Genomic DNA, 82,725 nt, shown 5'->3' on the forward strand with positions numbered 1-82,725 from the left:
CACCGCGACATTGTACGGGGGACCAACCAAACGTTTTTTTGTATCCATGCTTACGCGAGATATCGATCTGGACGATGCGATTCTCGACCTGATTGACAACAGCGTGGACGGAGCCATGCGTAGTCAAAAGAAAGGTGGAACTGTCAAAACGCCATACACCGGCTTCAAAGCGCAATTGAAGATATCCAGGGGAACGTTCATCCTCGAAGATAACTGTGGAGGAATCCCGGACAATCGGATTGATGCGGCCTTTCGGCTGGGGCGACCTGAGACGCAACTCGATAGCGATATCCCAACCATAGGAATGTATGGAATTGGGATGAAGCGGGCGATCTTCAAAATGGGCCGCGAGGCGACTGTGGAATCGAGCTCCCTCGATGGATTTCGGAGAATCGCTTACACCAAGGCGTGGATGGATGATGAATCGACGGATACTGATCAGCAGTGGGATTTGCCGATCAGCAAAAGCGGGCCGAGGCCCAAAAAGGGGGTTAAAGTATCAGTCGATAGCCTCAGGCCGGAAGCGAGCAAAAGCTTTACGAACGAGTCGTTTGTAGAAGACCTGAAGACTAAGATCTCAAGGCATTTTGGTTACGTTATACTAAAGGGCTTTGCTATAGAGGTAAACGGCGCGACAGTCCCGCCTGATACCCTTCGGCTGTTCACGTCCAACAGCGGCAAATCAGGTATAAACCCGTTTGATTATAGCACTTATTTGAAGGGCGTAACGATAAGGGTCACAGTTGGATTTCACAGGCCGCTTCCTCGGTTGGAAGAGATAGAAAACGAGCAAGAGGCTCCTAGGACGCGGGAGGACTCGGGCATATCGGTTGTTTGCAATGATCGGGTCATACTACACAACGACACGACCTTTAGGACGGGTTGGGGTACAAGAACAGTACCAAAGTTCCACAATCAGTTTATGGCGATAAGCGGAGTCATGTCGTTTTTGAGCAACGATGCAAGTGCATTGCCGGTGTCTACCACGAAAACTGGTATCGAGATGGAATCGGAAGTGTACGATCATGCTGTTGACGTCTGCTCCAGCGCGATCAAGATATTTACCGCATTTACAAATAGGTGGAAGGGGCGCGTCGCTGACACTTCCAAGTTTTTCAGGGACGCAAAGAAAGTTGACGCTGTCGTTGACGTCAATCTTGCGCAGTCAAAAGTTGGAAAACGGAACTCAAAGACCGGCGCGATACAATATAAACCGGTTTTACCGGCTCCGCCGGCTGACGGCGAAGAGCGTCGGATATCTTTCTCGAGGAAGCGATCTGAAATAGAGATCGTTTCGCAATATTTGTTCAACGAAGTAAGAACGCCTTCGGACGTCGGCGAGGAGTGTTTCGAGCAGACTCTTGCTCACGCCAAGAGGGCGCAGTTATGATCGCCGACGATACGGAGGCGCGGCGGCTCCCGCCATTCCAGCTGCGGCCAAACAAGTTTGTCGACCGAATGATGTTCGTCGATTTGATCGGTTGTGCTGTTGGTGAGAGGGGCGCGAAGAATTACGCGTACATATCAATGGGTGCGACGTTTCTCCATGATCATCACTCGGTGTATCGCCGCATTGGTATCGAAAAGCTCTTTTCGTTTGGTCGCGACGCTGATGATATCAAAAGACAGATGTTCAATAGGCCGAATGATCGGATGATTTGTAGCCAGATGGATAGCAGTGATCTTCACATGCATCTTGATGAATTGCGTGACGGGGGAAGTGTTGTTATCTGGCTTGATTTCATGTCGTCAAAGGAGCGGCGCTCGCAGCTGCAGCAGGCAGAGCAGATTCTTTCTCGTTTGGATCCCGGAGATTTGTTTAGAATAACTCTCAATGCGGAATATCGAAAATTTGGAAAATACGACGAAAACGAGAAGAAGAAGTACCCAAACCTTGCTGCGATGGCGGCAGACAAACTCAAACGGCAGATCAAGGAGTACCTTCCATCAGTTCTTGAGTCCATAGGACCCAGGGACCTTGCTCCGTTGCTTGCTGGTGCCGTCAAGATGGCAGCAGAGCGAGCCCTGAAGCACAGGCCTGAGATAAAAATCGTACCGGTTCTGGCGACGAGTTACGCCGACGGTGACAGGATGCTGACCGTGACCTGCGCTGTTAGGGCGCGGACGGAAGGTCGATTGCCTGACGCATATAGAAATTGGAAACATATTTCAAAGGATTGGAACAAGATCCAGATGATAGATGTTCCAGATCTATCACTTCGAGAGAAATACTTCATTGACCGACGAATTAAACATTCTCCTGTACGAATTATGAGCAGTCTACCTTTTGGACCGTCCGATAACATTTTGGCGATGGATATGAAGGCGGCCGTCGAAAGCTATAGATTGCTTCACCGATACTATCCGACTTTCTATAATTTTGACAATTAGCGGGATCGCCATCGAGCTTGACCTGGTTGAATCCTGCCTCCGCGCTGATCCACCGCCCGGGGGCGAGCCACGGGTCTCGCCCCGCCCTTCGACCCCGCAATCGGAGAAGGCCAGCCATTCCGCATGTGGCGCTTCTCCCTTGACCGTGCGAGCGTCGCGTCTCCGATTCGGAAACCCCCGCCATGCTCCGCCTCACCCTTGCCGCCCTCCTCATCGCCACCCCGGCGCATGCCGCCGACATGGCGTTCTTCGTCAAGAATTTGCGCAAACAGGCGGTGGCGGTGGAGTTGTTCAGCCGTGACCGCAAGATGTCGTGGCCGGGCGGCGAACAGGTGTTTCTGATCGAGCCCAGCTCGCAGAAATCGGTGCCGATCTCGTGCATGTCAGGCGAAAACATCTGCTACGGCGCCTGGGTGAACGGCAATGATGCGATCTTCGCCGGGGTCGGGCCGGATAATGACCAGCCGTGCGATACGTGCTGCTTCATCTGCGTGGAGAAGACGACCGAGACGATCGATCTGGTGGAGTGAGGGGCGGGGCGCCGAAGCTGCTGATCTCCCCCCTCGTGGGGGAGATGTCCGGCAGGACAGAGGGGGGCGCGAAGGATCGCCAGCATATGGATCAGCAAGCCTAAAATTGAAATGACGCGGCTGCAGGAATGAGAGGTCGGCGGGACAGCGCCCCCCTCTGCCTTGCCAGGCATCTCCCCCACGAGGGGGGAGATCAGCAGTTCCGCCCTTTCCCAATCCCCCCAAAATCAGTCAGCCGCTCCCCTTCAATGTCAGCCGCCATCATGCGATGCTGATTCCCTCGGCCGGGGGGCCGATTTGCCTCGGGGGTTTCAATGTCTTTCACCATCACGCGCCGCATCTTCGTCGCGCTGTCGCTTGCCGCGATGTTTGCGCCGGCCGCGCACGCCGCCGACATCACCTTCGCCGTCAAGAACAGCCATCCCAACGCCATGCGCCTCGAGCTCTACAGCCAGGACCGCGACTATGTCTGGCCGGGCAACGACAAGGATTTTTATCTGGACGATGGCGAGACCAAGCAGATCCCGGTCTCGTGCGACGAAGGCGAGTCCATCTGCTACGGCGCCTGGGTCGACGGCGACGAAGGGACCTATTGGGGCGTCGGCCCCAACAACAAGGAAAGATGCGAGGATTGCTGCTACACCTGCAATGGCGGCGAGACGGAGGAAATTGAACTGACGCCGTAGGAAGTACAGCCAATCTCCCCCCAAGTGGGGGAGATGTCCGGCAGGACAGAGGGGGGCGCCATAGAGCGCAAGCCTCGGCAACCACCGGGCATCGTAATGCCGCACACGCCTCTACCGCCTCGACATCGCGCAAACGCCAGATCGATGCGCAAAGTCCTGACGCCAGCCGAACTCAAGCTCTGGAACGAACTTCGTGCCCACCGGCTGATGGGGCTTGGCTTCCGGCGACAATTTCCGATTGCCGCCTACATCGTCGATTTCGCTTGCCCGGAGAAGAAGCTGGTCATCGAAGTCGATGGCTCCCCGCATGCGGACGCGGGCGCGGCTGCCGGTGATGAAACGCGGACATCGCACCTCGAACAAGATGGCTGGACCGTCCTGCGGTTCTGGAATGACGACGTCATCCGCGACATCGACAATGTCTGCCAGCATATTGTGATTGCGGCTGGGCTTGGAGGCGCATCCTGAACGGTGCTGAGCTTTAGGGCAGGGAAAGGTCGGCGGGACAGCCCTGGCCTGCCGGCCATCTCCCCCACGAGGGGGGAGATCGGGTTTCCCCGCGGCTTTCGCCAATTATCCCATCAACGCCCTCTGCCGCTTCGGGCCGCCCGCCTTGCGCCAGGAATTAAACCGGTGCGTGGCGGCGGCAAACGAGATCTTCATCTGCTGGGCGACCGAGTAGCGCGACTTGCCTTCGTCGAACAGGCGGTAGCAGCATTCGACGCCCTCCTCGGTCAGCTTGCCGTCGGGCGCCTTGTTGTGCGGATTGGCGGGATCGAATTTTTCGACCTGCTGTTCGACCAGGCCTTTCAGCCGTTGCAAATCGGCCTCGATGCTGGCGATCAGATCGAGGACGGGTTTCGGATCGAAGTGGTCGTGCGGCTTTGCCGTCATCTTGCTCATGCCTTTCGCTTGCGTGTCGCGACAATATAGGTGAACATTTGCCGATAATGAAGGGCGCGTTGCAATCCGGCGCTTCAACATTTCTTGACTGGTGATTGACCGCAGAGACTGCAGCGCCTAGTTTAGAATTGTTCTAAACTGGGGTGAATTTCTCATGCTTTCCCGTGTCTTCGGTTTCGGCCGCCGTCCTTTCGAAACGCTGTCGGAACAGGAGATCCTGGCGCTGGCAATTTCCTCCGAAGAGGATGACGGGCGCATCTACCGCGCCTATGCCGACGGGCTGGCTGACAGTTTTCCGCAATCGGCGAAAGTGTTCGAGGCGATGGCGGAGGAGGAGGACGGGCATCGCGATTCCCTGATCGAGCTCTACCGCAAGCGTTTCGGCGAGCGCATTCCGCTGCTGCGCCGCGAGCATGTGAAAGGCTATTACGAGCGCAAGCCCGACTGGCTGGTGCGGCCGCTCGGCATCGAGCATGTGCGGCGCCAAGCCGAAGAGATGGAGCGGCAGGCCTATCGCTTCTATGTCGAGGCGGCCAAGCGCACCGGCGATGCCTCGACGCGGAAACTACTCGGCGACCTGGCCGCGGCCGAGCAAAGCCATGAAAATTCGGCGCATCGGCTGGAACAGAAACTCGTGCCGGGCGAGGTGAAGGACGAGGAAGCCAGCGCCGAGCAGCGCCAGTTCATCCTGACCTATGTGCAGCCGGGACTGGCCGGGCTGATGGACGGCTCGGTGTCGACACTGGCGCCGATCTTTGCCGCCGCGTTTGCCACCCACGACACCTGGCAGACGCTGCTGGTCGGCCTCGCCGCCTCGATCGGCGCCGGCATTTCGATGGGCTTTACCGAAGTCGCTTCGGACGACGGCAAGCTGTCGGGGCGTGGCTCGCCGATCAAGCGCGGACTGACGGTCGGCGTCATGACGACGCTGGGTGGGCTGGGCCACGCGCTGCCTTACATCATCCCGCATTTCTGGACGGCGACGGCGGTGGCGGCCGTCGTGGTGTTCTTCGAATTGTGGGCGATCGCCTTCGTGCAGAACCGCTACATGCAGACGCCCTTCCTGCGCGCAGCGTTTCAGGTGGTGCTAGGCGGGGCGCTGGTGTTTGCGGCCGGGGTGCTGATCGGGAATGCGTGAGCGCCAAGCGCCCCCTCACCCAGCCTCCGCTTCGCTCGGCTGACCTCTCCCCGAGGGGAGAGGAGATTTTCGAAGCCTGCGCCAGTCTCTTCTCCCCAGCGGGGAGAAGGTGGCCGCGAAGCGGCCGGATGAGGGGGCCTGGCGCGAGGCCGATACCTAGTCACCCATTCACCGCCCTGCTATCCTCTGGCGCCTCGTCCCTCTCCGTCATCCCATAATCCCGCACCACATGCGCAATGCGCAGCCGGTAGCCGGCAAAGATTCCGCCACGGCCCGCATGCTGCGCCTGGCGGTGCTCTTCCGTGTTGCGCCAGGCTTTCACCGCTTCCTCGTCTCGCCAGAAGGACATTGACAGGACGCGGTTCGGGTCGGCCAAGCTCTGAAACCGCTCGATCGAGATGAAACCATCGATGCCGTCGAGCAGTGGCCGCAGTTCCGCGGCGATGCCGAGATACGCATCGCGCTTTCCCTCAGCCGGTTGCACCTCGAAGATGACAGCGATCATATCTCCTCCTTGACCGCGGTCTGGCACAGCTGCCGCGGTCCATGCGGCCCCGACACCAGCTTCAGGAAGATGCGGTCCTCTTTCAAGATGAACTTTTCGCGGCGGGCGAATTCGTAATTGGCCTTGCCCGCCGGATCGGCGGCGAGACGAGCGCGGTAGGCCTCATAGGCAGCGAGGCTGTCGATGTTGTAGGCGGCGTAGGCGGTGGTGGCCGAGCCCTCATGCGGGGCGTAGTAGCCGATCAGATCAGCGCCGCAGCGCGGGATCGCCTGGCCCCAGGCCTTGGCATATTGCTCGAAGGCCGGCTTGCCGAACGGGTCGATCTCATAGCGGATGAAGCAGGTGATGGTCATCGTGATCTCCGGGTTTTCTTCGTGGATAGTTCGAGCGGCTTCGAAACGTTGTGCTGCCGGGTCTGCTAGGCAAACGTGCTGGCGGTCAGGCCTGCCAGAAGGATTTTGCGCATTCGCGGCGCACATCCTCACGGGTCAGGCCGAGATCGCGCAGCAGATGGTCGTCGACCTCCGCGAGGCCGAGCCGCTGCAGATGGCGGTCGTACCAGCGGGCGAGCAGCCGCCGTTGCAGCCAGGTGACGAACGGGAACGGCCGGCGGCTGGCGAGTGGGGCGGAAGCGGTTGGCATCGGCGTTCTCCTTGATCCCGCCCGACAATAATGCTTATCTGACGAGAATGCTTCGATGGAGACCTAACTATGCGTGAAGGACCCGACATCGCCCGCATCGGCAGCCTGGTCGGCGATCCGGCGCGAGCAAACATGCTGAATGCGCTGATGGGCGGCACGGCTTTGACGGCGAGCGAACTGGCGCTGGAGGCCGGCGTCTCGCTGCCGACGGCGTCCTCGCATCTGTCGAAACTGATGGAGGGCGGGCTTTTAACTTTGGCCAGCCAGGGACGGCATCGCTATTACGGCCTCGCCGGGCCGCAGGTTGCCGGCATGATCGAGGCGATCACCGGGGTGGCGGAAGCGGTCGGCCCCAAGCGGGTGCGGCCCGGCCCGCGCGACGGCGCCATGCGCGTGGCCCGCGTCTGCTACGACCACCTCGCCGGCGAACAGGCGGTGGCGATGCTCGACCGGCTCGTCGCGCGCGGCATCCTGTTGCGCGACGACAAGGAGATCAGGCTCGGGGAGATCAGGCCGGGGCAGATCCGGCCGGGGGAGATCAGGCTCGGGCCGTCGGCGGCGTCATATTTTTCGGCCCTCGGTATCGATGTCGGCGCCAAGCCGCGCCGGCCGGTCTGCCGCGCCTGTCTCGACTGGAGCGTGCGCCGCTCGCACCTCGCGGGAACGCTCGGCGCGGCTATTCTGGACAAGATCCTGTCGGAGAAATGGGCAAGGCGGGAGAAGGACAGCCGCGCGGTGGTGTTTTCACCGCCGGGGAAGCAGGCGTTCGAGCAGGTGTTCTTGGCGTAGAGGTTCGGCAGCGCTAATTGGGCGACGCTGGTGGGACAGCACCCCCCTCTGTCCTGCCGGACAGAGGGGGGTGTGACGGAACGCTTGCGTAGCAGGTGAGGCGCGCGACGCTCACCCCCGCTTCAGCACCTTCCCCTGCTTGAAGAAATCCGCCCACGGATCGGCCTCCGCTAGTTCCTTCAGCGTCGTCTTGCCCCCGATCGGGAAGGAATTCGGCGCCAGCCCCTTTTCAACCTCCGCCCACGTTACCGGCACCGACACCGTCGCGCCCTTCTTCGCCCGCGAGGAGTAGGGCGCGACCGTGGTCGAGCCCCTGCCGTTGCGGAGATAGTCGACGAAGATTTTTCCCGTGCGCGCCTTTTTCGACAGCGTCGCGGTGTAGCGGTCGGGCGCGGCCTGCTCCAGCGCCTTGGCGAAATCATGCGAGAAGGTTTTGACCGCCTCCCAATCCGCCGACGGCTTCAGCGGCACCAGCACGTGATAGCCCTTGCCGCCTGACGGCTTGACGAAATTCGGCAGCGACAGATCGTCGAGCTTGCCTCTGATGTCGAGCGCGGCCTCGCGCACCGCCTTGACGTCGACGCCTTCATCGGGATCGAGATCGAAGATGATCTGATCCGGCTTTTCCAGCCCCTCGATCTTGCAGCCCCAGATGTGGACCTCGACCACGCCATACTGGACCAAGGCGGCAAGGCCGTCGAAATCGCGGATGAACAGGATTTCCTCGCCATCGGTCGGGTCCTTCATCCGGGCGATCTTGTCGCTCATGCCGGCCGAAGCATGTTTCTGGAAGAAGCGCGGACCGCCGATGCCATCCGGCGCCCGGACCAGGCTGAGCGGCCGATTGACGACGAACTGCTCCATGCGCGGCCAGACCAGCGCGTAGTGCTCAAGCAAAGCCTGCTTGGATATTTTTTCCTCGGGCCACAGCAGCTTGTCGGGATGGGATAGTTTTACGCTGGTCGTGATCGTCGCGGGCGCCTTAGCCCCGGCGGCCTTGCCGGCGCTGCTTGCCGCCGGCTTTGCCTTGTTCGCCGCCTTCGATGGCTTTTCCTGCACGACTTCCTCCGCCGGCTTGTCCTCGCGCAGTCCCTGGAACGACGCGTGGCGTATTATACGGTCCGAGGTCCAGCTGCGGAACTCCACTTCGCCGACAAGTTCGGGCCTGACCCAGACCAGACCCTTGCCCTTCGGCACCGCGGCGGCAAAGGGCGAGGCGTCTGCCTTCAGCGCATCGAGTTTTTTCTTCAGATCGGTGGCGCTCCTGGCTGTGAAGCCCGTGCCGACGCGGCCGGCGTAGTGGAGCTTGCCGCCCTCGTGGTAGCCGACCAGCAGCGAACGCAGGCCGCGGCCGGTCTTGTCCGAGGGCAGATACCCGCCGATGACGAATTCCTGGCGGGCCGTGCATTTCGATTTCACCCAGCCTGGGCCACGGCCGCTGCGGTAGGGCGCATCGGCGCGCTTGGAGACGATGCCTTCGAGGCCCATGCGGCAGGCGTGCTGCAGCATGATCTTGCCCGGTTCCGCGAAATGGTCGCTGAAGCGAACAGCGGCATTTTCGGCCGTCTCGCCGAGCAGCTCCTGCAGCGCCTGCTTGCGCTCGACCAGCGGCTCGCGGCGCAAATCCTTGCCGTCAAGCCGCATCAGGTCGAACACATAGTAGGTGAAGCGGTTGGTTCGATTGGCGGAGAGATCCTGCTGCAGCAGCGAGAAGGACGAAACGCCGCTGTCGGCGAGCACGACGATCTCGCCATCGATGATGGCGTCGCTGCATTTCAGCTTGGCGAGTTCCGCGACGATCTCGGGGTCGAATTTCCCCGTCCAGTCGAGGCCGGTGCGGGTCAGCAGCCGCACCTCCGTGCCGGCGATCTGCGCCTGCATGCGGTACCCGTCGAACTTCACCTCATGCAGCCAGTCCTCGCCGGGCGGCGCCTCGCGCTCCAGCGTCGCCAGCTGCGGCTCGACGAAGTCGAGGCGCTTGCCGGCTTTCGCCTTGCTGGATGCCGCAGGCTTGTTGGAGTGCCAGACCTTCGGCTTCTTGCCGTCGGCGGTCTTGCCTTCCGCGACCTCTTCGATGGTCAGGCCGGACTTCACCGATTTCGGTGCGTCCTTCAGGATATCCTCGCCGGGGCGGGCGGCGGCATCGTCGGATTTGATCAGCAGCCAGTTGTCGCGCTTTTCGCCCGGGCGGGGTCTTAACCTGACCAGATGCCACCGCCCATTCAGCTTCTGGCCGTTGAGTTCGAAGTCGATATGGCCCTTCTTCATCGCCTTGGCGGGGTCGATCTCTGGCGTCCATGTGCCTTCGTCCCAAACGATGACGGTGCCGCCGCCATACTCGCCCTTGGGAATGGTGCCCTCGAAGCCGGCATAGTCGATCGGGTGGTCCTCGACATGCACGGCCAGCCGCTTTTCGTGCGGGTCGAGGCTCGGGCCTCGCGTCACCGCCCAGCTCCACAACACGCCCTCATGCTCGAGGCGGAAATCATAGTGCAGCCTGGTCGCGTCGTGCTTCTGGACGACGAAGATGCCGCCGGGCTGCTTGCCGCGCGCGACCTTGCCCGCCGGCTCGGCCGTCTTCTTGAAATCGCGCTTGGACTGATATTGTTCGAGGCTGGCCACGGCGCCGACCCTCAAGCCGACTTGCGCTTGGGCGCAGAAGCTTTCGCCTTGCCGCTTTTTGCCGCCGGCTTGGCCTTCTTCGCCGGGCCTTCCGCCTGGCCGCCATCGGACAGGCTCTTCTTCAGCGCGTCGAACAGATTGACGACATTGGACGGCTTGGGCGCGGCCTGCGCTTTCGGCGCCTTCTTGCCGGCCTTCTTGGCGCGGATCAGTTCGAGCAGCGCGTCCTCATACTTGTCCTCGAATGTCGACGGATCGAACTTCCCCTTCTTCTTGTCGATGATGCGTTCGGCCATATCGGTCATCTCCTGGTCGGTCTTCACCGCCTTGATGTCGCCGAAGATGCTCTCCGGCTCCCGCACCGTGTTGCCGTAGCGCAAGGTGGTCAGCACCATGCCTTTGCCGCGCGGCTCGATGACCACGGGCCGCTCGCGGCTATAGAGCACGACGCGCGCCAGCCCGGCCATCTTCTTGTCCGCCATGGCATCGCGGATGACGGCAAAGGCCTCCTCCGACACCTTGTCGGCGGGCGTGACATAATAGGGCGTGTCGAGATAGATCTGCTCTATCGAGGCTTTGTCGACGAAGCCGTCCAGCGCCATCGTGTGCGAGGACTCGATCTGCACCGCTTCGATCTCTTCGTCCTCGATATGGACGAACTCACCGGGGCTCACCTCATAGCCCCTGATCTCGTCGCCATCGCCCAGCGGCTTGCCGGTTTCAGAATCGACATAGATGCGCTTGACCGTGTTGCCGGTCTTGCGGTTGAGCACCCGGAACGAAACTTTTTCGGCGTGGGTGACGACGTTGGTCAGTTCGACAGCGCAGGTGACCAGCGACAGTTTCAGATAGCCCTTCCAGGCGGGGCGAGGTGCCATGGCGAACTCCTGCGCGATGCGGTTAAAGCGAGAACGGGCAAGGCCCGTTCCGGTTCCGGGCGCGCAACCAGGGGCATTTCGGCAGCGAGCATGGAAATTTCGAGAGGCTCGCCAAATCTGAAACAGAACCGCGCTCAAGCGACATCCAGACGAAACATATGTGATGCAAAAGTCACAATGCCGGAAATGGCGACGAACCACACCGAAAGACCCCCAAACAGCCGCATTCCGGCCACGAAGCATGGGGTTTTCGACCAAAGATTAACATCGTGTTCACCGACTATTCACGCCTCGACACTATGATTCCCGCAATCGGACGGGACATCCGAAAATCGGGACAGGGACTTGAGTAAAATGAAATTCTGGGGCCACATCGCCGGCTATGCCGCCGCCATCCGCGAGTTCATCGCGCCGACCTATCGGCCGGAGCGCTACTACATGCGCGGCCCGGGTCCGGCCTGCGCCCGTCGCGGCAGCTCGCTCGGCGCGCATTGATCATGACATTCGAAACGCGTCACGACAGCCGGATCTGCAGACCGGAGGCCGATCCCCGCGCAACCACCTATCGCGCCGAGCGCCCCGCGCTGGCCGCGAGAAGCCGTGCGACAACGCCGCGGCTTTGATCCCGCTGCCGGCGGGCTTAGTGTCTGAAGACACAAGCTGCCGGACGTCCCGTGACTTCTTCTCCTGAACCCTTCGATGCCAGCCAGCCATTGATCGTTTTCGACGGCGTCTGCGTGCTGTGCTCGGGCTTCGTACGCACGGTGGTCGGGCTCGACCGCAAAAACCGCTTCCGCTTCGCCACGGCGCAGTCGCCCTTCGGCGAGGAGCTGTTCCAGAGATACGGGCTGCGCACCGACAGCTACGAGACCAATCTGGTCCTTGTCGGCGGCGCTCCCTTCATGCGGCTGGACAGTTTCATCGCGGTGATGGCCGAACTGGGCTGGCCGTGGCGGGCGGCGAAAGCGCTGCTGCTCATCCCGCGCCCCTTGCGTGACTGGCTCTACGAACGCATCGCCAAAAACCGCTACGCCATGTTCGGCCGCAAGGATAGTTGCGAGATCCTGTCCGCCGCGATACGTGCGCGCATGATCGGCTAATCGCATGTCACCCAAAAGTGACCTCGGTCTGGGAAAACGACATACGCAAAAAGAGCGGCGAGATGAGGCTTCTGGTCGTTGGCGGCTATGGCATTTTCGGCGGCCGCATCGTGCAATTGCTGGAGAGCGAGCCACGCCTGATCCTGCTCGTCGCCGGGCGCTCACTGGCCAAAGCCGAGGCCTGGTGCAAAACCCGCACCGGCGCGGCGGCGCAGCTCGTGCCGGCGCGCTTCGGTCGCAACGGTGACCTCGCGCAAGGCCGGCCTGTTCGTTCGCGCCTCAGTCCGGCAGCGCCGCGACGGCGACGATCTCGATGACGATGTCTGCCTGGGCAAGCGCTGCGACGCCGATTACCTCCGAAGGCGGCGGATTGTTGTCGCTGCAATGCTTCGGACAATACTCGGCGAAAAACGCGTCCAGCACGTCGAGACGAAAATTAGGCGAGCTGAGGACGCCGCCGTCGGGAAATGGCCCTTTGACGAAAAAGGTCAGCCTGATGAGATGGTCGAGCCCGCTGCCAAGTTCTTCCAGATCCGATTTGATGTTGCCGAGAACTTCCCGCCACTGCGCCACGGCATCGCCGGCGAAGCCGCCACCCTTCTTGCCGGCCGGATCGTAGTCAGCCGATGTCGCGGTGTTGCCGCAGAGATAGACGGTGCCTTTCGCACCGCTGACGACCGTGCCTTTGCCCCATGGCATCAACCGGCCGTTCTTGAATTTCTTGTGGGTCACGAGTTCCATTCTCTTCTCCCATGCCTCGTGTGACCTGCCCGCCAACGACAGAGGATAGTGCTGTGCGGAGCCACGGCCAGTCCTCTGCCGGTCATCCGCCAGCAGACGAAGGAACATCTGGTCCTTGCGAAATCTCCTGGCGGAGGCGAAAGTTTTTTCTGAAGCCTGTCGAAATCGGCCGCCGCCGCGCGACATACGTCTGGCCCCGCTAGGACGCGGCCTTCGAAACCACGGGAGAACACCCATGCGATACATGCTTTTGATCAACAGCGACGAAGCCGCGCAGGCGAACACGCCAATCGAGAAGGCTCAGCAGATGAGCGCAGCTTATGCCGCCTATACCGAAGCGTTGAAGAAATCCGGCGCATGGCTCGCCGGCGAACGGTTGCGCCCGACCCAGGCGACCACCTCGGTGCGGATCACAGACGGCAAGACCAACGTGATCGACGGCCCCTATGCCGACACCAAGGAGCAGCTTGCCGGCTTCTACATGATCGAGGCGGCCGATATCGATACCGCCATCGACTGGGCGGCGCGCTGTCCGGCGGCGAGCGCCGGCACGGTCGAGTTGCGGCCGATCTGGGAAATGGCCGACTACATGCCCAAGAAATGACAATGTGATGGACAGTCGCCCGAACGTCGCGCGGGCGGCGGCCGAAGCGGCCGCCCGGCAGAGTTACGGCAAGCTGGTCGCCTACCTTGCTGCGCGCACCCGCGACGTGGCCGGCGCCGAGGACGCGCTGGCCGAGGCCTTTGCCGCGGCGCTTGAGCGCTGGCCAGAGACCGGCGTGCCTCAGAAGCCTGAGGCATGGCTGCTGGCCGTCGCGCGCCGCCGTGGCGTCGATGCGGTGCGCCGTCGGCTGACCAGCGAGGCGAGCCGCGACCATCTCAAGCTGATGGCCGAGGAGATGGAGGCGAGCATGGAAGACGAAGACCTGCCCGACGAACGTCTCAGGCTGATGTTTGCCTGTGCGCATCCGGCGATCGAAGCCAGCGTGCGGGCGCCGCTGATCCTGCAGACGGTTCTGGGTTTCGACGCGGCGACGATCGCCTCGGCCTTCCTGGTTTCGCCGGCGACGATGGGCCAGCGTCTGGTGCGTGCCAAGAGCCGCATCCGCGAGATCGGCATTCCGTTCCGCGTGCCGGATCGGGCCGAACTCGGCGAGCGGCTGGAAACGGTGCTGGAAGCGATCTACGCGGCTTTCGCCGAAGGCTGGACCGACCCGGCAGGGACCGAGACGAGAGCGCGCAATCTGGCGACCGAAGGCATCTGGCTCGGGCGGCTGGTGGCATCCCTGATGCCGGACGAACCGGAAGCGCTCGGCCTGCTGGCGCTGATGCTGTTTGCCGAGGCGCGGCGCCCGGCGCGGCGCGATGCGGCTGGAGATTATGTGCCGCTCGCCGACCAGGATTGTCTTCTTTGGGATCACGCGCTGATCGACGAAGCCGAGGCGCTGCTGGGCCGCGCCGCCACCATGGGCGTCATCGGCCGCTATCAGCTCGAAGCGGCGGTACAATCGGTGCATGCGACGCGGCGACGGACCGGCCAAACCGATTGGGCGGCGATCCGTAACTTCTACGATGCGCTGTCGGCGATATCAGGCTCGCCGGTGATTTCGATCAACCGCGCCGTGGCGATTGCCGAGGCCGAAGGGGCGGCGGCAGGACTGGCGGTGCTCTACGTGCTGGGCGACGACAAGCGGCTCAACGACTATCAGCCCTATTGGGCCGCTCGCGCCGGCCTGCTGGCCAGGCTAGGCAATGCGGCGCAAGCGGTCGAAGCCTATGACCGGGCGATCGGCCTTGAACGCGACCCCGCCGTGCGCCGCTTCCTGCAGGCGAAACGGGCGATCCTGCGAAATTGAAGCGTCCGTTCAGGCCGGCCACATCTCATGCGTGGTGTTGAGCCGTTTCATCAGCGGATGCGCGCGCAGCGCCGACCATAAGCGTTCGATGTTCGGCCAGTCGGCTCGCGCCTTGTCCATGTCGGGGTGCCAGGCCACCAGCATGACGAGGTAGATGTCGGCCAGCGACATCGCGTCGCCGACCAGCCAGCCGCGCCCCTCGAGGGCTGCATCGACAATGGCGAAGCCGCGGTCCATCTCGGCAATGGCTGCCTGCTTGACGGCTTTCTTGCCGTCGGCATCGGTGGTGTAGCGATGGGCATAGTAGAGGCGCAGGATGGCGGGGTAGAGCACCGACGACATGAACGCCATCCAGCGCAGGAAACCGGCGCGATCCGGCGATCCGGCGGCCGGCGCCAGACCCGCCTCCGGATGGCGCTCGGCAAGCAGGATGCAGATCGCCGCCGATTCGGTTATCGATTGACCGTTGGGCAAGGTCAGCACCGGAACCTGGTTCAACGGGCTGATGTCGAGGAAAGCCGGGTCCGGCGGATCCTTCTTGGGCATATCGATCTGGTCGAATTGCGCGTTTGCCAGCGCCAATGCGGCCTCGACGACAAAACCGCCGCTGCCTGGGCGCGTGTAAAGCTTGTACATGTGATTCTCCCCCTGCCCGCGCGAAGCAGGCCCGGGCGATTTGACCCTGAAGCCGCCTCCCGCTCAAGCCGGTGGCGGACGCCACGGCCGGGTTTTCTGCGGTCCAGCCATGAGACTTCCGATGTCGGAGGGACAGCACCCCCCGATGCCCGGCAGGGCAGAGGGGGGTGCGAAGGATCGCCGCCTATCCAGTTAAGACGTTAAGCCCCCAGCCCGTCGAACAGGATCGTCGACAGATAGCGCTCGGCGAAGGACGGGATGATCACCACTAGGTTCTTGCCCTTGTTCTCCGGCCGGGACCCGACGGCGATGGCGGCCTGCAAGGCAGCGCCCGACGAGATGCCGACCGGCACGCCTTCAAGGCGGGCGACGAGGCGGGCGTTGGCGACCGAATCCTCGTTGGAGACCTTGACGATCTCGTCATAGATCGAGGTGTCGAGGATCTTGGGCGCAAAGCCGGCGCCGATGCCCTGGATCTTGTGCGGGCCGGGCTGGCCGCCCGACAGCACCGGCGAGGCCTCCGGCTCGACGGCGACGACATGCACCGAGGGCTTGCGTTGCTTCAGCACCTGTCCGACGCCGGTGATGGTGCCGCCGGTACCGATGCCGGCGACGAAGATGTCGACCCCGCCATCGGTGTCGTTCCAGATCTCCTCGGCGGTGGTGCGGCGGTGGATCTCCGGATTAGCCGGGTTTTCGAACTGCTGCGGGATGACGGCGTCAGGCAGGGTGGCGGCCAGTTCGTCGGCCTTGGCGATGGCGCCCTTCATGCCTTTCGGCCCTTCCGTCAGCACCAGTTCGGCGCCGAGCAGCGCCAGCATCTTGCGGCGCTCCACCGACATGGTTTCGGGCATGGTCAGGATCAGCTTGTAGCCCTTGGCGGCGGCGGCGAAGGCGAGCGCGATGCCGGTATTCCCCGAGGTCGGCTCGATCAGCGTCGTCTTGCCGGGTTTGATCCGGCCCGACGCTTCCAGCGCCTCGATCATGGAAACGCCGATGCGGTCCTTGACCGAGGCGATCGGATTGAAGAATTCGAGCTTGGCAAGAAGGTTGGCAACGACGCCCTTCTCCTTGGCGAACTTGTCGAGCCGCACCAGCGGCGTGTCGCCGATCGTCTCGGTGATCGAGTTGTAGACACGGCCGCGGCCGGGCGCGCGCGCGGAAGGCTTGTTCATTGGTTTCGCTCCCAAATCAGATCAGGCAATTGGCGTCGGCGGACAGAATAGGGCTTTCGCCCGCGCAAGATAGGCTGCCGGCCGAAAATATCGAGTGGGCCGCTTGCTGAAAACGCTTGTCTCCTCAAGCCGCATTTTCCGGATGGACCGATCGGCGGAATGGATGGGCCTGAACCGATCTACTGACGTGCGGCAATGGCAGCGGCCGCGCCCACCATGAAGCCGGCGGCGGTGCGGTTCAGCGCCTTCAGCGCGCGTGGCGATTTCAGGAACCAGCGCGCCTTGGCGGCCAGCGCAAGATAGGGCACCAGCACCACAAAGAGCACGATAACGGTGAGCGCGACCAGGATGCCGTAGTCGGCGAGCGTGATGGTCTTCAGGTCGACGATGGTCGGCGTGATGGCGAGGTAGAAGATCATCGTTTTCGGGTTGCCCAGCGTGACGGTGAGGCCGGCAAGGAAGCTCGATACCAGGCCGCCCTTGCCTTTCCTGGCCTCGACAGTCTCGGGCGTGATCCCGGCCGTCCAGAAACGCCAGCCGAGGAAGGCGAGATAGGAGACGCCCAGCCATTTGATGGCGAGAAACACCATGCCGAAGCTTTGCGCGACAAAGGCAAGGCCGAGCACCACCGCGGTGAGATAAATGAGGTCGCCGAGCATCAGGCCGAACGACATCGCCAGCGACGAGCGGAAGCCGGATCCGAGCGCCCGCGCCACAAGCGCGGTGACGCCGGGCCCGGGAATGGCGGCGGCGATGCCCAGCGCAGCACTATAGGCAAGGAAGCCGGTGAGGGTCATGACGGTCGCACCTCCTGAGCCGCTCTGATGCCATGAAAGCCTGCAACGGCAAAACGGATTCGATTGCGCCAAGCAGGACATGAAAGCCGGTCATCCTCGCCTGAAAGCGAGAGATGGTTCACTTACGCCCCGAAGGCGGTCGGCTATCTCGCATGGCTCCGAACGGCAGGAGCACCCATGTTAGCCAAAAGACTTCACATCCAGCTCATGAAGTGGATGCCCAACAACTATTCCGAAGCACGCGGTCACGTCCACGAGCTGGAATGGTATCTGTGGTTCGATGGGCGTCAGGCTTTCAGCCTGTTCGACAAGGGCGATAGCGATGTCGTTCCGCAGACTGGATATTTTACCGACAGCCGGAACCCTGGCGCCTACCCCGTTCGTCCGATGATCTATCCGCTGGTCGTCAACAACCGCTTCAAGGTGCGGCTGGTGGCGATCGAGCGTGACGGACCGCAAAAGATAAACCCCGACGACACCGCCAAAGGCGAATTCTACATCGACCTCGACACCAAATATTCGCCGGTCTCGGACTGGCGCATCATTGCTGCCGATCCGCGCAATACCGACCTCAACGTGGAAGCGTCGTTCCAGCTGCAATGGCTGGATTATGTCGATACCGCCGAGATTGCCGAGGATGGCCCGCCACGCATCATCGACAAGTCCAATTATCCCTATCCCTGGGGCGCCAATGTGATGGTGTTCGAGCACTGGCTCGGGCTTGGCCGCAAGGCGCCGCTCAAACTCATCGACCCGAACCGCGCTTCGCGCCGCGAATACTGGATGATCATTGGCAATGCGGCCCGGCGCATGGTGCAGGACCTCTATCGCTTCAACGTCAACCAGCTTGGCGTCGCCAACGACACCATCAGCAGTGTTTACGTGCCGAAGCTCAATGCCGGCCACGTCACGGTGACGCTTTACGAACACGATTTCAGCGACGGCCGCTTCGCGCAAGGGGCGAAGAAGTCCTTCGGCTCGGTCGGCCTCTTCAATCTCAGGGATACCGGTTTCGATGACCGTGTCTCATCGGCCGAGGTGATCCATACCTATCCCAAGGTGATCCATCGGGACGTACATTAGGGCCGGTTGCGCAGTTCGCCGGCTCAGGACGGGCCGTCGACATGGGTGATGCGCCAGATGGTGCCGTTGCCATCCTCGGTGACGATAAGCGCGCCGTCCTTGGCCACCGCGACGCCGACCGGCCGGCCCCAGACGGCGTCGTCGGAGAGGACGAAGCCGGTGATGAAATCCTGGTACTCGCCGGTCGGCTTGCCGTCGCTGAATCTCAGCCGCACCACCTTGTAGCCGGTCCTCATACCACGGTTCCAGGAGCCGTGCAGGGCGACGAAGGCGTCACCCTTGTACTCTGCCGGGAAATTGCCGCCGTCATAGAAGGCGACGTTGAGCGGCGCCGAATGCGCCTGCATCAGCACGTCGGGCACGGTGACGGAGCCGGCGAGGTCTGGGCGCGCGCCCTCGTGACGCGGGTCCTCGTTGGCGCCGATATAATACCAGGGCCAGCCATAGAAGGCGCCATCCTTGACTGAGGTGGCATATTCGAACGGCACATCGTCGCCGAGACCGTCGCGCTCGTTGACGACACACCACAGCGCGCCGGTGGCCGGTTGCACGGTCATGCCCGAACAATTGCGCAGGCCGGTAGCGAGGATGCGGCCATTCTTGCCGTCGGGGCCGAAGGCCAGCACGTCGGCACGGCCATCCTCGGAACCCCAGGTGGCGCCGAGTGGCTGTGATTTTGCCCAGGCGCCAAGGCCGCCCTTCGGTGCCTTCTGCATGCCCTCCGCGACGTTCGATCCGGAGCCGACCGAGAGATACAGCGTCTTCCCGTCCGGCGAGAAGGCGATATCGCGGGTCCAGTGGCCGCCGGTAGGGATGTCGGAGACAATCGTCTCCGGTTCGCCGGAGGCTTTAAGGTCGCCGTCGCGATAGGCGTAGCGGACCACGCTGTCGTTGTTGGCGACGTAGACCCATTGCGGCTTGTCGCCAGGCGGGTAGAAGGCGATGCCATAAGGCTGGTTGAGATTGTCGGCAAAAATGCCCTCTTCGGCCGGCTTCGCGCTACCCTTGGCCAGCCGATAGACGCGGATCTGGTTGGCGTCACTGTCGGCGACGAACAGGTCGCCGTTCGGCGCCACGCGCACGACCCGCGGATTGGAAATGCCGGAAGCAACCAGTTCGGCCGAAAACCCAGGCAGCAGGACGGGCTTCGCGCCCTCGGGCCGATCGCCAAGGCCGGCGCTGTTGGAGGCGGATTCGGTGATGTTGGGCTTTTGCAGATCATCCGGCTTGATCAGCCGGCGCACACCTGGCTTGTCAGCCGTCCAGTCGCCGAAAGCGTCTTTGCCGGTCAGCAGCGGTTGATCGGCCTCCTGGGCGAAGGCGCTGGTGGCCAGAAGCAGGGCAAGGCCTGCCAAGCCGGCAATCCGGATCATGCTGTTCTCCTCGAACTCGCGCCGGTCGGCGCGTCATGCACAAGGGAGATATTGTGCGGCCGCCGCAAAAGAGAAGCGTGCGCGCGCGCAGATTCGACGAGAGAACCGCTCAACTTTCCTCTTCGACGTCGAGATCGTCGTCGAGACGCTTTTCCAATGCGACGAGATCTTCCGGCAGCGGCAAGCCCATGGCGCGCATTTCGCGCAGTTTTTCGCGCAGCTGCTCCTGGATTTCGTGCTCGTCCTCCGGCTGGTTGACCATTTCTTCGAGCAGCATGCTGATCTGGGCCTTGAACGATTCAAGCGCCATTCTGCGCCCTCCTTTACGGTGATCCCGGCTTTCGAATTATCTTAACATCCGGGTAATCAATTGCGCAGTGTAGTCGACCATAGGCACGATGCGGGCATAATTCAGCCTGGTCGGGCCGATGACGCCGAGCGCGCCGACGACGCGGGCGTCCTTGTCGCGGTAAGGCGCCACGACCAGCGACGAGCCGGAGAGCGAGAACAGCTTGTTTTCCGAGCCGATGAAGATCCGCACGCCGGGGCCGTCCTCGGCGAGGTCGAGCAGCTGGATCAGCCCGTCCTGCGTCTCCAGATCCTCGAACAGGTGGCGCAGCAATTCGATATCGGCCTGGGCGGTGACGTTTTCGAGCAAATTGGCGCGGCCGCGCACGATAAGGCGCGCCGGCAGGCCGCTATCGGCGCCGGCCCACACCGCCAGGCCTTTCTCGACCAGATCCTGCGACAGCGTGTCCAGCGCTGCCCTGGTCTCGTCCTTGATGCGGGCGATCTCGATGCGCGCCTCGGCGAGCGTGCGGCCCCTGATATGGGCGTTGAGGAAGTTGGAGGCCTCGTGCAGCTGCGAGACGGTGATGCCGGCCGGCAGGTCGACGACGCGGTTCTCGACATCGCCATTCTGCGACACCATCACCGCCAGCGCCTTGGTCGGCTCGAGCTGGATGAACTCGATGTGCTTCAGCGCCACCTCGTTCTTGGTGGCGAGCACTAGGCCGGCGCCGCGCGACATGCCCGACAGCATCTGGCTGGCCTCGGTCAGCATGTGTTCCAGCGTCGCGCCCGAGCCGGAGGCGCGCACCTGCGCCTCGATGACCCGGCGTTCCTCGTCGGAGAGATCGCCAAGCTCCATGAAGGCATCGACGAAGAAGCGCAGGCCGGTCTGGGTCGGCAGGCGCCCGGCCGAGATGTGCGGGGCATAGATCAGGCCGAGATGCTCGAGGTCGCTCATCACGTTGCGGATGGTGGCCGGCGACAGCGACGACGGCAGGATGCGCGACAGGCTGCGCGATCCCACAGGCTCACCGTCCTTCAGATAGGATTCGACGATGCGCCGGAAAATGTCGCGCGAACGCATGTCGAGCGATTGCAGCGCGGGCGCCAGCAGACTGGGTTCGGTGACTGCCTTGGTCATTCGAGCCAAAAACCTCCGGCTCAAGGATATAGACTTCCATCGCCCCCGCGCAACCCGGCGTCTGTGCCAGATCGCCCGGCCTTTTCCTTTGCGCCATGGGCTGCATGCGTCTACAAGCCGCCGACGCAACCGTAAAAGAACAGAAAGAGGCCTCGATGCGCCCTTCCAAACGCCAAGCCGACGAAATGCGCGCCATCTCGTTCGAGCGCGGCGTCTCCAAACACGCCGAAGGCTCGTGCCTGGTGAAATTCGGCGACACGCATGTGTTGTGCACGGCAAGCCTGGAGGAAAAGGTGCCAGGCTGGATGCGCAATTCCGGCAAGGGCTGGGTGACGGCGGAATACGGCATGCTGCCGCGTTCGACCGGCGAGCGCATGCGCCGTGAAGCCTCGGCCGGCAAGCAAGGCGGCCGCACGCTGGAAATCCAGCGGCTGATCGGCCGCTCCTTGCGCGCCGTTGTCGACCTGCAGGCACTGGGCGAACAGCAGATCACCGTCGACTGCGACGTCATCCAGGCCGATGGCGGCACCCGCACGGCCTCGATCACCGGCGGCTGGGTGGCGCTCTACGATTGCCTGCGCTGGATGGAAGCGCGGCAGATGGCCAGTGTTGCCAAGGTGCTGAAGGACCATGTCGCGGCAATTTCCTGCGGCATCCATGACGGCCAGCCGGTCATCGACCTCGACTATATCGAGGATTCATCTGCCGGCACCGACGCCAATTTCGTCATGACCGGCAAGGGCGGCATCGTCGAGATCCAGGGCACCGCCGAGGGCGAGCCGTTCTCGGAAGGGCAGTTCGCGGAGCTGATGGGCCTGGCAAAGAAGGGCATTCAGCGGCTGGTGAGCTTGCAGCAGATGGCTGTGGCCTGATTGAATTTAACGTGATGACGTCGGCGATCCTTCACACCCCCCTCTGGCCTGCCGGCCATCTCCCCCGCAAGGGGGGAGATCAGAGGTCGCTACCGTTTTCGCCAACCATCAACGTTGAGACGCCGCCAGCGGAACTGCCAATCTCCCCCCTTGCGGGGGAGATGCCCGGCAGGGCAGAGGGGGGTGCCTGATGCAACCCTCCGCTATTCTTGAGTCAGCGCTTTACGTCACGGATCTCGCCGCTGCCGAAGCCTTCTACTCCAACGTCCTCGGCCTCCCTCTCCTCGGCAAGGTCGACGGCCGCCATCTCTTCTTCCGCTGCGGCCCGGGCGTGCTGCTGGTCTTCAACGCCGAAGCCACCAAAATCCCGCCGGCGCCCGATGCGCGGCTGAAAGTGCCGCCACATGGCACGGTCGGCGAGGGCCATCTCTGCTTTGCCGCAAGTGCGGATGAACTCGCACAGTGGAAGGCGCAACTTGAGGCGAAAAACATCGCCATCGAAAGCGAATTCGAATGGCCGCAGGGCGGGCGCTCGATCTACATACGCGACCCCTCGGGCAATTCGATCGAATTCGCCGAGCCAAGGATCTGGGGCCTTTGATGCATTCTCTCGATGGAAAGAAGATCGTCGTTGCCAGCCACAATGAAGGCAAGCTGCGCGAATTCGCCGACTTGATGGGTCCGTTCGGCTTCGAGGCGAAGTCGGCCAAGGACTACGGCCTGCCGGAACCGGAGGAGACCGGCACCACCTTCGAGGAAAACGCCTACATCAAGGCCTTCGCCGCGGCTAAGGCGACCGGCCTGCCGGCGCTGTCGGACGATTCGGGCCTGTGCGTCGACGCGCTCGACGGCGCTCCCGGCGTCTACACCGCCAATTGGGCCGAAGCTCCCGATGGCAGCCGCGACTTCGGCATGGCCATGCAGCGCACCGAAGTGGCCTTGCAGGAGGTCGGCGCCGCCGAGCCAGCGCAGCGCAAGGGGCGGTTCGTCGCCGTCATCTGCCTGGCCTTCCCCAATGGCGAGGCTGAATATTATCGCGGCGAGGCTGAGGGAACGCTGGTGTGGCCGCCGCGCGGCGAACTCGGCTTCGGCTACGACCCGGTGTTTTTGCCCGACGGTTTCGAAAAGACGTTCGGCGAGATGAGCGCTGAGGAAAAACACGGCTGGAAGCCCGGTCAGCCGACGTCGCTGTCGCACCGCGCCCGCGCCTTCCAGAAATTCGCCCGCGCCAGGTTAGGCTCAGCTTAATGTCGCTGGACCGCAGCCCGGGCTTCGGCGTCTACATCCACTGGCCGTTCTGCGCGGCCAAATGCCCGTATTGCGACTTCAACAGCCATGTCCGTCACCAGCCGGTCGACCAGGAGCGCTTTGCCCGCGCCTTCGAGACCGAGCTGAAGACGATGCGCGAGCGGACCGGGGCGCGCGAGGTGACCAGCATCTTTCTCGGCGGCGGCACACCGTCGCTGATGCAGCCGCAGACGGTGGCGGCGGTGCTGGACGCCGTGGCGAAGAACTGGACGGTGCCCGACGGCATCGAGGTGACGCTGGAGGCCAATCCATCCTCGGTCGAGGCCGAGCGCTTTCGCGGCTACCGAGCCGCCGGCGTCAACCGCGTCTCGCTCGGCGTGCAGGCGCTGAACGACAAGGATCTGCGCTTTCTCGGCCGACTGCACAATGTCGACGAGGCGCTGCATGCCATCGGGCTGGCACGGGACATATTCCCAAGACTCTCCTTCGACCTGATCTACGCCCGCCCCCGCCAGACGCTGGACGACTGGCAGGCGGAGCTCGAACAGGCGATCGGCCATGCCGCCGACCATCTGTCGCTCTACCAGCTGACCATCGAGGAAGGCACGCCGTTCCATGCGCTGCATGCGGCGCACAAGTTTACCGTTCCCGACAATGATCGGGCCGCCGATCTCTATGCGCTGACTCAGGAGGTCACCGCGGCGCATGGCCTGCCGGCCTATGAGATTTCCAACCACGCCAGGCCGGGCGCCGAGAGCCGGCACAATCTGACCTATTGGCGGTATGGCGAATATGTCGGCGTCGGACCGGGCGCGCATGGCCGCTTTATCGAGAACGGCCACCGTGTTGTGACGATCGCCGAGCGGATGCCGGAGACCTGGGCCAATCTGGTGGAGGCCAGGGGCCATGGCGTCACCGGCGGCGAGATCCTGACGCGCTCCGAAGAGGCCGACGAGTTCCTGCTGATGGGGCTGAGGTTGGCCGAAGGCATCGACCTTTCCCGCTACGAGGCGTTTTCCGGGCGCGGCCTGTCGAGCGCCCGGCTGACCGTGCTGCAGGATGAGGGGCTGGTGGCGCCGATCGGCAATGCCAGGCTACGCGCCACGCCAGCCGGCATGATCGTGCTCGATGCCGTGGTGGCGGATTTGGCGCGATAACGCCTTTGAAAAACGTGCTCTTCGTCAAGCGTCGTGCTTGAAGCGGCGCTTGCCGCGGTGTTTCTCGGCATGCGCCTCTCCGGTCCGGGCCGGCTTGGCGTCGCTCTTGTCCCGGCGGACGCTGTTCTGGTCGTTCATCGGATGCGGCGGCGCGCCTTCGCGGGCGCTCTTCGTTTCAAGACGGGTGATGAAGATATCGAAACGATTGGGCATCGTACGGTCAGTGCTCCGTCGTGCTGTCCGGTTTGTTGTCCGAAAGCCTGACATTCGTCGGCAAGGCGGTGGCCGCCCGACTGGTCAGGCCGGTGTCGCTCTCGGCGAGCGCACGCTTGCCCTTTGGCGCGGGCACGCGGTTGCGCCCGGCATAGTAGGGCTCGAAAACATCCTGCAATTCCAGGCTGTCCATCCTGTCCTCCTCCTCAAGAGATTCAGGTATTCAATCCGCCAGCCACGCTTTCGTTCCCCACTGTGGCAAAGACATGGCCGCCGGTTACATCGGCGTCAGGTTTGGCCCGACGTTCGGGAGTTTTGCAACCCGGCGCGCGCCATGCCAAACAGGGCGAAATGGAGAGACCCGGTGACCGGCGAGAAACGCAGCTATGTGATCGGGCAGACCGAGACCGCAGTCCGGCCGCTGGCGCCGGCGCTGTATCTGGTGGCGACGCCGATCGGCAATCTCTCCGACATCACGCTGCGCGCGCTGGAAACGCTGGCGGCCGCCGACGTCGTCGCCTGCGAGGACACCCGCGTCTCGCGCGTGCTGCTCGACCGCTACGGCATCCGCCGCCGCACCACGGCCTATCATGAACACAATGCCGGCGAGGCCGGACCGAAGCTGATCGCGGCACTCGAGGCCGGGCAGAGCGTGGCGCTGATTTCGGATGCCGGCACGCCGCTGATCTCCGACCCAGGCTACCGGCTGGTCGGCGAAGCGCTGGAGCGCGGCCTGCGCGTGGTGCCGATCCCCGGCCCATCGGCGCCGCTGGCGGCGCTGACGGCGTCGGGCCTGCCGTCCGACGCCTTCCTGTTTGCGGGGTTTCTGCCGGTGAAATCTGGGCAGCGGCTGACAAAGCTCGAAACGTTCAGGGCGGTGCCGGCAACGCTGATCTTCTTCGAGTCGCCACGCCGGCTGGCCGATACGCTGCTTGCGATGGTCGAGGCGCTGGGTGGTGGGCGCAAGGCCGCCATCGGCCGCGAGCTGACCAAGACTTTTGAAGAGATGCGGACGGGAACGCTGCAGGCGCTGGCCGACCACTATGCGGCGGCTGACACGCCGAAGGGCGAGATCGTCATCTGCGTCGGGCCCGCCGAGATCAAGGCCGGCCAACCCGCCGACATCGACAGGCTGCTGCTGTCGCTGGCCGCCGAAATGCCGGCGTCCAAGGCGGCGGCGGAAGCGGCGAAGATGACAGGCGGGCAGAAGCAGTCGCTCTACCGCCGGCTGCTGGAACTCAGGGATGCGGTTGGAGAAGGCGAAGGTGGCTGAGCGCCCGGCCGCCAGCCGCCAAAAAGCCTATCGGCGCGGCCATCGCGGCGAGTGGCTGGCGGCAGCGGCGCTGATGCTGAAAGGTTATCGCATCCTCGCCCGCCGGCATCGCACCCGCTTCGGCGAGATCGACCTGATCGCCAGGCGCGGCGACCTGGTGCTGTTCGTCGAGGTCAAGGCGCGGCGCACGCTGATGGAAGCGATGGAGGCGATCGGCCACGAATCGGAGCGCCGCATCGAAGGCGCCGCCGACATCTGGCTGTCGCGGCAGCCGGACTACGGCAGATTGTCGATGCGCTTCGACATGATTGCGGTGCTGCCCTGGCGCTGGCCGGTGCATGTCGAGAACGCGTTTTATGGGAGGAGTTAGCGGCCTTTACCCTCCCCCTTGTGGGGAGGGTCGGTGAGCAAGCGACGCGAAGCGTCGTTGGCGAAACGGGGCGGGGGTGTGGCGCCCCCACCCCGATCCGCTTTGCGGATCGACTGACCGGGGCGAGCCGCCTGTCTCGCCCGTCCTTCGGACCCCCACAAGGGGGAGGGTAAAGCTCACCCCCAGATCATCAACGCCACCAGCCCGACGCCACCCACGACCAGGCGCCACCAGCCGAACAGCGAATAGCCGTTGCGCGAGACGTAATCGAGCAGGAAGCGGACGACGATCAGCGCGGTAAGGAAGGCGGCGATGAAGCCGATAGCGATGATCGGCAGGTCGGCGCTGCTCAGCACGTTGCGGTTCTTGAACAGATCGAAGGCGAAGGCGCCGACCATGGTCGGGATGGCGAGGAAGAAGGAGAATTCCGCCGCCGCGCGCTTGTCGACGCCCAGCAGCAGCGCGCCGACGATGGTCGAACCGGAGCGCGACGTGCCGGGGATCAGCGACAGGCACTGGAACAGGCCGATCTGCAAATAAAGCCTTGTCGGGAAGCGCTCGACGTCACGGTAGACCGGCTGCAGCTTCATGCGGTCGACTACCAACAGCACGACGCCGCCGATGATCAGCATGATGCAGATCAGCCTTGGCGATTCGAACAGCACCGTCTTGATGAAATCATGCGCCAGCGCGCCGATGATGGCGGCCGGCAGAAAGGCAATCAGGATGCCGATGACGAAATGCCGCGTCAGCCGGTCATGCGGCAGGTCGAGCAGCATCTGCCACAGGCGGCGGAAATAGACGCTGAGGATCGCCAGGATGGCGCCCAGCTGGATCAGGATCTCGAACGCCTTGCCGGTGGAATGGAAGCCGAGGAAATGGCCGGCGAGCAGGATATGGCCGGTCGAGGAGACCGGGATGAACTCGGTCAGCCCCTCCAGCAGGCCGAGCAGCAGGGCTTCGACAATGGTATGGCTATCCATATGGCAACCTCGGCATTCAAGGGACGGAAGGAAACGGCTGGCAAAAGGGCTTGCTTGTCACGGCGCGGAAGTCCCCCTATAGGTCGCAGCACCGTGACGGCCGCATGACGGGCCGCCAAGACTTACCGGTGCGGACGGCGATTCGCCAGTGCGCCTTAATATCGCGGAATCATGCTGACGCTTTTCCATCACCCGATGTTCGCCACCTGCCGCTTCGTGCGCCTCGCCTTCGGCGAATATGGCGAGGAGCTGGCGCTGATCGAGGAAAAACCGTGGACGCGGCGCAAGGAGTTTCTGGCGCTGAACCCAGCCGGCACCTTGCCTATCCTGCTGGCCGAAGGCGACGTGCCGATCGTCGGCGCCATGGTGATCGCTGAATATCTCGACGAAACACGTGGTGTCCTGAAGCGCGACAAGCGCCTGTTTGCCGAAGACCCGATGCAGCGCGCCGAAATCCGCCGCCTGACCGACTGGTATCTCAACAAGGCCGAAGGCGAAGTGACCCGGCATCTGGTGCGCGAGCGCGTGCTGAAGCCGGTGATGCCGGAAACGGCGGGCGGCGGCTCCCCCGATTCGGCGGCGATCCGCGCAGCGCGCGCCAACATTCGCCAGCACATGAAATACACCAACTGGCTGGCCGGCACCCGTCATTGGCTGGCCGGCAGCAAGGTCACCTATGCCGACCTGGCGGCGGCCGCGACGCTGTCGGTGCTGGATTATCTCGGCGAGATCGACTGGCGCGAGCATGCCGCGGCGCGCGAATGGTACACGCGGGTGAAATCGCGGCCGTCGTTCCGGCCGCTGCTCTCCGACCGGGTTCGCGGCCTGTCGCCGGTTTCGCATTATGCGGACCTCGACTTCTAGAAGCCAAACCCTGCGCGCGCTGATCGACGCCGAGGCGCGGCGCGCCGGCTTCGATGCGGTTGCCGTCACCACGCCCGATGCGATCCCGCTGGCGCCGGCCAGATTGGCCGAATTCGTCGCCGATGGTTTTCACGGTTCGATGGCTTGGATTGCGGAGACGCTCCAACGCCGCAGCGAGCCTTCGACGCTGTGGCCCGAGGTGCGCTCGATCATCGTGCTGGCAATGAATTACGGCCCCGACCACGATCCGCGTGCGCTGCAGGCAAGGCGCGATCTCGGCGCGATCTCGGTCTATGCGCAAAACCGCGACTATCACGAAGTGATGAAGGGCCGGCTGAAGGAGATCGCCGGCAAGATCGTCGCGCGGGCCGGCGGCGACGTGAAGGTTTTCGTCGATACGGCGCCCGTGATGGAAAAGCCGCTGGCTGAGGCCGCCGGGCTCGGCTGGCAAGGCAAGCACACCAATCTGGTCAGCCGCGAGCACGGCTCCTGGCTGTTTCTCGGAACTATCTTCACCACAGCGGAGCTCACGCCAGATGCGACCGAGGTAGACCATTGCGGTTCCTGCCGCGCCTGTCTCGACGCCTGCCCGACCGACGCCTTTCCGGCGCCCTATCGGCTCGATGCCAGGCGCTGCATCTCCTACCTGACCATCGAGAACAAGGGGCCCATCCCGCAAGAATTCCGCGAAAAGATCGGCAACCGCATCTATGGCTGCGACGATTGTCTCGCCGCCTGCCCGTGGAACAAGTTTGCCCGCGCCGCTTCGGAAGCCAAGCTTGCTGCCCGCGACGAACTGCGCGAGCCGCCGCTGGGCGAGCTGTTGCAGCTGGACGACACGGCGTTCCGGACCTTTTTCTCCGGCTCGCCGATCAAGCGCATCGGCCGCGATCGCTTTGTCCGCAACGTGCTGGTTGCCGCCGGCAATTCCGGCGATACTTTCCTGGCTGACCCTGTCCACACCCTCCTTGGCGACGCCTCGCCGCTGGTGCGCGGCGCGGCGATCTGGGCGCTGGCGCGGCTGGTGCCGGCCGCCGAATTCAACAGGCAGGCGGCGATCTACTCGAACACTGAAACCGACACGACAGTGCGGGGCGAATGGCTGTCCGCATTGCCAATTGAGGCGCACGCATGAGCGAAAAACAGGTTTTTATCTTCGGCGCCGGCTATTCGGGCAAAGCCTTTGCACGGGCCAATGCGGGCTGGCACGGTTTGCGCACTACGAATACCCCCACCCCTAACCCCTCCCCACAAGGGGGAGGGGAACTCGCGGAAGCGCCTACATTGGCAGACCCAGCGACTGGGATCGGTAAGAGCGCGCGGCAGCGTTTCCTCCCCCTTGTAGGGAGGGGTAGGGTGGGGGTCCCTCTTCACACGAATCTCATTTTTGGCACCACGCGCTCATCGGAAAAATTCGACGCGCTGCGGCAGGCCGGCATCGCGCCGCTGCTGTTCGACGGCGCCCTGGCCCCTGAAATCGGCGATGCGCTGGAAAAGACCACCCATCTCGTCGTCTCCGTGGCACCGGAGGAGGCCGGCGACCCTGTGCTTCTCGCCGCGCGCAAGGCGATCGAGGCGATGCCGGCGCTTCGCTGGATCGGCTATCTCTCGACCGTCGGCGTCTATGGCAATTATGACGGCGCCTGGGTCGATGAAACGGCCGAGTGCCGGCCGGTGTCGAAACGCTCGTCGATGCGAGTGGCGGCCGAGCGGGACTGGCTGCAGCTTGGCCTCGAGACCGGCAAGCCGGTGGCGATCCTGCGGCTTTCCGGCATTTATGGGCCGGGACGCAACGCGCTGGTCAATCTGGAAAACGGCACGGCCAGGCGGCTGGTCAAGCCCGACCAGGTGTTCAACCGCATCCATTGCGACGATATCGCCGGTGCGCTCTGGCACCTCATCGGCGGCAATAGAGGCGGCATTTTCAACGTCACCGATGACGAGCCGGCGCCGCCGCAGGATGTCGTCACCTATGCCGCTTCGCTGATGGGCGTCGAGCCGCCGCCGGAGATTCCTTTCGAGACCGCCCAACTTTCGCCCATGGCGCGGTCCTTCTATGGCGAGAACAAGCGCGTCGCCAACGCCGCGATCAAGGCAGCGGGCTACCGGTTCCGCTATCCGGACTACCGCCAGGCGTTCGATCGGATGTGGGCCGACGGCAGCTGGCGCGACGGCGAGCCGCGCAGCCCGATGAAGGTTGATAATCGAAACGCGAGCCCGAGGGTGATATGATTCGATTGTGTTGCGGACTTTTGCAGTGGGGTTCATGACGATTTCGATGCGATCCTTGACCGGCAGACGGCCGTTCCTGACGGCGGCGCTGGCGATCGTGGCGCTGGCCGGGCTGGTGGCGGGCGCAATCACGGCCGAGCCACGGGCAAAAGACCTGTTCGGCGCCAAGAAGCTGCCGGCGGTGGCTGCGGCGCAATCCTTCGGCTTCTATTCAAAGGGCTGCTTCACCGGCGGCGTCGCCATTCCGATGGACGGCCAGAACTGGGAGGTGATGCGTCCCTCGCGCAACCGGCGCTGGGGTCATCCAACGATGATTGCGCTGATCGAGAAGCTGTCGCGCGATGCCGCCGCCGACGGCTGGCCGGGGCTTCTGATCGGCGACATTTCGCAGCCGCGCGGCGGCCCGATGCTGACCGGGCACGCCTCGCACCAGATCGGCCTCGACGCCGACATCTGGCTGACGCCGATGCCCGACCGCAAGCTTACGACCCAGGAGCGCGAAAACATCAGCGCCACGCTGATGGTCGACGACAAGACGCATCTGGTGAAGGACAGGCTGTGGAAGCCGATACATACCAAGCTGTTGAAGCGCGCCGCGAGCTATCCGGAAGTCGAGCGCATCCTGGTCAATCCAGGCATCAAGAAGAAGCTGTGCGACACCGTCACCGGCGACCGTACCTGGCTGAGAAAAATCCGGCCGTTCTGGGGCCATGACTATCATTTCCACATCCGCATCGGCTGCCAGCCGGGTTCGCCCAACTGCAAGGGACAGGAAGCGACGCCCGACGATGACGGCTGCGGCAAGCCGCTGGCCTGGTGGTTTACCGAGGAGCCGTGGCGCCCCAACAAGAACCCGGATGCGCCCAAGGCGCGCGACCTGATGACGATGGCGAACCTGCCGAAACAATGCCAGTTCGTGCTTGACCAGCCCGACGCGGACTCGGCCGAAGCCGTCACCTATCGCGGCGGCGGCGTGCCGATCGCCGCCAGGGCGCCGGAACCCGACGCGCCTCCGCCTATTGCGGGCAATGCGGGCGGCTTGCCAAACGCAGCCAACGCCTTCACCGCCACGCCGGAGATCGGCATTCCCCTGCCAAGGCGACGGCCGCCGGCAAACGTCGGACAGTGATGGCGAACTGACGCTTTCCCTTTCCGGGGCCATGCGCTAGTCAATCGATTGAACACCGGGCGATTGAACACCGGGCGATTGAAAAACCGGGCGATTGAAACGGTCGCAACGGCGCCGCAAAGGGGACGAGCAAGAGCATGTCAGGCGACGACGACACCGCGTTGCGGTTTCCAGTGCTGATCGGCGACATCGGCGGCACCAATGCGCGCTTTTCGATCGTGCTCGACGCAAATTCGGAAGCCGGTGAGCCGCATATCGTGCAAACCGCCAATTTCGCCACCATAGACGAGGCGATCCAGGCGGCGGTGCTCGACCGATCGTCCATCCGGCCGAATTCGGCAGTGCTGGCGATCGCCGGACCAGTCGATGGCGACGAGATCCCGCTTACCAACTGTCCCTGGGTGGTGAAGCCGAAGCAGATGTTTGCCAATCTGGGCCTGGGCGACATCGTCGTGCTCAACGATTTCGAGGCGCAGGCGCTGGCCGTCGTGGCGCTCGGCGAAGAGCATATGGAAAAGATCGGCGGCGGCACGCCGGAGGAGAATGCCGGACGCGTCGTGCTCGGCCCCGGCACCGGCCTCGGCGTCGCCGGGTTGGTTCATGCCCTCCACCACTGGATCCCGGTGCCTGGCGAAGGCGGCCATATGGATATCGGTCCGCGGACGCCGCGCGATTTCGAGGTGTTCCCGCATATCGAAAAGCTGGACGGCCGCATTTCGGGCGAGCAGATCCTGTGCGGGCGCGGTCTGGTCAATGTCTACCGGGCGGTCGCCAAGGCCGACGGCAAGCCGGCGCCGTTCACCACGCCGGCCGAAATCACCGGGGCGGCGCTGGCCAAGACCGACCCGGTTGCCGAGGAAGCGCTGGCGCTGTTCGTCACCTGCCTCGGCCGCACCGCCGGCGACCTCGCGCTGGTGTTCATGAGCCGCGGCGGCGTGTTTTTGACCGGCGGCATCGCGCAAAAGATCGTTCCGGCACTGAAGGAAGGCAGTTTCCGTGCCGCCTTCGAGGACAAAGCGCCGCACAGCGCGCTGATGGCCTCGATGCCGGTCTATGTCATCACCCACCCGCTGGCAGCGCTTCTGGGCCTTGCCGCCTATGCCCGCAACCCGTCGCTGTTCGGCGTCCAGACCGCGGGGCGGCGCTGGCGCACGTAATCCATTTCGTCCCGAACATGGGTCTGTTCCTGGAAATGGCTGCCGCTTTCGTGACCCTGACCTCGAGCCGCGACGAAGTTTCGCCATAGGCAAGCCGTAGCCGGGGCGCTAAGAGGGGGCCGAATTCCAGCCTGGCATCCCTAGATGCCGGTTGATTTCAGATCGAATCGACCTGAAATCATCCGGCTCTAAATCAAAGAGATAGAGCATGATGTCGTCCGAAAACCGCTTCACACTTCTCGGCATCATGCTCTAGCAAACCACGAAGCGCCCGCGATTTGACCGCTCAAAGTCCACTCAAACTGAAAGTCCAGCCAGCTGAGGTCACTGCGGTGCTGCGCCGCATCCTGGCCGAAAACGGTAGTGAATATCGCTGGACCTATGTCGTTGCCGTCGGCTGCCTGCTGATTGTTTCGGCCACCACCGCCTTCACGGCGTGGATCATGGCCCCGATGATCAACGAGATCTTCTACGAACGACGCGGCGACATGATCGTCTGGATCTGCGCCGGGTTCATGGCCGCCTCCGTGCTGCGCGGCTTCGCCGGTTACGGCCAGGCGGTCGCGTTGGCCAAGATCGGCAACAATCTGGTCGCCCGCTACCAGAAGCGCAGCTTCGACCATCTGATGAAGCTCGGCGTCGACTTCTTCAACGATACGCGTTCCGGTCGGCTGGCGGCACAGGTCAACGAGAATGTCGGCGGCGTTCGCGATCTGCTGTCGCTGACGCTGACCTCCATCAGCCGCGACGCGGTCTCGCTGATCGCCCTCGTCGGCGTCATGATCTACCAGGATCCGGTGTTGTCGCTCAGCTCGCTGCTGATCGGGCCGCCGCTGATCTGGGCCGTCGTCTACATCACCCGCCGATTGCGGCGCATCAACCGGGAATCGGTGCTGATCAACTCGCGGCTGAACGGGTCCGTGCAGGAGGCCACCCAAGGCATTGCCATCGTCAAGGCCTTCACCCTGGAAGCAGAGCTGGCGCGCCGGATCGGCATCATGGCCGATACGGCCGAGCAGCGTAACAACAAGATCGCCCGGGTCGCGGAGCGGCTGTCGCCGATTTCCGAGATTTTGGGCGGTCTCGCCATTACCTTCGTCCTTGCCTATTCCGGCTACCGGGCGCTGGTGCTCGGACAACCACCAGGCGCTGTGTTTTCCTTCATCACCGCGCTGATCATGGCCTACGATCCGGCACGGCGCCTGGCTCGTACGCAGGTCGGTATGGAACGTGCCCTGGTCAACGCCCGGATGATTTACGAGCTGCTCGACCTGGAGCCTAAACAGGGCGATGCGCCCGACGCGGTCGAAGCCAGGATCACCACCGGCGAGGTTCGCTTCGACAATGTGACGTTCGGCTACAGCGCCGACATGCCGGTGATCAGGAACCTGAGTTTCACCGCCGCGGCCGGCAAGGTTACCGCGGTGGTCGGGGCCTCGGGCGCCGGCAAGACGACGCTCGTGGCGCTGCTGCAGCGCTTCTACGATGTCGACAAGGGTTCGATCGAGATCGATGGCCAGGACATTTCCAAAGTCACCAAGCACTCGCTGCGCGGCTCGATCGCCTATGTCTCGCAGGCGCCCTATCTGTTCGAAGGCAGCATACGCGACAACATCCGTTTTGGCCGACTTTCGGCGACCGACGCCGAGATCGAGCGGGCGGCGGTGCTGGCGGCGGCCGACGAGTTCATCCGTCAGCAGCCGCAGGGCTACGACACGCCCGTCGGCGAGGGCGGCTCGACACTTTCCGGCGGCCAGCGCCAGCGCGTCTCGATTGCGCGGGCGATCGTGCGCAACGCGCCGATCCTTTTGCTCGACGAAGCGACCTCGGCGCTCGACAACGAGGCCGAGGCGCGAGTCCAGGAGGCGCTGACCCATGTGATGGAAGGGCGCACCACCATCGTGATAGCGCATCGCCTGTCGACGGTCGTCAACGCCGACCACATTATCGTGCTTGAAGAGGGGCGCCTGGTCGAGGAAGGCACCCATGCCGCACTGATGGCCGATCCAAACAGTGTCTACGCCCGCTTCCACCGCATTCAAGGTAAGAACGGACTGGGGCTTGTCGACGACTCGAAGCCCGTCCAAACTCCGGTCCGGCGCAGCCGCGCCAAGAAGGCGGTGGGGAGAACAGCATGAGCGAATCCGGCGAAATGGGCCTGGTGGTGGTGGGGGCGGCCGGCCGCATGGGCCAGACGCTGATCCGCGCCATCCATTCGATCCCCGGCGCCCGCGTCGTCGGCGCGGTCGAACGAACCGGATCGCCCTATCTCGGCAGGGATGCGGGCGAGCTTGCCGGCATCGGCATCATCAATGTGACGATCGGCGACGATCCGCTGCCGGTGTTCGCCAAGGCCGACGGCGTGCTCGATTTCACCATGCCGGCAGCCACCGTCGAATTCGCAGGCTATGCCGCGCAGGCACGCATTGCCCATGTCATCGGCACCACCGGCTGCTCGGCGGAAGACGACGCCAGGATCGAGGCCGCGGCGCGCCACGCGACGATCGTCAAATCCGGCAATATGAGCCTCGGCGTCAATCTTCTGGCGGTGCTGGTCGAGCAGGCCGCGCGCGCGCTCGGTCCAGAGGATTTCGACATCGAGATCCTCGAAATGCATCACAAGCACAAGGTCGACGCGCCGTCGGGCACCGCCTTGCTGCTCGGCGAAGCGGCGGCGGCGGGACGCGGCATTTCCCTTGCCGGCAACGATGTGCGGTCACGCGACGGCCATACCGGCGTGCGCAAGCCAGGAACGATCGGCTTTGCCAGCTTGCGCGGCGGCTCGGTGGTCGGCGACCACAGCGTCATCCTGGCCGGAACCGGCGAGCGCATCACGCTGTCGCACCATGCCGAGGACCGCGCCATCTTTGCCCGCGGCGCGGTCAAGGCCGCGCTCTGGGCGCGCGGTAAAAAGCCCGGATTTTATTCCATGCGGGACGTGCTCGGCTTGAGCTAAACTATCCATAATTTTGAAGGAGCAAACATGTCGGGAACTCTCGTGCTCGTGCGCCACGGCCAGAGCGAATGGAACCTGAAGAACCTGTTCACCGGCTGGCGCGATGTCGACCTGACTGAGCAGGGCCACAAGGAGGCCAAGGAAGCCGGCCAGAAGCTCAAGGCGCGCGGCTTGAAGTTCGACATCGCCTTCACCTCGGCGCTGATCCGGGCGCAGAAGACCTGCCAGCACATTCTAGACGCCGTCGGCCAGAGCGATTTGAAGACGATCCGGGATCAGGCGCTGAACGAGCGCGACTATGGCGACCTCTCCGGCCTCAACAAGGACGACGCGCGCCAGAAGTGGGGCGAGGAGCAGGTGCATATCTGGCGCCGCTCCTACGACGTGCCGCCGCCCGGCGGCGAAAGCCTGAAGGACACCGGCGCCCGCGTCTGGCCCTATTACCTGCACGACATGCAGTCGCATGTTCTGAAAGGCGGCACCGTGCTGGTCGCCGCGCATGGCAATTCGCTGCGCGCACTGATCATGGCGCTGGACGGCAAGAGCGGCGAGGAGATCGTCAAGCTCGAGCTCGGCACCGGCGTGCCGGTGATCTACAAGCTCAACGCCGATTCCACCGTGGCGTCGAAGGACGTGCTGGAGGGGTGAGGTTTTCGGCCAACGCATTCGCCAAGTCGGCGCTGCCCCTCATTGCCCTGCCGGGCATTTCTCCCCGTATAGTGACGGGGAGAAAGGGCTGGCCGCAGCCTCGGCGCTCTTCTTGTGACGCAGGTGACCGGCGAAAATCATCGATGAGAGCGCCCCTCTCCCCGTCACTGTACGGGGAGAGGATGCCGGCAGGCAGGTGAGGGGCGGCGCTGACCCCTGGGAAACTAAGCCGGCAGGCAGCGGCCCTCGAAAAAGCGCGTTGACACATATCGTTTGCCCGCTTACATGAGCCCGCACCAGCCCAGATGGCGGAATTGGTAGACGCGCACGGTTCAGGTCCGTGTTCCGCAAGGAGTGGAGGTTCGAGTCCTCTTCTGGGCACCAAATTCCCGTTTCGGATAAATCCGAAATGATTTAGATGCGAAGCAAAAGCCCGGTTTCCCGGGCTTTTTTGCTGATGGATGACAGATAGTCCAGCGGAGGGTCAATGCGGCGGGCGAACCGCTTTCATTGCTTCTTCTTCGAGTGTCTGGAGCTTCTCCCGAATCTCCTCCGGCTCGGCATGCTCCAAGCCGACGACATCGTTTCTGGTCTCATTCAGCGAAACGATAATCTCATCAAGCTTGGCGTGAATGGCGGCCGTGTCGCGGTAACCCTGGATCAGCACAACGCCGGTGATCACGATGGCCGCTACCGACAATGCGTAGGTGACCACATTCGTCAGGCCGAATGGCACCAACGCAGTACAGAGCAGCATGGCTACAAGAAGGACATAGAAGCCCGGTGGCCGGGATAGAAAGTCGCCCATCACAAACAGGAAGCGATTCATATCCAGGCCGCGGTCAAAAATGCCACGAGTGCGGTGACGGCTACGCAAATTGGAATTGCCGCGAGTAAGGCAGCTTCCAGGACCCAAGTTTCCTTGTCGCTAAACATCAGACATCCTCCCGTTGAGAAAAGGCTGCCCGTAGACTTTCACAGGGTAGCCACAGCCCGCCGCTCCAGACCGGAGCGGCGGGCTCGCGCGTTATTCGATGATCTGCACGACCTTGCGCGTGTCGGGATCGACGAGAACCGCATGATCTCCGACAACCGTATACTTGTAGCGGACATCCGGAACGTCGATTGCGTGGAGCTCGACAGTGTCTGGAAGTGCCGTGCCGACATTGAGTTCGACGCCGAGCAAACTGACTGATGCCAGCTTTTGCTTATGGATATATTCGCGAACGACCGTCTGTTGTTCGGGCTTGAGAACAATGACGTCCTCGGCAAACGAGGTGCCGATGCCCGCCATAAGGACGAGGGCGCCGGCGGCGCTGACGAAATATCTGGTCATGGGAATTTCCTTTTCATAGGTCAGTTCGGAAGCGTGGATGCGAGCAGATCAGCCGCCACTCGCAGGGGCTGGGGCAGGTGCCGCAGGCTTCGCGGGTGCAGCCGGAGCTTCCACCTTTGGCGCTTCAACCTTGACGTTGATATCCTTGCCGCCGTCGCCGCGGATATTGATGACGCCGGTAAAAATAAGCAACACTACGACCGCAATAAGTGCAAGAACAACAGCAATCGCAGTGCCGCCGCCACCCCCAGAATTAACAACAGTTGGGCCGTCTGCCATGTGTTCCTCTCCTGTTTTATTTAGTTGCATTTGGGAAACGCCTGCCCCGCTTGAACGTTCCGCCTCGGGACTTGGGTCTTAGCTGATATCCGACTTTGGTCTGGTTCGCCGCGGACTGAAGTCACAGGAACAATCTGGCTGATCTCAAGTTCGGTCCCTCGGCGAACAGGCGTGGTGCCGTCGCCGGATTACGCGAGGAGAAAACCATGAAAATCCACTTTGCAAGTGCCGCTGCAGGCTTGTTGCTTTTGGCTGGGGTCGGCGCCGCCGCAGCTCAGGATGTCGTCATCACACCGGAGCAGGATACGGTCGTCCGCGAATACGTAAAAAAGCAGCCGCTGGCTTCGGTGAAGATCCCGGGCGTGGAGCTGAACGTCGGCAGTGCCTTGCCTGATACGGTCGAGCTGCACGAAGTTCCCAACGTCAAATACCGCTACGTCGTGGTCGACAACCGCACCGTCCTGGTCGATCCCAGCACCCGGAAAATTGTGAAGGTCTACGACTGATCGAATAGCTGCCGCCCGCCGCCGGCCATGGCGGCGGGCAGCGGATTTCACATTGCGCTCCAGGATGATCGAAGATGATCGATGACGTCGAGACATCGCCAGCCCTTGATACCCGCTTGGGTTCTCTCAGGGCGAGAATGCGCGATGCGCGCATAACAGAGGCCGACATGAAGACCTTTCAGAAAGTCGCATCCATCATGGTTGGCGGCAGTGGCCGCATCAGTGGCGATGACCTGATTGCAGCGTCGTTCGTCCTCGAGGACCAGCCGGAAGGCTTGTGAGGCGGAGTACTCACGTGTGCAGGCTCCCGCAACGCTGATCCCAAGTGTTCTGGTGCTGAACACATTCCTGCTACGGGCCGGCGTCGAAGGCGTGCCCGCTGGCGAGGTCGCGTCGTGCTCAAGCATCGTCCAGAACACCATGTCGCCGCATGTGACGATACTCGGCCATGCTAGCCGATGCGGGCGCCATAGAAAATCACCGCGGCCGGCAGAACCGGGCAGGCCGGTCCAGAGCGTCGCCACGCCTATGGTCAGAAATGTCACCGAGGCCAGTTTGGTGCAGATCGGATGATGGTAGCGAGCGATCGCCATATCGACCGTACGGGCGCCGGCCTGGGAAGGACCCACCAGCGCGCCGAGGCCGACCGCCGCGCCCAGCGTGGTCGGCGCGCTGTTTGCCCTGCAACGCAGGGCTATGGGCGTGCTCGCACAAGTTAGCTCCAGCTTGAGGCACGGCGTGAAGTCTCGGTCTTTGCCCGCGATGGCGAGGTACGAAGTCAAAAGCGGTCAATGTGATTAGCGATCTACAGTCGATTTCAGCCGCCTTCGGATGATAGCGCCGCAATCACGAGATTTGTCGATAATAATCGATATTAGGCTGTATTCGCGACTATTCGATCGCTCTTCCATAGTGGGCGATAGATAAAATTGAAAATGACATCCCAGATCTGAGGAGATCAAGGCCTTGGGGCCGGCATCAGCATGATTGAACCGCAGCCACCGCAAGTTGACAGTGATCATCAGGCGGATCTGGTTTGGTAGGAAGTCTTAATATGTCTCGCCTAAGGTCCAACTTTGACTTGGGAGCGCGACGTTCGACAGACATATCTCCGCAGGTTACATTCGCCAGTCAGACAGCGCTCCGCACTCGAATGGATGTCTCTGAATGCCGGGCCTCACGCCTTCACGACCGCACCCGAGAACCTTGGGATGGATGGGCACGACAGCGCTCGCCATGGGTGGCAGCAATCAAAGCCTGTTTCTGATTGCCGCCCTTTTTGTCGGCCAGGGGAATATTCCCGGTCAAGGAAGCGCTGCGGTTCCTTTGCTCGTTGTTGGTCTGCTTCTAAGCTGGGCCGCCGCGCCTGCGTGGACCGAATTGGTTCTCATGTGGCCAAACCGCGTCGGCGGTATCTCTGCAGCGTGCGCCGAAGCCTTCCGACCTTACAGTCCCGTTCTCTCGGCTCTGACGGGCACCTGCTATTGGTGGGGTTGGGTGCCGACCTGCGGACTGACAGCGGTTCTTTCAGCGTCTGCAATACAGCAATGGTACCTGCCGGGCCTCCCCGTGGAGGCGGTCGCCTGCGGGCTCATCGCATTCTTTACGGCGGTCAACCTGTGTGGAATCAAGTGGGTGGTCCAACTGGCGATCCCGATCGCCACTGCCTCCGCGACGCTTGCGTTTCTCTCATCCCTCGTCCCGGTCATCAGTGGCTCGGTCGACTGGCGGCAGGCGACGGATTTTGCCCTGACCAGCCCGTTTACCGGCCTGTTCGGCGACATCACGTCGGTGATGGCGGGACTGTACCTGATCGGGTTTGCCGCACCGGCATTTGAGGCTGCAGCCTGCCATGTTGGCGAAACCATCGATCCCAACCGCAACATTCCTCTGGCGATGTGGGCCAGCGCCGCAATGGCCGGCGTCTATTTCCTGGTCCTGCCGGTTGTCTGGCTGGGTGTGCTCGGGCCGGAGCCGCTCGGCACCGACCTCGCCATAGCTCTTGGGCCTACCTTTGCGCCCTTGTTGGGGAGTTTCGGCAAGGCGGCCGCCATCTGGCTCATCATGCTGAACATGTTCCATGGAACGTTGCAGCCATTGGCAGGCGCCGCGCGGACCCTTGCGCAGCTGAGCGAAGACGGCCTGCTGCCGAGCTTCCTGGCCAGGCGCACCTCAACAGATTGTCCCTGGGCGGCAACGCTGCTCACAGCTGCCGCGGCAATCGGCTTCATGCTGTGCGGGTATCCGCTCTGGATGATCGCCGCGGCCAATTTCACGTACCTGATCAGCATCTGCATGCCAAACATCGCAGTCTGGCTCTTGCGCCGTGACAGTCCCGAAGCCGAGCGACCCTTCCGGGCTCCCAGGGGAACGATCATCCTTGGCGTAGGCGCGGCTGCAATATGGCTGTTGACTGCCATACTGGGATTTCAGCAATTTGGCCTTCCTACCGTCCTGTTCGGTCTGGCTTTGGCATATTCGGGTGCTGCGCTCTACGCCTGGCGCACGATGGAGGATCGATACGCACTCGGTCTACCCTTGCTGCCACATACGCTTCACCTGAAGCTTACCGGAGCCATGCTTTTTGTGCTCGTGCTTGACGGTGCCGGCTATTTCCTGGCGATCGGCAGCGTTCCCCAAGGCGACACTTCATTGGTCGCCGCGCTGGAGGACATTTTTGTCGTTGTCGCGCTGCTGACCATCAGCGTTGGCCTGATCTTGCCGGGAATGATCACCCATTCGGCAACCGAGGTGAGCAACGCGGCAAAGCGTCTGACATCCGGAACGCTGAAGGATTTCTCTCTTGCCATGGTCGCCCTGGGGCGGGGAGACCTCGCTGCGGCGCACGCCTCCGTGAACATCATGCCGGTTACCGTAAACTCTCGTGACGAACTTGGAGAAATGGCCGAAAGCTTCAACCTGCTCCAGGACAAGGTGAGGGAAGCCGCCCACGGCCTGGACGACGCGCGCGAGAACATGAACGTAGCGCGCAGCGAACTGATGGCACGGCACGAGGAAATCGCGCATCTCGCGCACCACGATCCGCTTACCGGGCTGGCGAACCGAGCCGCGCTTGCAGCACACCTGGCCACGACGCTCGAGCGTGCAAAAGCAACGCACGCCAGCTTTGCCGTCTTCAGCATCGACCTTGACCATTTTAAAGAGGCGAACGACGTTTTCGGGCACGCCGCCGGCGACGATCTGCTTTGCACCATCTCCTGGCGTCTCCAAACTGCGGCGCCTGAGGCCTTTATCGCGCGCATGGGCGGCGACGAATTCACGGTTGTCCTGGCCATGGATGACCGGTCCGCGAGTGCCAAGGACGTTGCGGACCGTCTGTTCGAATCGGCGGCAGGCAAATTCGAGATCCGGGGCCAGCACATTTCGATCGGGGTGAGCATCGGGGCGGCGATCTATCCGAAAGACGGAGAGAATGCAGCGGCGCTGATGGCAAATGCCGACGCAGCGCTCTACCGGGCCAAGGCGGACGGCCGTCGAATGGTGCAATTCTTCGATCCTGAGATGGATAAGCGGCTAAGAGAGCGCTACGCCTTGCAGCGAGATTTGCGCTCTGCGGTCGCCCATGGCGAACTTGTGCTTCATTATCAGCCGCAAGCCAGGATGGACGGCGAAATCTTCGGCTTCGAGGCACTCGCCCGATGGCACCATCCAAAGCATGGGCTCATCTCCCCAAACGCGTTTGTCTCGCTTGCCGAACAGGATGGCACGATCGTTGAGATAGGTGAATGGACGCTCAGGCAGGCGTGCAGAGACGCGGCCTCCTGGCCCTCACCGCTGCAGATCGCCGTCAACCTCTCTCCCGTGCAATTCCGTTTCGGGGACCTGGTAGGCCTCGTTCATTCTATCCTCTACGAGACCGGCCTTGCTCCGGGGCGGCTGGAACTGGAAATCACGGAAGGGGTTCTCATCCGCGACCGGGCAACTGCCTTGTCGGTTTTGCGGAGGTTGAAGGCGTTGGGCGTCAGGGTCTCGATGGATGATTTTGGCACGGGGTATGCCTCACTGTCCTCGTTGCAGGCGTTTCCCTTCGACAAGATCAAGATCGATCGCAGTTTTGTTTCGGGTGTCGGCTCGAATGTCCAATCGGCCGCCATCGTGCGCACGATACTCAGCCTGGGGAATGCGCTGGCCTTGCCTGTCATCGCGGAGGGTGTCGAAACAGAGGACGAGCGTGCCTTCCTGATGAAGGAAGGATGCCCCGAAATCCAAGGATATCTGGTAGGGCGCCCGCATCCGATAGCGCTCTACAAAAATGTGACGAATGGGATTTCGCCAGGATCTGCCTTCGCGGAGCCCAAGGATACCACCGCACCCCAGGCGCTTGGCGTAACGCGATAGCCCGGCGCCGACCGTCGGCGCGCTGCTCTTGCAGCATACTGGTGAGCGAGGACTGCTGGCGGTACTGCTCGGGCTCGCCCTTATAAAGGTCGCACTGGTCGGCGCGCTGTTTGCCTTGCAGCGCGGGGCCATGCGAAGCATCCGAACCAGCTGGCGCGGGAGCCACCTCCCCTTCCGGCCAGTCCCCCAACAAACCACTTCAAACCCGGCGGCCGTGGCGCTACGCTCGCACCTATGGCCCCACCCACCCAGCCGATCACCGTCACCCGCCGCGACCAGATGTTTCCCATCCTGGGCGACGCCGATATCGAGCGCATGCGCCGGTTCGGCGACGCGAGTTCCTATGCCGCCGGCGAGCACATCGTCACCGCCGGCACCGTGGCGCCGGGGCTGATCGTCATCCTGTCGGGCACGGTCGATATCACCCAGGATGTCAGGCCCGGCCGGCGCGAGACCATCGTCACTCATGGTCCCGGCAATTTCATCGGCGAGCTGGCGCAGCTTTCCAGCCGGCCGTCGCTGGTCAATGCGGAGGCGGCCGAGCCGGTCGAGGCCTTCGTCATCCCCTCGCAGCGGCTGCGCGACCTGATGGTGCAGGAGGCAAGCCTTGGCGAGCGGATCATGCGGGCGCTGATCCTGCGCCGCGTCGGGCTCCTGGAAAGCGGCAACAGCGGACCGATCATCGTAGGCCCGGCCGGCAATGGCGACACGCTGCGGCTGCAGGGATTTCTGCGCCGCAGCGGCCAGCCGCACCGCGCGCTCGATTCCGACAGCGACCCGTGCGCCAAGACGCTGATTGAGCATTTTCATGTTGACCCGCACCATCTGCCGATCGTGCTCTGCCCCAACGGCAAGCTGATGCACAATCCCCGCGAAACCGAACTTGCCCGCTGCATCGGCCTGCTGCGGCCGATCGATCCCGACATGGTCTATGACGTCGCCATTGTCGGCGCCGGGCCGGCGGGGCTGGCGGCCGCGGTCTATGCGGCATCCGAAGGGCTGTCGACCATCGTGCTCGATTGCCGCGCCTTCGGCGGCCAGGCCGGCGCCTCTGCGCGCATCGAGAACTATCTGGGTTTCCCCACCGGCATTTCCGGCATGGCGCTGATGGCGCGCGCCTACAACCAGGCGCAGAAATTCGGCGTCGAAATACTCATCCCCGACGAGGCCAAGCTGCTCGGTGCAGCAGGCGAGGGCTACACGCTCGCCGTCGGCGACGGTGAAAGCCTGCGCGCGCGCACGGTGGTGATCGCCAGCGGCGCCCGCTACCGCCGCCTCGACGTCGCCAAGCTGGGCGAGTTCGAGGGCACGTCGGTGCATTACTGGGCCTCGCCGATCGAGGCGCGGCTATGCACAGGGCAAGAAGTGGCGCTGGTCGGCGCCGGCAATTCGGCGGGGCAGGCGGCGGTCTATCTCGCCAGCCAGGTGCGCAAGGTGACGATGCTGGCGCGCCGCGGCGGCCTCAGGGAAACCATGTCGCGCTATCTGGTCGAGCGTATCGAGGCGCAAGCCAACATCGAGGTGCTTGGCGAGACCGAGATCGAGGCGCTGGAAGGCGAAGGCGGCAATCTCACCCAGTTGCGCTGGCGCAACCCCGGCGGCGTCGAGACGCGCCCGATCCAGCATCTCTTCCTGTTCATCGGCGCCGACCCCAACACCGATTGGCTGGCTGGGTGCGATATCGCGCTCGACGCCAGGGGCTTCGTGCGCACCGGCGCCGACATAGGGGCGGGCCAGATGGAGACCAGCCGCAGCGGCGTGTTCGCCATTGGCGACGTGCGCTCCGGCTCGGTCAAGCGGGTCGCCGCCGCCGTCGGCGAAGGCGCCCAGGTGGTGGCTGCCTTGCACGCCTATCTCGCGCGACCCGACGCAGCAGCGCCCGAACTGGCCAGGAGAGCATAATGGATGAATGCAAACACACGCGCGACATCAGGACGGTGACGCCGAGCGCGCTCGGTTGCGAGGAGTGCCTGAAGAGCGGCTCCATGTGGGTGCATCTCAGGCTCTGCCGCACCTGCGGCCATGTCGGCTGCTGCGACGACTCGCCCAACCGCCACGCCACCAAGCATTTCCACGCCACCAAGCACCCTATCATCGAAGGCTACGACCCGCCGGAAGGCTGGGCCTGGTGCTTTGTCGACGAGGCGTTCATCGACCTGGAAGGCGACGTGACGCCGCAGAACGGCCCGATCCCGCAGTTTTTCTGAGGCGGCCGACTGTCGGCCGACCGCTGCGCCTATTTCACCGAGCCAGTAACCGTGCGGTCTATGGCATTGGGATTGTGGTCGTTGCCGGCAAGTGCGGCAATGATCAGAAGACTGGCGACGACCGGGACGAACAGGATGGCCACGCGGGCCTGCACATAAAAGATGGCGCGCCATTCGCTGCGCTTTTCCGGGTTGTTGTCCATCACACTCACTCTCGCCATGCCTCCCCAGGCGGGACATAGCGGCGAAGGGTTAAGCAAAGGCTGCTGAATGTGTTAACGCGCGGCGGATTGGGATTTACTCTCGACGGTCATCGCCGCCCCTCATTGTCATCGGTACGCATCCGGTACGCCTACCCCCGCAGCGCCTGGTCCAGGTCGGCGATCAGATCATCGCCATCCTCGATCCCCGCCGACAACCGCACCAGCGAATCCGAAATGCCGATTTCCGCGCGCTTTTCCGCCGGGATCGAGCCGTGGGTCATCAGCGCCGGGTGTTCGATCAGGCTTTCGACGCCGCCGAGGCTTTCAGCCAGCGTGAACAGTTGCGTCCGTTCGAGGAAGCGTTTGGTGCCGGCCAGGTCGCGGTCGAGGTCGACCGAGATCATGCCGCCGAAGGCATGCATCTGCTGGACGGCGATGGCGTGCTGCGGATGGCTGGCCAGGCCGGGATAGACGACGCGGCGCACATCTTTTCGCGCCTCCAGCCACTGCGCAATCTTCAGGCCGTTCGTGGAATGCCGCTCCATCCTGAGCGCCAGTGTCTTGATGCCGCGCAGCGCGAGAAAACTGTCGAAGGGACCGGAGATGGCTCCGATGGCGTTCTGCAGGAATTTCAGCTGGGCGGCGAGATCCTTGTTGTCGCCGACGATGGCGACGCCGCCGACCATGTCGGAATGGCCGTTGAGATATTTCGTCGTCGAGTGCACGACGATGTCGATGCCGAGTTCCAGCGGCCGCTGGATGTAGGGGCTGCAGAACGTGTTGTCGGCGACCGTCAATACGCCCTTGCGCCTGGCGAGCGCCGCAACGCCTTCGAGGTCGACGATACGCAGCAGCGGATTGGTCGGGGTTTCAACCCAGAGCAGTTTTGTCTCCGGACGGATCGCTGCTTCCACCGCCGCCAGATCGGTGAAGTCCACAAAACTCACCTGCAGATTGGCCGAGCGCTTGCGCACCCGCTCCATCAGCCGGAACGAGCCGCCATAGATGTCGTCGGTTGCAACGATATGGGCGCCGCTGTCGAGCAGCTCGAGCACGGTCGAGATCGCCGCCAGGCCGGAAGCAAAGGCAAAGGCGGCCGAGCCGCTCTCGAGATCGGCCACCGCGCGCTCGAAGGCAAAGCGGGTCGGGTTTTGGCTGCGGGCGTACTCAAACCCCTTGTGCACGCCGGGCGACTGCTGGCCATAGGTCGAGGTCGCGTAGATCGGCACCATCACCGCGCCGGTCAGCGGGTCATGGCTCTGGCCGCCATGGATGGTGCGCGTGGAAAAAGCCAGGCGGTTCTTGCCCGATGGGGATGTTTCAGCAGTCATCGTGCGCGCCTCAAATGGTTGATCAGGTCGATACGGGTTATCAGGCCGACGAACTCGTCGCCATCGAAGATGATGGCGACCTCGTTGCGGTCGAACACCGGCAGCAGCGCATCCAGCGTCTGGCTGGCCTGCAGCGTGTGCAGATTGGAGGTCATGGCGGTGCGCACCGGGGCGTTGAAGCGGTCCCAGCGACCGTCATAGGGGCCGTCGACCTTGGCCAATATATCGCCCTCATCGATAATGCCGACCAGCTTGCCGTTGTCCAGCACCGGCAGCTGCGAGACATCGGAGCGGCGCATGCGGCCATAGGCGTTGAGCAGGCTTTCGTCGGGGCCGACATAAACGGTGTCGCCGGTGCGGTGCGAGCGCATGACGAGGTCGCGCAGATCGCCATGCTGTTCCTGTTCGGCCAGCCCCTGCTCGGCCAGCCAGAAATCGTCGAACACCTTGGACAGATATTTGTTGCCGCTGTCGCAGACGAAGGTGACGACGCGTTTTGCTGTCGTCTGCTCGCGGCAATAGCGAAGCGCGGCCGACAGCAGCGTGCCGGAAGACGAGCCGGCGAGAATGCCTTCCTTCGAAAGCAGGTCCCGCACGGCCAGCATGCTCTGCTTGTCTGGGATGGAATAGGCTTTCCTGACCAGCGACAGATCGGCATTGGGCGGCACAAAATCCTCGCCGATGCCTTCGACGGTCCAGCTGCCGGCCTCTTCCATCTTGCCGGTCTTGATCAGCGGCGCCAGCACCGATCCGACGGGATCGGCCAGCACCATTTCGGTCTTCGGCGATGTTCTGGCGAAGTAGCGGCCAAGCCCGGTCAGCGTGCCGCCGGAGCCGACGCCGACGACCACGGCGTCGAGGTCGCCGTCGAGCTGGGCAAGGATTTCCGGTCCGGTGGTGGTCTCATGCGCCTCGGGGTTGGCCGGGTTGGCGAACTGGTTGGCGTAGAAGGCGCCGGGCGTTTCCGATGCGATCTTCTCGGCCATGTCCTGGTAATATTCGGCATGGCCCTTGCCGACATCGGAGCGCGTCATGCGCACTTCGGCGCCGAGCGCGCGCAGATGCTGGATCTTTTCGCGCGACATCTTGTCGGGCACGACGAGGATGATGCGGTAGCCCTTGGGGATGCCGACCTGGGCGAGGCCGAGGCCGGTATTCCCGGCGGTCGCCTCGACGATGGTGCCGCCGCGCTTGAGCTTGCCTTCCTTCTCGGCCGCGGCAATCATTGACAGCGCAATGCGGTCCTTGATCGAGCCGCCTGGATTCTGGCTTTCAAGCTTGATGAACAGCCGGCACTTGCCGGTGTCGAATTTGGTCAATTCGACCACCGGCGTCTGGCCGATGAGGTCGAGCACCGAGGCGTATGGCGGACGCAGGCGCGATAACGTGCCGTCCGAACTGCCTGGCGCAGCTTTTCTGTGCTCGCTCATGTCGATGTGCTCCCTTGAACAAGCGACCGCCTCGGGGGCAGAGCGGCAGCGTAGCTTCTTTTCCGGCCGTTTGCAGTCGGAAAGAAGGTAGATCGTGCCAATCAACCGGCGAGAGGGGGAATGGAATTCCAGTTTGAGGCGGGCTTTGGACTCAAGCCCAACACCCTCCGTAGCGATCCTTCCCACTCCCCTCTGAGGGGAGTGCTATCCCGCCGACGTCAACAGCTTTACCCCAGCAGCTGCTTGCTCAGCCTAGCGCATTGCACGCGGATGTCGGGGATGGCGTCGATCTCGAAGAAGGTGCCGCGGGTCAGCGGCCCGACGGCGAGGATCTTGGCCGATGCGGTGCCGTCGCCGGCGATGATTTCGCACTTGGCCGTTACATCGAGGCCAAGCCGCAGCGGGTCGGGCCGCGCCAGGCCGCGGTCGACCAGCGAGCGCACGACGCTGTTCGACGTCGTCGAGATGTCGCGGGCGATGCCGGTGCAATCATAGATGCGGGCGACCTGCAGCGTTTCCAGCGCCTTTGTGTGGCGAGACTGGATGCCGACGGTGAATCCATCGCCAGCCTCGATGCCGACGACACGGCCGGCGACCGGGCGGATGCGGCCGGTGCGCACCGCTTCGGTGACGCGGGCATGCACCTCGGGCGCCAGCCGATGGCGATGGATGTCCCACCAGGCCTTGGTGTGCTCGACGAAGCGGCGCTTGGCAGAGGACGGCCAGTTCTGCCAGATCTTCTGATTGAAGGGTCGCAGCCCATCGACGACGTCGCGCCAGTCGATGCCGGCCTTCTGGTTTTCGCGGATCAGGTCGCGGAACCAGCCGACGAAATAGGAGAGCTGCGTGCCGAGCGGAATGTCGGCGACGTCGAGCTTGATCGGGTTGCCCTTGCGGTGCGGCGACGGCAGCAGGCCGCGCCGCGATACGGCGACGATCTCGCCGCGATGGCCGCGCTGCTCGAGCGACAGGAAGGCATCGACCATGCTGAGCCCGGTGCCCAGCACCAGCACGCGGGCTTGAGGATCGAGCGCGGTGTCGGCCTCGGTGCCCATGCGGATGGCGTGGCCCTGGCCGGCGCCGGGCTGCTCGTCATGGCCGGTGGCAAGCACCGCCAGATGCGCGACGACGCTGGTGCCGTTGGCGAGCACCACTTCGACGCCGGACGATGTCGGCGAGATCGACAGGCTTTCCTCGCGAATTAGCCTGAGACGGCCGGTTTCCTTTTCGCGCGCTTCGAGCTCGTCGAGCACTTCCTTGAGGTAGCGGGCATAGACGCTGCGCGGCGCATAGAAGGGTGTCTGCGGCGTCTGTTCCTGGCTTATCAGGCCGCGCCCCTGCAACCAGCGCCAGAAATTCAGGGGATCGTCGGCATAGGCGCTCATCCCCGCAGCGCTGACATTCAGCACGTGCGCCGACAAAAGCGTCGAATAGGCGATGCCCTGGCCGAAATGCGGACGCTTTTCGATCAGCGTGACGCGAAGGTCCGGGTTGGGCGACTTCAGCAGATGCGCGGCCAACACGACGCCGCTGCCGCCGCCGCCGACGATGATGATCGAGCTGGGGATGATCGAATTGGCGCGCGCAACGCTCATGCGAGCACGCTCAGGATCAGGCGGGGACCTTTTGCGCCGGCGCCAGCTCGTCGATGTCCCTCGCGACCGGAAGGTCGTCGAGGACGATGTCGCGCATCTCGGCCAGCGTGCGCTGGTCGAGCACCTCGGCGATCGCCTGCCGGACCTCGAGCATCAGATGTCGGACTTGGCATGTCGCCTCATTGCAGTCTTCACAGCGCTGATACTGGGTGCGGCTGGCGCAGGGGATGGGCGCCAGCGGTCCGTCGAGCACGCGCACGACATGGCCGACCTTGATCTCGTCGGCCGGGCGCGCCAGGCGATAGCCGCCATCCTTGCCCTTGCGGCTTTGGACGAAACCGGCATTGCGCAATTCGCCCAGAATGGCGTCGAGAAATTTCTTCGGGATGTTGTTGCCGCTGGCGATGTCGCCGACGAAGGCGAGCTGTCCCACCGGCAGATGCGCCAGATGGACCAGCGCCTTGAGGCCGTACTTGCCTTTTTTGGTGAGCATAGACCGAATGTTTCTCTGTCAGGCGATGGCCCAGAACCATCGGTTGCGAAACGCCTGACGTGCCTCCCCGCCGCGTGCAAGCTGCTTCGACACATAAATTCTACTGACATGATATACAAGCCGAGAAACCTTGATTTTGCTTCGTTTTCACGCCGCAGGGGCCACTTTAGCAAGCTTTGTGCCGTTAAGGTCACAGCCAGCCGCGAGCGATTGCGGCGATGAGCGGCGGCTCCTGCTCCCAATGTCGATAAGATTACTATACTTACCCTCGAACACGCGGAACGTGTTTTCAAATCAACCGTCTTTTACAGCATGGATTTGCGCCACTTGGGGCTTCGCCAGGAATTTTGGGTCGCAGCCCGCGGATCGGCGAAACATGACTCCCGACAACTCGGGCGCCGCCCTGCACCCGATATCAGGACGCCGCCTTGCCGCTCTGAGACCGGGCGGCCTTGGCGGCCACCGGCACGCCGCTTGACCGCAGCATCCAGCGGTGGCCGTCGCTGCGGAAGTCGGTGAGGCTCAACGGCTCGACATCGATCCTGCGGCAGGCCGCAAGCGGCGCGCCGAGCACCAAATCAGGCCTCTTCCGTAGCGAGGGTTGGCAGGACCACCAACTCTTCAGCACCTTTGGGGCGCCGTTTGCGTTTGTGCACGGTCCGACACGGGCCGGTCACCGCGCCCGCATCAGCCGTTGGTTTTTTTCTAACAAGTGCTTTTTCCTTGGAACGATTTAACTCTACAAGAATGATAGAATTAGCTGACTATGAACAGGCATCCGGTTTTTCTCATTTTTCATGGAGCCTTTCATGTCCAGCATTTCGCGACGCATTGTCCTCCTGTCGTCGGCAGCTTTGGCGGGTGCGGCCTTCCTCGGCCCGGCCCAGGCGCAGGACCTCAACATCACCATCGGCTACCAGACGGTGGTCGAACCTTCCAAAGTAGCGCAGGCCGACGGCGCCTATGAAAAGGCGACCAAGGCCACGATCGACTGGCGCAAATTCGATTCCGGCGCCGATGTCATCGCCGCCGTTGCATCCGGTTCGGTCGATATCGGCTATGTCGGCTCGAGTCCGCTGGCCGCGGCCGCCAGCCGCGAACTGCCGATCCAGACCATCTTTGTCGTCGGCCTGATCGGCCAGTCCGAGGCGCTGGTCGCCCGCAATGGATCCGGCATCGAGAAGATCGCCGACCTCGCCGGCAAGAAGGTGGCGGTGCCGTTCGTGTCGACCACGCATTACAGCCTGCTTGCCGCGCTGAAGCACGAAAACGTCGACCCGAAGTCGGTCGAAATCCTTAATCTCAGGCCACCGGAAATAGCCGCCGCGTTCGCTCGCGGCGACATAGACGCGGCCTATGTCTGGGATCCGGCGCTCGGCCAGATCAAGACGACAGGCAAGGTGGTGCTGGATTCCTCGCAGGTTGCCGCCTGGGGCGCGCCGACCTTCGACGCTTGGATCATGCGCACCGACTTCGCCGAAAAGAACCCGGACGCCGTGCGCGATTTCGTCAAGGTGACCGGCGAATCCTATGCCCAGTTCCTGGCCAAGCCCGAGGCATGGTCGGTTTCGTCCCCGGAAGCGGCCAAGATCGCCAAGATCACCGGCGCCAAACTGGAAGAGGTGCCGCAACTCCTCAAGGGTTACGTCTTCCCGACATTGGAAGAGCAGGCTTCCGGCAAATTCCTCGGCGGCGGCACGGTCAAGGCGATCGAGGCGGCTTCGGCTTTCCTCAAGGAGCAGGGCAAGATCGACGCCGTGCTGCCCGACTATTCGAAATACGTGTCGTCGAAATACGTGACCGAGGCTCTGGCCTCGAACTGATCTTCAGTTTTACGCAATTCCGGACGGAAAACCGCTTCACACTTTTCCTGGAATTGCTCTGAACACGCGCGGTTTCCTCTTTCCTGACGCCGCGTGCTGCCTGTCCCGGATCCGCTTAACGAGGGCCGGGGCAGGCTGATTTTCTTCCGGAGCCCCTTTTCATGCCGCATCTCGTACTCCACCCACATCTCGTACTCGACAAGGTCGCGGTTCACTATGACGGCCAGGCAGCGCCGGCGGTCGACCGAGTTTCCATCGATGTCGCCAAGGGCGATTTCGTCGTGCTGGTCGGTCGCTCCGGCTGCGGCAAGACCTCGCTGCTCAATGTCGCCGCCGGCCTGGTCGAGCCCGCGCGCGGAGTCGCCACGATCGGCGGCAGGCCGATCACCGGCCCAGGCTCCGACCGGGCGGTCGTGTTCCAGAACGATGCGCTGTTTCCCTGGCTGACGGCTCGTGAAAACGTCGCCTTTGCGCTCAGGCTGCGCGGCGTGCCGCAAGCCGAGCGGGCGCGCCGCGCCGACCAGTTGCTGGCGCTGGTCAAGCTTGACGGCGTCGGCGACAAACGCATCTGGGAATTGTCCGGCGGCATGCGCCAGCGCGTCGGACTCGCCCGTGCACTCGCCGCCGAACCGGAATTCCTGCTGCTCGACGAACCGCTCGGCGCACTCGATGCGCTGACGCGCGAGCGCATGCAGACGACGCTGCTCGACCTGTGGACCGCAAGCCGGGTTGGCGTGCTGATGGTCACGCATGGCATCGAGGAGGCGCTGGTGCTGGCCACAAGCATCGTCGTGCTCGCGCCGGGACCTGGCCATGTGGTGCGGACATTCGAAACCGGCTTCAGCCGGCGCTATGCCGCAGGCGAGCCGATCCGCGCCATCAAGGCCGATCCAGCCTTTGCCGCGGCGCGCGGCGAGCTGACCGATGCGATCTTCGAAGGAGAGGTGGCATGAGCGTCACCTCCTACAGCGAGCGGCCGGCCACCGGGACCGGCGAGGCCGATGCCATTTCGGTGCCGTGGTCGCGGCCGGTGCGGAAGCGGCGCGGGGTTTCCTCGCGGGCGATCAGCGCCGTCACCATCCTGGCCGTGCTGGCGGCATGGGCGCTGTCTGCGCGCCTGCAACTGGTGTCGCCGGTGTTCTTGCCATCGCCCGTCGCCGTGTGGACCAAGTTCATCGTGGTGATCAAGGACGGCTTCGTCGACGCGACTTTGCTCCAGCATATCATCGCCAGCCTCGGCCGCGTGTTCGCGGCGCTGGTCGCGGCCATCATCGTCGGCGTGCCCGTCGGTCTCGCCATAGGCATCAGCACCATTGGGCGCGGCATCTTCGATCCGCTGCTCGAATTTTTGCGGCCGATCCCGCCGCTCGCCTATCTGCCGCTGGTCATCATCTGGTTCGGCATCGGCGAGCCGTCAAAGATCCTGGTGATTGCCATTGCCATGCTGGCGCCGGTGGCGCTGTCGACGGCCTCGGGCGTGCGCGGTGTCTCAAAGGAGCGCATCGATGCGGCCCGTTCGCTTGGTGCGACGCAGCGCCAAGTGGTGCGCCATGTCATCCTGCCCAGCGCGCTGCCGTCGATCCTCACCGGCCTGCGCATCGCGCTCGGCGCCGGCTGGTCGACGCTGGTTGCAGCCGAGCTGGTGGCGGCAACGCGCGGCCTCGGCTTCATGATCCAGTCGGCCGCCCAGTTCCTGGTCACCGATGTCGTGGTGATGGGAATAGTGGTGATCGCGACAATAGCCTTCGTGCTGGAATTCATCATCCGCCGGATCGAGCGTCAGCTGGTTCCGTGGGCGGGAAAGGAATGACAACAAGTTTCTGCCGGTTTGACCGGCTGCTTCCCTTCGCAGCACGGCGACCGCCGACCCTGGAACAGAAGGAGTGATGTCATGACCCAGTCCACCGCGGTGCTGTTCGCCCATCTCGGCAACTGGCTGCTCGCCTGGCGGGAGAACTCGTCGTCGCAGCCGCAACCGAAATCGCCGGCCCCGGTGCAACTCGACGCCGAACGCGACCGCCTGCCGCCACGCGACGAGGGATTTTACTGGGCCTGGCAGTATTGGTCGCAGTGAGGTGATTGGCGCTCCTCGCCCCGTGAACGGCGAGAAAGAGGCTTTCGCGACCCGCCCGTAGAAAACAATTCCGTTCCGCCCATTCATCTCGCAAAATGGTTTCTCTACTAAATTTATAGACCCACCTAGCCTTGTCTCTCGTTCCACGGCAGGGAGCCCTTCCCGGCGCCGGTTCGCAGCGAAGGAAGAGGGATCATGTTCAGCCTCACCAGACGCGTTTTCGGCCTTGGCCTTTTGGCGGCGGGCATTACTGCCTCGCTCAGTGCCTCGGCGCAGGAGTTGAAGCAGCTCAACATCGGCTATCAGAAGACCGGCCTGCCGGTCATCGCCCGGCAGCAGCAGGTGATCGAGAAGGCGCTGAGCGACAAGGGTGTCGCGGTGAAATGGGTCGAATTCACCGCCGGCCCGCCGCTGGTCGAGGCGCTCAATGTCGGCGCCATCGATGTCGGCTGGACCGGCGACGCACCGCCAATCTTCGGCCAGTCGGCCGGCGCCAACATCGTCTATGCGGCGGCACTGCCGGCCAATGGCGACGGCGAAGCGATCTTCGTCAAGCCGGCATCACCGATCCAGTCGCTCGCCGACCTCAAGGGAAAGCGCATCGGCGTCGGCAAAGGCACCAGCGCGCACAATCTGCTGGTCGCGGCACTCGAAAAAGCAAACATCCCCTTCGACCAGATCACCCCGGTCTATCTCAGCCCGGCCGATGCTGCGGCGGCTTTCGCCAGCGACCAGATCGATGCCTGGGCGGTCTGGGATCCGTTCTACGCCATCGCCGAGACACGCTACCAGCCGCGCGTGCTGGCGCGCTCCAGCGAGGTGCTGAAGGTGAACACCTATTTCCTCGCCAACAAGGATTTCGCCAAGGCGCATCCGGAGACGATCGCCACGACGATATCGGCGCTCGGCGTGGCGGCGAAATGGGCGGATGCGAACCGCGACAAGGTCGCCGCGGCGCTGCATGAGGTGACCGGAGTGCCGCTCGATGCACAGACGATCGCGGCCAACCGCACCAAATTCGGCATCTTCCCGATCACCGACGAGATCATCGCCGGCCAGCAGGCGACAGCCGACCGCTTCTTCAAGCTCAAGCTGATCCCGAACGCGGTGCGCATCTCCGACGCCGTGTGGACCGCACCGGGCAATTGAACTTTCACGTGCGGCGCCGGGCGGAAAACGCCCGGCGCCTTTTGCCGTTTCGCGCTTCAGGGATTTCGCCATGACCGCTCCAGACAGTTCGCAAGCCAGCCCGCTCGATTTCTTCTGGTTCATCCCGACGCATGGCGACGGCTCCTATCTCGGCTCCGAGCAGCAGCAGCGGCCGCCTGAGTTCGCTTACTTCAAGGAGATCGCACAGGCCGTCGACCGGCTCGGCTTTCCCGGCGTGTTGCTCCCGACCGGGCAGAATTGCGAGGATTCCTGGATCACTGCGACCGGACTGGCGGCGTTGACGGAAAAGCTCAAATTCCTGGTGGCGCTGCGTCCCGGCGTGACGCTGCCGACCTTCGCGGCGCGCCAGACCGCAGCGCTCGACAGGCTGAGCAATGGCCGCCTGCTGCTCAACGTCGTGGTCGGCGGCAACCCGACCGAGCTTGCCGGCGACGGCGTGTTCCTGCCGCATGACGAGCGCTATGCCCAGGCGCAGGAGTTCCTGACCATCTGGCGCGCGCTGGTGTCGGGCGAGAGCGTCAACTTCAACGGCAAATACTACCGCGTCGACAATGGCCGCCTCGATCTGCTGCCGAGCCAGGAGCGGCCACCGCTCTATTTCGGCGGCTCGTCCGATGCCGGCCAGGAGCTCGCCGCCGATCTCGTCGACATGTACCTGACCTGGGGCGAACCGCCGGCGCAGGTGGCGGAAAAGCTCAGCGCCGCGCGCAACAAGGCTGAACGGCGCGGCCGCAAACTGCGTTTCGGCATCAGGCTGCATTTCATCGTGCGCGAGACCGAGGAAGAGGCCTGGCGCGCCGCCGACCGGCTGATCAGCCACGTCACCGACGCCCAGATCGAAAATGCCCAGGCCCGCTTCACCAAGGAGATGGACTCGGTGGGACAGCGGCGCATGGCGGAACTGCATGGCGGCCGCCGCGACCGGCTGGTGGTGTCGCCCAATCTGTGGGCCGGCGTCGGCCTCGTGCGCGGCGGCGCCGGCACCGCGCTGGTCGGCTCGCCGGAGCAGATCGTCGAGCGCATCCGCGAATATCAGGCGATCGGCATCGACACCATCATCGGCTCTGGCTACCCGCATCTCGAGGAAGCCTACCGCGTCGCCGAGCTTCTGTTCCCGCGTCTCGGCCTGGGCACCAGGCGGGCACGGGCGCATGAGAACATCGCCAATGAATTCGCCGTCGGCTTCCACGGCGCCAACCGCCTTCAGGCGTCGTCATGAGCCTGACTCAACGGGTCAAACAGAACGGCATCGGCTGGCTGCTGCCGGCGTTGGTCATAATTGGCTGGGAAGCCGCCAGCCGCGCCGGCGTGATGCCGGCCAATGTGCTGCCGGCGCCGAGCGCGGTGGCCGAGGCCTTCTGGCGGCTGACGCTGTCGGGCGAGCTGATACAGAACATCGGCGTCAGCACGCTGCGCGCGCTGGCCGGCTTTGCCATCGGCGGCTCGATCGGCTTTGCACTCGGCCTTGCCAACGGGCTGTCGGCGCTCAGCCGCGGCCTGACCGACACGACGCTGCAGATGGTCCGCAACATCCCGCATCTGGCGCTGATCCCGCTGGTCATCCTGTGGTTCGGCATCGACGAGGAAGCAAAACTGTTCCTGGTGGCGCTCGGCGTGTTCTTCCCGATCTACGTCAACACGCTGCTCGGCATCCAGAGCGTCGACCCGCAGCTGGTCGAGATGGGCCGGGTCTACGGCATGGACCGCCGCGCGTTGTTTTTTCAGGTGATCCTGCCCGGCGCGCTGCCGGCGATCTTCGTCGGCCTGCGCTATGCCTTAGGCATCATGTGGCTGACGCTGATCGTTGCCGAAACCATCTCGGCCAGTTCCGGCCTCGGCTACATGGCCATGCAGGCACGCGAATTCCTGCTGATCGATGTGGTCGTGCTGTCGATCCTGATCTATGCGCTGCTCGGCAAGCTTGCCGACAGCTTCGCCTGCCTGCTCGAGCGGCTGTCGCTCGGCTGGCATCCCGCCTTCCAGAACGCCTGAGGGTTCGATGCCAACCGCCAGCCTGACCGCCATCCGTTCCTTCGTCGCCGCGCCGGAACCGTCACGGCCGGAGGAGGCCGTCGAAAGGCAGCGCGCCTTTGCCTTCAAGGGCGTGGAAAAGCGCTTTGGCGACAAGGTCGTGCTCGACGGCATCGATCTCGATGTGCCCGTCGGACAGTTTGTGGCCGTCATCGGCAAGAGCGGCTGCGGCAAGAGTACGCTGTTGCGGCTGCTGGCCGGGCTCGATCGGCCAACCGCTGGATCCCTTACATTCGGGCCGGAGGCGAAGGCCGGCGCCGGGGAAGAGAGCCGCTTCATGTTCCAGGAGCCGCGGCTGTTGCCCTGGGCCAGCGTGGTGAAAAACGTCGAGGTCGGGCTGACCGGGCTTGCCACCGGTGCGGAAGCCAGGCGGCGCGCGCGCGCCATCCTGGGTGAAGTCGGCCTCGCCGACCGCGCCGACGAATGGCCCTCGGTGCTGTCGGGCGGCCAGAAGCAGCGCGTGGCGCTGGCGCGTGCACTGATCGGACAGCCAAAGATTCTGGCGCTCGACGAGCCGCTCGGCGCACTCGATGCGCTGACCCGCATCGAAATGCAGCAGCTTCTGGAACGCATCTGGCTGGAGCAAAAATTCACCGCCGTGCTGGTCACGCATGACGTCGCCGAGGCGGTTGCGCTCGCCGACCGGGTGGTGGTGATCGACGAGGGCCGCATCGCGCTCGATCTCGACGTGTCGGTGGCGCGGCCGCGCCGGCGCGGTTCGGTCGAGCTTGCCAGGCTGGAGGGCAGGATTCTGGATCAGCTGTTCGGGTAGAGCTGTCGGGGCAGGGCATTCTATCCGAACGGGATAGATCGGTAACAGAATGGACCGGCAGTATGGGTGGCTGTTTTCTTGCTCGCCGGGTTGGCCCTGTTTGCGACTGCGGGTTTGACCAGCGCCTCCCCCACTCCGCCTTTCCTCTCCCCCGTCGATCGGGGGAGAGGTGTCGAGCGCAGCTCGACGGAGTGGGGGTCGATCTGTGGGGGTCGATTTTTCGTCGCAACTCACCCCCGCGAACGGCTCGCCCATACCAGCCCGGCGAAACCGACCAGCATGGTCACGATGCCGATATAGAGCCATTGCGACTCGCCGGTCATGAAGCTACCGCCGACCACGCCAATGCCCTGCAGCGACCACAGCGCGCCAATGGCGAGCACGATCAGCGCCAGCAGATATCTGAACAGTCTCATCGCCAAGATTCCTTTCCGAAGTCGATCGTCAACTGCGCCATGACCGTGATGACAGAGCGAAAGGACGGCGCCCAATCGCGCTCTCTTCTACTTGTACTATAACGTCCTGCCTTGCTCACGGAATCTGTGAAACAGCTCGCAATATCGCTGGCGATACGGCCGCGTCACACGAAAGATGCCTGACAAACTGTTTCCCAGCGACTCCAAACGTGTGCCAGTGCCACGGAACTGCCCGATGCTTGCCGCATTTCCTGCCTTATTCGACACTTAACGGCTGGGGTCTGTCGAAAACGGAGCCAATCCCCCCAACATGAAGAAAACAAACCAGACCGCGCTTGTCGCGGTAACGGTCGCGGCTGGCCTGATGGTCGGTGCATCCGCCTCCTCCGCCGCCGGCCAGTGCGGCCGCGCCTCCTGGTACGCACTGCATTCCAGGACCGCCAATGGCGAACGCATGAACCCGTCGGCGCTGACCGCCGCGCACCGCAGCCTGCCTTTCGGCACCAAGTTGAAAGTGACCAACCAGAATAATGGCCGCAGCGTCATCGTGCGCATCAACGACCGCGGCCCGTTCATCAAGGGGCGCGTGCTCGACCTGTCCAAGGGCGCCGCCGGCCAGCTCGGCTTCATCGGCTCGGGCCATACCTCGGTGTGCATGGCGCGCGTCTAGATCTGTCCAAGTCCGGCCCGATCGGGCCGGACGCATCCTGCCCCGTTGTCCAACAGCCTTGCATTTTGCAGTGCACATTGAGCCGGCTGCACCCGCCCAACGCGGTTTCTCAAGGCCTCGGACGAAAGATTGGCATATGTCACGCCACGTGACGTATTGCATCGCAGCAATATCTTGTTAACCTCCGCGCGAGACATTCAAGGCTCGGCGCTGTCCGTCGTCCCTTCGGTCACGGCAGCTGCGGAGTACCTGATGTTCTACCAGCTCTATGAAATGAACCATGCCGCCCTGCAGCCCGCGCGGCTTTATGCCGATGCAGTGCGGCTGTTCTACACCAACCCGCTCAATCCGTTTTCGCATACGCCGTGGGGCCGCTCGGTCGCTGCCACCGCCGAACTGTTCGAGCGCACAACGCGCCGCTACAGCAAGCCGCATTTCGGCCTGAGCAAGACCGTGGTCGACTGGAAGAGCGTCGAGGTCAGCGAAAAGACCGTGTGGTCGCGGCCGTTCTGCAATCTCACCCACTTCGAGCGGTCGGTGCCCGCCGGGCGCAAAGCCGACCCCAAGCTTCTCATCGTGGCGCCGATGTCGGGCCATTATGCGACGCTGCTGCGCGGCACGGTCGAGGCGATGCTGCCCTATGCCGACGTGCACATCACCGACTGGGTCGATGCCCGCATGGTGCCGGTGACCGACGGCCATTTCGACCTCGACGATTATATCGACTACATCATCGACATGCTGCATGCGCTGGGGCCGGACACCCATGTGGTGGCGGTGTGCCAGCCTTCGGTGCCGGTGCTGGCGGCGGTGGCGCTGATGGAAAAGCGCGGCGATCCCTTCGTGCCCTCGACCATGACCTTGATGGGCGGGCCGATCGACACCCGCCGCAATCCGACCGCGGTCAATCTGCTGGCCAAGGAAAAGGGCATCGACTGGTTCCGCGACAACGTCATCATGCACGCGCCCTGGCCGGTGCCGGGCTTCGGCCGCGAAGTCTATCCGGGCTTCCTGCAGCTGTCGGGCTTCATGAGCATGAACCTCGACCGCCACATCACCGCCCACAAGGACTTCTTCATGCATCTGGTCAAGCATGACGGCGACAATGCCGAGAAGCACCGCGATTTCTACGACGAATATCTGGCGGTGATGGACCTGACGGCGGAATTCTATCTGCAGACCGTCGACACGGTGTTCGTGCGCCATGCGCTGCCCAAGGGCGAGATGACGCATCGCGGCGAGGTGGTCGACACCAAGGCGATCCGCAATGTCGCGCTGTTCACGGTCGAAGGCGAGAACGACGACATTTCCGGTCTCGGCCAGACCCAGGCCGCCCACGATCTCTGCCCCAACATCCCGGCTGACCGGCATGCGCATTACATGCAGCCGGCCGTCGGCCATTACGGCGTCTTCAACGGGTCGCGATTCCGCTCGGAAATCGTGCCGCGCATCGTCGATTTCATCACAAGCTACGGCCGCCAAACACGCGTAGCGGTGAAACCCAAGCTGGTCCGCTCCGCCAAAGGCTGAGGCTCGATCCGGCTGCAGCGTGCATTGGCCGCAAAAGCGGGGCGATTTTGCGCGCCACAGGCGTTCTGTTGCACAATAGACGCTGTTGGGCGGGCGCGGGTAACCATGCCGAAGAATCTGGCTCCCCCGATAATTGACACGGAGTGTAAATCCCCTTTAACCTTTCGTTAACAACAAGGGCGAACGGGGACAATGACTTCCTCACCGATAGCACGGACGCTGCGCTTGTGGGCGGCAGCAGGGCTGGCGATCTCTGCGTGCTGGGCAGTGCCGGCACTTGCAGGCGGCGCCATGGCGACGGGCGGCATGACCTCGCAGCCGATCGGCCACTATGATTTCTGTAAAACCCAGCCCGGCGAATGCTCGATCCGGCCGAGCAACCTCAACCCCGCCGCGATGACCGACGCCTTCATGCGCAAGCTGATCAACGTGACGTCAAGGGTCAACGCCGCCGTCAAGCCGATGAGCGACTACGACATCTATGGCAAGGACGAGGTCTGGGCCTATCCCAACAAGGGCGTCGGCGACTGCGAAGACTATGTGCTGGAAAAGCGCCGCCAGCTCTCGCGCTCTGGCGTGTCGCTGGCCGATCTCTTGATCACCGTCGTGCGCAAGCCGGACGGCGAAGGCCATGCCGTGCTGACCGTGCGCACCGACAAGGGCGACTACGTCCTCGACAATCTGACCGACAAGGTGAAGATCTGGGACGCCACCGGCTATCGCTTCCTCAAGCGGCAGGCCATCGACAACACCGGCCGCTGGGTCTCGATCCGCGGCGGCCAGCAGGTGCTGGTCGGCGCAGTCCAGTAAATAAAGACGACGCATGTGAGCGCGTCGCTGCGAACAGCTTCGTCGGAAGCCCGCGGCTAATAACTTTCACGAGATAACCGCAAGTCGGCGCTGCCCCTCATTGCCCTGCCGGGCATTTCTCCCTGTATAGTGACGGGGAGAAAGATGCTGCCATCGGTTCGCCAATCGTCAACGTTGCAAAATAGTCGCCGGCAGGCGGATGAGGGCAGCGCTGCCCTCGAAATCTTATCTCTCGAAACGCCTCCTCAAAAAATTTCGCTACCTGCGTGAACCAAACCGTCTCCAGCGGCGACACACAGCCGTAAACAGAAACCCAACCATGGAGACTTCAAATGACTGCTTTCCTGCGTAATGCTTTCCTCGCCGCCATCGCGGTATCGTCCCTGGCCGGATCCGCTATGGCCGACCAGACCGGCTGCGCCAAGAACAACCAGTGGGGCAATCGCTGTTGCGATCTCACCTCGGACTGCCTGGGTGGCGGTCGCGGCGGCGATCATGACAGCACTGGCGGCCGTGGCGGCCAGGCCGGCGCGAAGTAATCTCGCTATATGCCCGCTGGCTAACGGCCGGCGGGCATCGCCTTCAGGATGAAATGCCGGCGCTATTGATGAGCATTCGTGGCCTTGGCGCCGCCCTACTTACGCCGCTCCAGTGCCGCCCGGATCGAGCCGGTGATGCGGGCAAGCTCGGCTTCGTCCAGCTTCTCGATGTTTTCGGCCAAGAGATTGGCCAACTCTGTGGCGGCAGGACTGAGGCCGGACGTATCGAGTCTCACCCGCGGATGTGAGGCCTCGGCCAGACGCGCCAGCTCTTCGGCATCGTCCCAGATGACGTTGAAATAGCCGATGATCTTCTGGATCAGCGTCCAGGTCGGCGCGCCGCGGCGGCCATGTTCCAGCGCCGACAAATAGGCGGCGCTGACTCCGATCGCCTGCGCCATGTCCTTCTGGCGCAAGCCGCGCTCGGCTCGAAGCGCCCGCAGTTTTTCGCCGAACGGCGTCATCAGCGGGTTCGCCTGAGTCGAACGTAGAGCGCGCCCGAACCGCCGTGGTTGCGGGCGGCGTGATCGTGGCTGGAGACCAGCGGCCGGAAGGCAGGCGTCGACAGCCAGGCAGGCACGGCGCGCCGCAAGACGCCGTCGCCGCCCGACGACGACCCTTTTCCCGTAATGACGAGGACATAGCGGATGCCGCCGGCATGGGCCCGGTGCAGGAACGAAAACAGCAGCGAATAGGCCTCGTCCTGGGTCATGCCATGCAGATCGACGCGGCCTTCGATCGGCAGCCGGCCCTTCTTCAGCTTGTCCAATGTCGGCTCGTCCAGCGCGTGCGATACATGCTGCGCCTTCGGCTTGGCGGCGAGGACCGGACCGACAGCGACCGGCGTCTGTGCCGGCTTGGGGTCGACGACGATGTCGGGAATCTCGACCGCGGTCCGGCCCTTCAGCGGTCGGGCGGTGCGCGCCACCAGGTTCCACAGCACCCGGTCGTCTTCGTTGAGTTTATCGGGGCGCTTGCTCATCGATTCGATTCCGAAACGAGAGCGCGTGGAACCAAGGCATAGAAATCGGCCGCATTGCGAACGACGCCGGCGATCTCGCCGGCCGCATCGCCGGAGCCGGCGAACAGATCGCCCCGCGCCGGTCCGGTGATGGCCGAGCCGGTGTCCTGCGCAATCATCAGCCGCCGGAACGGTTTTCCGTCGAAGGCGGTCAGCGACGGAGCGTCGATGTAGAAGGGGGTACCGAATGTGTGCAGCAGCCGGTCGACCGCGAGCGAACGGCCCGGCGTCAACGGCACCTTGGCGGCGGCGATAGGACCGAGTGCGGCATCGTCGACATCGGCTTCGCGAAAGAAGATATAGGAGCGGTTCTGCCAGAGGATCTCGTCGACGCGATCCGGATGCGCCCTGAACCAGGCGCGGATAGACTGCATCGTCACTTTTTCCAGTGGGATTTCGCCGAGTTCGGCGAGAATCTTCCCCGGACCGCTGAAACGTTGGCCGGATTTGGCGGCGTAGGTGACGCGGCAAAGCCGGCCGTCGGTCATCTTCAGCCTGGCCGCACCTTGCACATGGATGAAGAAGACGTCGACCTTGTCGGCAAGCCAGGCGATTTCCAGGCCTTGGCCGGCCAGCGCGCCTCTCTCGATCTCACTGCGGTCGAAATACTCCACCAGGCCCTGCGGCGTATCGCGGGCGAAGGCGAGATAGTCGTCCATCCCTCGAGGACGGTTGGCATCATCGATGTCGACGAGATCGGAAGGCCGCGCCAGCAGCGGCACCGTGAATTCATCCGTGCGCACTGGTGAGGCCTCGGCCTCGGGCTCGTAGAAGCCGGTGACCAGGCCGAGGTTTTCGGATCGAATCTGGACCGGGGCGAAATGGCGCTCGAAAAAAGCCTTGGCCGCCGACCGATTCGCCGGCGAAACGGTGCGCGCCTCGTCATAAGCGCCGGCAAACGCGTTGAACCGGACGCCCAACGAACCGGTGCGGTAGGGCTTGTTCAGGACATGAAAGGCCGAACGGCGGAAGGCTTCGAAAGCGGGCAGATGGTCATCGGAATTCCAACCGGGAAGATCATCGAAGGACTTTTCCACGAAAAGCGGCGAGAGCGACACCTCAGCCTCGCCACTGCCCATGTTTGCCTGCATGTCGCTATCCCAAAAAAGCTGCCCGCACCGGGCGACATGCATAGGCTCAGTCTTCTTCCTCGGTGGCGACCAGCTTCCAGTTCGGATCGCGCGAGCGTGTGTCGCGGGCGAAGGTCCAGACATCCTTGACCTCGGCCACCGTCTCGGGATCGCCGTCGATGACGGCACCCGCCTTGTCGCGGGTCGCCGAAATCAGTTCGCTCACGATGCGCAGCGTGATGTGGGCCTCGCCGCCCTTCATCTCGGCCGAGACGATGTCGGCCTTGTCGATGCCGACGAAGGAGGACTGGATCTTTTCGGCTTTCGCCTCGCGGTCGCCAATCGCGGCAACGAAGCCGTCAAAAACCTCGCGCGACAACAGGTTCTTCAGCGTTTTTCGGTCGCCATCGGCATAGGCCATGACGATCATCTCATAAGCCATCTTGGCGCCGTCGACGAAGACTTTGGGGTCGAAGGAGGGATCATTGTCCTTGATCGCGCGCAGGCCCTTGTTGAGGTCGGTGTCGGGCTTTGCGAAGGCATCGATGGCCGCATAGGTCTCGGCAGCCGTCTCGCCCGGCATGCGCTTGCGCGGCAGCGAAACCACATTTTCGGGCTTCTGGGTCGCGTCCTTCTCGGTGCGGCTGGCCGTGTACGGATCGAAGGGCGGGCGCTCGCTGCCCGTGCGGCGGCCAAGCACGTTGCGCAGCTGGAAAAAGATCACCACCGCCGCAATCAGAAAGAAAATGGTGCCGAAGTCGAAGAATCCCATATCTTTCGCCAATCAATCCCTGACCTGGCCGGGACCGCCAGCCAATCGGGCGGCGGTCGCATGGCGTTAAACATGCAAAGCATATAGAACGCATGGCGCAATCATTCAAATCAAAGGCAGGCATACCTATCTAACGGCCTCAGTGCCAGCGGCGATTATGCGCCGCCCGGCAAACATGGAAACGATCGGTCAAGACTTGCGCATTTCCTTCCTTCCTCTGTTCCTGCTTGCGCTGCCGCTGCTGGAAATCGCCGGTTTCGTCATTGTCGGCCGCGAGGTCGGGGCGCTGGCGACGGTCGGCCTGGTGCTGGCTTCAAGCATTGCCGGCGTGCTTCTGCTCCGGCACCAGGGTTTTGGCGTCATGGCGCGGGTCCGCGCCGAGATGGCCGGCGGCGGCGACCCCAGCCGCCAGCTCGCGCATGGCGCCATGATCGTGGTCGCCGCGATCCTGTTGATCATCCCCGGCTTCATTACCGATATTATCGGCCTGCTGCTGTTCCTGCCGCCGGTGCGCGACCTTGCCTGGCGCAGGCTCAAGGGCCGCATCGTCGTCGCGACCGATTTCACCGCCGGCGGTTTTCGCCGCAGGTCGCGCGACAAGGTCATCGACCTCGACGACGGCGACTATTCGCGCGAGGACGATTTCAAGCGCGGTCCCGACCATAACTCGCCGTGGCGCCGCCTGAAGGACGACTGAACGTCACCTTGCCAACGACTGACTATTGACCCCTTCCGGCCTGAAGGCGGCAAACCTTGTCTTGTCTTGCCGACCATGCTAGCCAACGCCCGATTTCAATTCGGTCAGCGCTGCTGTCCAGGCAAAAGGAACAAGGCTCATGGCCAGCAAAGATGACGCGCCGGTCGGCGCCGCCAACGGCAACGGCGAAACGGCGCAGCCGTCGCTCAACGTGCTTGCCCAGTATGTGAAGGACCTGTCCTTCGAAAGCCCCGGCGCGCCGAACTCGCTGCGCGGCCGCGACAAGGCCCCAGGCATTGCGATCAACGTCAATGTCAATGCCAACCCGCTCTCCGACAAGCAGTTCGACGTCAATCTGACCTTGAACGCCAAGGCGTCCTTCGACCAGGAAGTGCTGTTCAATGTCGAACTGGTCTATGGCGGCGTCTTCGCCATCGCCGGCTTCCCGCAGGAGCACATGCTGCCGATCCTGTTCATCGAATGCCCGCGGCTTTTGTTCCCGTTCGCCCGCCAGATCATCGCCGAAGCCACCCGCAACGGCGGCTTCCCGCCGTTGATGCTCGACCCGATCGATTTTGCCCAGATGTTCCAGCAGAAGCTGGCCGAGGACCAGGCGGCATCGAAGGTCAAGGTTAGCTGAAGGCTCGCGTCGCGCGCATGAATTGAAAGCCCGGCTTCGTGCCGTGCTTTGTATACTGAGATGCTGGCGGGACAGCACCCCCCTCTGCCTTGCCAGGCATCTCCCCCTCAAGGGGGGAGATTGGCCGTCATCGCGACCTTCGCCAACTTTAGACGTTGCAGGAATGGGCTGGAGCGGCGAAGCTGCTGATCTCCCCCCTCGAGGGTCCCTTGAGGGGGAGATGGCCGGCAGGCCAGAGAGGGGTGTGACGGAACGCTACCTCCGCGATCCGTTCACCCCGCCGCCACCTTCAGCCACAGCGCCTTTTCGCCCAGCGTCGCCACCAGCCCCGCATGCGCCGCTCGCTCGCCCTCGGTCAGGCGCGGCGGCAGGGCGATTGGCCTGGCGGCGATCGAGATGTCGATGTCGGCAACGTCGCCATTGCTGTTGAGCTGCACCACGACGGCGTCGAGGACAAGTGCGGCCTGCTTGCCGCCGATGAGTTCGATGTAGACTTCGGCCAGGAGCTCGGAATCCAGCAGCGCGCCGTGCTTGGTGCGGTGGCCGTTGTCGATGCCGTAGCGGCGGCAGAGCGCGTCGAGCGAATTGGGTCCCATAGGGTGCTTGCGCCGCGCCAGCGCCAGCGTGTCAACGACGCGCCCGGTGTCTATGGCCGGCTGGCCGAGCCGCCCGAATTCCGTGTTGAGGAAGCCGATGTCGAAATTGGCGTTGTGGGCGACGAGCTTGGCGCCGTCGGTGAAGGCGAGCCATTCCTCGGCGATTTCGGCAAAGGTCGGCTTGCCGACGAGGTCGGCGGCGCTGATGCCGTGCACGGCTTGCGCCTCGACATGGACGGCGCGCCCCTGCGGATTGATGAATTTGTGGAAGGTGCGGCCGGTCGGGAAGCGGTTGACCAGCTCGACGCCACCAAGCTCGATGATGCGGTCGTCGCGCATGTCGAGTCCGGTGGTTTCGGTATCGAAAATGATCTCACGCATAGAATCAACCCACTCCTGGAGGAGTAGAATCATGGAGCGGAACAAAATGGCAATGGGTAATGCGACAGCCTGCCGTCAGGAGCCTGATGGGCGCGACTTATCCCCCAGGAGTTAGCAGGCAAGCTCAGCGTCCTGAGAGCTCGGCAATGATCGCGCCGACCGCGGCGCGGGCGGCGTCCATGCCTTCACCGGTGTCGATGACGAAATCGGCCTGCCGGCGTTTTTCGGCATCGGGCACCTGCTTGGCCAGGATGGCCGCCAGCTTTTCCTCGCTCATATCAGGACGCGCCAGCACACGGGCGCGCTGGATATCGGCCGGCGCGGTGACGACGACGACCTTGTCGACACGGTTGCGGCCGCCGGTTTCGAACAGCAGCGGTATGTCGAGCACGACGAGCGGCGCGGCGGCGGCGCGGTGCCTTGCCAGAAAGGCGTCGGCATCGGCCCGCACCAGCGGATGAACGATCGCCTCCAATGTCTTCAGCGCAGCGGCGTTGCCGATCACCCGTGCACCCAGTTTTGTACGGTCGACCACGCCGGACACGGTTGTGCCGGGAAAGGCCGCTTCGACGAGAGGTGCTGCCTTGCCGGCATAGAGGCGATGCACGGTCCCGTCGGAATCATGCACCGGCACGCCGGCGTCGACGAACATCTTCGCCGTGGTCGACTTGCCCATGCCGATCGATCCGGTGAGGCCAAGCACGATCATCATTTGGCGCCCATCATTTGCAACCCATCATTTGGCGAGGATGTCGGCGACGATCATCTGCCGCAGTTCGGCAGTGACCTCCGGCCTCTTGCCGAACCAGCGTTCGAATCCGGGCACAGCCTGGTGCAACAGCATGCCGAGCCCGTCGACCGTCTTCAAATTTCTCGCGCGGGCAGCGGCAAGCAGCGGTGTTTCCAGCGGCACATAGACGATGTCGGCGACGATGGCGTGAGCTGGCAGGCAGGCCGGATCGGCGGCCAGCGTCGCATCGCCATACATGCCAAGTGCCGTCGTGTTGATCAGCAAGCCGGCATCGCCAAGCAAGTCGCCGACCGCGCCATGCGCCGAGACGCCGGCCCCGAAGCGGTCGGCGAGTTCTTGCGCCCGCGCCAATGTGCGGTTGACGACGCGGATATCTTTGATGCCGCGCACTTTAAGCGCGTGGATGACCGCGCGCGACGCGCCACCGGCGCCGAGCACCACGGCCGGAGCGTTTCTCTCCCAGCCCGGGGCATGCTCGTCGAGATTGCCGGCAAAGCCGATCCAGTCCGAATTGCCGCCCCACAGCACGCCGTCGTCCAGCCACAGCATGTTGACCGCGCCGATCATCTCCGCCGCCTCGTCGCGGCGCTCGACCCGGGCAAAGGCGACTTCCTTGTGTGGAATGGTGACGTTGCCGCCCTGATAGCCATTGGCCTGGAGGGAAGAGAGGAACTCGGGAAAATCGGCCGGCGCGACATCGATCGCATGATAGCTGCCGTCGATGCCGTATGTGTTCAGCCAATAGCCGTGGATCTTCGGCGAGCGCGAATGCGCGATCGGATGGCCGGTGACGAAAGCTTTTTTCTCAACCATCGATGGCTCCGAGCGCACGCAATTCCGCCAGCACCGGTAACAGCGGCAGGCCGACAATGGTGAAATAATCGCCTTCGATCTTTTCGAACAGCTGGATGCCTTCGCCCTCGATCTGGTAGGCGCCGACGCTCGACAACGCCTTGGCGCCGACGCGGGCCAGGTGCCGGCCGACGAAGGCCGGATCGAGCTTGCGCATGGTAAGGCTGGCGATGCCGACATGGCGCCACAGCACCTTGCCGTTGCGGCAGAGCACGGCGGCGCTGTTCAGCTGATGCGTCTTGCCTGACAGCGCCAACAGATGGCGGCGGGCACCTTCCATGTCGGCCGGCTTGTGGAACACTTCATCTCCCAGTGACAAAGTCTGGTCGCAGCCGAGCACCAGGGCGCCCGGTCTGCGTTCGCTGACCTCGGTCGCCTTGGCTTCGGCGAGTATCAAGGCGACATCTTCCGGCGACACACCGCTGTCCTGCAACGGCGCCTCGAGCGCACGCTCGTCGACATCGGCAGGCACCGCTTCGATGCCGAGCCCGGCATTCATGAGCATTGCTTTGCGGAACGGGCTGCCGGAGGCAAGGATGATTTTTTCGGTCATGGGTTCTGGGCCTGGTCGATAGTGGTTGATTGGGGCAGGAGGTCGCGTTGCCATCCCATCATCTATTCTTCCCCCGCAGGGCAACAATGGCTGCCGCGGTCTCTTCGATCGAGCGGCGGCTGACGTCTATCATCGGCCAATTGTGGCGGGTGCAGATCTGGCGGGCATAGGCGAGCTCTTCGGCGATCGAGGCACGGTCGACATAATCGGTCGCTTCGTAGGTGCTGCTGTTGCCGAGCACGCGGTTCTGCCGGACATGCGAGATGCGTTCGGCGGTCGCGATAAGCCCGACGATCAGCGGCTTGGTGGCAGCGACCAGGCTTTCGGGCACCGGCACGCCGAGCACGATCGGGATGTTGGCGGTCTTGATGCCGCGGTTGGCGAGATAGATGCTGGTCGGCGTCTTCGATGTCCTGGAAATGCCGATCAGCACCACATCCGCGTCGTCCATATTGAGCGGCAGCTGGCCGTCATCATGCTCCATGGTGAAATTGAGTGCGTCGATACGGTGGAAATAATCGGCGTCGAGCACATGCTGGGCGCCGACGCGGCGGCCGGCCGGCGTGCCGAGATAGGACTGGAAGACGATGAGGACCGGCTCCAGCACCGAAACACAGGGCAGCCCCATGGTGGTGCAGCGCTCGTCAATGCCGCGCGCCAGCTTCTGGTCGACGACGGTGTAGAGGATGATGCCCGGTTCCTCCTCTATGTCCTCGAAGACTTTCGCCACCTGCTTTTCGGTGCGGATGAGCGGATAGATATGCTCGATGGCGCGCGCATCCTTGTATTGCGCCGAGGCGGCTCGGCCGGCCGCCAGCAGCGTCTCGCCGGTGGCGTCGGAAATCAGGTGCAGATGAAAGAAGCTCTGGGGTTTGTTCACAGGGGGCGCCTCAGGCTGTGGGCTTGTGTGGATAAACCGGGGCCGCAAAGGCGACCGGCTGGAGGCGACTGTATCAGAAGGCCAGTTGTCCACAATTCGATGCGCTGTCAGCTCCACGGTGCGGCTGGGGACAAATCTGGGGACGGGCGTTTTTGCCAGCGCTTCATCCACAGAGGCGGTTTTTCAGCGGCTACGCCAAACCATTGACTTCAGTGATGGAATCCTGGCCATCCACACTCTTTGACAATCCCGCGGAAGAAACACGCGACAAAATGCTGGCTGGCCTTTTCCAGGGCAAAGCGGGACAGGTGACAACCACCGATACCAACAGACTCTTAGAATCAGAAGATTCTAGAAATAGACTATTTAATTATAGAGAAGGCAGGGAAGAGAGCGCTCAATGCCCGAGAACCGCATCGTGCTGGACGTGCTGAGAGGCGAGGCAGCATTTCCGCCGCCACTCTGGATGATGCGCCAGGCTGGGCGTTATTTGCCGGAGTACCGCGAGACCAGAAAGCGCGCCGGGTCCTTTCTCGATCTTTGCTACAATCCTGATCTGGCTGTCGAAGTGACGCTGCAGCCGATCGAGCGCTTCGGCTTCGATGCCTCGATCCTGTTCTCTGACATTCTGGTCGTGCCGCATGCGCTGGGGCGCGATGTCCGCTTCGAGGAGGGCCGCGGGCCGCTGCTGACGCCAATCACTGCAGCTGAGATTTCAGCTCTCAACAGTGAAACGTTTCACGTGAATCTCGAACCGGTCTACGAAACGGTTCGCCGGCTGCGGGCAAGATTGCCTCACGAGACCACGCTGATCGGCTTCTGCGGCGCGCCGTGGACGGTGGCGACCTACATGATCGCCGGGCACGGCACGCCCGACCAGGCGCCGGCCCGACTGTTTGCCTATCGTGAGCCGCAAGCCTTTAAACGGCTCCTGAAAGTGGTCGCCGATCACTCCGCGGCCTATTTGATCCGCCAGATCGAAGCCGGTGCCGACGTGGTGCAGATTTTCGATTCCTGGTCCGGCGTGCTTGATGATGCGTCTTTCGAGCAGTTCTGCGTGCAACCGGTGGCGGAGATAGTCAGGCAAGTTCGCGCCGTTCATCCCGATGTTCCGATCATAGGCTTTCCCAAGGGCGCCGGCGCCCGCTACGAGACCTATCGTGAGAAGACCGGTGTCATGGGGCTGGGGATCGACTGGACCGTACCCCTGTCGGCTGCGAAGGAACTGCAGCGCTCGGGTGCGGTCCAGGGCAATCTCGATCCCTTGCGGCTCGTGGCTGGCGGCAAAGCCCTGTCGGACGGCGTCGATGCGATCCTCAAGGCGCTGGGCGACGGACCGCTGATCTTCAATCTCGGCCATGGCATCACGCCGGAGACGCCGGTGGCACATGTCGAGGCGATGGTGAAGCAGGTGCGGAGCGCGACACGCTGATGGCTCAATCGGATAATACGGGCGGCAACAGCACTCGTGGGGCGATGATGCGGATGACCATCGGCATCGGAGTGCTGGTTGTTCTCACCGCACTTTTGTTTTTCTTTGCGCCTGAGGGTTTCTATCCCTGGGCGAAGGCAATCCATATCCTGGCCGTCATCTCCTGGATGGCCGGCATGCTCTATCTGCCGCGATTGCTGGTCTACCACGCCGACACAAAGAAGGGGTCCGTCCAATCGGAGACCTTCAAGGTGATGGAGCGGCGTCTGCTGCGCGGCATTATCAATCCGGCGATGATCGTCACCTGGGTGTTCGGGCTTTGGCTTGCCTGGAAAGTGTTTGGCTTTCACGGCGGCTGGCTGCACGCCAAGATAGGCTTGGTGCTGTTGCTGTCGGGCGTGCATGGCTATTTGGCCGGTGCTGTCAGGAAATTCGCCGAGGACCGCAATGAAAAACCGGCGCGGCACTGGCGAATCGTCAACGAGATCCCCACATTGCTGATGATCGCCATCGTCATCCTGGTTGTCGTCAAGCCGTTCTAGGCCCATTTCGGTCGACAAAACGCAGCTTGCTCTTTCCCCCGACCGACGATAAAAGACGGGTCTTCCTTCCCGTCATGCGCCGCCCTTGATTGCTTTCGGCCGCGCCCGGCATTTATCGCATCCAGCCGATATATTTTCCCCAAAGCAGATTCAGAGTCCGTCTATGCAAGAAATGAAACTCGCAGAGTTCAAGAACAAGAAGCCGCCAGAGCTGATCGCCTATGCCGAATCGCTCGAAGTGGAAAACGCCAGCGTCATGCGCAAGCAGGAACTGATGTTTGCCATCCTGAAGAAATTGGCCGCCCAGGACGTCGAGATCATCGGCGATGGTGTGGTCGAGTTGCTGCAGGACGGTTTCGGCTTCCTGCGCTCAGCCAACGCCAATTATCTGCCGGGTCCCGACGATATCTACATCTCGCCCTCGCAGATCCGCCGCTTCTCCTTGAAGACCGGCGATACCGTCGAAGGGCCAATCCGCAGCCCAAAAGAGGGCGAGCGCTATTTCGCCCTTCTCAAGGTCAACACGATCAATTTCGACGATCCCGAAAAGATCCGTCACAAGATCCATTTCGACAATCTGACGCCGCTCTATCCGACCAAGCGGCTGAAGATGGAGATCGACAATCCGACCGGCAAGGACATCTCGTCGCGCGTGATCGACCTAGTGGCGCCGATCGGCAAGGGACAGCGCGCGCTCATCAACGCGCAGCCGCGTACCGGCAAAACGGTGCTGATGCAGAATATTGCCCACTCGATCACGGCCAATCATCCGGAATGCTATCTGATCGTACTTCTGATCGACGAACGGCCAGAAGAAGTGACCGACATGCAGCGTTCGGTGAAGGGCGAGGTCGTGTCCTCGACCTTTGACGAACCGGCGGTGCGCCACGTCCAGGTCGCCGAAATGGTCATCGAAAAGGCCAAGCGCCTGGTCGAGCATGGCCGCGACGTCGTTATTCTGCTCGATTCGATCACCCGCCTCGGCCGTGCCTACAACACCGTCGTGCCGTCCTCCGGCAAGGTGCTGACCGGCGGTGTCGACGCCAACGCGCTACAGCGGCCGAAGCGCTTCTTCGGCGCGGCCCGCAACATCGAGGAAGGCGGCTCGCTGACCATCATCGCCACCGCGCTGATCGACACCGGCAGCCGCATGGACGAAGTCATCTTCGAAGAGTTCAAGGGAACCGGCAACTGCGAAATCCAGCTCGACCGCAAGGTCGCCGACAAGCGCATCTACCCGGCCATGGACATTTTGAAGTCAGGCACCCGCAAGGAGGACCTGCTGGTCTCCAAGCAGGATCTGCAGAAGATCTTCGTCCTGCGCCGCATCCTGGCGCCGATGGGAACCACCGACGCGATCGAGTTCCTGATCGACAAGCTGAAGCAGACCAAGACCAACGCCGATTTCTTCGACTCGATGAACACGTAAGCTTCTCGTCGGGCCATCGGTTCGCATTGAAGCCCCGTTCCGGGAACTGGGACGGGGCTTTTCATTGCGGGGGCAAACAGGTCGCATTTCAGACAGGGCGTGGCCTTGGGCGGCAATTTCCATCGCTGTCGTCATGCGAGTAATCGCGTCTCGAAGATCGGAAGCCGCATGGAGAAAACAATCCCGACCCTGATCGGCTTCTCGGCCATCCTGACATGGTCCTTCTTGGCGCTGCTTTCGACCGCGGCGGGACCGATTCCGCCCTTTCAGCTGGCGGCGATGACGTTTCTGCTTGGCGGGTTGGTCGGCGCGTCGAGCTGGCTTGTCCGTCCGGCGGCGATCAAGTCGCTGCGCCAGCCGTGGCAGGTCTGGGCGCTCGGCACAGCGGGGCTGTGCATCTACCACTGCGCCTATTTCTTCGCCATCCAGTCGGCGCCGCCGGTCGAGGTCAGCCTGATCGCCTATCTCTGGCCGTTGCTGATCGTCGTCTTTGCTGCCTTCCTGCCTGGAGAAAAGCTGAGGGCCCATCACATTGCCGGCGTCATGCTCGGCCTTGCCGGCGCCATTGTGGTGATCACCAAGGGCGGCACGATCGGACTGGCCAATGGTGTGATGAAGGGGCATGTCATCGCGCTGTTCTGCGCTTTCATCTGGGCCGGCTATTCGGTTTTATCGCGCCGCTTTGGCAAGGTGCCGACCGATGTGGTCGTCGGTTACTGCTTCATCACGGCTGCGGTCGCCTTGGTGCTGCACCTCACCCTTGAGACCACCGTCTGGCCACAGACGGCGACGCAGTGGAGCGCCATCGTCATCTTGGGCGTAATACCGCTAGGCGCCGGCTTTTACGCCTGGGACTATGGCTGCAAGCACGGGGACATCATGATCCTCGGCGCCCTCTCCTATGCCGCGCCCCTCTTCTCGGTCATCGTGCTTCTGCTGGCAGGCTTTGGTGTGTTTCACTGGTCGGTGGCTGTTGCTTGCATCCTGATCACGGTCGGAGCGGTGGTCGCGGCCAAGGATTTGCTGTTCGGGCCGCGGCCGCCATCCATTGATGTGACGCCGCTTCCTTCGGCCTTGGACGGAAACACGGGTTGAGCCACCGGCGTCGCAACAGCGGCTCGGTTCCTACGGATCCAGCGCCACCGGCAGGATAGCCGGTGCATAGCTCCGGTCTGCCGGTCGGCGGCCGGATGCCACTGCCAATGTTCGGTCGATTCGCATGCGTTCCGATCGGGGCGACAATATCGGCGTGACGCGGGTCGGGCTTCTGATTCGCAGCCGGAACGAAGCTTGCCTGTCGGGGGTGATGGGCTCCAGCTTCACGGTTCCGGCCAGGCACAGGCGTTAACGATGCTGCCTGCGTAGGGCTTGCCGGCCCGCCCAGAACTGCTTGGCGTCGGAATTAGAACCATGGTCAGCGGTTACCCGCCTGCTCGCCCATGGATGACAAGGTGGCCATACAGATTTGGTAATCCGGCCGCTCCTCGCGATCGACCTTGATATTGACGAACAGGCGGTTCATGACGGCCGCGACACTGTGGGATTGGTGACCGGACAGCTAGGCGACCGGTGAGAAGGGGCAAATGAATTCAGGCGATTCGATCGTTGCGCTTTCCAGCGGGCGCCTGCCCGCCGGCATCGCTGTCATCCGCATTTCCGGACCGAGGACTCGATTCGTTGTCGAAACGGTGGCCGGTGGTAAGGTCAAGGACCGGGTTGCGACCCTGCGCAAGCTCCGAACGGTGGACGGGTCGCTTATCGACAACGGCCTGGTGCTGTTTTTTCCCGGGCCGAACAGTTTTACCGGCGAGGATGTCGCCGAGTTCCACGTCCATGGCGGCCGCGCCGTCGCCGGCAAGATGCTGGAGATCATTGCCGGGTTTGACGGCGTGCGTCATGCGGAACCTGGTGAATTTACGCGCCGGGCTCTTCTGAACGGCAAGCTGGATTTGGTCGAGACGGAGGCGTTGGCCGATCTGGTCAACGCCGAAACCGAAGCGCAGCGGCGCTTTGCCGTACAGAATGCCGAAGGAGTGCAAAGCGAACTCTATCTTGGCTGGCGCCATCGCCTGATCCATGCACGGGCCATGATCGAGGCGGAAATCGACTTCGCCGACGAAGACGACGTGCCCGGTTCCGTTTCGGGCACGGTTTGGTCCGATGTGCGCGCAATGGTGGGGGAGATCGGCCGGCATGTCGATGGCTTCCATGCCGCCGAGATCATCCGTGACGGGTTTGAGGTTGTCATCATCGGTGCACCGAACGCCGGCAAATCCAGCCTGTTCAACGCGCTGGCCAGGCGTGAGGCGGCGATTGTTACCGACGAGCCCGGCACGACGCGGGACTTGCTCGAAGTGGTGCTGGATGTCCACGGAGTGCGGGTCAGGGTAACCGACACCGCGGGCCTGCGCGAGGCGCCCGGCAAGATCGAAGCGATCGGTATCGAAAAGGCGCGGGCCAAGGCGCACACGGCTGACCTGGTGCTGTTGCTGGAAGATCTGGCGGACCCGAGTGCGATCGGCAACATGCCTGTCGAGGCCCCGGCTTTGAGAATCGGCACCAAGGTCGATCTCTTGAAAGGTTCGCCGCGATTGGAGGCGTATGATGCGTTGATCTCGACGGTGGACGGCACTGGGTTGGCTGAACTCCTGGCCGAGATCGGCAGGCGCGCCGCGGCTGCTATCGGCGATGCCGGTGACATCGTGCCGTCTCGGTTGCGGCATGTGGAGCTGCTCAATGAGACCAGGCGCTTTCTGATCTCGGCTTTGTCGGGGCAAGAGCGCGGCCAGGAGCTGCGGGCGGAGGAGCTGCGTCTTGCGGCGGACCGGCTCGGCCGGATTGTCGGCGCGGTGGATGTCGAGGACCTGCTGGACGTAATCTTTTCGCAGTTTTGCATTGGAAAGTGACTCACGTGAAACAGGGGCGCGCGCTGTGTGAGTGACTCACGTGAAACACAGGGGGCCGCCCTAGGGCGTGTTTCACGTGAAATGAGGAGTTTGGCAAAAACGGCAAGTGCCGAAGGCCGGCCCCGCCCCTCATTGTCCTCCCGGGCATTTCTCACGTGCAGTGACGGGGAGAAAGATACTGTTATCCGGGATTTCGCCAACCACCGAAGCGCGCCAGCGCTTGAGCTCCTCCTTGTTCACCGGGAGAAGATGCCGGCAGGCAGATGAGGGGCAGCGCCAGCCGAGGTACTTGTCGCCGCTTCCCTGACTCACGTGAAACACCTCTGCGGCTTTCAGCACTCCGTTCCCCGTGAACGAATCAACCTGCAATCCTTGACAGCGTCCTCTCGTGGGGACATGTGTCGGGAAATCTCTGAATCTGGAAGGGACAATGATCGATCACTATGATGTGGTTGTGGTGGGCGGTGGCCATGCCGGGTGCGAGGCTGCGAGCGCTGCCGCGCGCGCCGGTGCCAGGACCGCGCTGATCACGCTGCGCTTCGACACGATCGGTGTCATGTCCTGCAATCCGGCGATCGGCGGCCTCGGGAAGGGCCATCTGGTGCGTGAGATCGACGCCATGGACGGGCTGATGGGCCGCATCGCCGATGCTGCCGGCATCCAATTCCGCCTGCTTAATCGCCGCAAAGGCCCTGCCGTGCGCGGGCCGCGCACGCAGGCCGACCGCAAGCTTTACCGGCTGGCCATGCAGGAAGCGATTCGGCAGCAGAACGGTCTCGACGTCGTCGAAGGCGAAGTCTTGGATTTCGAGATCGAAGAAGGACGGATCGCCGCTGTGCTCCTGGCCGACGGGCGCCGGTTGGCGTGCGGTGCAGTCGTCCTGACCACCGGCACTTTTCTTCGCGGCCTCATCCACATTGGCGACAGGAAGATTGTCGCCGGGCGGATGAACGAGCAAGCGAGCCTTGGCCTGTCGGCGACGATGAGCCGCGCCGGTTTCGCGCTTGGACGGCTGAAGACCGGGACGCCGCCGCGGCTCGATGGCCGAACCATCGACTGGGCGTCGCTGGAAAGCCAGGCGGCCGACGAACATCCAGTGCCGTTCTCGCTGCTCACCGACACAATCAAGAATCCGCAAATCCATTGCGGCATCACGCGTACGACGCCGGCGACGCACGCGCTGATCCGCGCCAATATCCGCCGCTCCGCCATGTATTCCGGCTCGATCGAAGGCGTAGGTCCACGTTACTGCCCGTCGATCGAAGACAAGATCGTCAAGTTCGGCGATCGCGAAGGCCACCAGATTTTCCTCGAGCCGGAAGGGCTGGACGACGACACGGTCTACCCCAATGGCATTTCGACCTCCCTGCCCGAGGATGTGCAACTCGACATTCTCAAAACTATACCCGGGCTAGAGCGGGCGACCATGCTGCAGCCCGGCTACGCTATCGAATACGACCATGTCGATCCGCGCGAGTTGGAGCCGACGCTTGAGGCCAAACGTATTGCGGGGCTTTTCCTCGCCGGTCAGATCAACGGCACCACCGGTTATGAAGAAGCCGGAGCGCAGGGCCTGCTCGCCGGGCTCAACGCCGCGCGCAAGGCGGCGGCCGACGACCAAATCGTGCTCAGCCGCACCGAAGCCTATATCGGTGTGATGGTCGACGACCTTACCAGCCGCGGCATTGCCGAGCCCTACCGCATGTTCACTTCGCGGGCGGAGTTTCGCCTATCGCTGCGCGCCGACAATGCCGATGAAAGGCTTACGCCTCTGGCAAATCGGCTTGGTATCGTGTCGCCGGAGCGGACGCGGCGGTTCAATGAAGTCACACAGGATCTTGATAGGGCGCGCGAACTCGCAGTTGCGACGACGATGACGCCCAACGAAGCGGCGCGGCATGGGCTGGAGATCAACAGGGACGGCGTGCGCCGCTCCGCCTATGAATTGCTTGCTTATCCCGGCGTCGATATCGCTTGGCTCGCCCGTGTTGTGCCGGCCTTTGGCGCAATCGATGTCAAAACCTCTGAGCGGCTCGAAACGGAAGCGAAATACTCGGTTTACCTCGATCGCCAGCAGGCAGATGTCGCACAAATCCGCCACGAGGAAAGCCGGCTGATCCCGGCGTCGGTGGATTTCGCCGATGTTCCTGGCCTGTCCAATGAGCTGAAGCAGAAGATGCTAACGCGTCAGCCCCGGTCGATCGCTGACGCGCAGCGTATGGAAGGCATGACGCCGGCGGCGCTGGCCATCATCGTCGCGCACGTCCGCAACGCCGAGTCGGCCGCCCAAAGGGCCGTTGCGTGAGCTCTGCCTCATGGGCGAGCCTGCAAGAGGCTGCGGGACCGGTTTCACGTGAAACATTCGATCGCCTGGTGGCGTTCGAACAGCTGTTCCTGAAATGGAACCGAAGCATCAATCTGGCCGCGCCGTCGACGCTGGACGACGTCTGGGGCCGCCACATTCTGGATAGCGCGCAACTGGCGCGAATCGCACCGCAGGCCAAACGCTGGGCCGATCTCGGCTCGGGCGGCGGTTTTCCGGGCCTGGTGCTGGCCTTCCTGCTGGTCGAACGCGAAGGCGCGTCGATCGATCTGGTCGAGAGCAACCGCAAGAAAGCATCGTTTTTGCAGGCGGTCATTGGCCAGTTCGGTTTGCCGGCACGGGTCGTCGCCCGGCGCATCGACGACAGCTGTGCGCTTGTTTCCGCACCGGAAATCATCACGGCGCGGGCGCTGGCCGCGCTGCCGGCGCTGCTTGACCTGTCGGCGCCATGGCTGACCAAGGGGTCACGTGCGCTTTTCCACAAAGGCCGGGATTACCGCTCCGAGGTGGAAGAAAGCACTCACCGCTGGGCTTTCGATCTGGTAGAACATCCTAGCATGACCGACGCCCATGGCGTCATCCTCGAAGTGACCGATCTGCGGACGGCGTAAGCTCTCCTTCGCAACCTTGGCGACGCAATGAATACCTGGCCCACATGAATACCTGGCACAGACCCATGAAAACCGGACCTCGCATCATCACCGTCGCCAACCAGAAGGGCGGCGTCGGCAAGACCACCACCGCCATCAATCTGGCCACGGCGCTGGCCGCGATCGGCGAAAAGGTGCTGATCGTCGATCTCGACCCGCAAGGCAATGCCTCGACGGGTCTCGGTATCGACCGCAAGGATCGCACCGTCTCCTCCTATGACGTGTTGACCGGCGAACTGGGCCTGGAAGAGGCGGCCATTCCGACGGCGGTGCCCGGCCTGTCGATCGTGCCGTCGACGCTCGATCTGCTCGGCATCGAGATGGAAATCGCCTCGGCGCCGGATCGCGTGCTTAAGCTGCGCAACGCGCTGCGCGCCGCCACCGAGCGCGGTGCGCCGTTCGGCTATGTGCTGATCGACTGCCCGCCCTCGCTCAACCTTTTGACTTTGAATTCAATGGCGGCAGCCGATTCTGTTCTTGTGCCGCTGCAGTGCGAGTTCTTCGCGCTGGAAGGGCTAAGCCAACTCCTGGAAACGGTGGAGCAGGTGCGCCGTTCGATCAATCCGGACCTGATCATCCAGGGCATCGTGCTGACCATGTATGACGGCCGCAACAACCTCGCCAACCAGGTGGTGCAGGACGTGCGGGCACACATGGGCGACAAGGTCTACGAGACGATCATTCCTAGGAATGTGCGGGTGTCCGAGGCGCCGTCCTACGGCAAGCCGGCAATCCTCTACGATCTCAAGTGCTCAGGCAGCCAGGCCTATCTGCAGCTGGCGTCCGAAGTGATCCGCCGCGAGCGTAAATTGCGCGCCGCATGATTAGGCAGGTCGATAAACAAAGCGATCCGGCACCGAAACGATCAAGAATCTGGAATTGAGATGAGCGAAGACCTTTCGAGAAAGAGACTGGGGCGTGGACTGGCGGCGCTGATCGGCGAGATCGACCGCCCGGTGGCAGCCGAAAAGCCGGGCTTGAATGCGGACGGCAAGGTGCCGATAGAGTTCCTGAGCCCGAACCCGAAAAACCCGCGCCGGCACTTTGGCGACGCCGACCTGACCGATCTCGCCCAGTCGATCCGCGAACATGGCGTCGTGCAGCCGGTGGTGGCGCGGCCTTCGCCGACGCAGGCCGGGCGCTATGAGATCATCGCCGGCGAGCGACGCTGGCGCGCCGCGCAGCGCGCCGGGCTGACCGAGATTCCGATCATCGTGCGCGACGTCAACGACCGCACGGCGCTCGAACTGGCGATCATCGAGAACGTCCAGCGCACCGACCTCAATCCGGTCGAGGAGGCGCTCGGCTACCAGCAGTTGATCGACGATCACGGCTACACCCAGGCCGATCTCGGCAATGTCATCGGCAAGAGCCGCAGCCACGTCGCCAACACGCTGCGGCTGCTGAAGCTGCCCGACGTCATCCGAGACATGCTGGTCGACGGCGCGCTGTCAGCCGGTCACGCCCGCACGCTGGTCACGGCGCAGGATCCAGCTGGGCTCGCCAAGCAGATTGTCGAGGAGGGGCTTTCGGTGCGCCAGGCGGAAGCGCTGGCGCAGATGCCGGCGGGCGGCACGCCGCCCAAGGCAAAACCAGCACACGGCGCATCGGGCAAGGATGCCGACACGCTGGCGCTAGAAAGGCTGATGACCAACACGATCGGCATGATCGTGACCATCGAGCACAAGGGCAAAGGCGGCGCGATCCGCGTGGACTACCGCAGCCTGGAGCAGCTCGACGAGCTATGCCGGCGGTTGAAGGACGAGCGGTAGAAGGTTGAGGTTGCGCCATATTTAGCCGGCGAATGAACTTCTGGCTTAGGATGAAGAAAGGGCTTGGCGGTTGCCGGCCCTTCTTTTTATTGGCGATTGCCGAAGGGATCGAACTGCTGATCTCCCCCCTTGAGGGGGAGATGGCCGGCAGGCCAGAAGGGGTCGTCTCGCATCAAGCGCCGACCTCGTTTGTCGTTGCGAAAGGCGCCAGCGCTCCACGCGCGGCGACCCCCTCTGTCGCCTTTGGCGACATCTCCCCCTCAAGGGGGGAGATCACCGCTGCGCCAGCCTCGCGCTCTCCACCGCAATGCCGAGCAGCGCCTGCCGTGCCAGCGCTTCCGACAAATCCGGCCTGCGCCTGGTCTGCAGCACGGCCGATTGCAGCCGGTTCAGCGCGCGGCTGAGCGCCTCGACGTTCCAGCGCTCCAGCGCCTTCTCCACCAGCTTGCGCCGCGAGAAAAACACCGGCGGACGGGCGCCGGCCATGGCCGAGGCGGCGTTGCGGCCGGCGGTGTCCATCTGGCCGCGCATGACCTGAAGCTGCTGCAGCTGCCGCATCGCCGAGGACAGCACCAGGAAAGCATGGCCGCCGGACAGGCAGTGGCGGGTGAAGGCGGTGTCGAAGTCACCGATCTTGCCTTCCAGCACAGCATCGACCGCGTCGTCGAAGGAGGCGCCGGAAACGTCGCCGGACATCGCCCTGACGTCATCGAGGCCAATGTCCTTCTGGCCGTGGGCGTAAAGCACCAGCTTTTCGATTTCACCGCGCGAGGCCAGCCGGTCGCCGCCGAGATTGCGGCGCAGCGCCTGGCGCGCATCGAGCGCCATCGACATGCCGGCCTTGCGCAGCTCGTCGTCGATGACGCTGTCGATGTCGCGGGCTTCATCGGCATAGCAAGGCAGCGCCATGGCGTTGTCGGCCGCCTCGACCACGGCGCGCAGCCCGACGCCCTTTTTGAGATCGCCGGCCTCGATGAGAATGATGGCGTCGCGCACGGGCTCCGCCGTCAGCGCCTTGACGTCGTCGGCCAGCGCCTTCTGACCGCTGGCATTTCGCACCCACAGAAGCCGCCGGTCGGAGAACATCGGCACGGTGCGGGCTTCATCGAGCAGCCGGCCCTGGTCGCGATCTACCTCCGCGCCGTCGAGCCGTACGACGGAAAACGGATCGTCGAGCGGCAGGCCGGTTTTCGCGGCAAAGGTTTTGGCCCGCTCGGCGACCAAGCCGCGGTCGGGTCCGTAAAGCAGGACGATCGATATGCGCGCGTCCGGCTTCGCCAGCCACGAATCGACTTCGTATCCTTTTTTCTGCGCCATTAGCGGTGGTTAGCATGGGGAGAGGGCGGAGTGAACGTTCTCCAGAGAGTTCGAGACCCTATTGCCCCTCCTCTCCCTCCGGAGGGGGGAGAGGTGGCTCGGCTGTCCGAACCGGATAGATAGGTAACAGAATGGACCGATAGCATGGGTGACAGTTTTCTTGTCCGCCGGAGGACCGGCGATGGTTT

92 protein-coding genes, 1 tRNA gene and 1 pseudogene (1 of these 94 running past the window's edge) are annotated in these 82,725 nt (G+C 63.3%); 55 read left to right on the forward strand and 39 right to left on the reverse strand.

Going from position 1 to position 82,725, the window contains the following annotated elements:
* The 5 genes from NKI35_RS10110 to NKI35_RS10130 form a co-directional block, all read left to right on the forward strand.
* Positions 1-1,390, forward strand: partial view of an ATP-binding protein gene (locus tag NKI35_RS10110; protein ID WP_352626626.1) — the 3' portion only. Its footprint begins 35 nt before the window's first position; 1,390 of the gene's 1,425 nt are visible here — the last part of the coding sequence; the start codon falls outside the window, past its left edge; the stop codon is at positions 1,388-1,390.
* Positions 1,387-2,391, forward strand: a complete 1,005-nt coding sequence (locus NKI35_RS10115; RefSeq protein WP_352739811.1) for an O-methyltransferase — start codon at positions 1,387-1,389, stop codon at positions 2,389-2,391. Before NKI35_RS10110 ends, NKI35_RS10115 begins: the two co-directional genes overlap by 4 nt.
* A gap of 182 nt (positions 2,392-2,573) precedes the next feature.
* Positions 2,574-2,921 (forward strand): hypothetical protein, encoded by a 348-nt coding sequence (locus NKI35_RS10120; RefSeq protein WP_352739813.1) that lies wholly within the window; start codon positions 2,574-2,576, stop codon positions 2,919-2,921.
* 314 nt (positions 2,922-3,235) lie between these two features.
* Entirely contained in the window at positions 3,236-3,607 is a 372-nt protein-coding gene (locus NKI35_RS10125; RefSeq protein ID WP_352739815.1) for a hypothetical protein, read from the forward strand.
* A gap of 96 nt (positions 3,608-3,703) precedes the next feature.
* Complete coding sequence (locus tag NKI35_RS10130; RefSeq protein WP_023821657.1) at positions 3,704-4,075, forward strand: endonuclease domain-containing protein; 372 nt, start codon at positions 3,704-3,706, stop codon at positions 4,073-4,075.
* A gap of 105 nt (positions 4,076-4,180) precedes the next feature.
* Here NKI35_RS10130 and NKI35_RS10135 read toward each other — a convergent pair whose 3' ends face one another.
* On the reverse strand, positions 4,181-4,501 hold the full coding sequence (locus tag NKI35_RS10135; protein ID WP_023692961.1) for a hypothetical protein: 321 nt from the start codon (positions 4,499-4,501) through the stop codon (positions 4,181-4,183).
* 163 nt (positions 4,502-4,664) lie between these two features.
* Here NKI35_RS10135 and mbfA point away from each other — a divergent pair, with 163 nt between their 5' ends.
* Positions 4,665-5,648: an iron exporter MbfA gene (gene mbfA / locus NKI35_RS10140; RefSeq protein ID WP_352739817.1), complete on the forward strand. Its 984-nt coding sequence runs from the start codon at positions 4,665-4,667 to the stop codon at positions 5,646-5,648.
* A gap of 160 nt (positions 5,649-5,808) precedes the next feature.
* Here mbfA and NKI35_RS10145 read toward each other — a convergent pair whose 3' ends face one another.
* The 3 genes from NKI35_RS10145 to NKI35_RS10155 all read right to left on the reverse strand — a co-directional run bounded on the left by NKI35_RS10145 (position 5,809) and on the right by NKI35_RS10155 (position 6,795).
* Entirely contained in the window at positions 5,809-6,153 is a 345-nt protein-coding gene (locus NKI35_RS10145) for an antibiotic biosynthesis monooxygenase family protein (RefSeq protein ID WP_352739819.1), read from the reverse strand.
* Positions 6,150-6,506 carry an NIPSNAP family protein gene (locus tag NKI35_RS10150; RefSeq protein WP_352739821.1) on the reverse strand — a complete coding sequence of 119 codons (357 nt, stop codon included), beginning with the start codon at positions 6,504-6,506 and terminating at the stop codon, positions 6,150-6,152. Before NKI35_RS10150 ends, NKI35_RS10145 begins: the two co-directional genes overlap by 4 nt.
* Positions 6,507-6,591: 85 nt before the next feature.
* The gene (locus NKI35_RS10155) at positions 6,592-6,795 is read right to left on the reverse strand and encodes a DUF1127 domain-containing protein (protein ID WP_352739823.1); all 204 of its coding nucleotides are present in this window, start codon (positions 6,793-6,795) and stop codon (positions 6,592-6,594) included.
* A 69-nt stretch (positions 6,796-6,864) separates the two neighbouring features.
* Between NKI35_RS10155 and NKI35_RS10160 the strand changes: the two genes are divergently transcribed.
* Entirely contained in the window at positions 6,865-7,584 is a 720-nt protein-coding gene (locus NKI35_RS10160) for an ArsR/SmtB family transcription factor (RefSeq protein ID WP_352739825.1), read from the forward strand.
* A 111-nt stretch (positions 7,585-7,695) separates the two neighbouring features.
* Here the strand turns inward: NKI35_RS10160 and ligD are convergent, their stop codons facing one another.
* Both ligD and ku read right to left on the reverse strand, forming a co-directional pair.
* A complete protein-coding gene (ligD, locus tag NKI35_RS10165; protein ID WP_352739827.1) occupies positions 7,696-10,206 on the reverse strand; it encodes a DNA ligase D in 2,511 nt (836 codons plus the stop codon).
* An 11-nt stretch (positions 10,207-10,217) separates the two neighbouring features.
* Complete coding sequence (ku, locus tag NKI35_RS10170) at positions 10,218-11,084, reverse strand: non-homologous end joining protein Ku (protein ID WP_023681243.1); 867 nt, start codon at positions 11,082-11,084, stop codon at positions 10,218-10,220.
* 345 nt (positions 11,085-11,429) lie between these two features.
* Here ku and NKI35_RS10175 point away from each other — a divergent pair, with 345 nt between their 5' ends.
* From NKI35_RS10175 to NKI35_RS10185, 3 genes are all read left to right on the forward strand, one after another.
* Positions 11,430-11,579, forward strand: coding sequence for a hypothetical protein (locus NKI35_RS10175; protein ID WP_196813601.1), 150 nt, complete (start codon positions 11,430-11,432; stop codon positions 11,577-11,579).
* A gap of 179 nt (positions 11,580-11,758) precedes the next feature.
* Positions 11,759-12,184 (forward strand): thiol-disulfide oxidoreductase DCC family protein, encoded by a 426-nt coding sequence (locus NKI35_RS10180; protein ID WP_031203643.1) that lies wholly within the window; start codon positions 11,759-11,761, stop codon positions 12,182-12,184.
* Between the two features lie 62 nt (positions 12,185-12,246).
* Complete coding sequence (locus tag NKI35_RS10185; protein ID WP_352739829.1) at positions 12,247-12,501, forward strand: hypothetical protein; 255 nt, start codon at positions 12,247-12,249, stop codon at positions 12,499-12,501.
* Here the strand turns inward: NKI35_RS10185 and NKI35_RS10190 are convergent.
* Positions 12,464-12,925 carry a RidA family protein gene (locus NKI35_RS10190; protein ID WP_352739831.1) on the reverse strand — a complete coding sequence of 154 codons (462 nt, stop codon included), beginning with the start codon at positions 12,923-12,925 and terminating at the stop codon, positions 12,464-12,466. The two genes, NKI35_RS10185 and NKI35_RS10190, sit on opposite strands and share 38 nt — an antisense overlap.
* A gap of 235 nt (positions 12,926-13,160) precedes the next feature.
* Between NKI35_RS10190 and NKI35_RS10195 the strand changes: the two genes are divergently transcribed.
* The gene (locus NKI35_RS10195; RefSeq protein WP_023681239.1) at positions 13,161-13,529 is read left to right on the forward strand and encodes a YciI family protein; all 369 of its coding nucleotides are present in this window, start codon (positions 13,161-13,163) and stop codon (positions 13,527-13,529) included.
* A gap of 7 nt (positions 13,530-13,536) precedes the next feature.
* A complete protein-coding gene (locus tag NKI35_RS10200) occupies positions 13,537-14,781 on the forward strand; it encodes an RNA polymerase sigma factor (RefSeq protein ID WP_352739833.1) in 1,245 nt (414 codons plus the stop codon).
* Positions 14,782-14,790: 9 nt separating this feature from the next.
* Here NKI35_RS10200 and NKI35_RS10205 read toward each other — a convergent pair whose 3' ends face one another.
* The 3 genes from NKI35_RS10205 to NKI35_RS10215 form a co-directional block, all read right to left on the reverse strand.
* Positions 14,791-15,417 carry a glutathione S-transferase family protein gene (locus NKI35_RS10205; RefSeq protein WP_352658332.1) on the reverse strand — a complete coding sequence of 209 codons (627 nt, stop codon included), beginning with the start codon at positions 15,415-15,417 and terminating at the stop codon, positions 14,791-14,793.
* Between the two features lie 200 nt (positions 15,418-15,617).
* Positions 15,618-16,592: a cysteine synthase A gene (cysK, locus tag NKI35_RS10210; RefSeq protein WP_023681236.1), complete on the reverse strand. Its 975-nt coding sequence runs from the start codon at positions 16,590-16,592 to the stop codon at positions 15,618-15,620.
* A 179-nt stretch (positions 16,593-16,771) separates the two neighbouring features.
* On the reverse strand, positions 16,772-17,389 hold the full coding sequence (locus NKI35_RS10215) for a LysE family translocator (protein WP_023672046.1): 618 nt from the start codon (positions 17,387-17,389) through the stop codon (positions 16,772-16,774).
* Between the two features lie 177 nt (positions 17,390-17,566).
* Between NKI35_RS10215 and NKI35_RS10220 the strand changes: the two genes are divergently transcribed.
* Positions 17,567-18,472, forward strand: coding sequence for a hypothetical protein (locus tag NKI35_RS10220; protein WP_352739835.1), 906 nt, complete (start codon positions 17,567-17,569; stop codon positions 18,470-18,472).
* 23 nt (positions 18,473-18,495) lie between these two features.
* Here NKI35_RS10220 and NKI35_RS10225 read toward each other — a convergent pair whose 3' ends face one another.
* The 3 genes from NKI35_RS10225 to hrcA all read right to left on the reverse strand — a co-directional run bounded on the left by NKI35_RS10225 (position 18,496) and on the right by hrcA (position 21,277).
* The gene (locus NKI35_RS10225; RefSeq protein ID WP_352739837.1) at positions 18,496-19,845 is read right to left on the reverse strand and encodes a PQQ-dependent sugar dehydrogenase; all 1,350 of its coding nucleotides are present in this window, start codon (positions 19,843-19,845) and stop codon (positions 18,496-18,498) included.
* A gap of 109 nt (positions 19,846-19,954) precedes the next feature.
* The gene (locus NKI35_RS10230; protein ID WP_023672050.1) at positions 19,955-20,155 is read right to left on the reverse strand and encodes a hypothetical protein; all 201 of its coding nucleotides are present in this window, start codon (positions 20,153-20,155) and stop codon (positions 19,955-19,957) included.
* A gap of 36 nt (positions 20,156-20,191) precedes the next feature.
* A complete protein-coding gene (hrcA, locus tag NKI35_RS10235; RefSeq protein ID WP_023681233.1) occupies positions 20,192-21,277 on the reverse strand; it encodes a heat-inducible transcriptional repressor HrcA in 1,086 nt (361 codons plus the stop codon).
* A 155-nt stretch (positions 21,278-21,432) separates the two neighbouring features.
* Between hrcA and rph the strand changes: the two genes are divergently transcribed.
* The 4 genes from rph (at position 21,433) to hemW (ending at position 24,554) form a co-directional block, all read left to right on the forward strand.
* Positions 21,433-22,149: a ribonuclease PH gene (gene rph / locus NKI35_RS10240; RefSeq protein WP_023672052.1), complete on the forward strand. Its 717-nt coding sequence runs from the start codon at positions 21,433-21,435 to the stop codon at positions 22,147-22,149.
* Between the two features lie 190 nt (positions 22,150-22,339).
* Positions 22,340-22,750 carry a VOC family protein gene (locus NKI35_RS10245; RefSeq protein ID WP_023698063.1) on the forward strand — a complete coding sequence of 137 codons (411 nt, stop codon included), beginning with the start codon at positions 22,340-22,342 and terminating at the stop codon, positions 22,748-22,750.
* Positions 22,750-23,397 (forward strand): RdgB/HAM1 family non-canonical purine NTP pyrophosphatase, encoded by a 648-nt coding sequence (gene rdgB, locus NKI35_RS10250; RefSeq protein ID WP_023698064.1) that lies wholly within the window; start codon positions 22,750-22,752, stop codon positions 23,395-23,397. Before NKI35_RS10245 ends, rdgB begins: the two co-directional genes overlap by 1 nt.
* Positions 23,397-24,554, forward strand: a complete 1,158-nt coding sequence (hemW, locus tag NKI35_RS10255) for a radical SAM family heme chaperone HemW (RefSeq protein ID WP_352739840.1) — start codon at positions 23,397-23,399, stop codon at positions 24,552-24,554. The genes rdgB and hemW overlap by 1 nt, the downstream gene beginning before the upstream one ends.
* Before the next feature lie 24 nt (positions 24,555-24,578).
* Here hemW and NKI35_RS10260 read toward each other — a convergent pair whose 3' ends face one another.
* Together NKI35_RS10260 and NKI35_RS10265 are read right to left on the reverse strand one after the other, a co-directional pair.
* The gene (locus tag NKI35_RS10260) at positions 24,579-24,767 is read right to left on the reverse strand and encodes a hypothetical protein (RefSeq protein WP_023672058.1); all 189 of its coding nucleotides are present in this window, start codon (positions 24,765-24,767) and stop codon (positions 24,579-24,581) included.
* A 7-nt stretch (positions 24,768-24,774) separates the two neighbouring features.
* A complete protein-coding gene (locus tag NKI35_RS10265) occupies positions 24,775-24,960 on the reverse strand; it encodes a hypothetical protein (protein ID WP_023681229.1) in 186 nt (61 codons plus the stop codon).
* A 171-nt stretch (positions 24,961-25,131) separates the two neighbouring features.
* Between NKI35_RS10265 and rsmI the strand changes: the two genes are divergently transcribed.
* Both rsmI and NKI35_RS10275 read left to right on the forward strand, forming a co-directional pair.
* Entirely contained in the window at positions 25,132-26,040 is a 909-nt protein-coding gene (gene rsmI, locus NKI35_RS10270; protein ID WP_352739841.1) for a 16S rRNA (cytidine(1402)-2'-O)-methyltransferase, read from the forward strand.
* A complete protein-coding gene (locus NKI35_RS10275; protein ID WP_023745884.1) occupies positions 26,033-26,410 on the forward strand; it encodes a YraN family protein in 378 nt (125 codons plus the stop codon). Before rsmI ends, NKI35_RS10275 begins: the two co-directional genes overlap by 8 nt.
* Before the next feature lie 176 nt (positions 26,411-26,586).
* Here NKI35_RS10275 and NKI35_RS10280 read toward each other — a convergent pair whose 3' ends face one another.
* A complete protein-coding gene (locus NKI35_RS10280) occupies positions 26,587-27,393 on the reverse strand; it encodes an undecaprenyl-diphosphate phosphatase (protein ID WP_352739843.1) in 807 nt (268 codons plus the stop codon).
* A 171-nt stretch (positions 27,394-27,564) separates the two neighbouring features.
* On the opposite strand from NKI35_RS10280, the gene NKI35_RS10285 reads away from it, so the two are divergent.
* The 9 genes from NKI35_RS10285 (at position 27,565) to NKI35_RS10325 (ending at position 36,763) form a co-directional block, all read left to right on the forward strand.
* On the forward strand, positions 27,565-28,257 hold the full coding sequence (locus tag NKI35_RS10285; protein ID WP_023728745.1) for a glutathione S-transferase family protein: 693 nt from the start codon (positions 27,565-27,567) through the stop codon (positions 28,255-28,257).
* Complete coding sequence (queG, locus tag NKI35_RS10290) at positions 28,238-29,392, forward strand: tRNA epoxyqueuosine(34) reductase QueG (RefSeq protein WP_352739845.1); 1,155 nt, start codon at positions 28,238-28,240, stop codon at positions 29,390-29,392. Before NKI35_RS10285 ends, queG begins: the two co-directional genes overlap by 20 nt.
* Positions 29,389-30,489, forward strand: coding sequence for an SDR family oxidoreductase (locus NKI35_RS10295; protein ID WP_502897133.1), 1,101 nt, complete (start codon positions 29,389-29,391; stop codon positions 30,487-30,489). The genes queG and NKI35_RS10295 overlap by 4 nt, the downstream gene beginning before the upstream one ends.
* Positions 30,490-30,535: 46 nt before the next feature.
* Positions 30,536-31,618 (forward strand): penicillin-insensitive murein endopeptidase, encoded by a 1,083-nt coding sequence (mepA, locus tag NKI35_RS10300; RefSeq protein WP_373420153.1) that lies wholly within the window; start codon positions 30,536-30,538, stop codon positions 31,616-31,618.
* A gap of 137 nt (positions 31,619-31,755) precedes the next feature.
* Complete coding sequence (locus NKI35_RS10305; RefSeq protein ID WP_352519098.1) at positions 31,756-32,775, forward strand: glucokinase; 1,020 nt, start codon at positions 31,756-31,758, stop codon at positions 32,773-32,775.
* A gap of 278 nt (positions 32,776-33,053) precedes the next feature.
* Positions 33,054-34,913 carry an ABC transporter ATP-binding protein gene (locus NKI35_RS10310; protein ID WP_352739849.1) on the forward strand — a complete coding sequence of 620 codons (1,860 nt, stop codon included), beginning with the start codon at positions 33,054-33,056 and terminating at the stop codon, positions 34,911-34,913.
* On the forward strand, positions 34,910-35,731 hold the full coding sequence (gene dapB, locus NKI35_RS10315) for a 4-hydroxy-tetrahydrodipicolinate reductase (protein WP_352739851.1): 822 nt from the start codon (positions 34,910-34,912) through the stop codon (positions 35,729-35,731). Before NKI35_RS10310 ends, dapB begins: the two co-directional genes overlap by 4 nt.
* A 27-nt stretch (positions 35,732-35,758) precedes the next feature.
* A complete protein-coding gene (locus NKI35_RS10320; RefSeq protein WP_023672068.1) occupies positions 35,759-36,379 on the forward strand; it encodes a 2,3-bisphosphoglycerate-dependent phosphoglycerate mutase in 621 nt (206 codons plus the stop codon).
* 299 nt (positions 36,380-36,678) lie between these two features.
* Positions 36,679-36,763, forward strand: a tRNA-Leu gene (locus tag NKI35_RS10325).
* 100 nt (positions 36,764-36,863) lie between these two features.
* Here the strand turns inward: NKI35_RS10325 and NKI35_RS10330 are convergent.
* From NKI35_RS10330 to NKI35_RS10340, 3 genes are all read right to left on the reverse strand, one after another.
* Positions 36,864-37,208 (reverse strand): low affinity iron permease family protein, encoded by a 345-nt coding sequence (locus NKI35_RS10330; RefSeq protein WP_023672069.1) that lies wholly within the window; start codon positions 37,206-37,208, stop codon positions 36,864-36,866.
* 198 nt (positions 37,209-37,406) lie between these two features.
* Positions 37,407-37,715: a DUF1236 domain-containing protein gene (locus NKI35_RS10335; protein WP_023672071.1), complete on the reverse strand. Its 309-nt coding sequence runs from the start codon at positions 37,713-37,715 to the stop codon at positions 37,407-37,409.
* A gap of 48 nt (positions 37,716-37,763) precedes the next feature.
* Positions 37,764-37,994, reverse strand: coding sequence for a hypothetical protein (locus NKI35_RS10340; protein WP_033001362.1), 231 nt, complete (start codon positions 37,992-37,994; stop codon positions 37,764-37,766).
* Between the two features lie 206 nt (positions 37,995-38,200).
* On the opposite strand from NKI35_RS10340, the gene NKI35_RS10345 reads away from it, so the two are divergent.
* The gene (locus NKI35_RS10345; RefSeq protein ID WP_023681215.1) at positions 38,201-38,500 is read left to right on the forward strand and encodes a DUF1236 domain-containing protein; all 300 of its coding nucleotides are present in this window, start codon (positions 38,201-38,203) and stop codon (positions 38,498-38,500) included.
* 47 nt (positions 38,501-38,547) lie between these two features.
* Here NKI35_RS10345 and NKI35_RS10350 read toward each other — a convergent pair whose 3' ends face one another.
* Entirely contained in the window at positions 38,548-39,282 is a 735-nt protein-coding gene (locus NKI35_RS10350; protein ID WP_196814851.1) for a hypothetical protein, read from the reverse strand.
* Between the two features lie 385 nt (positions 39,283-39,667).
* On the opposite strand from NKI35_RS10350, the gene NKI35_RS10355 reads away from it, so the two are divergent.
* The 3 genes from NKI35_RS10355 (at position 39,668) to NKI35_RS10365 (ending at position 45,066) form a co-directional block, all read left to right on the forward strand.
* The gene (locus tag NKI35_RS10355; RefSeq protein ID WP_352739853.1) at positions 39,668-42,859 is read left to right on the forward strand and encodes an amino acid permease; all 3,192 of its coding nucleotides are present in this window, start codon (positions 39,668-39,670) and stop codon (positions 42,857-42,859) included.
* A gap of 234 nt (positions 42,860-43,093) precedes the next feature.
* Complete coding sequence (locus NKI35_RS10360; protein WP_352739855.1) at positions 43,094-44,761, forward strand: FAD-dependent oxidoreductase; 1,668 nt, start codon at positions 43,094-43,096, stop codon at positions 44,759-44,761.
* Entirely contained in the window at positions 44,761-45,066 is a 306-nt protein-coding gene (locus NKI35_RS10365) for a UBP-type zinc finger domain-containing protein (RefSeq protein WP_352739857.1), read from the forward strand. Before NKI35_RS10360 ends, NKI35_RS10365 begins: the two co-directional genes overlap by 1 nt.
* A gap of 29 nt (positions 45,067-45,095) precedes the next feature.
* Here the strand turns inward: NKI35_RS10365 and NKI35_RS10370 are convergent, their stop codons facing one another.
* The 6 genes from NKI35_RS10370 to NKI35_RS10395 all read right to left on the reverse strand — a co-directional run bounded on the left by NKI35_RS10370 (position 45,096) and on the right by NKI35_RS10395 (position 50,695).
* The gene (locus tag NKI35_RS10370) at positions 45,096-45,287 is read right to left on the reverse strand and encodes a hypothetical protein (RefSeq protein ID WP_196814107.1); all 192 of its coding nucleotides are present in this window, start codon (positions 45,285-45,287) and stop codon (positions 45,096-45,098) included.
* A gap of 131 nt (positions 45,288-45,418) precedes the next feature.
* The gene (locus NKI35_RS10375; protein ID WP_023706950.1) at positions 45,419-46,600 is read right to left on the reverse strand and encodes a trans-sulfuration enzyme family protein; all 1,182 of its coding nucleotides are present in this window, start codon (positions 46,598-46,600) and stop codon (positions 45,419-45,421) included.
* The gene (locus NKI35_RS10380) at positions 46,597-48,030 is read right to left on the reverse strand and encodes a pyridoxal-phosphate dependent enzyme (protein WP_352739859.1); all 1,434 of its coding nucleotides are present in this window, start codon (positions 48,028-48,030) and stop codon (positions 46,597-46,599) included. The genes NKI35_RS10375 and NKI35_RS10380 overlap by 4 nt, the downstream gene beginning before the upstream one ends.
* Positions 48,031-48,257: 227 nt before the next feature.
* Positions 48,258-49,625, reverse strand: a complete 1,368-nt coding sequence (locus NKI35_RS10385; RefSeq protein ID WP_352739860.1) for an FAD/NAD(P)-binding protein — start codon at positions 49,623-49,625, stop codon at positions 48,258-48,260.
* A 16-nt stretch (positions 49,626-49,641) separates the two neighbouring features.
* Positions 49,642-50,118, reverse strand: coding sequence for an RrF2 family transcriptional regulator (locus tag NKI35_RS10390; protein ID WP_023672084.1), 477 nt, complete (start codon positions 50,116-50,118; stop codon positions 49,642-49,644).
* Between the two features lie 415 nt (positions 50,119-50,533).
* Complete coding sequence (locus tag NKI35_RS10395; RefSeq protein ID WP_023706948.1) at positions 50,534-50,695, reverse strand: hypothetical protein; 162 nt, start codon at positions 50,693-50,695, stop codon at positions 50,534-50,536.
* Between the two features lie 232 nt (positions 50,696-50,927).
* Here NKI35_RS10395 and tauA point away from each other — a divergent pair, with 232 nt between their 5' ends.
* The 8 genes from tauA to NKI35_RS10435 all read left to right on the forward strand — a co-directional run bounded on the left by tauA (position 50,928) and on the right by NKI35_RS10435 (position 57,988).
* On the forward strand, positions 50,928-51,941 hold the full coding sequence (tauA, locus tag NKI35_RS10400; protein ID WP_352739861.1) for a taurine ABC transporter substrate-binding protein: 1,014 nt from the start codon (positions 50,928-50,930) through the stop codon (positions 51,939-51,941).
* Positions 51,942-52,102: 161 nt separating this feature from the next.
* Positions 52,103-52,894, forward strand: coding sequence for a taurine ABC transporter ATP-binding protein (locus NKI35_RS10405; RefSeq protein WP_352739863.1), 792 nt, complete (start codon positions 52,103-52,105; stop codon positions 52,892-52,894).
* Entirely contained in the window at positions 52,891-53,751 is an 861-nt protein-coding gene (locus tag NKI35_RS10410; protein ID WP_352739865.1) for an ABC transporter permease subunit, read from the forward strand. Before NKI35_RS10405 ends, NKI35_RS10410 begins: the two co-directional genes overlap by 4 nt.
* A gap of 81 nt (positions 53,752-53,832) precedes the next feature.
* Complete coding sequence (locus NKI35_RS10415) at positions 53,833-54,015, forward strand: hypothetical protein (RefSeq protein WP_023672089.1); 183 nt, start codon at positions 53,833-53,835, stop codon at positions 54,013-54,015.
* A 195-nt stretch (positions 54,016-54,210) separates the two neighbouring features.
* Positions 54,211-55,164, forward strand: coding sequence for a sulfonate ABC transporter substrate-binding protein (locus NKI35_RS10420; RefSeq protein ID WP_352739867.1), 954 nt, complete (start codon positions 54,211-54,213; stop codon positions 55,162-55,164).
* A gap of 70 nt (positions 55,165-55,234) precedes the next feature.
* Positions 55,235-56,404 carry an FMNH2-dependent alkanesulfonate monooxygenase gene (ssuD, locus tag NKI35_RS10425; RefSeq protein WP_352739869.1) on the forward strand — a complete coding sequence of 390 codons (1,170 nt, stop codon included), beginning with the start codon at positions 55,235-55,237 and terminating at the stop codon, positions 56,402-56,404.
* A complete protein-coding gene (locus tag NKI35_RS10430; RefSeq protein ID WP_352739870.1) occupies positions 56,401-57,177 on the forward strand; it encodes an ABC transporter permease subunit in 777 nt (258 codons plus the stop codon). Before ssuD ends, NKI35_RS10430 begins: the two co-directional genes overlap by 4 nt.
* A gap of 7 nt (positions 57,178-57,184) precedes the next feature.
* Positions 57,185-57,988, forward strand: coding sequence for an ATP-binding cassette domain-containing protein (locus tag NKI35_RS10435; RefSeq protein WP_352739872.1), 804 nt, complete (start codon positions 57,185-57,187; stop codon positions 57,986-57,988).
* A 230-nt stretch (positions 57,989-58,218) separates the two neighbouring features.
* Here the strand turns inward: NKI35_RS10435 and NKI35_RS10440 are convergent, their stop codons facing one another.
* A complete protein-coding gene (locus tag NKI35_RS10440) occupies positions 58,219-58,404 on the reverse strand; it encodes a hypothetical protein (RefSeq protein ID WP_023822339.1) in 186 nt (61 codons plus the stop codon).
* Between the two features lie 310 nt (positions 58,405-58,714).
* On the opposite strand from NKI35_RS10440, the gene NKI35_RS10445 reads away from it, so the two are divergent.
* From NKI35_RS10445 to NKI35_RS10460, 4 genes are all read left to right on the forward strand, one after another.
* Positions 58,715-59,074, forward strand: coding sequence for a septal ring lytic transglycosylase RlpA family protein (locus NKI35_RS10445; RefSeq protein WP_023710327.1), 360 nt, complete (start codon positions 58,715-58,717; stop codon positions 59,072-59,074).
* A 252-nt stretch (positions 59,075-59,326) separates the two neighbouring features.
* Entirely contained in the window at positions 59,327-60,604 is a 1,278-nt protein-coding gene (locus NKI35_RS10450) for a polyhydroxyalkanoate depolymerase (protein ID WP_352739874.1), read from the forward strand.
* Positions 60,605-60,796: 192 nt separating this feature from the next.
* Positions 60,797-61,414 carry a transglutaminase-like cysteine peptidase gene (locus NKI35_RS10455; protein ID WP_352739876.1) on the forward strand — a complete coding sequence of 206 codons (618 nt, stop codon included), beginning with the start codon at positions 60,797-60,799 and terminating at the stop codon, positions 61,412-61,414.
* A gap of 332 nt (positions 61,415-61,746) precedes the next feature.
* A complete protein-coding gene (locus NKI35_RS10460) occupies positions 61,747-61,953 on the forward strand; it encodes a hypothetical protein (RefSeq protein WP_023672099.1) in 207 nt (68 codons plus the stop codon).
* A gap of 95 nt (positions 61,954-62,048) precedes the next feature.
* On the opposite strand, the gene NKI35_RS10465 is transcribed toward NKI35_RS10460, so the two are convergent.
* The 4 genes from NKI35_RS10465 to NKI35_RS10480 form a co-directional block, all read right to left on the reverse strand.
* Positions 62,049-62,417, reverse strand: coding sequence for a helix-turn-helix domain-containing protein (locus NKI35_RS10465; protein WP_023672100.1), 369 nt, complete (start codon positions 62,415-62,417; stop codon positions 62,049-62,051).
* Positions 62,417-62,935, reverse strand: coding sequence for a Smr/MutS family protein (locus NKI35_RS10470; RefSeq protein ID WP_023672101.1), 519 nt, complete (start codon positions 62,933-62,935; stop codon positions 62,417-62,419). Before NKI35_RS10470 ends, NKI35_RS10465 begins: the two co-directional genes overlap by 1 nt.
* Positions 62,932-64,032, reverse strand: coding sequence for a murein transglycosylase A (gene mltA / locus NKI35_RS10475; protein WP_352739906.1), 1,101 nt, complete (start codon positions 64,030-64,032; stop codon positions 62,932-62,934). Before mltA ends, NKI35_RS10470 begins: the two co-directional genes overlap by 4 nt.
* Positions 64,033-64,111: 79 nt before the next feature.
* Complete coding sequence (locus tag NKI35_RS10480) at positions 64,112-64,816, reverse strand: Tim44/TimA family putative adaptor protein (RefSeq protein ID WP_023672103.1); 705 nt, start codon at positions 64,814-64,816, stop codon at positions 64,112-64,114.
* Positions 64,817-65,012: 196 nt separating this feature from the next.
* Here NKI35_RS10480 and NKI35_RS10485 point away from each other — a divergent pair, with 196 nt between their 5' ends.
* Positions 65,013-65,513 (forward strand): FxsA family protein, encoded by a 501-nt coding sequence (locus NKI35_RS10485; protein WP_023747432.1) that lies wholly within the window; start codon positions 65,013-65,015, stop codon positions 65,511-65,513.
* A 139-nt stretch (positions 65,514-65,652) separates the two neighbouring features.
* Positions 65,653-66,153 carry a protein-export chaperone SecB gene (gene secB / locus NKI35_RS10490; protein WP_023672105.1) on the forward strand — a complete coding sequence of 167 codons (501 nt, stop codon included), beginning with the start codon at positions 65,653-65,655 and terminating at the stop codon, positions 66,151-66,153.
* Positions 66,154-66,425: 272 nt separating this feature from the next.
* On the opposite strand, the gene dnaQ is transcribed toward secB, so the two are convergent.
* The 5 genes from dnaQ to NKI35_RS10515 all read right to left on the reverse strand — a co-directional run bounded on the left by dnaQ (position 66,426) and on the right by NKI35_RS10515 (position 70,283).
* A complete protein-coding gene (dnaQ, locus tag NKI35_RS10495) occupies positions 66,426-67,130 on the reverse strand; it encodes a DNA polymerase III subunit epsilon (RefSeq protein ID WP_023672106.1) in 705 nt (234 codons plus the stop codon).
* A gap of 124 nt (positions 67,131-67,254) precedes the next feature.
* Complete coding sequence (gene coaE, locus NKI35_RS10500; RefSeq protein WP_352626712.1) at positions 67,255-67,839, reverse strand: dephospho-CoA kinase; 585 nt, start codon at positions 67,837-67,839, stop codon at positions 67,255-67,257.
* A gap of 27 nt (positions 67,840-67,866) precedes the next feature.
* Positions 67,867-68,694 (reverse strand): shikimate dehydrogenase, encoded by an 828-nt coding sequence (locus tag NKI35_RS10505; protein WP_352739878.1) that lies wholly within the window; start codon positions 68,692-68,694, stop codon positions 67,867-67,869.
* Positions 68,687-69,286, reverse strand: a complete 600-nt coding sequence (locus tag NKI35_RS10510; protein WP_352739880.1) for a Maf-like protein — start codon at positions 69,284-69,286, stop codon at positions 68,687-68,689. The genes NKI35_RS10505 and NKI35_RS10510 overlap by 8 nt, the downstream gene beginning before the upstream one ends.
* Before the next feature lie 58 nt (positions 69,287-69,344).
* Positions 69,345-70,283, reverse strand: a complete 939-nt coding sequence (locus NKI35_RS10515; protein ID WP_502897134.1) for a pyruvate, water dikinase regulatory protein — start codon at positions 70,281-70,283, stop codon at positions 69,345-69,347.
* A gap of 283 nt (positions 70,284-70,566) precedes the next feature.
* Between NKI35_RS10515 and hemE the strand changes: the two genes are divergently transcribed.
* The 4 genes from hemE (at position 70,567) to yddG (ending at position 74,664) form a co-directional block, all read left to right on the forward strand.
* On the forward strand, positions 70,567-71,598 hold the full coding sequence (gene hemE / locus NKI35_RS10520; RefSeq protein ID WP_352739884.1) for a uroporphyrinogen decarboxylase: 1,032 nt from the start codon (positions 70,567-70,569) through the stop codon (positions 71,596-71,598).
* Positions 71,598-72,140 (forward strand): protoporphyrinogen oxidase HemJ, encoded by a 543-nt coding sequence (hemJ, locus tag NKI35_RS10525; RefSeq protein WP_352739886.1) that lies wholly within the window; start codon positions 71,598-71,600, stop codon positions 72,138-72,140. Before hemE ends, hemJ begins: the two co-directional genes overlap by 1 nt.
* Positions 72,141-72,303: 163 nt before the next feature.
* Positions 72,304-73,569: a transcription termination factor Rho gene (rho, locus tag NKI35_RS10530; RefSeq protein WP_023672113.1), complete on the forward strand. Its 1,266-nt coding sequence runs from the start codon at positions 72,304-72,306 to the stop codon at positions 73,567-73,569.
* A 168-nt stretch (positions 73,570-73,737) separates the two neighbouring features.
* Positions 73,738-74,664 carry an aromatic amino acid exporter YddG gene (gene yddG / locus NKI35_RS10535; RefSeq protein ID WP_352739888.1) on the forward strand — a complete coding sequence of 309 codons (927 nt, stop codon included), beginning with the start codon at positions 73,738-73,740 and terminating at the stop codon, positions 74,662-74,664.
* Between the two features lie 260 nt (positions 74,665-74,924).
* On the opposite strand, the pseudogene NKI35_RS10540 reads toward yddG, so the two are convergent.
* A pseudogene (locus tag NKI35_RS10540) lies at positions 74,925-75,115 on the reverse strand (DUF255 domain-containing protein); the annotation flags it as partial.
* Between the two features lie 37 nt (positions 75,116-75,152).
* Between NKI35_RS10540 and mnmE the strand changes: the two are divergent.
* On the forward strand, positions 75,153-76,475 hold the full coding sequence (gene mnmE, locus NKI35_RS10545; protein ID WP_352739890.1) for a tRNA uridine-5-carboxymethylaminomethyl(34) synthesis GTPase MnmE: 1,323 nt from the start codon (positions 75,153-75,155) through the stop codon (positions 76,473-76,475).
* Positions 76,476-76,604: 129 nt separating this feature from the next.
* On the opposite strand, the gene NKI35_RS10550 is transcribed toward mnmE, so the two are convergent.
* Positions 76,605-76,814: a hypothetical protein gene (locus NKI35_RS10550; RefSeq protein ID WP_352739892.1), complete on the reverse strand. Its 210-nt coding sequence runs from the start codon at positions 76,812-76,814 to the stop codon at positions 76,605-76,607.
* Positions 76,815-76,905: 91 nt separating this feature from the next.
* Between NKI35_RS10550 and mnmG the strand changes: the two genes are divergently transcribed.
* From mnmG to NKI35_RS10570, 4 genes are all read left to right on the forward strand, one after another.
* Positions 76,906-78,780, forward strand: coding sequence for a tRNA uridine-5-carboxymethylaminomethyl(34) synthesis enzyme MnmG (gene mnmG, locus NKI35_RS10555; protein ID WP_352739894.1), 1,875 nt, complete (start codon positions 76,906-76,908; stop codon positions 78,778-78,780).
* Entirely contained in the window at positions 78,777-79,409 is a 633-nt protein-coding gene (rsmG, locus tag NKI35_RS10560; protein ID WP_352739896.1) for a 16S rRNA (guanine(527)-N(7))-methyltransferase RsmG, read from the forward strand. The genes mnmG and rsmG overlap by 4 nt, the downstream gene beginning before the upstream one ends.
* A 65-nt stretch (positions 79,410-79,474) precedes the next feature.
* The gene (locus tag NKI35_RS10565) at positions 79,475-80,272 is read left to right on the forward strand and encodes a ParA family protein (protein WP_023672118.1); all 798 of its coding nucleotides are present in this window, start codon (positions 79,475-79,477) and stop codon (positions 80,270-80,272) included.
* 60 nt (positions 80,273-80,332) lie between these two features.
* On the forward strand, positions 80,333-81,220 hold the full coding sequence (locus NKI35_RS10570) for a ParB/RepB/Spo0J family partition protein (protein WP_023726719.1): 888 nt from the start codon (positions 80,333-80,335) through the stop codon (positions 81,218-81,220).
* A gap of 273 nt (positions 81,221-81,493) precedes the next feature.
* On the opposite strand, the gene holA is transcribed toward NKI35_RS10570, so the two are convergent.
* Complete coding sequence (gene holA, locus NKI35_RS10575; protein WP_352739899.1) at positions 81,494-82,537, reverse strand: DNA polymerase III subunit delta; 1,044 nt, start codon at positions 82,535-82,537, stop codon at positions 81,494-81,496.
* Positions 82,538-82,725 lie beyond the last annotated feature (188 nt).

The sequence above is a fragment of the Mesorhizobium sp. M0676 genome, assembly GCF_040320535.1.
Taxonomy (GTDB): Bacteria; Pseudomonadota; Alphaproteobacteria; order Rhizobiales; family Rhizobiaceae; genus Mesorhizobium.

Excerpts from the sequence above, each read along its gene's own strand:
- NKI35_RS10115 (WP_352739811.1), top strand. The coding sequence starts at position 1,387 with ATGATCGCCGACGATACGGAGGCGCGGCGGCTCCCGCCATTCCAGCTG.
- NKI35_RS10120 (WP_352739813.1), top strand. The coding sequence starts at position 2,574 with ATGCTCCGCCTCACCCTTGCCGCCCTCCTCATCGCCACCCCGGCGCAT.
- NKI35_RS10125 (WP_352739815.1), top strand. The coding sequence starts at position 3,236 with ATGTCTTTCACCATCACGCGCCGCATCTTCGTCGCGCTGTCGCTTGCC.
- NKI35_RS10130 (WP_023821657.1), top strand. The coding sequence starts at position 3,704 with ATGCCGCACACGCCTCTACCGCCTCGACATCGCGCAAACGCCAGATCG.
- NKI35_RS10135 (WP_023692961.1), bottom strand. The coding sequence starts at position 4,501 with ATGACGGCAAAGCCGCACGACCACTTCGATCCGAAACCCGTCCTCGAT.
- mbfA (WP_352739817.1), top strand. The coding sequence starts at position 4,665 with ATGCTTTCCCGTGTCTTCGGTTTCGGCCGCCGTCCTTTCGAAACGCTG.
- NKI35_RS10145 (WP_352739819.1), bottom strand. The coding sequence starts at position 6,153 with ATGATCGCTGTCATCTTCGAGGTGCAACCGGCTGAGGGAAAGCGCGAT.
- NKI35_RS10150 (WP_352739821.1), bottom strand. The coding sequence starts at position 6,506 with ATGACCATCACCTGCTTCATCCGCTATGAGATCGACCCGTTCGGCAAG.
- NKI35_RS10155 (WP_352739823.1), bottom strand. The coding sequence starts at position 6,795 with ATGCCAACCGCTTCCGCCCCACTCGCCAGCCGCCGGCCGTTCCCGTTC.
- NKI35_RS10160 (WP_352739825.1), top strand. The coding sequence starts at position 6,865 with ATGCGTGAAGGACCCGACATCGCCCGCATCGGCAGCCTGGTCGGCGAT.
- ku (WP_023681243.1), bottom strand. The coding sequence starts at position 11,084 with ATGGCACCTCGCCCCGCCTGGAAGGGCTATCTGAAACTGTCGCTGGTC.
- NKI35_RS10185 (WP_352739829.1), top strand. The coding sequence starts at position 12,247 with ATGAGGCTTCTGGTCGTTGGCGGCTATGGCATTTTCGGCGGCCGCATC.
- NKI35_RS10190 (WP_352739831.1), bottom strand. The coding sequence starts at position 12,925 with ATGGAACTCGTGACCCACAAGAAATTCAAGAACGGCCGGTTGATGCCA.
- NKI35_RS10195 (WP_023681239.1), top strand. The coding sequence starts at position 13,161 with ATGCGATACATGCTTTTGATCAACAGCGACGAAGCCGCGCAGGCGAAC.
- NKI35_RS10200 (WP_352739833.1), top strand. The coding sequence starts at position 13,537 with ATGGACAGTCGCCCGAACGTCGCGCGGGCGGCGGCCGAAGCGGCCGCC.
- NKI35_RS10205 (WP_352658332.1), bottom strand. The coding sequence starts at position 15,417 with ATGTACAAGCTTTACACGCGCCCAGGCAGCGGCGGTTTTGTCGTCGAG.
- cysK (WP_023681236.1), bottom strand. The coding sequence starts at position 16,592 with ATGAACAAGCCTTCCGCGCGCGCGCCCGGCCGCGGCCGTGTCTACAAC.
- NKI35_RS10215 (WP_023672046.1), bottom strand. The coding sequence starts at position 17,389 with ATGACCCTCACCGGCTTCCTTGCCTATAGTGCTGCGCTGGGCATCGCC.
- NKI35_RS10220 (WP_352739835.1), top strand. The coding sequence starts at position 17,567 with ATGTTAGCCAAAAGACTTCACATCCAGCTCATGAAGTGGATGCCCAAC.
- NKI35_RS10225 (WP_352739837.1), bottom strand. The coding sequence starts at position 19,845 with ATGATCCGGATTGCCGGCTTGGCAGGCCTTGCCCTGCTTCTGGCCACC.
- NKI35_RS10230 (WP_023672050.1), bottom strand. The coding sequence starts at position 20,155 with ATGGCGCTTGAATCGTTCAAGGCCCAGATCAGCATGCTGCTCGAAGAA.
- hrcA (WP_023681233.1), bottom strand. The coding sequence starts at position 21,277 with ATGACCAAGGCAGTCACCGAACCCAGTCTGCTGGCGCCCGCGCTGCAA.
- rph (WP_023672052.1), top strand. The coding sequence starts at position 21,433 with ATGCGCCCTTCCAAACGCCAAGCCGACGAAATGCGCGCCATCTCGTTC.
- NKI35_RS10245 (WP_023698063.1), top strand. The coding sequence starts at position 22,340 with ATGCAACCCTCCGCTATTCTTGAGTCAGCGCTTTACGTCACGGATCTC.
- rdgB (WP_023698064.1), top strand. The coding sequence starts at position 22,750 with ATGCATTCTCTCGATGGAAAGAAGATCGTCGTTGCCAGCCACAATGAA.
- hemW (WP_352739840.1), top strand. The coding sequence starts at position 23,397 with ATGTCGCTGGACCGCAGCCCGGGCTTCGGCGTCTACATCCACTGGCCG.
- NKI35_RS10260 (WP_023672058.1), bottom strand. The coding sequence starts at position 24,767 with ATGCCCAATCGTTTCGATATCTTCATCACCCGTCTTGAAACGAAGAGC.
- NKI35_RS10265 (WP_023681229.1), bottom strand. The coding sequence starts at position 24,960 with ATGGACAGCCTGGAATTGCAGGATGTTTTCGAGCCCTACTATGCCGGG.
- NKI35_RS10280 (WP_352739843.1), bottom strand. The coding sequence starts at position 27,393 with ATGGATAGCCATACCATTGTCGAAGCCCTGCTGCTCGGCCTGCTGGAG.
- NKI35_RS10285 (WP_023728745.1), top strand. The coding sequence starts at position 27,565 with ATGCTGACGCTTTTCCATCACCCGATGTTCGCCACCTGCCGCTTCGTG.
- queG (WP_352739845.1), top strand. The coding sequence starts at position 28,238 with ATGCGGACCTCGACTTCTAGAAGCCAAACCCTGCGCGCGCTGATCGAC.
- NKI35_RS10295 (WP_502897133.1), top strand. The coding sequence starts at position 29,389 with ATGAGCGAAAAACAGGTTTTTATCTTCGGCGCCGGCTATTCGGGCAAA.
- mepA (WP_373420153.1), top strand. The coding sequence starts at position 30,536 with ATGCGATCCTTGACCGGCAGACGGCCGTTCCTGACGGCGGCGCTGGCG.
- NKI35_RS10305 (WP_352519098.1), top strand. The coding sequence starts at position 31,756 with ATGTCAGGCGACGACGACACCGCGTTGCGGTTTCCAGTGCTGATCGGC.
- dapB (WP_352739851.1), top strand. The coding sequence starts at position 34,910 with ATGAGCGAATCCGGCGAAATGGGCCTGGTGGTGGTGGGGGCGGCCGGC.
- NKI35_RS10320 (WP_023672068.1), top strand. The coding sequence starts at position 35,759 with ATGTCGGGAACTCTCGTGCTCGTGCGCCACGGCCAGAGCGAATGGAAC.
- NKI35_RS10330 (WP_023672069.1), bottom strand. The coding sequence starts at position 37,208 with ATGAATCGCTTCCTGTTTGTGATGGGCGACTTTCTATCCCGGCCACCG.
- NKI35_RS10335 (WP_023672071.1), bottom strand. The coding sequence starts at position 37,715 with ATGACCAGATATTTCGTCAGCGCCGCCGGCGCCCTCGTCCTTATGGCG.
- NKI35_RS10340 (WP_033001362.1), bottom strand. The coding sequence starts at position 37,994 with ATGGCAGACGGCCCAACTGTTGTTAATTCTGGGGGTGGCGGCGGCACT.
- NKI35_RS10345 (WP_023681215.1), top strand. The coding sequence starts at position 38,201 with ATGAAAATCCACTTTGCAAGTGCCGCTGCAGGCTTGTTGCTTTTGGCT.
- NKI35_RS10355 (WP_352739853.1), top strand. The coding sequence starts at position 39,668 with ATGCCGGGCCTCACGCCTTCACGACCGCACCCGAGAACCTTGGGATGG.
- NKI35_RS10360 (WP_352739855.1), top strand. The coding sequence starts at position 43,094 with ATGGCCCCACCCACCCAGCCGATCACCGTCACCCGCCGCGACCAGATG.
- NKI35_RS10365 (WP_352739857.1), top strand. The coding sequence starts at position 44,761 with ATGGATGAATGCAAACACACGCGCGACATCAGGACGGTGACGCCGAGC.
- NKI35_RS10370 (WP_196814107.1), bottom strand. The coding sequence starts at position 45,287 with ATGGCGAGAGTGAGTGTGATGGACAACAACCCGGAAAAGCGCAGCGAA.
- NKI35_RS10375 (WP_023706950.1), bottom strand. The coding sequence starts at position 46,600 with ATGACTGCTGAAACATCCCCATCGGGCAAGAACCGCCTGGCTTTTTCC.
- NKI35_RS10380 (WP_352739859.1), bottom strand. The coding sequence starts at position 48,030 with ATGAGCGAGCACAGAAAAGCTGCGCCAGGCAGTTCGGACGGCACGTTA.
- NKI35_RS10385 (WP_352739860.1), bottom strand. The coding sequence starts at position 49,625 with ATGAGCGTTGCGCGCGCCAATTCGATCATCCCCAGCTCGATCATCATC.
- NKI35_RS10390 (WP_023672084.1), bottom strand. The coding sequence starts at position 50,118 with ATGCTCACCAAAAAAGGCAAGTACGGCCTCAAGGCGCTGGTCCATCTG.
- tauA (WP_352739861.1), top strand. The coding sequence starts at position 50,928 with ATGTCCAGCATTTCGCGACGCATTGTCCTCCTGTCGTCGGCAGCTTTG.
- NKI35_RS10405 (WP_352739863.1), top strand. The coding sequence starts at position 52,103 with ATGCCGCATCTCGTACTCCACCCACATCTCGTACTCGACAAGGTCGCG.
- NKI35_RS10410 (WP_352739865.1), top strand. The coding sequence starts at position 52,891 with ATGAGCGTCACCTCCTACAGCGAGCGGCCGGCCACCGGGACCGGCGAG.
- NKI35_RS10415 (WP_023672089.1), top strand. The coding sequence starts at position 53,833 with ATGACCCAGTCCACCGCGGTGCTGTTCGCCCATCTCGGCAACTGGCTG.
- NKI35_RS10420 (WP_352739867.1), top strand. The coding sequence starts at position 54,211 with ATGTTCAGCCTCACCAGACGCGTTTTCGGCCTTGGCCTTTTGGCGGCG.
- ssuD (WP_352739869.1), top strand. The coding sequence starts at position 55,235 with ATGACCGCTCCAGACAGTTCGCAAGCCAGCCCGCTCGATTTCTTCTGG.
- NKI35_RS10430 (WP_352739870.1), top strand. The coding sequence starts at position 56,401 with ATGAGCCTGACTCAACGGGTCAAACAGAACGGCATCGGCTGGCTGCTG.
- NKI35_RS10435 (WP_352739872.1), top strand. The coding sequence starts at position 57,185 with ATGCCAACCGCCAGCCTGACCGCCATCCGTTCCTTCGTCGCCGCGCCG.
- NKI35_RS10440 (WP_023822339.1), bottom strand. The coding sequence starts at position 58,404 with ATGAGACTGTTCAGATATCTGCTGGCGCTGATCGTGCTCGCCATTGGC.
- NKI35_RS10445 (WP_023710327.1), top strand. The coding sequence starts at position 58,715 with ATGAAGAAAACAAACCAGACCGCGCTTGTCGCGGTAACGGTCGCGGCT.
- NKI35_RS10450 (WP_352739874.1), top strand. The coding sequence starts at position 59,327 with ATGTTCTACCAGCTCTATGAAATGAACCATGCCGCCCTGCAGCCCGCG.
- NKI35_RS10455 (WP_352739876.1), top strand. The coding sequence starts at position 60,797 with ATGACTTCCTCACCGATAGCACGGACGCTGCGCTTGTGGGCGGCAGCA.
- NKI35_RS10460 (WP_023672099.1), top strand. The coding sequence starts at position 61,747 with ATGACTGCTTTCCTGCGTAATGCTTTCCTCGCCGCCATCGCGGTATCG.
- NKI35_RS10465 (WP_023672100.1), bottom strand. The coding sequence starts at position 62,417 with ATGACGCCGTTCGGCGAAAAACTGCGGGCGCTTCGAGCCGAGCGCGGC.
- NKI35_RS10470 (WP_023672101.1), bottom strand. The coding sequence starts at position 62,935 with ATGAGCAAGCGCCCCGATAAACTCAACGAAGACGACCGGGTGCTGTGG.
- NKI35_RS10480 (WP_023672103.1), bottom strand. The coding sequence starts at position 64,816 with ATGGGATTCTTCGACTTCGGCACCATTTTCTTTCTGATTGCGGCGGTG.
- secB (WP_023672105.1), top strand. The coding sequence starts at position 65,653 with ATGGCCAGCAAAGATGACGCGCCGGTCGGCGCCGCCAACGGCAACGGC.
- dnaQ (WP_023672106.1), bottom strand. The coding sequence starts at position 67,130 with ATGCGTGAGATCATTTTCGATACCGAAACCACCGGACTCGACATGCGC.
- coaE (WP_352626712.1), bottom strand. The coding sequence starts at position 67,839 with ATGATCGTGCTTGGCCTCACCGGATCGATCGGCATGGGCAAGTCGACC.
- NKI35_RS10505 (WP_352739878.1), bottom strand. The coding sequence starts at position 68,694 with ATGGTTGAGAAAAAAGCTTTCGTCACCGGCCATCCGATCGCGCATTCG.
- NKI35_RS10510 (WP_352739880.1), bottom strand. The coding sequence starts at position 69,286 with ATGACCGAAAAAATCATCCTTGCCTCCGGCAGCCCGTTCCGCAAAGCA.
- hemE (WP_352739884.1), top strand. The coding sequence starts at position 70,567 with ATGCCCGAGAACCGCATCGTGCTGGACGTGCTGAGAGGCGAGGCAGCA.
- hemJ (WP_352739886.1), top strand. The coding sequence starts at position 71,598 with ATGGCTCAATCGGATAATACGGGCGGCAACAGCACTCGTGGGGCGATG.
- rho (WP_023672113.1), top strand. The coding sequence starts at position 72,304 with ATGCAAGAAATGAAACTCGCAGAGTTCAAGAACAAGAAGCCGCCAGAG.
- yddG (WP_352739888.1), top strand. The coding sequence starts at position 73,738 with ATGGAGAAAACAATCCCGACCCTGATCGGCTTCTCGGCCATCCTGACA.
- mnmE (WP_352739890.1), top strand. The coding sequence starts at position 75,153 with ATGAATTCAGGCGATTCGATCGTTGCGCTTTCCAGCGGGCGCCTGCCC.
- mnmG (WP_352739894.1), top strand. The coding sequence starts at position 76,906 with ATGATCGATCACTATGATGTGGTTGTGGTGGGCGGTGGCCATGCCGGG.
- NKI35_RS10565 (WP_023672118.1), top strand. The coding sequence starts at position 79,475 with ATGAAAACCGGACCTCGCATCATCACCGTCGCCAACCAGAAGGGCGGC.
- NKI35_RS10570 (WP_023726719.1), top strand. The coding sequence starts at position 80,333 with ATGAGCGAAGACCTTTCGAGAAAGAGACTGGGGCGTGGACTGGCGGCG.
- holA (WP_352739899.1), bottom strand. The coding sequence starts at position 82,537 with ATGGCGCAGAAAAAAGGATACGAAGTCGATTCGTGGCTGGCGAAGCCG.